We start from the raw sequence: 115343 nt of genomic DNA, 5'->3' as shown, positions 1-115343 counted from the left end.
ACCCTATGATGCAGCGCCAGTTGTTGACAATAAGTTGTTGGAAGAAACACCTGAAGTTGGCGACGCATTGGATAAATTAGCCGGTACGATCGATACAGAAAAAATGCAAGAATTGAACTACCAAGTCGACAATGATTTATTGGAACCGACAGTGGTTGCAGAACGTTTCTTAGAAGAAAACAATTATTTTGAAGGAGAGTGATCCCATGGCTGATATGAATTTACTACAACAATTTCTGTTTTATTTCCAAGAAAATGGCGGCTATGTCTTCACGCAATTTCTTCGTCATTTCTTGATTTCTATCTACGGTGTTCTGTTTGCCTCGATTGCAGGTATTCCAATTGGCATTTTGATTTCTAAAAAAATGCGTTTGGCAGATTGGGTGATTCGCATTGCGAACATCATCCAAACGATTCCTTCTTTAGCGATGATCTCTATTTTGATGATTGGTATGGGCTTAGGTGTCAACGTAGTGATTTTAACGATTTTCCTTTATTCTTTATTGCCTATCATCAAAAATACGTATACAGGTATGCGTCAAGTTGACCGTAATACATTAGATGTCGGTAAAGGAATGGGTATGACAAGTTGGCAACGGCTTTATATGATTGAATTACCATTGTCCGTGTCAGTCATCATGGCTGGTATTCGTAATGCACTGGTTGTAGCGATCGGTATTACAGCTATCGGTGCCTTTGTCGGCGCAGGTGGTCTTGGCGATATTATCATTCGGGGAACCAATGCCACAGATGGCGCATCTATTATTTTGGCTGGCGCATTGCCTACCGCTTTGATGGCGATCATTACTGATTTAGGCTTGAGTTTCATCGAACGCCGCTTAGATCCAGCAAGTCGGACATCAAGATAAAAATAGCATCTTCTATTAGATAGTAAAAAACACTTCTCTGTTGAATCGCGTACATGCCTTGCAAAGCTACAGGACACTGCTCATTCTCTTGAGAAGTGTTTTTTTATGTGCATCTTGTTTGATGTGTGCTGGCGATTGATTGAACTTTTAGATGTCTATTTTTTGAGCCAACGCTTCGGTCATGGTTCTTGAAAAATGAATGCCTTCATTCGTTGCTCGAACATTTAACCAATGCGGAATTTTGATTGTCTTTTTATCAAGTTTCACATCTTTTAATAGTCGTTCAGTTCCACAGAATCAACGTCGCAAACTCTTCCTCAGAATCAATAGAAAGATCCTTGATGTCAAATTGTCTTTCGTAAACTTCCTATGCGAACCCTTTCCACCTTTTACTTCTACAAAGCCAGCTTCTTTGAGCAACTTTTCTGCTTCTCTGATTGTCATGGGCATTGCGAACTACCTCCTGACAAACACAGCACAACACGTACAGGGCGTACAAAAGTGTTTTCTTTTTTATTTCTCCAATTCCTCCATAAATCAAGGGATTCTTAAAACACTTTGTGGCTGGTTGAAAAATTTATTAGTGAATGATGCAAGAAAAAAGACAAGAAATCTCTCGATTTCTTGTCTTTTTTCTGCGTATTCGCTATTTCTCCATCCCAAACACTTGCACTTCATAGATCCGTGCTGCTGAATCTGCGCCTTGTGTCGGCTTATCGATGCTGAGTTTGACATAGCGCACTTCTTTTGCAGCAAAAGTATTGTTTGTATCTGCTGCTTCGTTGGTCAATGTCCGAGACACTGCTTCGAAGTCTTTGCCATCTTCACTGACCAAAATCGTGTAGGCGCGACTATTCATATCCGGACTTTCTCCGCCAGCTTCTGCGTGGGCGATATGCACTTCACTGACTATCTGCAAAGCACCTAGATCGATGGTCAGTTCATGCGGCCCATTGCCTGTTGCACACCATTTCGTGCTGGTATCTCCATCCACCGCAAATTCAGGGGCTTCTGCATCATTGACAAAAGAACTTGCACTCACGTCGACACCTTCAGATAAAAGTGTCAGCTCTTTTGGTGCGTCCTCACGAATCGTGATCAAATCAGTCATTTCGATTGGTGTTTCTCCAGAGTCATTTTTGGCGATCAATGTGACAGTATATGTGCCCGCTTGATCAAACGTGACTTGCGGATTCTCATCACTACTTGTTTCAATATTCCCGCCTTCAAAGGTCCAGCTGACTTCATCTGTATTGCTGCATGACGTATTTGCAAATGAAATCGTTTCCCCCGGTGCAGCCAATGTTTTGGATGCTGTGAAGGATGCTTTTGGTACTTGATTGTCTGGCCACGTAATCTCCACCGTCTCGCTCAATGCACCTCTGTTGCCATATTGATCCACAGGTAATACGGCAAAAGACGTCGTATCTGTATTTTGTCGGTCCAACGCATTCAAGTAGAAATTCTCTGAAGGTGTCGCACCCAAGAATGAACGGCTGTCGTCCTCATTGATTTGATATAACTCGTAAAAGCTGACATCCTCTGTCGTTGCTTCCCACGTAAAGCGAACACCGGCATAGTTGCCTTCTTCTTCATCAAATAAAACATCCTCAACTTGCAGATCATCGACACCCATTTGACTGGATTCATGATCGCCGATGGTCAATTGTCCTACACTCATTTCATACACATCATTCGTTGCCTTGCTGCTTATCGCTAAACCGATATCCGTCAATGTTTGTTCTGCAAATTCTTTCACATCGTAAGTAACTGTGGTCCAATCCGTACCTACTTCTTGGTCACCGGCAACGATTTCTTGACTACCATCTTCAAATGTCAATACCACTGATAAATTCGTTTGATCGGTTGCTTTGGCTGTAGTGGTGATTTTGGTCGCTGCTTCCAGCTGGACTTGCATATGATACAGAGCCATTTGACTTGTCGCCCCTTCAGTCATTTGGCCTCTAAGTTTCAATGCATTCCCACCATTGTAAGCATCCGCATAATTCACAGATACAGCCAATTGGTTGTTCTCTTCATGGTCGAAAACCCATCGATAGGTTGGCAAGATGTCTTGCAAGCTGCGGTTATTCCAATTGCGGCTCGATACTTTCTCACCGTCGATAAAGTAATTATATCCATTCCCAAGATTGAAATTGGTCACAAAAGGCAATGAAGTGATGGCCGTTTGTTCTAAGGCATAAGTTGAAATTCCTGGCCATTCTGTGCCTTCGGGTAATTGACTTTCCCGCGGATCCCCTGCTGTATTGACCCAAAACGCATGTTCTTTTGCTTGGAAATCATCCGGTGTACTTGATGAAGTATAGGTCCAACTTGGCACGTACAAGCCCAATGATGTATAAGGAATTCCTTGATCATCTGTAAACAGATCCCAACGTACAGGGGTAGAATAGCCATTTTCCTGAACATCGATCCCAGCCAATAAATTGTATGGATCATAGCCGATTTCTTTTGCCTTTTCATTTGATGCCTTCAATAATTCTTGGTCTGCCAGACGGTCCGTCGTCCACCAGAAATTCAAGAACATACTATCTGATAAAGGCTCCATGTCCGCATTGACCAAATAATCTTTATTCTCATCTGTTAACGCATTCTGCCAATCCATCTTGCCATCAGTCGTCATGGAGTCATACCACATAATATCCAAACTGTCTTGGGCTTGTTCCTTGAACTGTGCAATCAATTCTTGCATCGCTTTGGCATGTGTTTCATTTAAGCCACCTTCAGCGGATGCCTCTTCTGTCGCACGACCATCAGCTGCTTCATCAAAACTCGTCACCACAGTATCAGTCTCTTGATTGAAAAACCAGCCATCGAATCCATAAGCCTCAGCGACTTCAATCAACTTATCCACGATAGGGAAATTTCCTTGATCATCTTTTTCTAAGAAGGTATCTAACCATTCCAACTTACCACCATGGGCTGTTTGTGGGAAAAAGACGGTACCCAATACCGGCACGCCATTCTTGTGGGCCGCATCTGTTACATCTGGACTTGGCGGTACGATAATCCCTTCTCCGGAAGAACCACCCCAATAAACCAATTGATCAATATATTGCCAATAGGAAAAGACATTGGCATCAAAGGTATTGATCCCCCGCGGAGAGTTGCCGCTGGTACTGCTGTTCATAATCGATAATGCCACGACTTTGGTTTCTGCATGCTGTGTATCATTCATTTGCGGCAAGCTGTCTTTAGCCACACGTTCAGCTAAAGACACCACACTGGTATTGAATGACGCATCTGGATCATCTGCGAATGACCAGGCCAATAAATCTTCAGGAAACCAGTAGGACGATTCTGGTTGATTGTCCATCGCCTTTTCTATGGTACTTTTTGCGGTTTCCTTGTAATCGACCTCTGTTGTTTCTGCTGCTCCTTGATTGCAGCCCGCTAATTGCACAGAAGCTGCCAAGAATAGCAACGCTACCCCTACTTTTTTTACGCTACTTGTCACACTTTTTCCTCCTTATATTCTATTCAATCGCTTGTTATTCAAAACAGCGAAGTGATACCAATCTACAACGTTCCGGGGGAGTTCTCACATCTAAGATAACGCTTCCAAACGAGAATATATAGGAACAAATTAAAGAAATCATGCAACAAATCCAAGACATTTTCTGGCATATTATTTTAAACCATGTTTTTTATAATAAAAAAACAAGAAGCAGGCTGATGCCGCTTCTTGTTTCCACATACTAATTTTTTGATTGCTTTATCACTTCACTAACGCTAGGGGCAACCAAACCCTCATTTCCCCTTCTCCACGGTTCCCCCATAGATGATAGGGAATCAATTGCCAATTTTTGGGCACATAAGGTTCGTTCATTGGGAGATATAATGCTTCTTGTGTCCATTTTTGACTCTCGAAACCGTCAAAGTTGATTACCAACGTCGGTGACCACAATTTTTGACTTTCTGATAGTCGAAACGCGACTGTATCGATAGGCAATCGACATTGTGATATACCTTTTCCGTTATCTGCTTCTTCTAAACAATACACAAACGGTCCTCGTTGAACCGCCACTTGATTGATATCTTGATTGATCAATGGATTGGCTCGCAACATCTGAATAGGCTGTTGGAATATAATTTTAGCATGAATCAATGTATTGGCTGCAAAAACAAGGGTTTCATCTGTTTCTTGCCACGCTTGCTCACATTCAATTTGAAAAGACTGTAACCATTTGGGTTTATAGATGACGATTTTCTGTGCAACCCCAGTATAACGAATCGTCATCTGATTCTCGAAAGGAAAGTTGCCGATTTGTTCAATGACAAATTGATCTGCTTGCACCAATCGACTCGCAGCAAAGAGATTGATATACAGGGTGTCATTTTCTTGTGTGTAAACAAATCGCTGCAATGCACTGATCAAGCGTGCAAAATTTGGTGGACAGCAAGCACAACCCAACCAATCAGGGCGTTGCGTCTTCACATGACCTTTACCCGGATTATGATGACAACTATCTGGCATCACTTCCAGAGGATTCACATAAAAAAACTGTTTGCCGTCAATCGACGCCCCCGATAATACACTATTATACAATGCGCGGGTCAATGTATCCAAATATTGATGCTGCTGTGTTAATTTAAACATTTCAAATGAAAATTGCACCAATGCGATTGACGCACATGTTTCGCAATACATTGTATCATTCGGCAAATCAAATGCACCAATAAACGCCTCGCCATGAACAGTTCCTCCAACACCACCTGTTACATACATTTTTTTGTAAGCAATATCTTGCCAAATTGCTACGCAAGCTTCAATTAATGCAGGATCCTTTGTATGCTGGGCAACTTTTGCCATGCCACTAGCCATATAGAGCATGCGGACTGCATGACCTTTGGCTTCACGTTGATTTTTAGGCTGATCGTATGCTTGCAAATAGGTTAAATCAATGCTTGGTTCCTCAGTAGATAAACCAAGCGCACGGTTCTCAGCAATTTCTTGTGTATAAAAATCTGGATTCTCTCCTCTAACGGCTAAGAAAAAATCTGCTAATGCTACATACTTCTCATTGTTTGTATGTTCAAATAATCGCACAAGCGCCAGCTCAATTTCTTGATGCCCATCTGCTCCTTGGATTTGATTGGCTTCTCGTCCAAAATAGTGCATGATGTTTTGGACATTTTTTTCAGCAATATCCAGAAGCTCTTTCTTGCCTGTAGCCAAGTCATAGGCTATTGCAGCTTCAACCAAATGTCCGGCACAATACAATTCATGGCTAAAATATAGTTGCCGATATTTCAGCTCCGGTCTAGTCAATTGAAAGAATGTATTCAAATAGCCATCCTCTTCTTGAGCCGCTCCCAATAAAGCAACCACTTCATCTACAATCACGACCAAAGACGGGTCTTTTTGATTGATCAAACTATAGGCAGCTGATTCGATCCATTTATAGACATCGCTATCTTGGAAAAACCAACCAAAATGATTCCCTTCCTTTTGCTTTGCTGCAATCCGAAAATTTTCTAAAGCATGGCTCTTACCAGCCGGCAAAGACGCATCTTCTCTTTCAGCTTGCACATCCACATCAAGTGCATCATTCAGTACTTGATATTGATATGGAATCGTTTCTTCTCTCACAATTTTTTGATAATGTTGCCAAAATGGATCCTTTAAAGATACTGCATGTAAGTCGAATTCTTTCATGATTCACCTTCTTCAATCTCCTGTTTTTTATAAACATTTATGCTCGAATTCTAGACGGTAGCAAGCTTTTCATGAATGCCTTGAATCTTTTTCCCAATAAATGAATATCCTTGTGCATCGATACCTGATAAACAAAGCTGTTTCATACCATCGTTTTCCTCAAAATAGGCGACAAATGCTTGTTCCTTCCACAAGTAGCCTTCATCACTTTTTTTCACATGCTCAATTGTTTGCTGCTGCGAACATGTAATGTCTGATGTTGCAGTAAACTGAACAATCTCCCATTCACCCAATATCTCTTCTTCTGTCGGCTCATCAATCGTCTCTTGTTGATAAGTCATTGCGGAAACCACTGGCCAGCCATTTTCCAACCAATAGAGCTTACGCACATTCAAATAAAAGTCCTCGCTGAATGGTTTCCTGCGGGCGTGATGGATAAGGAAACTATGTTGATCAGAAGATCGAAAAATCGAATTATGTCCTGGGGCATAAACGGCAGGTGTATGAGAAAACTGATAACTCCCCAAAAGCTTCGTGCCTATTTCTGCAGGATCGACTTCTTGATTCATCATCTCCTGACCACGCCAATCCAGGTACGGGCCAGTGATCTCTTTGGCGCGAGCGACACGCATATGATAAGAATCATGCAAAGAATCAAATGAAACAAATAGATAGTACATATCTGTTTGCGGATGATAATGGATAAATGCCCCTTCTATTGCCGTATCCACAGAAGCTGGACGATACGCTATCCGCTGACCGTAACCATCCTTCGTTAATTTCCCTGTTTGCTTATCGATAGGCGCGAGATAAATTCCACCAAAAAATGAGCCATACACCAACCATTGCCCTTGATCACGATCCGTTACGATATTCGCATCGATAGCATTATGACCAGCTAGCGTTGGAGAGGTCTTCACGATTTCCCCTTGATCGACCCAAGGACCTAAAGGATGTGGCGCAGTGGCTAACCCAATAAAAGAAGTGGTGCTGCCAAAAGTCGATGCCGAATAATACATACGAAAGGTCTGCTGATAGTTGATGACTTCAGGTGCCCATAATCCTTGCGCTTGACTCCAATCAACTGCTTGTGTCGGCATTTCAGACAAAGCCGTTTTTTCAAATTGCCAATGAACCAAATCTGTTGAACTGCGAATAGGAATCCCTGCTGTCGCTGGTTGCTGCGTATCTGTTGAGAACAGATAATAGATTCCTTCATGTTCGATGATCGTTGGGTCATGGACACCATTTATTCCATCCATTCGTTTTTCTCCTTCTATTAAGAACCGTTCAACTCAAAAGGAAAAGCGGACTGCGACCCGAATCAAGATCAAAGAATCCTCTTATGGATGCTTGGTGCTTGTTTCTTATTATACGCAGTCCGCTTCTTTATTTACCAATTGCCCACCGGACAATTCTTATGGGCTAGATTTGCTCTGAATTTGTAAAAGCAGCCACACTTGCTACAGGTATGATTGATACGCAAGGGACAGTCTTCGCAAATACTGATACGGCTAGTCGCTACCTCAGGCAGGGCTAAATCGATTTCCATTTCTAATTGTTCGGCAATCAATTGCTCAATGTTGTCACTGGCTGCCGCCGCCTCGTCCTTAATGTCACATCCTTTACAAGTCATCTCATACGGACAATGAGATCGTTAACACACTCATTGGTGGTACTGTTACTGATAATTGCTCTTCAGCGACTTGAAAATCTTCAAACGTTTGAATTGTGACAGTATCGGGATGATCAAAGTCGTTATGGGCATTCATCACATCTCCCACGATATAGCGGGCTTCTTTGACTTCTTTGATCGCTGATTCTAATGAGAACGACAATGACTCTGTTGCTGTGACATCAAAATTGCAGATGGATAGATGGACAGTATCCTCTTTTTTGGAAATCGTATAGGTGATGTGTTCGCTTTGTTCTCCATAACTATCAATTGTTTCGGCATCTTGATGGACTTTGTAAAGATCGAAGACATGATAACTTGGTGTCTTTACCATTTGTTCACCATCTGTCAGGATCATTGCTTGCAATACGTTGACCGTTTGCGCGATATTTGCCATATGGACCCGGTCTGCATGTTTATGAAAAATATTCAGTGTGATTGCTGCAACCATCGCATCACGAATCGTATTTTGCTGATATAAGAAACCAGGATTGGTGCCAGGTTCTGCACTAAACCAAGTACCCCATTCATCCACGATGATTCCGACACGTTTTTCAGGGTCATATTGATCCATGATCGCACTATGCCGGGTAATCAATTCATCCATGAATGCGGCTTTCTCACAGGTGACAAACCATTCAGCTTCATCAAAGGCTAACGAACTGCCTTTTGTTTCCCACCCTTGCGGATGAACATAATAGTGCAAACTCAGACCATCCATTAGCCAATGGGCATTTTTCATTAAGGTTTCAGTCCAATGATAGTCATCTACATTCGCACCACCAGCAACTTTGTAGATTTTTTGATCACCATATTGCCGGACATAGGTTTGATAACGACGGTACAAATCTGCATAATATTCTGGCCGCATGTTTCCGCCACAACCCCAGTTTTCATTCCCAACACCAAAGAATTTCATTGGCCAAGAAGAATCGTGCCCATTTTCTCTTCTAAGATCAGCCATAGGTGAGATTCCATCCATCGTGATGTATTCGACCCATTCTGACATTTCTTGCACAGTGCCACTGCCGACATTGCCGTTGACATACGCATCACAATCAAGTTGTTTGACCAACTCAAAAAACTCATGGGTACCAAAATGATTGTTTTCTGTCACACCGCCCCAATGGGTATTGACCATGGTCTTGCGTGCTTCTTTAGGTCCAAGGCCGTCTTTCCAGTGATACTCATCTGCAAAACAGCCCCCTGGCCAGCGCAGAACGGGGATTTGGATGTTTCTTAAGGCTTCAACAACATCGATCCGCATACCATTTTTGTTCGGTATCGGAGAATCTTCACCTACATACAAACCTTCATAGATACATCTGCCCAGATGCTCGGCAAAGTGTCCATAAATATATTTACTGATCGTTGTTCCTGATTTTGTGTTTGCGATTTTGATTGTCATTTAATCACCTTTTCCTCAGATTTAGTATTTGCTACAGGTTCTCCAAAAACGGGGAAACCTGCTTCATCCCAAGTAAAAACTTGGGCAATCGCATGTCTATTCGGATTCGCCAAAGGATCACCGGACTGGTTTTTCTCTGGTCGAGAATGATAAATCAAGATATCTTCCCCTTGTTTGTTTGTTGTGAAAGAATTATGGCCTGGTCCATATTGTGCATTCTTTTCAGATGTTTTAAAAACGGGCTCTACACTTTTATGCCAAGAAAAACCATTTAATAAATCAGCATCTGCATCCGCCCAAAGCAGGCCCATTGCATAATTTTCATCTGTTGCACTACCCGAATAGGTAATAAAAACTTTATTATTTCGAATAATCACTGCGGGACCTTCGTTGACCATAAAGCCAATTTGTTCCCATGGGTATTCCGGAATAGATAACAATGTCTGCTTCCCTTTCAATGTCCAAGGGTTTGCCATTTCCGAAATGTACAAGTTTGAATTTCCAGGTATTCGCGGATCTTGTTGCGCCCAAACATAATATAATGTTTTTCTAAGTTCAAAAACGGTTGCATCTAAACTAAAACTTTCAAACTGAGTGATAACTTGACCCTTTTCAACCCATGTACCCTCAAATGGGTCAACATGATTATTCTCAATCACGAACATCCGATGATGATAAAATTGATTTCTATCCTCAGCATGATCACTAGCAGCAAAATAGATATACCAGCTATCATGGATGAAATGTATTTCAGGAGCCCAAATCAATTGGCTTAACGGTCCTTCATCATGGGCAATCCATACAATTTTCTTTTCCCCATTCTCTAATTCATTTAGAGATTTTGCTCTACGTATTTCTATTGCCTGATAACCGGGTACAGAGCCTGTAAAGTAATAAAATCCATCTGTATGTAGATAAACCCACGGATCTGCTCGTGTAAATACGATTGGATTTTGTAATTGTTCTGTTTCTATACTTGTTTTCGACATGTATCATCCCTCATTCTTCGCAATAAATAATGGAATACCTGACTCTGAGGTTCCCGTAAAAGTCATGACTTGTTTTTGTTGATTCTCATCCCAACAAGAGATAAATTTCCCTGTATAAACGACACCCGACAGCTCCACTTCAGCATCATATTTGCTGTTTTCGTTGGCAATTGACCATGTCCCAGTAAGATTGCCAGTGATTTGACCATTTTTCAATACATTGATAGTCTGCGGTACGCTCGTTTCATCAGAAATCAATTTATTAAAGACCACAGCATCATATTCCCCAACGACTTGAGCAGACGTATAATCATCAATCAGTTCTCCCGCGTAGCGTAACGGAGCAACGACTGGCCAGCCGGCTTCAGTGAAAAACATTTGATGGACACGGACAGAGTGATACTCCCCACTTTCTGGAAATCTTGTATGGAATATCAAATAGTATTGATTCGTTTCTTCATCAAAGTATGTCGAATTATGTCCCGGAGAAATATATCCTGCTCCTTCTTCTGCTGTACCTGTGTATACAAAGTTTCCAATGATTTTTTGACCAAAATTTTGAATACTGCCATCATCGAAGAATGAACCATATTTCCCTTTGACATTACTCATGATATTGCCTTCACTATCTTCGTACGGACCATCTGGGTTCAAGGAACGTGCGACCCGAATATTGTATCCGCCGTCGGCATCTAATCCACCAAATGATGTAAATAAGTAATAATAACCAGTTTGTTCATTGTATTGGATGTAAGGTGCCTCAATCCTGCTATGGTTTCCTCCTAATAAATGCGTCCCATAGGTATCTCTATTTTTGGGTAATCCAGTTTCATCATCCATCTCCATGATATAAATCCCCCCTGAATAAGATCCATATACCATCCAGAGCTTGTCATCATTGTCATAAAATACATGGGGATCAATTGCATTAGGATGAACTGCAGCGTTATATTCTTCTCCGAACTGAGGCGAAGATCCTGAATAAAGAAACGATTCGACTTTTTCATATGGACCATCTATATTATCTGATACAGCTACTCCTAAAACAGATAATGGTGAGGACCCTTCACATAAACAATAATATAAATAAAATTTGCCGTTTTTTAATTGTTGGATATCACTTGCCCAAAGCGTATCGGTTTGAGCATAAGAAAATTCCTCTGTTAACTCTTTACGGATATCCTCGAAAAGCTGATCGTCAGACACTGAATTTGAGATTTGTTGCCAGTTCATCAGGTCTTTTGATTGTGCAAATTGCATATGTGACCCGATAATGTAAAACATATCATCACTCTTGATGATTGATGGATCATGTACACTTACATTTTCAAAGTTCGGTGACTCTAAATTTTGTTCGACTGATGTAGACTTGCAACTAACCAATAACACCATTAGCGGCAAGGAAGAAAGGAGTAATTTTTTGATCATATTTTCAATAATCCTTTCTTTTGGTAACCATTATCTATACATCTGAATGCGCAATACAAAAACAAGGATATTGCTACGAAGAAAAACCAATGGTATGCCAAACTAATAATCATGAAAGACAGGATAAGCAAAACACAAATGAAAGATTCACTAAGCAAAACGATGGGACTGGTTAGTGCAAAGACTGTTTTCTTCCTCCAATCCGCTTGGCTTCGTCCTTCGATAAGAATAATATTCAATAAAACGATAAAAACATATGCAAGTAAGAGGAGCAGTGGCCATTGAAAGACTGCCCTTATTATTTGATTTTGCTGGATCATTATTAGCTCCAAATAAATAGCAGCAATCGTAATTGGAAATAGTAAGACGCGCCATTTGAACCTCTTCATCGTTTGAACATAATACTGGAAAAACAACTTGAGAACGCTGCTATATGCGTAATATCCTGTAAATAAATCAGCCTTTTCGTATAGTTTGATCACAGCTGCTGTACTGGGTACAAAACCGATAACAAACAAGCCAATCATCAAACCAACTAACCATAGTATGTTTAGTTCTATCAACAGAACCAATACATTCACCCATTTCATTGCCTTTTCAAACATATACTCACCCTTTCATTCCTGAAAGTGCTACAGACTCAATGATTTGTTTTTGGAAGATAATAAAAACAATCAAAACTGGAAGTAAAGAAATCACGGAAGCTGCCATAATCAAAGGATAATCCGTTTGAATCGCATATGCTGCATTTAAGTTTGCAATAACTACTTGTAACGTTTGCTTCTCAGGGCTGTTCAAATAAATCAGTGGCGCTAAATAATCATTCCATGCACCCATAAACCAAAGTATGAACTGAGCAGCTACCGCTGGACGAATGAGTGGAAAGATTAATTGAAAGAAGGTCTGAAGATAACCAGCACCATCTATCTTGGCAGCTTCGACGATTGAGTCTGGAATATTTGACAAATACTGTCTCAAAAAGAAAATCATGGTAATATTTCCAAACATACCCGGGACAATCAAAGGAAGTAAGGTATCAACCCAACCAATCTTAGAAAACAACATGAATTGTGGAATCATTACTGCTGGATAAGGAATCATCAAAGCAGCTAAAAGAATCAGGAACAGCAAGTTCTTATGTGGCATTCTCAATTTTGCAAATGAAAATGCAGCTAAACTAGATGTGAATGTGCCTACGATCGTCACTGAGAGTGACACAATCACCGTATTTTTTATACCTGAAAATAAAGTATCTAATTCTACTAATCTTTTATACGCATCGAATTGAATTGGATCTGGAATCCATTGAGGGGGTAATTGAAACACACCCGCCTTGTCTTTAAATGACGTTGAGATCATCCACAACAACGGACCAACCATGATAATTGCTCCTAGGGATAGAATCAAAATGATCAGTACATGACTTACTTTTATTTTTTTCATCTTTTCCCCTCCTAATCCAATGTGTAACTTGAACGATTGTTCATATAAAACTGAAACGCTGTAATGGCAAAGACTAAAATCGCCAAAATCAATGCCATACTGCTGGCATAACCCATTTGCCAATTTTTAAAAGCTTTTTGCCATATATACCAAACTACAGTGGCACTACTATACTGCGGCCCACCGGTTGGTGTCATAATATTGATTTCAGTAAAGATTTGAGAACCACCAATGATATTGGTAACGACTAAAAAGAATGTAACCGGCTTGACCATAGGCCATGTGATATTTCTAAACTTTTGAAATGAAGAAGCACCATCTAGTTCTGCCGCTTCATAAAATGTTTTAGGGACACTTTGAATAGCAGCTAAATAGAGAAGCATCGAATAGCCTAATCCTTTCCAAACAGTCATGATAATAATAGCTGGCTTTACTGTAGCAGGGTTTTGAAGCCAGTTTGGGCCATCGATACCAAATATATCTAATACTTGGTTAACCAGACCAAAGTCTCCATTATAAGCCCATTGCCATAAAATAGAGATCGCTGCCAAAGAAGAAATAACTGGAATATAATATATCGTCCGAAAAATAGTTGTGCCTTTGATTCCGCGGCTTAATGCTGACGCCAACATGAATGATAAAAGCAGACCTATTGGAATGCCTAACATTAAAAAGACTGTATTAAACATAGTTTTGTAGAAATACTCATCTTTAAATAACTTCTGAAAATTGTCAAAACCCACAAAATTCATTTGTCCCAATCCATTCCAATCAGTAAAGGCTGCATACCCTGAATAGATCAACGGAATCAAAGAAAATAAAATAAATCCAATTACTGGAAATAATACGAATAAGAATGCCACTTGATGTTCTTTGGCATAAAGACTGCTTTTCTTTTTACTTTGTTTTATTCCTACTTTTTGTTCCATTGGACGTCCCTCCATAAAAATCTTTGGGGCCACAATATTTGTGACCCCTATAAACTATTTTGCTGTTTCTTGTTGCTGTATTGCTGCATCTAACTTATCTTGCATCTTCGGTTGAACTTCTTTTACATAATCAGCAGCTGTTTGGTCACCATCTAGAACAGGTTGGATATTAATAAAGAATTCATCATACCATTCAGCGTTATAAGTTGTTGCAGCAGGCATCGCCCGTCCATAATCTTGTACAATATCAAGAAATTCTTGTTTGTTGTTTGGAACACTTTCTGTATCTGATGCCCATTCTTCAGCCATATCAATCAAGTTAGGAATTTGAATTTGAGCATCTACTAATTGTTGCTGACCTTCTTCAGAAGCACTTAAGTATTCCACAAGTTTCACAGCTTCATCTGGATATTCCGTCTTACTTGCTACACCAATACCTAGCGAACCGACATAAGTTGCAGTTTCTCCTGTAGAACCTGCGGGCCAAGGCATTAAGTCATACTCGAAGTCTAAACCAGCATACGTACTCATATCCCAAGGTCCAACTGGGAAGAAGGCAATCTCTCCATTCATCCATCGCTGATAGGTGTCTAGTGTTTGCGCATCTGAAATGGAAGGTGTCAATTCATGAACGTTTTGTAAGTCAGCAAACCATTGTAGCGCTTCAGCAAATTCAGGTGTGTCAACAGTAACAGTATCTTTATCTTCATTGATCCAATCAGCCCCGTTGCTCCATGCAAAAGCTTGTAAACTCCAGTTTACATTAAATCCTGTCGCCCATTGATCAACTTTCCCATCTCCATCTGAGTCTTTCGTCAATTGTTTGGATACTTCAACAAATTCATCCCAAGTGTATGGCGTATCTGTATCAGGTAAATCAATACCAGCTTCTTCAAACAATGCTTTGTTGTATCCTAAGGCAAAAGGACCCACATCTTTTGGTAAGCCATATAAAGCACCAGTACCCACTTTTTCGCCGTCATAGCGATAACTATTGACACCGTATGCCCAGATATTAGAAAGGTCGAAATCTGAGTTCTCGATTTCATCGGTGATGTCGAGCAGAACACCATTATCTACGTAAGCCATTAAATTTCCTTGTTCAATATAAAAGACATCAGGCATATTTCCACCAGAAATAGCTGCTTGAAGCTTTGTTGCATATTGGTCGGCATCTGTCGCGATAATTTTAACGCTTACATCATTTTCTTCTTCAAATTGTTTGATTGCAGTTTCATATGCTTTTTTTTCATCTTCTCCGCCACGAAACATAAACGTAATTTCTTTACTATCGCTTCCACTACTGCCGCTTTCGTTATTGCTACTGCCGCAAGCACCCAGTACCAAACCACATAAACCTAATAATGCACCTGAAACAATCGTTTTTTTGATATTCATCTTTTACATCCTCTCAGATTCTTAATTAGTAAAGTTTTATAACCCTGATTTCTACTCTCCAAAATCTAGAAAAAAATAAATTTAATGATAACTGACAACATAAAACCTTCCTTTTACCATTTACCAAAACAAATTCATCAAAAATGTGTTTGCAAACACTTTCAATTTACAACTAAAGAATATCGCATTATGTAATCGCTGTCAACAATATTTTAATTAATATATACGAAATAATATCTATATTAATTAATAATAATATTAACTACAGACAAATAAAACAATGCTATTTACACATATTAGCAAATATGTTAACATTCAAGTGAATATAACTGACTATTGGAGGTGCTAGAATGCAATTAGAAATCAATCAAGAAGCATTGCCGGTTTATGAAGCCCTTGCCAGCAATGTTCGGATCAAAATTATTCAATTATTAGCAAAGAACAAAATGAATGTGAAAGAAATCGCTCAAGCGTTAGGATTAAGCAGTGCGATTATTACAATGCATATCAAAAAACTAGAAGAAGCCAAAATTATTAAAACGGAACGCATTGGACAAAGAAAAATTTCCAGTTTGAGAGTTGATCACATCGATATCAACTTTCCAGAGAAAATATTCAATGCCTTTGATACAAAAGAAACGGTGATTCCAATTGGTCATTATACAAATTATGCGGTCGAACCCACATGCGGTTTAGCCACCTTGGCTGGTTTTGTTGGACCGGTCGATGAGCCGAAATACTTTATGGATCCCAACAGAATGGACGCGCGGATTTTGTGGTTTACAAAAGGCTTCGTTGAGTACCAATCCCCTAATTTCTTGGCACAAGAAGAAAAACTAGAAATGATGGAGATTTCCATGGAGATTTCATCTGAATTTCCTTTTTCCAACAATAATTGGCCGTCAGATATCACCTTTAGTCTGAACGGGGTGGAATTAGGTACATGGACAAGCCCTGGCGATTTTGCGGATATTCGTGGCAAATATACACCTGATTGGTATCCAGATAATTTGAATCAATATGGTCTGCTAAAAACGATTCGGATCATGGATCACGGCACTTATATGGAAGGAGAACCACTTTCCGAAGTGACCATCAAAGATATCCCGGCATATGAGGACACATGGCATTTAAAATTAGAAGTCAAAGAAACAGCTGAGCACATTGGTGGTTGTACCCTCTTTGGCAAAGGATTCGGAAATTATGATCAGGATATCAAATTAAAGATGTTTTATAGTTGAGGCAAAAAGAAGCCAGGAGTGATCAGCGCATGTCGCTGCCCACTCCTGGCTTCTTCTATTGTACTTTTTCTAACCCTATTTCTTCAAATGATAACTATACGTGCTCACAATAATATTTTCTCTCCATGACAATCTGAAGCGCAGCCGCAGACTGGTTTGGTTATGCAAAATATTTTGCCAACGATGTTTTGGCACAAATTGCGGGATAATGACCGTTGTTGTGTAGTTATGCTTCGCCGCGTTACGGCTTACCAAGTCTACATAACGGATGATTGGATTTTCAATCGAACGATAAGAGGAATGGACGATTGAAAAACGCACATCAGGAAAGTTCTGCTTGAACTCTTGTTGGATTTCTTTTTCTTTCTTCATGTCTTCATCCAAGGAAACATGCATCGCAACAACATAATCCCCAATCGATTGGGCATAGTTCAAAGCCCCCACGTTGACACGTGTCACATTGCCTACCAATACGATTACAGTATTTCCTTCATAAGCATGTAATTTACCTTCTTTTTCCAGACGCAATTGTTCTGCCACATTCTTATAATGGTCATGGATTTTGTAAAAGACATACAACAAGATTGGCATGATAATAAAGAATGGCCAAATATCATTCAAACGATAGACGAACAAGATCCCGATGATTGCATAAGAAATCAAGGCGCCGATAATATTCGCCAATGATTTGAAAAACCAACCTTTGCCTTCTTTCTTCCACTTCACGACCATACCGGTTTGTGATAAAGCAAAAGGAATGAACACACCGATTGAATATAACGGAATCAAGCGCTCTGTTGACCCTTGGAAAATAAACAACAACACGATTGATCCGGCTGCCAAGGTAATGATCCCATTGGAATAGCCTAAGCGATCACCGCGGTCTTGGTACATATGCGGCATATATTTATCTTTCGCCAAGTTAAAGGCAAGCACCGGAAAAGCAGAAAAACCAGTATTCGCCGCAACAGCTAGAATCAACGCCGTGGCAAACTGCAAAACATAATACATGATGCCATGCCCAAAGACAGCTGCCCCGATTTGAGACAAGACGGTGACTTCCGTTTGCGGAACGATACCATACCAGTAGTTGATAAACGTGATCCCAACAAAGAAGAAACCTAAAATTGCAGCCATGATCGTTAACGTAGCTGCGGCATTTTTAGCCCGTGGTTTCTTGAAGAACGGTACAGCATTACTAATTGCTTCAACCCCCGTCAGCGATGAGGAACCGGAAGAAAAGGCCCGCAAAATCAACGCAACGGACACGCCAGGAACGACTGCTCCAGGCAATGCAGTGGCATTCAAAGGTTGTACCCCCGTGATGATATTGAATAGTCCTACAACAATCAAAATCGTGATGACCGCTATAAAGGTGTAGACCGGAATCATCAAGAATGACGCTGACTCTCTCAGCCCCCGTAGATTCATCATCATGATCAAGAGAACGATCACGATCGAGATTCCTACTTGATGACCATAGAGTGCCGGTACTGCAGATGTGATGGCTTCCGCACCCGCTGATACTGACACCGCAACTGTCAACATATAGTCGATCAATAACGATCCACCAGCAATCAGCCCAGCATTTTTGCCCAAGTTTTCACTACTGACGACATAGGCACCACCCCCATGGGGATAAGCATGAATGATTTGGCGATAAGATAAGGTCAATGAAATCAATAAAATAATCACAAATGCTGCGATAGGCAATGAATACCAAATTGCTGCTGCCGATAACGCGATCAATACCACCACGATCTGCTCAGTACCGTACGCAATGGAAGACAGCGCGTCGGAAGATAACAACGCAAGGGCAGCTGTTCTCGTCAATTTCTGATCATCATTTTCAGCAGATTTCAAAGGACGTCCGACCAACAAACGTTTTAAATAGTCCACTTCTTTTTACACTCCTTTTTCATGAAAAATATAAGTTTATAATGCCATAAAAACTGTAACAAATATTGAATTATCAAGATTGTATGCTACGCCTGAATACAGAAAAAGTCAATGAAAATCACATGAAAAATGCACGCAGAAATGCTTTTCTTTTTGTTAGAATCTCGCTGTTGATTGTAAAAAAAGCAGATAGAACAAAAGGCTCTATCTGCTTTACATGTTAATGGAAAAAATGACTTTCTTTTGAGACATCACTCAATTTCTTGGACTTCTCACTAATATATGGATAGGCGATTGTGCCTACAATCCCAAAGAATAGGAAAATACAAACCAAGATGATCACAGGTGCTGTCACGTTTGGCCAATAAATCCCGCCTGCTGACTCACGCAACAAGTTCACCGCATGGGTAAAAGGCAATAAAGGATTGATCATTTGGAAGAACTTCCCTGACACTTGGATTGGATAATTCCCACCACCGCCGGAAATCGATAGGACCAAAATGATAATAGCGATCCCTTTACCTAAGTTGCCAAAGAGTCCGGCTAAGACATACACAATCATCATAAAGGCCAATCCTACCAGTAATGCAAAGAATACGCTATAGACCGGGTTACGTACATCTACCCCTAATAGGAACATATTTCCTAAGGTAACAATCAAACTTTGGGCAATTGCCATCGTTAAGAAGGTCAACATTCTAGCCACAAAGGTTTCACGTTTGGTAAAACGCTGTTTGTCTTTCTTGTCTAAATGATACTCTGTTGTAGCGACACTTGACAACAATAATGCCCCTACCCACAGACACAATGCAGTATAAAATGGCGTACTAGCTGACCCATTATTGGCGATTGGATAGATTTCATTGGTTTCCAGATCAACGGGTTGTTTAAAGAATTCCGCTTCTTCTGTCGCATCAAGTTTCAATAATTTGATGATTTCCCCCAAATCGACTTCACTTTCGCCTTTGCGGATGGCATCGGCTGCTTTATGGATGCCAGACTTGATATTTGGCCAATCATTGTTGATCAAATCGACCGCTGCATCCAACGCTTTTTCGACTTCAGGTAATTTCTCGTCCACCATATCCATTGTAGATGTGATTTCTGCTTTGACGGTTGGCCAATCGTTTTGCAAAAAGTCGACGGCGATGCCTAACTTGTCTTCCACGATTGGAAGTTCGTTGTTATACAGATCTGCCCCTTTATTGATGGCTGCCACGATTTCATCCATATGGCCATTGAGCATCGTATCGGCATCGTGTAATTCTTGCTTGATTGCTGGCAGTTCTTTTTGATACTTCTCTAAAATCGATACCGCATTGCTGACAACATCTTTGGTTGAGGACAATAAAGTATCGAAATCGATGTCTTGCGCTTTTTGCAGCACATCTTCTGCCGTTGTGATGGTGGTAATCAGTTTGGTCAAGACATCATCGATCGTGTTTGTAATTGAAGCGACATCGATACCATTCAATAAATTGCTGATATCCTGTGCAGCTGCATTGATTTGACTGAGGTAAGCGGTGATATCGTCGATAGAGCCTGTTTGAACCAATTGATCCAGACTGCTCAAGCGATTGTTTAATACCCCTAACAAGTTTTTGGCATTACCCAATTGATCAATAATCGTTTGCAAGTCAGTGTTGTTTCCTGCTTCTTGGATTTTATTCATGAATGTAATCAATGAATCCAATGCTGTTTGCTGTTGCTGAATATTTTGTTGAAAATCTGAAATAACGGCGCTGATCGCTGTCCGTTCGTCATCTGTTAATTCATTATCTGCTAACGCTTGATTGATCGTATTGGTCAAACTTGCTGTCGTGGTTGCGACTTGGCTAATGGCATCGATCGTCACTTCAACACTGCTGGAGATACTTGGTAAAGCATCTTGCAATTGTTCGGCACCATCTTTGGTGGCTGAGGCAAAGTCTGCTGCTTGATTGCCCAGATCTTCAATCTCAGGTAACGCCGCTTGTACTTGCTCAATGATTTGCAGTCCTTGTTTGGCTGTATCGATTCCGTCTGTCATCGTGCTGGCAATATCATCAAAATCATCATCGATCATGCTTAATTGCTTGCCGGCATTTTGGATTTCGGGAATTTTTTCTTGCAAGGTCAAAATAATACTGGCTTCTTTTTTCAATGTTGGCATTTTGTCATTTAAAGCAATGAGTTTCTCGCCCATCGCATCGACTTCAGGAATATAGTCAGTAAATTCTTCTGCTTTGGCGATTTTGTCTTTGATTTCAGGAAACTTATCATGCAAGGAGACGATCTCTTTGGTATAGCTATCAATGGTATCTAAATTTTCATCGGTATCTAAGATCATGCTTTTGACTTTATTGATACTCAATAAATTGGCATCAATATCATACCCAATCTCATTAAAGACCTTTAATAAGGTCGAACTGGCTGTTTCAATAAAGTCTTGGGAGATTTCTTCTTGCAGACTGCTGGCGCCCTTAGAGGTGATTTTGGGGGCAATCGCATTGATTTTCTCGTTGCTGTAATAGTCGATCGTCGGTTTTTCGATCGTTCCACTGGTGAAACTGATCAAATCTTCTGAGAAGTCTTCTGGCAAATAGATGCCCGCATAGTACTCGCCAGATTTGACGCCTTCTACCAATTCGTCTTTCGAATCCACAAAGCGCCAACCTAATTGCGTATTGTCATGCAGCGTATCTATGACTTGATCGCCTATTTCGATTTGTGTGCCTTCAAATTCAGCACCGCTATCTGCACTATAGACTGCGATCGGCAGCTCACTGGTGTTGCCGTATGGATCCCAAAGTGCTTTGATATTGAACCACGCGTACAGCGAGGGTAAAATCATCAATGCGATGATCAAAAACGCTGCGATTGGATTGGTAAAGATACGTTTCCAATCTAACTTATATAAATAAAATACATTCTTTAATTTATTCATTTTTTCCTTCCCTCACTATTCTTCATCGAAGGATAATTTACCACGTTTTTGCCTTCACGCCAATGACTACGTTCCCCTAGCAGAATGCAATGTGACAAAAGACGCTTTTTGTCAGAATGAAACCCTTTACTTTTTGATTTCAATCTGATAACCATTACCTTTTCTTTAACTTTATCATGAAGAACAACGTCTAGCCAAACTATGTGAGTTGATCCGTTTGCAGCAACTCATAGACAAATCGCAATGAATCTGTCTCGGCAAACAAGTTCAGCTGTGCTTTATCGGCTTTTGTATAGGTTTGCGGGAAACTTTGATCGGGAATCAAGACGACCTGGATGCCGGCTCTTGTTGCAGCCAAGGCCCCTAACAAAGAATCTTCCATAACTAATGCTTGGTCCGCGATTTTGCCGGCTTTGTCCAATGTCAATAGATAAGGAGCTGGATCGGGTTTATGGGCGGCGACATCATCACCAAAGGTCATATAATCAAATACATCTAGCAAATCAAAGTGAGGCAACAATTTTGCGGCCCGTTCTTTCATCGTTGAAGTCGCTAGTGCCAGTTTAAACCCTTTTTCTCGTGCCAAGTCTATTGTCTCTTTGGCGTAGGGTTTCATTTGCAAAGTACCATTTGTCATTTGGGTTTCAATGAAGCCTTCTCTTTCAGCACGTAAGGTTTGAACATGATCATGTCCGCCAACGACTTGCGCAAGTTGATCTGCCGTCTGTTTCCAGCTCTGTCCTCGCCAGCCACTAATATCTTCAGCTGTTAAAGGAATCTGGTGTTCTTCAAATAATGCCAACCAACCGTCGAAATAAATTTTTTCTGTATCTAGTAGTAATCCATCTAAATCAAAAATCAACAATTCTTTCATAGACTCTCCTTTGGTTAATCAACCTTTACGACATCTCACGATTTTTTGCTGCTGCGGCATGGACGGCTTTCATCACTGCTGCACGAAAGCCATTTTCTTCTAGGGTTTGGACGGCTTGGATCGTTGTGCCTCCCGGAGAGGTCACTTGGTCTTTCAAGACACCAGGATGTTCATTGGTATCTAGGACCATTTTTGCTGCGCCTAATACGGCTTGCGCTGCAAACTCATAGGCCATCGCTCTTGGCATCCCTTCTGCCACAGCACCATCCGCCAGTGCTTCAATAAATATATACGTATACGCAGGTGAGGAGCCACTGACGCCGATGACAGCATCGATCATCGTTTCTGGTACAACAGCGGCTTTGCCCATACTTTCAAAGAGTTGCTGCACACGCGCGGTATCTTCTTTTGTCGCAAGATCATTCGGACTGATAGATGACATTCCTGCACCAACAAAAGCTGGCGTATTCGGCATTACCCGTACGATTTTTTGCGCACCTAGCGCTTCGGTCATTTGTTCGATGGTTACACCTGCTGCAATGGATACGATCAACTGATTTGCTGATAGTAATGGCTTGATTTGCGGCAATATACTTGCAAATACATAAGGTTTCACAGCCAAAACCAAGATCTCCCCGTGCTTCACGGCATCTGCTAGCGTGGTGGTGCCTTCCACACCTGTGTCTTCAACCAACCGCTGTAACGTCGGTTCGTAGCGATGATTATACACAAGAATCTCATTTGCTGGATATAACTCAGATTTGATCAGGCCTTTGATAATGGCTTTTGCCATATTTCCGGCCCCGATAAAGGCGATTTTTTTCATTTCTTCACACTCCAATTCATTTTTTATTGTACCTATTTTTACCAAAAAAGCCTAATCAGAGACTAGGCTTCAAATTCAATCATGTACGGATGCAAGGCCGTATTATAAATGCCTTCAGTATATTCTACCACTTCGCCTTGCATATCGTATGAGCAACGAATGCGCTTGAGGGCAGATACTTCTGGGGTAATCATAAACTTCTGCTGTTCCGTCGATAAAGTAATACCTACGAATGTATCTTCAAACCGATCAATGACCATCCGATGCTCATCCAATAAGCGATAAAGGGATTTTTCTTCCAGTTCATCAATCGATGAGCCTTTTAGTTGGATTGGCAAATGGTATTCATAATAAATAAAAGGTTGATGATCAAAATAATACAAACGCTTCAGGCGCATCACTTCTTTGCCCATCAATCGATAGGCAGGATGCTCAGGTGCCAAAGCCACCCGTGTAAATTCCAGGTTTTTTTTGGTATATTCTTTGCCGGTCCGTTCCAATAACTGACTGAAGGTCGTCCCTTTGGACAAACGATTATACGGACGATTGCTTAGTACCGTTGTTCCCCGCCCGCTGCGCTTTTCGACATACTCATCCGCGGCCAATAGCTCGATTGCTTTTCGGACAGTGATTTTACTGACATTGAAGGTCGCTTCCAGCTCAGTTTCTGTCGGTAAAAATGAACCGATGGGATACTTGCCTGACAATATATCTTCTTTGATTTTATCCGCGACGTCACGATATAAAATGTGTTTGCGTTTCATGGCTGCTCGTGCCTTTCTTTGTGCAATTTAGTTGGAGCTATTCTTCAAACGGCGGAATTTCTTCCGCTTGTGGCTCAATCAAAACTTTCCGTGGTTTGCTGCCTTCAGAAGGACCCACCACTCCTTGGGCCTCTAACTCATCCACCAAACGAGCTGCTCGGTTATAGCCGACACGGAAACGCCGTTGCAATAGCGAAACACTTGCTGTTTGCATATCGATCACTAATGCTTTGGCTTCTTCAAACAATTCATCTTGCGGCTGACCACTACTGCTGCTGGTGGTTTCTTCTTCGGTGACCATCATTTTTTCTTCGTAGTTGGCTTCTTGCTGATCTGTTACGAAGGAAACGATCCGTTCCACTTCATGATCGGAAATAAAGGCACCTTGCACGCGAATCGGTTTGTTCTCACCCATCGGCAAGTAAAGCATATCCCCACGACCCAACAGTTTTTCAGCACCATTGCTATCAATGATCGTACGAGAATCGACACCACTGGAAACGGCAAAGGCCATTCTTGACGGCACGTTGGCTTTGATGATTCCCGTGATGACATCAACACTTGGTCGTTGGGTGGCCAAAATCATGTGGATCCCCGCTGCTCGAGCCATTTGCGCCAAACGAATGATTGCATCTTCAACTTCATTGCTCGCCACCATCATCAAATCTGCTAATTCATCGACAATCACAACGATGAAGGGTAAAATCGGGCGGTTTTCACCGTCTTCTAAATTTTTATTGATGACCAATTCATTATAACCAGTAATATTCCTTACACCGGTTGCAGCGAATTTTTCGTAGCGCTCTTCCATTTCTTTGACCACTTTTTGTAAAGCTTGCGCCGCTTTCCGAGGATTGGTCACGACTGGTGTCAATAAATGCGGAATGCCATTATAGACATTCAATTCCACCATCTTCGGATCAATCATCATCAATTTGACTTCGTGGGGTTTGGCCCGCATCAGGATGCTTGTAATAATGCCGTTGATAGCAACAGATTTCCCACTACCCGTAGAACCGGCAATCAGCAAATGGGGCATTTTGGTTAAATCAGCTGTTTGGACCCTTCCAGAAATATCTCGTCCTAATGGTACTTCTAGTAATTGATCTGGATGATCTGGTTGCGCATCGATCACTTCTCGGAAAGAAACCATACTAATGGCACTATTTGGCACTTCGATCCCAATCAATGACTTGCCCGGGATTGGCGCTTCCATCCGTACATCTTTGGCTGCTAAGGCTAAGGCGATATCATCCGTCAGTCCGACGATTTTGCTGACTTTGACACCGACTGCTGGCTGCACTTCAAACTTGGTCACGGCTGGTCCAAGGCTTGCTTTGACCACCTTGGCATCCACACCAAAACTTTGGAAGGTCGTTTCTAGAACGCCAATATTTTTTTCGATTTTTTTGTACTCACTGCTTTGATCCGTTGCTGGAATTGAATCAAGCAATTCTGCAGACGGCAATTCATAATCCCGATTCTCTGCTTCTTCTGAAATCTCAAATTCAAGCACTTCGCCATCATCATCTAAGATTTCCCCATCTTCATTGACCCGCTTGCTTGGTTTTGCTGCAGATGCTGCGGGATGCGGTGCTTCGGCAGTGGTTACGGCAGAAGCAGGAATCTCTTGAAAATGATCGATTGGCACAAAACTTAATTGTTCTGGTTCGAAGGTTTCTGCGGTTTGGGCTTGTTCTTGTTTTGCCAACCTTTCCCCTTCAGTCATTGGCCGAACTTGATTTTTTTCTTTGATTTCGGCTAAGACTGCTGCCCGTTCTGCCTCTTTTTTGGCTTGTTTTTCCGCGGCTTTCTCTGCTTTGCGGGCTTCTTTTTCGGCTTGTTTTTCAGGAGAACCTTCTAAGAAGCGTTGCAATCGATCGCCAATTGCTTGCAAGTGGTCCAGTAATTCATGACTGTGCATATTGCTAAACAAAAATCCGCCGACAAGTATCAACAAAACCGCAACAATATAACTGCCGATTTGCGACACCAAGAAGTAGCTGCCATTATACAAAAGCGCGCCTGTCATCCCTCCACCGACATTTTGACTAACTTGACTGCGGCGTATGTCACTAAGCAATGTCGTCCACGTCGTTTGCAATACATTGGTTTGTTCACTGATGACATTGCCAAAAAGATGGGCATGCAAAATGATCAATAGACCAAAATAAATCAAAAGGCAGCCAATGATCCGACGTACCTGCTGAAAACGGGCTTCTGTTGTTTTGATGGCTAACCAAACACCATAGGCCGCCAAAGCTATACAAAGAACACGGTAGGTATTACCACCTACGATACGAAAGCCATTGGCAATCAATGTCCCCAAAAATCCTAAATGGAAAAAGCCGAATATCGAAAATAAGATAAACACTAAACCGATACCGACGAGTAATAGTTTTTCTTGTTGTTTTTGCTGTTTCTTTGTTTTGCGTTTCTTCGCGCGTTTCTTTTGCGCCATGTTTATCCCTCTTTTCATCTTTTCCTATTATAACGAAAAAAGAAGGCGAACAAAAGTTTTCCTATCAGAATTTTTAAAAACACACACAAATTTGTTAAAAAAAAAGCATATCCAGTCGTACACCAACCGTGTACATTCTGAATATGCAGCAGTATTTCGATTAAGATTTTGGTGTAAATATTTGCGGCATTGACCGATATAAAAATACGAGAACAACAGCTGTTACAATTGCTGTTGCCGCACCACTCGCACTATTCATCACCAATGAAAACACCCATGGCTTCAAATTCCAAAGGGCATAGGCACCCCAAAATATCCAGCCAGCCACAAAATGCCAGAAATAGCGTGCAGCTGCTCCTACAAACGCTGCCGTTATGAGAGATCGGATCGCCTTCTTTTCAGCATTTGCATGGATAGCTGAATAAATCTTTTGAGAATAAAGCCCTGCAAATCCCGCAAAAGTAAAAGCAAACGGATATTCAATCATTACTTGAAGCACACTCAAATACCATACTTGACCCAATGGAAAATGGAGTAACCCCCACACCAATCCAGCCATCAAGCCTGGACGCCAGCCTCTGCGAATCGCAAAAACGGTCAATGGAATTTGTCCCAACGAAACAGAGAAACTGCTCCCAATATTGGTTGGTATGAAAGAAAGTATCATCGCCAATGCTGCAATAATCGTTCCCTCAACCCAGATGTTTGTCTTGCTGCTCATAAAAAAACTCCTCCTTTAGAACCATCACAATTCACAAAGGAGAAGTATTGCATACTTCAACTCGTCACAATTCCTACGCTCGAATGATCGAAACAGGTACGAAGGGTTTAGAGTAAACTCATTCTCAGCCTTTTGGGCTCCCCTTTGTGATCAGATTCTATTTTTTGTACTTTTTGTACCTATTTAGAATACCATATTTATACAAAATGGGAAGCTTTTGAATACTATCTAAAAAAATTAGCAGAAAGTTGGTTTAACGTTAACTAAAGAGGAAGCTTAATTAAACGCATGTCTAGACAAAGACCATTTCGAACTTTGTCATGCAGGGCAACTGCCGCAGCGATAATAGAGGCCCCTGCGAGAACTACATACTAGCAATAAAAAAACCAGTCCAAATTCCTTAGAATCAAGGATTAGGACTGGTACATATGATAGAATAGAACATGACAGTAAAGTTTAATGACGGTGGCTATCCATTGAAAGTGAGGTGGTGCGTATGCGCGTACTTCCGAAAACTTATGAAAGGAAACGCCTTTTGTCTGCATACGAGACAATTCAGACGATCATAGGCTTTGGTATGTTTACCATTGCGTTGATCAGTCTGGTTGCCAAGTTGCTGAAAAACGACAAAAAGAAATAGCCGTCACTTTAGCCGGAGACTAGCTATTTCTTTTTGAAATATTTAGATTAATGGTCACCGTTCTTTAAACGGTGCTGTTGGGGAGTTGTTCGCGCAACTCCTCTTACATATGCATTATACCATGGCATCGTTGAAAAAACTACATAAAACGCCGAAACTGGAAAGCGGGTCTTTCCTTTTTTAATGCCTGTTTAGCAGTTGCTGCCCACATTTAACCTAGTTGTTCATTATGACTTATTTTGGTGTGACATCTTCGCCAAACCATTTTTCTGAAATCTCAGCAAATGTGCCATTTTCTTGTAAAGTTTTCAAGCCTTCATTTATTTTGTCTGCCAATCCTTGGTCGTCTTTACGCACGCCGACAGCAAAGTCTTCTGCTTCAAATGGGCTTTCGATTTCATTGTAATCATCTTTTTTGTCCGTTTGTGTTAAATAGTATTCTGCATAGACACGATCGATCAGCAAGCCATCAATACGGCCATTTTCCAAATCTATAAAGGCTTCATTGAAACTCGCATATAAGGTTGCATCGTTGTCTGCCACGATATCTTTTAGGACCTCGGGTTGATTGTTGAAGGTATCATAGCCAGAAGATCCTTCTTGTGCACCTAAAACTTTGTCTTTCATCTGATCAAATGATGTAATATCACTTGATTTTGCTGTAACTAAGACTTGTTTGTTCTCCATGTACGTATCAGAGAATAACACTTTTTTGACCCGGGCATCGGTTTTTGTATAGCCATTCCAGATCATATCAATCGTCCCATTGTCTAGTTCGGTTTCTTTCATTGACCAGTCGATTGCTTGGAAGGTCACTTTGGTTCCAGTTAAATCAAAAACAGCTTTTGCCAAATCGACGTCAAAGCCCACAATCTCTCCTTGATCATCTTGGAAACCCATTGGAACAAATGTATCATCCAAGCCCACGATGACTTCGTCTTTATCGGCGGCACTTTCTGTTGCGTCATTGCTGTTCCCACACGCTGCAAAAAGCAATACGCTGGCAGCTGCTGTTAAAGATAGTACTAGTTTTTTCATTTTTTTCTCCCCCTTATTTTCCTGTTACTTCTAATAATTGGTCGCCAATGTTCTTGGCAAAAACCAAATCATGGGTCACCACGATCTGGGACACGCCTTCTTCTTTTAGATCAAGGATCAAACGCTCAACTTGTTGCCGCAAACCTGGATCTAAGGCACTAGTTGGCTCATCATAAGCCAATACTTTAGGGTTCATCGCCATCGCTCGAGCGATCGCTACCCGTTGTCTTTGTCCGCCAGACAATTGGAAAGGATATTGATTCAGCAATTCCCCTAACCCCAGTTGTTGTGCCAATGCTTCTGCTTTAGCTGTATAGGTTGCCTTGTCTTGTTTCAGCACCATTTTTGGCGCCAAGGTGATATTATCAAAGACGGATAAGTGGGGAAATAATTGGAAATCTTGAAATACAACGCCCACCACTTGTTCTTGTTCTTTGGTATCCGTTGGATCAAAGGCTTGTCCGTCTAACAAAAATGTGCCTTCATCCACAGTCTCTAAACCTGCCAGTGTCCGTAACAATGTTGTCTTTCCACCGCCAGAAGGTCCGACGACAGCCAAAATACTGCCATCTTCAATCGTTAAATCTAAACCATCGATTACTTTTTTGCTGCCAAATGATTTTGATATTTTTTTTAGTTGTAGCATGTGTTTCCTCCTAACGATAATAATCAAGCTTGGTTTCAAGTTGTTTTAATAATAAGGTGAAAATCCCTGTCAATAAGAGATAGATCAACGCCACGCCTAGCAGCGGCAGTAACGTACTGTCTCGCTCCATTGCGATCTTTCCTATGCGCATCACGTCCGATAGACCTAGAATGTAGACAAGAGAGGTATCTTTCACTAGATTGATGACTTCATTGCCGACAGAAGGCAACGTGATTTTGACTACTTGCGGGATAATGATTGTTCGAATCGTTTGGATAGGATTCAAACGCAGTACTTTCGCGGCTTCATATTGGCCTTCTGGAATCGACTGAATCCCGCCGCGGAAGATTTCCGCAAAGTACGCAGCGTAATTGATGACAAAGGCAATCAAAGCTGCATCGAAGCGATCGAACACAATATTTAGAATCGGCAATCCATAAAAAACAAAGATCAATTGCAATAATAGCGGTGTTCCTCGCATCAGCCATACATAGACTTGCACGATAAATTTCAAGACTTTCAAGCGACTAGCCAATACAAATGCCAGCAAGATCCCCAATGGAATCGATCCTAGCAAAGTCAGTGCGAATAACTTGATCGTGATCCCTGCACCAGATAACAATTGCGGCATCACATTGATTAAATAATCAAACATACATATTTCCTCCTCGGTTAAATGAATAAACATAAAAAGCGCGTACTCCAGCTCATGCCAGAGGACGCGCTACACGTGGTTCCACCTCAATTTGCCTTTCCTTCTCAGAAAAAGCCTCAAGCAGTCTGATGATTTTCTTCCAATTGCATTGGTCCCGATTTTGGCTATAAAAAAACGTCCTCTAGCCATTACAGCTAAAGGACGTTATCAACGCGGTTCCACCTTTGTTTATCAGTGCTTCACAGCAAACTGATCTTAGAAAGTCATCTATCAATGACTGCAGCGCTAACGGGCATACCCGGCCTTTCCTACGCATTCTTCGGAAAAACGACTCCAAGATGTGTTTCACAACCCTGCGCTATCTCTTTGCACCAACCAGAGACTCTCTTTGAACAACAAGTTTTGCTACTCTTCTTTTCGATGTCTATATCATTAAGTTGAGTCTTACTTTACGCGCTCTTTGGAAAATTGTCAAACATTTTTTCTGAAAAATATTAAAATAATTGATTTATTATTCAATGAACGCGGTAGTTTTCTTACCCAAAGTACGCCTCTGCTAATTTTTGTCCTTGTTCGATTTTAGCCCATTGCTGTTCAACAGACAATTCATTGCCGCAATCACATGAAGCAAATCCGCACTGGTGAGACAAGTACAAACGATTTTTTGGCAAAATTTCACTGGCTTTGTCTAATAATGCCAATACCCGAGCTTCGTCATCTAAAGTTGACGTTTTGCTAGATAACAAACCTAATACAACTTCAACATTTGGGCGATCTTTTAAGGCTTCTAGTGCGCTAATGTCCCCTGCGCGATCATCATCCCATTCTAAGAAGAAACGATCATAATGTTGGTCTTTCAAAAATTTCTCAGCAATTGCTTTGTAGGTACCGCTGGCCGCTGAACGACTTTGGTAATTCCCACGACAGTTATGCGTCCAAACTTTCAACCCTAATTCATGGGCAAAGTCCGCTACTTCATTATTGATGGCCACAAATTCATCAGCCAAGGATTCCAAGCCATCGTTGCCTTCAGCAAAGAAACTCTTATCGTTGTCATCAGCAAATAATTCCCATAAACAATCATCAAACTGTACGATCTCGCCGCCAGCTTCTTTGTACTCTTGCAAGAATTCTTTATAGGCATTGATCAAGCCCGCCCGTAGGTCTTCTTTTGTTGCATAGACTTGTCCTTCTCCGACTAAGTCGTTGAAGAAAGTCAACTCGGTAAAGGCGTGGGCAGCACCCCAAACAGTGATTTTGACCGGCTCATCACCAGCTAGAGTTTTGGTTTCTTTGAACAGGTTCAAATAATGATGATTTTTGCCTGACAAAGGTTTCGTGATGCGAATGCCGATATCTTTGCGGGTTTCAAAATCACCGCCATCTAAATCTTCAAAGGCATAGCCGCGATCAGCGATATAACGTTCTACCCCGTCTAATCCCCAAAGGAAATCCAAATGCCACATAGAACGGCCATGTTCGCCATCTGTAATCACGGTCAATCCATGTTCTTTTTGGGCAGCGATGATCTGTTCAATCGCTTTGCGTTCTGTTTCTTGGTAGCCAGGAAATGCATCATAGAACGGATATTGAATGTCATCCCGGTGTTCGATTTTGTTTTTATAGTCTAATAAATCTTGTGGACGTAATAAAGAGCCTACAAGTTGAAATTTGTCAGTTGCCATAATTTAGTGCCTCCCATTCGAAATTGTTAGATTTATTCTAGCAAACATCTTATACTATAGATAATACTTATAAACTTATATTTTCTATAGGTAGCACCTATAACAAAGGAGTCTATTATGCGTATCCAACAATTAGAGTATTTAGAAAAAATCGTCGAAACAGGCTCTTTCAATGAAGCGGCCAAACAATTGTTTATCAGCCAGCCCTCGTTGTCACAAGCCATGAAAGAACTAGAAAAAGAATATGATTTGCAGCTTTTTTATCGCAGCAAACTAGGGGTGACATTGACCGATGAGGGACGGGCTTTCATCAATTATGCCCGCAATATATTGGATCAAGTCAATTTATTAGACGAGCGCTTCCGCAAAGATACCGCTAGAAAGCATGTATTTAGTGTCTCAGCCCAACACTATGCCTTTGTGGTCCACGCCTTTGTGGAACTGGTCAAACGCATTGGGGAAGACGAATTTCAATTTACCTTGCGGGAAACGCAAACCCAGAATGTCCTAGATGATATTCAAACCTTCAAAAGTGAATTAGGGGTCATCTATCTGAACGACTTCAATAAAACAGTCCTGCAACGGCTGATCAGCGAAAAAGATCTCCAATTCGTTCCTTTGTTTGAAGCAAAGCCCCATGTGTTCATTGGCCGCAACAATCCATTGACCCAAAAATCCACCATTACCTTAGAGGATTTGGCGGATTATACGTATCTCTCTTATGAACAAGGAGAAACCAACTCTTTTTACTTTTCGGAAGAGATCCTGAGTACCTTACAACGAAAAAAACATATTCGTATCAGTGATCGTGCCACGATTTTTAATCTGATGGTCGGCTTGAATGGGTATACCATCAGTTCAGGAATCATCAGCAGCGAACTCAACGACGAAAAAATCGTCGCGATTCCATTGGCTGTCGAGGATTCGATGACATTAGGCTACTTGAAACATAAAAAAATGGAACTGAGCGAGATGGCACAAGAATATTTGACCTTACTCAAGCAGCATATCCGCAATTATGGCTTTACGATTTTTGATTGAATAGCACAAAATCAACCAAACAAGCATGGCATTCCTTCTACAGAATGACCATGCTTGTTTGATTGAAACATGCAGTTCATTATTTCATTTCTGACAATGGCTTCCAAGTCCATTCTTCAACTTCTGCAATATCATACCCATTTTCACGAATAAAATCATGGTGATATTGCACGGTGTCGGCCATTTTTTGTGCGAAGTCGGCCGCGTCTGCACCATAGACCCATTCCGCAGCGTCTTTTGCTAAATGGAAGCGATCCAATTCAGACAAGATACGCATATCAAATGGTGTTGTGATATCGCCATTTTCACGGTACCCATGGATATGGATCTTTTGATTGTCCCGTCCAAAGAAAATATCTCTGATCAAACCTTCATATCCGTGAAAGGCAAATAGAATGGGTTTGTCCTTCGTAAAGTACGCTTCGAATGCAGCATCACTCAAGCCGCGTTGATCTACTTCAGGGCGACGTAATTTTAGCAGATCCACAACATTGACAAAGCGAATCTTCATCTCAGGGAATGCCTCAACTAAGAGGGATACGGCGGCCAACGCTTCTAAGTTAGGTTCTGTGCCAGCCGCAGCAATCACGATATCCGGTTCTTCTTCCTGATTGGTAGAAGCCCAATCAATGATTTTCAATCCGTCTTTGGCCAACACTTCCGCTTCTTCTGCAGAATAAAATTGCGGACGCGGATGCTTAGACGAAACCACCAAATTGATTTGATTTTGCGTTTGCAATGTATTATCCATGACCGCCATCAAGCTGTTGGCATCTGCTGGCAAGTATACCCGCACAAATGCGGCTTTCTTTTCTGCAATATGGGTCATGATACCAGGATCTTGGTGGGTGTACCCATTATGGTCTTGCTGGAACACTGTAGAAGATGCAATCAGATTTAAAGACGGATAGGGATTGCGCCACTCTAGATCATTGGCCTTGCGCAGCCATTTAAAATGTTGTGTGATCATGGAATCAACTACCCGCAAGAAAGACTCATAGCTGGCAAAAAAGCCATGTCTGCCAGTCAGTACGTATCCTTCAAGGAAACCTTCTGCTTGGTGTTCCGACAACTGAGAATCGATGACTCGTCCGACTGAGGACAACCACTCATCATAATCTGGTTGTTTGGCTTCTAACCATTGACGATTCGTAACTTCGAACACATGATTCAAGCGATTCGACTTCGCTTCATCTGGCCCAAATATCCGGAAATTATCGGGATTGTTTGTAATGATATCTCGTGCGAATGCCCCAAAGACCATCATATCTTGGGCCGTGATTGCGCCTGGCGTTTCCACAGCGATCGCATGGGTTTGCCATTTTGGCATCTGCAATGGTTTCGGATCAATGCCGCCATTGGTGATTGGGTGAAGCGCCATGCGCTGCGTGCCTTGAGGAGCCAATGCTTGAATCTCAGCTTTGATCCTGCCTTGCTCGTCAAATAAGTCATCTGGCCCATAAGATTGCAGCCAATCGGTTAACGCAGCCACATGATCCATGTGATGGGCGTCGACTGGAATTGGTACTTGATGGGCTCTAAAACCGCCTTCGATTGGCTCACCATCCCAAACTTTTGGTCCAGTCCATCCTTTAGGCGTCCGTACGATCAATACAGGCCATTTCGGCATTTCTGCTTGATTCGCAGGATGTTTTCGCGCTGCTTGTTGAATGGCTTTGATGGATTCAATCGCCTTGTCCATTTGCTGCGCCATTTGCGGATGGATCACCTCAGGATCATCTCCTTCAACAAAGTGCGGTGTCCAGCCCATCCCTTCAAAGTATTTCTTTAAGTCTTGGTCACTCTTACGAGCCAAAATCGTTGGATTAGAAATTTTGGCTCCATTCAGATGTAAAATCGGCAGCACTGCCCCATCATTGACAGGATTGATAAAAGTATTGGAAAACCAACTACCCGCTAACGGTCCGGTTTCTGCTTCTCCATCCCCCACCACGACAGCGGCAATCACATCCGGATTGTCTAGTATCGCACCAACTCCATGAGAAATTGAGTAACCTAGTTCGCCACCTTCATGAATCGACCCTGGTGTTTCTGGTGCTGCATGGGAGGCAATTCCTCCGGGAAAAGAAAAGGTTTTGAACAAATGTTTCATGCCAGCTTCATCTTGCGTTGCTTGCGGATAAATGTCTGTATAGCTGCCATCTAGATAGGCATTCGACACCATTACTTGCCCACCATGACCTGGTCCTTCAATGTAAAACATACTCAAATCATATTTATTGATGACACGGTTCAAATGGGTATAAATAAAATTTTGTCCCGCAATCGTCCCCCAATGTCCAATCGGATGCACTTTCACATCATGTTCTTCAATCGGTCGACGCAGTAAAGGATTGTCTTTCAGATAAATTTGTCCAACCGACAGATAGTTGGCTGCACGCCACCACGCATTCATTTTAGAAAAATAATCTTTTGTCTCAAATTGATTCGTCATGTTGCTCCTCCTTTGTAGACCTTCTACTGTATAAGTAAAAGTCTATGCGCGACGAAAATAAAAGTCAATTTTGCTGATTGCTGTCTAGCCTATTAGAAATGAAAAACTGGCAAGAAATCTTGCCAGTCCGTAGATTATTTAATGGTCACATATTCCAATCCTACAAGCTTCGCCCATGTTTCGATTTGGTCGGACGTCAACACGAGTGATACAACGGTATGATGACCGCCACCTGTTTCGATCCATTGTTTGATTCCTTCATGGAAGTTTGGTCGTGGTGTCCACATGACACGGGCTACAGGTAATTTTGGTGCTTCTTCTTTAGGCTCAAAGGCATCCACTTCATTGATTAGCAACTTATAGTGGGTCCCAAAGTCTGCCATCGATACAACCACACCGGCACCACCTTGCCCGTCAAAGACCAGACGCGCTGGATCTTCGCGATCTCCCATTGACAATGGAGAAACGACGATTTTTGGTTTATTGACGGCCAAAACAGGATCGACTTCCATCATATGCGATTGCAAGATTGCTTCCTTGCCTTCTGTTAGTTCGTAGGTATAATCTTCCATAAATCCTGTGGCTTGATTGTGGGCCATGATTTTCAACAAGCGATCGATCGCAGCTGTTTTCCAGTCACCTTCTCCCGCAAAACCATATCCTTCTGCCATCAAACGTTGCACAGCTAAACCTGGCAATTGCTGCATGCCATAGAGATCTTCGAAGTTGGTTGTGAATGCGGTATACCCCCCAGCTTCTAAGAAACGACGCAAGCCAATCTCTTGTTTGGCTTGGACTTTGACATGGTCTTCCCATTTCTGATGGTCATACGCAACATAGTCGAAGTCGTATAGATCACGATATTCCGTGAATAGAGCAGTGACTTCTTCCTCCGTTACTGCATCAATATAGTGGACCAAATCTCCTATGCCAAAGTAATCGACAGTCCAGCCAAATTGGATTTGTGCTTCGACCTTATCCCCTTCAGTGACACCAACATTGCGCATGTTGTCACCAAAACGCGCAACTTTGATTTGAAAGCTTTCATTATAGGCAACGGCTGTATCCATCCAAGCAGCGATTTCCTTTTGGATGTGTTCATTTTTCCAATAACCAACAACGATCTTGTTTTGTTTTTTCAAACGGGCATTGATGAAGCCATACTCCCGATCACCATGAGCCGCTTGATTCAGATTCATAAAGTCCATGTCAATGGTTTCCCATGGAATACGTTCGTTGTATTGCGTCGCCAGATGAAGCAATGGTTTTTGCAATAATTTGGTGCCGCGAATCCACATCTTCGCAGGTGAAAATGTATGCATCCATGTGATCACACCAGCTACTTCATCTCGGTAATTGACTTCTTTCATGATTTTGGTGATAGTCTCCGGTGTCACGGCTAATTCTTGCAAGACGACTGGGTAAGGCAATGTATTGCTGTCATTCAAATGTTTGACCATTTCATCTGCGTGGGCTTTGACCTCACTTAACGCTTCTTCTCCATATAAATGTTGCGAGCCTACGACAAACCAAAATTCTTTTTTCCCGATTTCTAACATTGTTATGTGCTCCTTCTTACTTATTTTGCCCGTAATAGGCATTTTTTCCATGTTTTCTTAAATAGTGTTTATCCAAAATCCGCTGTGGCAACTCTGTAGCGTAACTATTCAGCTGTCTAGTAATGACGTTCATTTTGGCAACTTCTTCCAAGACAACCGCATTCATCACCGCGGATTTGGCATCTTTCCCCCATGTAAAGGGTCCATGGCCATGTAACAAGACCCCGGGAATCTCCAATGGTTTGATTCCACGTTCCTTGAATGTGCCTACAATGACATGACCAGTTTCCGCTTCGTACCCGTCATCAATTTCCTTTTGCGTCAAAAAGCGTGCACATGGTACTGCACCATAAAAGGTATCTGCATGGGTCGTACCCATCGCCGGCAAATCGATCCCCGATTGCGCCCAACTCGTGGCCCAAGTGGAATGGGTATGAACGATTCCGCCGATTTCTGGAAATGATTTGTATAAGACTGCATGCGTCGGTGTATCAGACGATGGGTTCATGTTCCCCTCAATAATATTGCCATCAAAGTCGCACACGACCATGTCACTGGCTTGCATGGTTTCATAGTCCACACCACTGGGTTTGATCACAAACAGACCACGTGCTCGATCCACTGCAGATACATTGCCCCATGTGTATTTGATCAACCCTTGTTTAGGCAAATCTAAGTTGGCTTGAAACACTTCTTCTTTTAACTGTTCTAGCACAGAAACCCCTTCTTTCTTTTAAATAAGATGATCGATTGCTGCTTGTTCGATTGGCAAGCCAGCTTGATAACGATCAACAAAAGTGCCAAATCCTTCAATATCTGCTGGCAATGGTGCCAATGTGGTACCAGCGTCATCTCGGAAAACGATTTCATCCAAGAACACATCAAGTGGCTGATCTGCATGACATCTGAGGTATTCAGCCAGAAGCGCAATACCCCACGCGCCACCCTCGCCAGCGGTCTCCATCACTGTAACAGGTGCTTCCATCACTGCAGCCAATAGGCGTTGTGCGACTTCAGGTGTTTTGAAAATCCCGCCGTGGCCTACGATTCGCTCAATCGCTACATCTTCAGCTTCGAGAATCTTCATACCGATTTTCATGGCCCCAAAGGCACTGTATAGATGCAGACGCATAAAGTTCGGTAATGTGAAGGCGCTCTCAGGAGACCGAACAAAAAGAGGCCGCCCTTCCGCGATTTTGGTAATGTTTTCCCCTGAATAATAGCCGTAAGAAAGCAATCCGCCGCAGGATGGATCCCCTTTCAATGCCTCGTTGAACAAAAGAGAAAATATGTCTTCAACAGAATAATCTATCCCGGCAGCAGCCGTAAATTCCTTGAACAAATTGACCCAAGCATTGATTTCAGAGGTACAGTTGTTCGTATGAACCATTGCGACCAAATCACCGGCTGGTGTTGTCACCGTATCGATTTCCGGATGCACCTGTTTTAACGGCTCTTCTAAAACGATCATCGCGAATGCCGAGGTACCAGCTGAAACATTGCCTGTCTTGGGTGCCACACTATTCGTCGCTACCATCCCAGTCCCTGCATCTCCTTCTGGCGGACATAGCGGAATACCTGCAGCCAAATCACCTGAAGGATCGAGTAATAAAGCACCCGCATCAGTTAAATGGCCCGCTATACTTCCAGCAACCAGTACTTGGGGCAAAATCTCTCTTACGTGCCAAGGCTGATCAAATGCCGCAATCTGAGTATCAAATTGTGCCAGTTTTGATTCATCAAAATCTTTTGTCCGGCTATCGATAGGAAACATCCCCGATGCATCTCCGATGCCAATCACTTTTTCACCGGTCAACTGCCAATGTACATACCCTGCCAAGGTGGTAAAGAAGGCAACGTCAGCTACATGGCTTTCTCGGTTCAAAACGGCTTGATACAGGTGTGCAATACTCCAACGCTGTGGAATCGTGTATTGAAACAATGCGGTCAATTGTTGCTCTGCTTCTTCTGTGATCGCATTGCGCCACGTCCGAAAAGGCACCAACAAGTGATCCTCTGCATCAAATGCCAAATACCCGTGCATCATTGCGGAAAAGCCAATCGTACCGATAGTGACCAAAGGAACCCCATAGGTTGATTGAACCGTCTCTTTTAATGCAAGATAGCTCGCTTGGATCCCTTGCCATACTGCCTCTATGCTGTACGTCCAAATCCCATCTGCCAGTTGGTTTTCCCACTCGAAACTACCAGAAGCGATCGTTTGAAATTGATCATCGATCAGAACTGCTTTGATGCGTGTCGATCCTAACTCGATCCCTAGTGACGTTCGTCCTTCTTTGATGGCTTGTTGCATGCGCTCTGTCATCAGAATTACACTCCTTTATATTTGGTTGCTGAATCACGGACAATCAAGTCCGGTTCAAAATAAAACGCGTCAGTATCCGCGGATTTCCCTGTAATGACCCATTGGGCCGCCAGTTCTCCCATCGCTTCTTTCGGGTGGGTCAATGTTGTGATTGCCGGTACAGATAGTGTACTTAATGGAGAATCATCATTGCCTATAATTGAGACATCTTCAGGTACTCGTTTCCCGGCAGCTGTCAATTCTTGAATCAAGCGTTGGGCAATCTCATCATTGTAGCAAACAACACCTGTCACTTGATTGTCAGCTTCCATCAATTGTGCTGTGGCTTGCTTGATCACATCTTCCTTTGTTTGTGTCGTATACGTCAGTACATCTTCGGCCGCAAAGGTACATTTGGCGTTGGTCAAGGCTTTGACGAATCCTTTTAGCCGATATTTCCCTTGCAGATCATCGATTTTGGTGATCATCATCAAGTGGGAGTGACCTTGCTGCAATAGCTGATCTGTCGCTAGGAAACCCGATTTTGTATCATTGACACAAATATGAGGCAGTTCCAGTTCTTCATAGTATGCATTGATCATCACGACTGGAATACCACTTTCCTTCAATGCTGCATAATACGCCAAGTTCGGATTATATTGATTGCTTTTTGTCGGCTCCACGATCAAACCATCTACACCTTGATCCATCATTTGCTGTAGACAGGCCCGCTCTTGCTCATGGTCATTATTGGTGGAACCCAGCAGTAACGAATAGCCTTGTTCTCTCAACGTTTGTTCAACACCCCGCATAATCGAGGGAAAAATGTAATCCGATAGATACGTCATCATGATGCCAATCGTTTTGCGACTCGGTTGATTGAGTGACGCAGGTTTGGATACGTAGGTCCCAGAGCCACGTTCCTTACGCAAGTATCCTTCATTGACCAACACAGCGATTGCTTGCCGTACTGTATGCCGACTAAATTGAAATTCTTCTTGTAATGTTGCCTCAGAAGGAATGGCATCTCCTTCTTGGTAGGTTCCCAACCGAATATGTTCCCGTAATATATCCGCAAGTTGTTCGTACTTATTCGCCATAATAATCACATCTTTCAAAAGTTGTCCGTACATCTACGATAACAAGAATGCGCTTTCTTGTCAATCATTATTTGCACAGAAAGGACACATTAAGATCAAAATAGGTGTCGTGATCGTTTGAGAACGTGCTATACTAAAATAAATCGTGTTCATCAAAGGAGGTCATTTGCCATTCATTCGTTTCAAGAAGTCAAACATCATTTTCCTGAAGCCACACTGCATGCCACTGTTGCCAACGATCAAACAATACTATCGATTCCTTTTGGACAACAATTCATCTGGCTGCCTAAGGAAACTTTAAGTAAAAAAGAATCATTATTGCTGCAATTACGCGATGGCGATTCCCAAAAAACGGTCGATCATCGTGCGCATCCTTGGTATGCGATTCTATTCGAACACCAGCCCATTCCAGATGTTGGCGCCTATCGTTTTTTGCACGTTCACTTCACAAAATCAATTGATGGTCTGCAATCAGAATGGTTGGCAGAGATCCGTCAGATGCTGCCATCTGTCGTTGACTTATTCTTTATATATGACAATCAAGCAGTCATCATTGAAGCCCATAACGGAGAAAATCTCCGCGTGGAAGATTTAGACGGATTATTTGTTGCATTAGATATGGATTTCGACTGTTATTCGCAGCTATTTGTTGGTCCTTTCCATCAATCGACACATGACTTCACCCTCTTATGGGAGGAAGAATCTCATTTTTACCAAGAAGTCTTACACACCCGCGGTCAGCAAAAAAGTATTGATCTACCCAAAGCACTGACCACCCTATTTATTTCCGGTGCCGCACCTTATCTTTCATTGCTCAGAACTCTCTATTTGGATTGGTTCGAAGAAGAGACTGAAACCATTATACGTTCTTTGTGGCATCATCAAGGAAATGCCAGTTCGACAGCCAAAGCTTTGTTCATGCATCGCAACTCGCTGCTATACAAAATCGATAAATTCCAAACTCTCACCAACTTGAATCTGAAAGGGATGGATGATCTGTTGCTTTGCTATTTTTTGTGTCAAACATTTTCTGCACATACAGACTAGACAATATGCACAAGAAAACGCTTTTTTTCTTGTGCATATTTACGTTGTCCAATAGAAGCGTTTTCATTTATGATAAGCATGTAAACTAAATCGAAAGAGGTAATCCGAATGGTAGAAATGGCCTTAAAAAGTATTCACAAAAAATATGACAACAATGATAATTATTCTGTAACAGATTTTAACTTAGATATCGCAGACCGCGAGTTTATTGTTTTTGTTGGTCCGTCCGGTTGTGGGAAATCAACTACATTGCGTATGATCGCCGGATTGGAAGATATTTCTGAAGGTGAATTGAGCATTGGCGGCAAAGTCATGAACGATGTTGCCCCTAAAGACCGTGATATCGCCATGGTATTCCAGAACTACGCTTTGTATCCACATATGACTGTATTCAATAATATGGCATTTGGATTGAAACTACGTAAATATGACAAGGAAGAAATCAAAAAGCGTGTTGAAAATGCTGCTGAGATCTTAGGTTTGACTGAATACTTAGAACGTAAACCAGCTGCTCTTTCAGGTGGACAACGGCAACGGGTAGCCTTAGGACGTGCGATCGTGCGTGATGCGAAAGTCTTCTTGATGGATGAGCCTTTATCCAACTTGGATGCGAAATTGCGTGTTGCGATGCGTGCAGAAATTGCGAAATTGCACCAACGCTTGGAAACAACAACCATCTACGTAACCCATGACCAAACAGAAGCGATGACCATGGCTGACCGAATCGTTATCATGAAAGACGGTTTCATTCAACAAATCGGTTCTCCAAAAGAAGTGTACAACACGCCGAAAAACATGTTTGTAGCCGGATTTATCGGATCACCAGCAATGAACTTCTTCAATGTTACGTTGAACAATGGTATGATCTCAGATGGCCAAAGTTTGAACTTACGTATCCCAGAAGGAAAAAACAAAGTGCTAGTTGAAAAAGGATATGAAGGCAAAGAGTTGGTCTTCGGTATCCGTCCAGAAGATATTCACAGCGAGCAAATCGCATTAGAAACATCTCCAGAAGCAACGGTTCGTGCTGAAGTGGTTGTATCAGAATTACTTGGTGCTGAAACAATGCTTTATACAAAAGTTGGTGCCACTGAATTTATTTCCAAAGTAGATGCCCGCGATTTCCATCGCCCAGGCGAAACAGTTGATTTGGCATTCAATATCAACAAAGCCCACTTCTTTGACAAAGATTCAGAAAATGTCATCACATTACCTTAATTTGTAGTTACCGTGCGCTGTTCTCGGATTTGCCCCCTAGGCAGTCGCATTTAACTAATATCCACTTTTATTCCTTATTTGTATCCCCCAAAAAGAGACAGTCAGATGGCTGTCTCTTTTTGGGTCTATCGTTTCAAATCTATCACGTTTATAAACCAAGTAATTACACCTCTTCAGCCAATAACCATTCAATTAGATTGACATGAGCGATTCCATCTAGATCGCTAGTGAAAGAATCCAGTGTTAAGACGAGCTTCTCGTAGTTGTCTGCAATCTCCTTTAAAGGTCGAAATTCTCGCGCACGTGTTTCGGGTGATGCGAGCAAGTAGCTTACCTGAATATATTTGCAATCGATCCTAGTTTCTAATTGACGTTTTGCAATAAAGTCGACCTCAAAGTGATTGGTTTTCCCGACAGACACGTCATATCCACGTGCCATCAACTCCAGTAAAACAATATTTTCCAATATAAGCTCGATATCTTCTTCATTTCTGCCAATGATTGCTTGTCTCAACCCGTGATCCACAACATAATACTTTTCTTGAGAAGCCAAGAATCGTTTTCCCTGTATATCATATCTTCTCAAGGGAATAATGGCATAAGCATCTGTTGCAAATCCTAAATAATTGAGAATTGTTGTCGGTGATACCTTCAACCCTTCATTCTTGAAATATTTGGTGACTGAGTGCGCTGAAAAGGTGCGCCCAATATTTCCTAAAACATAATTCAACAATCTTCTTAATATTTCAGGTTCTCTGATTGTTTCCCTTTCGATAATATCTTTTAACATAATCGAATTATAGACATCACTCAAATAATTCAGTCGATCACGATAATGAAAGTTTTGAAAAACTGGAAATGGCATGCCACCTTCAACTAAATAGGCCTGAAACAGCGCTTGATCATTCCTTGTATCTCCAATACTGCGTCGGCCTTCAACATACTCTGAAAATTTAAAAGGATATATATCAAATTGGACATAGCGCCCACTGATCAGTGTCGCTAATTCTCCAGACAATAATTTGGCATTTGAACCAGTAATATAGATATCCACTTGTTCTTTATGCGTTGCACGAAGGGAATTTATGACTTTTTCAAATTGATCGACTTCTTGGATTTCATCGAGAAATATATAAGCTTTGCCGTGCATGTTGGCTATTTTCTCTTCGATATAATCATTTAACGCATGATAGTCAAGATACTGTTCAAAAAATAATTCCTCAAAATTTATACGAATAAATTGTTCTTCCTTTATCCCCTTAACGCGCAAATAATCTTGAATCACCTCTAACATAATAGACTTACCAGATCGTCTGACACCTGTCATTACTTTGATCAGTTCTGTATCAATAAATGGAATAATCGCTGCTAAATAATTTTTTCTGGTTATCATATGACCACCTCTTATTTCCATTATACTGGAAACAGACCAATTTTTAAACAATTTCATCCAGTATAATGGAAACAATTAATATTTAACCTCATTCCTTCTATTGTACTGAAAAGTATTTCTACATCTGGACCAAAAAAAACCTCAAAATCACTGTTTTGAGGTTCTTTGACTTGCTTATTCCTTCTCCATCGCTGCTTTCAATGCTGCAGCCAACGGACTTTCTTGTGGTTCTTCTTGGTTGATTTTATTCATCAATCGACGCTCTTCATGTTTGGTCAATTTTTTGCTACGCTCTTTTTTGTCTGCCATTTTTTCTGTCGTGCCGTCAAATTTGCAGCGGAAGTAAGAGCCTTTTTGGCCATCAATGATTTCCATCTTCCGATGACATTGCGGACAGCGATGATTTGATACTTTCGGATCTTTCCGACGTCGGTATTTACAAGTACTGCTTGAACAAACATAGATTTTGCCATCTCGGGTACTCTTTTCCCGCAAAGGTTCACCACATTCTGGACATTTTTTCTGTGTTAATGAGAAGTCTTGATACTTGCTTTCGCTTTGCTTGATTTCTTTGACCAATTGTGTGGTATCTGCTTCGATTTGGGCAAGAAATGTTTGCGCCGAATAATTGCCTTTAGCAATAGATTCAAGTTCTTTCTCCCATTTTTCTGTCAGTTCTGGCGTTACCAATGAAGGATTGACCAAGACCAGCAATTGCTTGCCTTTCGGCGATACTTGCAAACCACTTGGCGTACGTTCCATCAATTCAGATTTGATCAGTTTTTCAATGATCTCGGCTCTTGTTGCTGGTGTACCTAGACTATGTTTTTCCATCTTGCCTAGCAGTGTACCTTCATTTAATGGTTTCGGTGGTGTTGTCAGTTCTTTTTGAATAGTAAACACGGGTTTGACGGTATGATCCTTTTGCCAAGCCATTGCTTGCGTTTCCTCATCACTGGTCGTTTTCCAGCCAGCTTCCAGAATCGTATTGTGGGTAAAGACAAACGTTTCTTGACCAAATGACACAGTCACTTTCTGTTGTTGTTTTTTATGGGGTTTGGCAAACAACATCAAGAAACGTGCTACGATCATCTGATAGATGCGCTGTTCGTCGTTGGATAGTTTTTCATAGCGGGCCCGTTGTTCGGTTGGCAACAATGCATGGTGGTCACTGACTTTTTTGTCATTGAAGACTGCTTGTTGTTGGACGATCGCCCCATTTTTAATATAGCTTTTGACTTCAGGCGCAAAATCAGCCACAGCTTGCAGACGTTCTTTCATGGTTGATTTCATATCATTGGTCAAATATTTAGAATCCGTCCGCGGATAGGTCACGATTTTGTGGACTTCATACAAACTTTGTACCAAGGACAAGGTCTTTTTCGCGGAAAAATCAAACCGCTGATTGGCTTCACGTTGAATTTCAGTTAAATCATAAGGCAATGGCGCTGATTCCGTTTTGATTTTTTCATCAATGGCAGTGACACGGCCATTGTGCTGGCTCATTGATTTGACTAACGCTTCGGCGTCGCTTCGTTCTTTCAATTGATATGGATTTTTCAATTGGAGTTTTGCTTTGGCCTCTCCAACCGTTAAATTGATCACATGGTAACTTTGCGGACGGAACCCTTCAATTTTTGTTTCTTGATCCCGCACCAAAGCTAAGGTCGGTGTTTGAACACGACCCGCACTTAAATTGTCTTGATATTTGACTGTCATTGCTCGTGTCACATTCAGACCCACCAACCAATCGGCTTTTGCTCGGGCAAGTGCTGAATGGTAGAGATTATCGTAGTTCTTAGCTGGTTGCAATTTGGCAAATCCGTCTTTGATGGCCTTCGGTGTTTGCGAAGAAATCCATAAACGTTTGACTGGCTTGTCAAAACGGACCCACTCAAGAATCCAGCGTGCCACCAACTCGCCTTCCCGTCCGGCATCTGTCGCAATCACAACTTCTGACACATCTTTACGTTGTGCCAGTTGTTTGATTGCTTTTAGTTGGTGTCCAGTTTTAGGCAATGGCTTGATACCGATATTTTTTGGAATCATTGGCAGCGTGTCCATTTGCCAAGTGGCCCAGTCCTTATTTAGATCTTCAGGCATTTTCAAGCCCAATAAATGACCAAGGGCCCAAGTGACAATTACCTTGGGTCCTTCGTAATAGTTTTTATGTTTTTGCTCACAGCCCAAAACTTTGCTGAGGTCTTTGGCAACGCTTGGCTTTTCCGCTAGAATTAGTTGTTTCATAAAAATCTTTCTCGCTTTCGTCGACGACTTGTTGATATTCTTTGAGTAGTGCTAACCCAATATATTGTTGAAGGTAATCGTCGCATTCTTCGCACCAGCGTTCATCTTCTTCATTCCAAAAAGCCGTCATAAAGTTTGATTTTGCATTTTTGTGAGAATAATCATTTCTGATTTCATGCCATTTACTTTCGTAAAATGACTTTGCTTCGCTAAAGGTCGCAAATGTGAACGATTCTTGAATATCTGACTGCCATCCCTCAAAAAACCACCACGGCTCATTGTCCCCATACATGACTACAACTTGATACATTCCATTGCTCCTCTCACGATTCCTTTCCCATAATAGTCACTTTTACCTAAACTTGCAAGGAATAAGTTTCAACAATTAAACACCTTTTAAAGAATTCATAAAATCATCGTTTTTTTGAATATGGTTTTATCCACTTAAGATTACAGCTATTTATTTCTATCTTTAGTCTAGCACAGAAGAAAACGAATGTGAATATAACAGAGATAGAATTAAAAAATACTGAAATTGATTTATTTTAAAAAGGAAAACTTTTTTTATATTTTCACGTATCCAACACAAAAAAAATGACCAGCAATGAATTTTTTGCTGGTCATTTCTATTATACGTATTGTAATTCTTTGGCTTCTTTGTAAGCTGCATCGATCAAGCCACCGCCCAAACATTCCATGTCATCATAAAAGACAACTGCTTGACCAGGAGTGATTGCCCGTACTGGTTCGTCAAACACCACTTCAGCACGGTCACCCTCTAACAGGTGAACCGTCACTGGTACGTCTTGTTGGCGATAGCGGAACTTCGCAGTACATTTGAATGTCGTCCCTCGATCAATACTGGTTGTAAAGTGGATTTGACTGGCTTCCAACCGATCCGCGTACAAAGCTGGATGATGAAATCCTTGACCAACATACAGTGTATTGGTCGCTAAATCTTTCCCAACCACAAACCAAGGTTCTTGGGTAGCACCGCCGCCACCAATACCAAGGCCTTGTCGTTGACCGATCGTATAATACATCAAGCCATCGTGTTGTCCTTTGATTTCACCGTCTAATGTCACCATATTGCCTTTTTTGGCTGGTAAATAGTTGCTTAGAAATTGCTTGAAATTCTTTTCGCCAATAAAACAGACACCCGTTGAATCTTTTTTCTTGGCAGTAGCCAATCCCGCACGTTCAGCGATAGCCCGTACGTCAGATTTTTCCATACCACCTAAAGGAAACAACGTTTTGCTCAGTTGTGCTTGTGACAATTGGCTTAAAAAATACGTTTGGTCTTTATTGTTATCCACGCCTCGCAGCATATGCGTCATGCCATTTTCATCTACAGTCACTTGGGCATAATGTCCGGTAGCCACATAGTCTGCACCAAGATCCATCGCGTAATCCAAAAAGGCTTTGAATTTGATTTCTTTGTTGCACATCACATCTGGGTTTGGGGTCCGTCCGGCACGATATTCTGCTAAGAAATATTCAAAGACACGATCCCAATATTCTTTTTCAAAATTGACAGAGTAATAAGGAATCCCAATTTGGGCCGCGACTTTCGCGACATCCTTATAATCTTCCGTTGCGGTACAAACACCATTTTCATCGGTATCATCCCAGTTTTTCATAAAGATCCCGACAACATCATACCCTTGTTCTTTCAGCAAAAGTGCTGTTACCGACGAGTCCACCCCGCCGCTCATTCCAACCACCACTCGGGTGTTTTCGTTAGACATGATTGAATCACCATCATTTCAATTATAGATTCTGAAATCATCTACGATTTGAAGGTCGCAACTTTTCAGTATCTTGCATTATACATCAAAATCTCAAAAAATTCACGAGAAGTTCGTTCATCTTGCTTATTCTTTAATGATTCTCTTACTGTATGGAAAAAAGCGTTTTCAAAAGTTATACTTATGCTAATACTTTTACATCAAATCGATAGGGAGGAAAGAAATGACCGAACAAAACAAGCATGGCTTCAGCGCTGGCAAATTAAAGGATTCAGGCGTACAAGCTTCTGGTATGAGAGATAAAATAAAATCAGAAGCACTTTCGCTAAATGATTGCCACAATACCAGTATTGCACATGATCGACGGCTCATCGAAGACAGTTTTGCAGATTTCACCAAACAAGCAATCGTAACCGAGAAAGAAATGAAGCAATCTTTTCAAAAAGTTGGCTGGGAATAATGTTCTGCCTATAGGATAGTTTCCACAACAAAAAACGACCAGTCCTGCGACTGGTCGTTTGGTTTGGTTCTATTATTGAACGCGTGGTTCGTTGTTTTCTTGAATCTTAGTCGTTGTTCTGTTGAAGGCACCTTTGGCTTTGCGTCCTTGTTTAGAAGCAAAGTCGCCAGTTGTTTCAGCAGCGCTGCTGACTTTATCTTGGACTGTTTCTGAATCTTTGATGAATTGTTCACGGGTTTTGACATCCGCTACATTCACATTGACTTCAATCACATCTAAGTTTGTCATTTTGTTGACTTGTGTAGATACAACATCTTTGATTTTGTCATAGATCGTTGTCATGTCGCTGCCATATTCAGCAATGATGTCTAAATCGACCGCAACTTGTTTTTTGCCGACTTCTACATTGATTCCTGAAGTGACATCGTCGGTATTCACTAATTTGCCAGCGATATTGGAGAAGAAGCCGCCGTCAACTGTTAATAGACCGTCTACAGATTCTAATGCAATGCCTACGATTTTTTGAATCACTTTATCTTCGTAAGTTAATTCTCCTTTAACACCTGTTGTTGTTGGTTTTGTTTGGTTTTCCATCGTACATTCCTCCTAATATCTTGTTTAAATTAATATAATATTACCAAATTTTAGCGTTGCGGTCTTTGAAATTGCTCAAAGAAACCGACTTCTTTTAGATAAAACCCCAAGTATGTGCCTAACGCAGTGAATATCAAAAGCAATAAGGTCTTCAAAAAGCCGATCGTGATCAATAGAATCGCTAGAATCAAACCCATCACTGCAAAAATAGTTGGAATTTTATAATGACTGAACCATTCATTCATTTCATTTTCCTCCTATACCACCCGTGGCTGTTGATGCGGTGTGGGTTTTATTTCGGCATCTTTCAATATGACCTCTGTTTGGACATTGCTTTCGATGCCGAAGAGTTGTTGTAAACTTGTGCTGATTTCTGTCACTAACCGTTCCTGTTTTTGTGGTATATCGGTGGTTTGTTTCATTTCACCATCCAATTTGACAGACACTTTGTTTTTCACGATGTTGATTTTTGCTGAAGGGTGATGAATAAAATCTGTTTCTTCAGCTTTTTGTACAATGAAGTGTTCCAAGGCTTTCTTTTGAATTTCCAATTGCCCATTTTTGTGCTTGATGATCAAGCGGTCTGAACGTTTTGGGAAAAAGAGGACCACGATGATCGCCAAGATCGTAAAACATGCAAATCCAGCTGACAACCAAAAGATGAACATATTCATGGAAGAGCCGATCCAAGGATATTCCGCGAGCGGTATCAGATAAAATGGCAATTGAACTGCTTGTTGCGTCGCAACCATGCCGAAGAAAAAGAGCAGTAACAATAATAACAATCCGATAATAAACATCACTTTAGAAATCTTACGCATTGGCTACCTCCTTTGCTACTTGATATTTAAAGCATACACATTTCTCAAAATATCATCAAATAATAACTCTTGAAATTGATTATTTTTTGAGAATCAGCTTTTTTCTGTAATAAAGCAAATCTTTTTCAACAGGCTTGCTGTCAAAGAGTTTGCTCTTTTTACAAATACGTCCAATAAGTACCAAAATTGCACAGTAGTTGTTATTCTCAGTGAGAAAGTTTCGCCAATGCTTCTTTTTTATGCTGATACAATCTCGTCAGTTCATTTTCTGAGATTGGTTGGCCAAACGGACGCGGTTGTGGCAGGAAGGCCAACTCAGGTGCATCGACCCCGACATTCAGATTCTCAGGGATCGGCACACTGTGATGATGAATATGGCCATGGAGGTTCCGACTGTTTTTGGTAATGCCTAGTAACATGGGATAATGGGTCATCAAAAATTGCTGATGATCGAACTTGATCAATGCCCCCACATCTTCAAAGGCAAATTTAGGGTTGCCTGCAGGTCTCGGATCGTTGTTCTTTAAATAACGAAAGAAGGAACGGGTATCATGATTGCCTTTGATGAATACAATCTTTCCTTGCAGCTGATTGAGCAATGCCAAGATTTCAGGAAAGCCTTTCTCATAAGACGGATGCATCGCAACATCTCCCAAATGATAGACTGTATCCTGTTCACCGACCACTTTATTCCAACTTGCTATCATCACTTGATGCATCTGCGCGACGCTGCTAAATGGCCGCGGCGCAAAATCATTGTCCCCTAGCAATGCTTCGTGAAAAAAATGCGTATCTGCTATAAAAAAGTTCATGCTTTTTCCTTTCCTATATGACGTCTAGCGGCTGTTTTTTCGTGGGCGGGGTAAACTGTGTGTCGATTTTCGCAAGCTCCTCTGGCGAAAACTGAATCTCTTTCGCTTCGATATTCTCGCTCATATGCTGTGCATCACTGGTTTGAGGAATCGCTATAATTTGCCCACTGCGGATCGTCCAAGCCAATAATAGTTGAAAAACAGATACTTCTTTTGCTTCTGCCAATTCTTTCAACAATGGATCATTGCGAAAATGATTGCCGCGACTATCTCCTTGCGCGATGGGAGAATAGGCAATCAGAGGGATTTTGGCTTCTTTGTGCCAAGGAATCAAGTCATATTCGATGCCGCGAGCACCTAGATTATATAACACTTGATTGGCGGCGCACTGTTCGCCATTTGGTACTTCCATCAACGCTTGCATATCGGCCACATCAAAATTTGACACGCCCCAATTGCGGATTTTCCCAGTAGATTTGGCTGTCTCCATTGCTGCAACAGTTTCTGCCAAAGGAACATCTCCCGGCCAATGCAACAAGTACAGATCCACATAATCGGTCCCTAATCGTGCCAATGTACGATCCAAGGCTTGCGGCAGCGCCGTTTTTGATGCATGCCATGGATAGACTTTTGAAATTAAGTACAAATTTTTACGGTCATAACCTGCAATGGCTTTGCCGACTAATGTCTCAGATGCGCCTTCACCGTACATTTCTGCAGTGTCTATGACAACTAACCCGCCGTCGATTCCCGCTCGCAACGCTTCAATCTCTGCTTGCTCCTTGACGGCTTCATCTCCCATATGCCATGTGCCCATGCCGATCGTTTCTTGTGTGATGCTTATTCTACCGTTGTTCATGACGTCATCCCTCTTTCTGATCAATTCTTGATGAAAAAGATGCTGAAAGTCCATTGCACCTTATTTGGTAGGGCTAGTATAAAAAGAAAAGTCAAAAAATACAAAAAAAGCGCATCGCGCCCATTCCGCAGAATGAAGAGAACGATGCACTTTCGCTGTATGTTTTACACTTTTTCAAATAACCCACGGCTAATAAAACCGTCCATCAAAAAGTAAAATTTATCTTGCAGCATTTTTTGTTTTGGATCTTTAAAAATATTGACAGCTTTCAAGCCATTGGCTGTGGTGATTGACATTTTGAATGTTTGAATGTCTTTGGCTACCGTGATTTTCAGTTTAAAACCTTCTTTGCTTTGGGGTGTTGCTTCTAATCCGCGGATCAATTGGAAATTTCCACCGTTTGTTTCAGTGAAGCCATTATCTCGTAACGTATAGCGTTTTGCTTCGGGTGCTAATCGATAAACCGTTTCAGCACCTAAGACGGTTCCCGTTGTTTCAAATGCCATTTTTCCACCTCATTTAACTCATTTCTTTTATTATAAATAGTTTTCAAAAAGAAAGCCAGTCGAACTCTTACTTTTTCGAGGCCAATACTGTTTTTGCCAATAGATCGGCAAATTGTCGGACTTCTACCATTGTGTTGCCTAACCCAAAACTAATCCGAACAGACTCCCGAATAGCCGGATGCGCTTTGCCAAGCATGGCTTCCAATACATGAGAAGGTTCAACATTGCCTGCCGTACAGGCACTCCCCGTTGAAATCGCGACACCTTTTAGGTCTAGCTTCATCAAAAGCAGGTCGCTGCTGACCCCAGGAAAGCGTAAATTGAGAATATGAGGCAGCTTACTATCAGGATCGCCATTTAATTGATATGTCACGCCATTTGCTTGCAGCGTGTCGAGCAATGCAATGGCAAAATGTTGATAGTGGGCAGTATTTTCTTGTTGTACCTGATCTGTCAACAAAGAAGCGGCTTTGGCCATCCCCATGATTCCTACCAGATTTTCTGTGCCAGCACGGCGTTTTTCTTCTTGTTCACCACCATGCATATACGATGGCAATGAAATGCCGTCACGCTTGTAAAGGAATCCCACACCTTTAGGTCCATTGATTTTGTGGGCAGAAATACTCAACAAATCAATGCCGTTTTCAACAATATTTAAGGGGATTTTCCCATACGCTTGTACCGCATCTGTATGAAATACAGCTGGATGTGCACGTAAGGCTTCTCCTATAGCTGCGATTGGCAAGATATTGCCGGTCTCATTGTTCGCGGTCATGATCGAAACGAGGATCGTATCAGGGCAAAGGGCTGCTTCTAGATCTGACACTGCCAATTGCCCTTTCTGGTCGACGGGCAAATAGGTCACTTCAAAGCCCAACGTTTCCAAATACTGCATGCTTTGGATAACAGCCGGGTGTTCGATCTGTGTTGTGATGATATGTTTGCCTTGGTCTTGCTTGCTGAGCGCCGTTCCAATGATTGCTGTATTGTCGCTTTCTGTTCCGCCACTATTAAAAATAATCTCATGTTCTTTGACACCTAACTGCTCTGCGATGATTTGTCGGGCAGTTTCTAATTTTGTGTGGGCATCCCGACCGTAATGATGGATACTGGATGGATTACCAAAAATCGTTGCCATCGTTTCACTCATCACTTGGATTACTTCAGGATGGATTGGCGTTGTTGCCGCGTGGTCTAAATACACCATTTTATTCACCTTTCCTTCATATGTGCCATTATAACAGAACTGACGCTTGCGTCTATTGGAAACCACTGCGCAAAAAATAGCTGCCCTTTGCGCACACAGTCAGGGCAGCTATCCGATATACTATGTTGGGCTACTCTTTGCCCGGTTCAGAAGCAATCACTGTGAGCTCTCCTACCAGTTCCCATTTCTTGATTGGGTTTGGCAAAATACAGCTGGTGCCCATTTTCAGCTCATAGGAATGGCCATCGATCACCAAATGACCATATCCCTGAATCACGGTCATCAATGTGTAATCAGATTGTTGCTGCAAACTTAACTTGCCACGCACTTCCCATTCATAGACATTAAAAAATGGTGTTTCCAGATACGTTACAACAGCCGAATTGCCTTGTTTGACTTCCTTGATGGATAGTTCAGGCGTTCGCGCTGGAACTGTTGTTACGTCAATAGATTGTTGGATGTGCAGCTCACGGGTCTGTCCTTGTGCATCTGTCCGATCATAATCATAAACACGATAAGTCGTATCGGAACTTTGTTGGGTCTCAAGAATCATGATTCCTTTGCCGATCGCATGGATCGTACCACTTGGTACATAGAAGAAATCGCCTTTTTTGACAGGCACTTTGGTTAAGAGGTCATCCCAACGACCATCCTTGATCATTTCAGCTAATTCTTCTTTGTTTTTGGCATGGTGGCCATAAATGATCTCGGCACCGGGTTCGGCATCGATAATATACCAGCATTCCGTTTTTCCTAATTCACCCTCGTGGGCTAATCCGTAAGTATCATCCGGATGCACTTGAACGGACAAATCATCCTCTGCATCCAATATTTTGATTAATAATGGAAACACGGCTTCATCTGAGTGGCCAAACAATTCTTGATGGTCACGCCATAAATCCACCAGTGTTTTCCCTTTGAACGGTCCGTTTTCAATGACACTGACACCGTGGGGATGCGCACTGATTGCCCAATCTTCGCCGATTTTGTCATTTGGCAAATCAAATCCGAAAACTGAATGCAGACGGCTGCCGCCCCAAATTTTTTCTTGAAAAACAGGTTTCATAAATAATGGTTCCATAATTGATCCCCTCTCTAATTGTTCGTGGATATTATAACATGAAACGGGTTACGTTTGAGATTCTTTTAGATAAGTTGTGACAATTTCATCGCGGTGTTTGATATACACTTCTCGATAATCCGCTGGATGCACGCGATTGGACAAAAAGATGAAGGCTTGCTGCTTTTTAAGGTCAACCAACAGAAATGTACCCGTGTAACCTGTATGAAATAGTTGCTGAGTTGGCCCCTTCAGATCCCATCCGTATGTGCGCAACCGCTCACCTTTTGTTTGCGGCTGTTTCAACGCATCCATGACACGCGTTGATAAAAAAGATTGTTGCTGTTCACTTGCAAATAATGCCTGCACAAAAATCGTCAAGTCATCAACCGTCGAGAACAATCCTGCATTGCCTGCATGAGGACCCAAGATCCGCGCCTTGGGATCGTGGGTGACACCCCTGAGTATCTGGCCATCTGCTTGTTTTTCCGTTGGAACGATTTTATGCATAGCAGCTTGCGAAAACGGCGGAAAGCCGCTGTGGGACATGCCCAACGGATCTAGCACTTGTTCGCAAAAAATCTCGGTCAATGGTTTTTGGTAGCGTTCTTCTAAGAGAAAGCCTAATAGGATAAAGCCTGTATCCGTATATTGAACCCGCCGACCAGCGGACCCATCACTGACAAGTGCCAGATAAGCAGCTGTCAATTCCTCCGCAGACAATTGATCCCGTTGAGGAATCCACGTATCGATAGCGGCCGTATGGGTCAATAGATGCTTGATTTTTACGCGAGGATCCTTGAAAGCTGGCAGCCACTTCTGCAATGGATCCTCCAAATCGATGTCTCCTTGGTCCCAACACTTCAAGATAACAGTGGTTGTACAAATAACTTTCGTTAATGATGCTATATCAAATACATGTGCTGCGGTCATAGTTTCTTTTGTTGGATAAATAGACGCATGACCAAGGGCGTAGGTCTCTTGAGACGCCTTTTTTATAAAACGAACCACCGCCCCGGGATAAACGTGGGGCATCTTTTCTTCTATTCGTGCCAATGTTTTTGCATACATACCTATTCCTTGCTTTCCTCTAAATTTTCCTTCTCTCATTCTAACCGGCTTTTTTCTATGCCACAACTAGACGAAAAAAAAGATACTGCCCGTGTTGGAGAGTATCTTTCGAATAATTATTTGCTATTACATGCAACAACTTCCTTTTGCACAATAAACCACCATTCAATCCCAATGGTATCGTAGGTCGTCAACAATTTGCGTTTCTTATCAATAAAGAATTCTTGGTTTTCGGCTGTTAAATGTGTTTCTAATGTATCAAGATCATCTTGACTGATCGAGATTTTCAGGAAGTCAAGGCCTAATACCTCGTGGGTCGGTAAATCGATCGTACCGCCCTCGGCTTGCGTCAATCCAACTTGAAAATCGCCATCATTCAAAAGAAAAGCTTGTTTTTCAGCTTCTTGTGTTTTCAATCCTAACACATTTTCTAAGAATGCTTGTGCTTTAGCCAAATCACTGACGTGCAAATACAATTTGCCAAAACGTACTGCTGCTGAAAGCGCTGCTGGCTTTTTGGGCGCTGCATTGATCAGATCCGCTTCATTGCTTGGAATCGTTTCGCTGTCTTGTGCGGTATAACGCACTTCGATCAGATTGCCTTCTGGATCAGCCAATGTGAAGCCTAATTGATTGTCTTCGAAGCGCATATCTTCAAATTTCAGTGCCCGTTGTTGGACATTTTCGGCAATTGTCGCAGCTTCTGCTAACGTCGCTACTTCCAAAACAATACGTTGCATTTTCTTGATTTCACCGGTATGGTCAGTTGCTCTTGGACTCTCTTCTAACCACAAGATCTCCTTGGCATCACCTTTGTATCCAAAGATTGCCAACTCATTTTCTTCTCTTTTTAATTCAAACCCTAATACATCTCGATAAAACACGATTGCTTGGTCGCGATCTTTGACACGTATCGCCACTGTCAATAGCCTGGTACTGCTCCCCAATAAGAAATCTGTCATTGTTTCTCCCCCTACTTGCATTTGTTCTCATTGTACTGATAAAAATCCATTCTAGCAAATGAAATCCATGTCAAAAATACATTTCTTTTTGCATGAAAAGAAAGAAAACTCCATAAATAACAAACAGAAAAGCGAATACCCATAATTTGACAGAAATATCACGCTTTATATAACATGATTTATTCATTTTCAAGCCATGACAGCCAATTGGTCAACACCGAAGATCTCTGTACCGTCATGGCTGATCTGGTCGGTGATGCAGACTGTAGAAACCCCTGCCAATAAAGCTTTTTGGGCACTTAGCACCTTTGGTAGCATCCCGCCGGTCACCACCCGATCTTCAATCAATGCAGCCATTTCAGAAAACGCGACTTTTCCTAACCATTCGTTGTCCTTCTTGATTCCCGGCACATCTGTTAAAAGAAATAACTTCTCCGCTTGTAAACTGGCCGCGACTTGACACGCAACTTCATCTGCGTTGATATTCAACCACTGACCAGCTTCTGTGATACCTAACGGCGCAATGATTGGAATATGCTGTTTTTGTGTCAGTAGTTGTAAGAATACGGTATTGATATGCGCGACTTGGCCGACAAAGCCCAACTGGTCTTCGTCGATGACCGCACCTGTAATCAATTGATCACACCCGGCATTTAAGCCGACTGCCTGCAAACCAGCTTTTTGAAAGCGCGTGGTGATCATTGGTTGAACTTGACCCAAAAGAACCATACGGGTCACCTCCAGCGTTTGCGGATCAGTGACCCGTAATCCGTCTTTGATGGTAACTGGCAACGCCATTTTCTCCATCATTTCTGAAATATAGTGACCACCGCCATGGACGATCACAACTTTCTTGCCAGCCGCTTGCCATTCATGAACAACTTGAAAAAATTCTGGTGTTAAGTTATCTGAAGCCACGCCGCCAATTTTGATTACGATCGTTTCCATAGACGATCCTCCTTTTCAATCTTCAAGTCAAGTATGGTAGAGGGCGTTGATTTTGACATAATCATAGGTCAAATCACAGCCCCAAGCCATGCCTTGCCCTGTTCCTTGTGCCATCGCAACTAGAATCTCGATTGCTGATCCTTCCAACTTCTCTTGCATACATTCTTCGTCAAAGAAGACGGGCTTTCCTGCTTCAAAAACAAGGATCCCGGCCAATGAGATCGATAGCGCATTTGGATCGATAGGTTGTCCGCTATAGCCTACCGCACACAATATTCGTCCCCAGTTAGGGTCTTTGCCAAACAAAGCAGTTTTGACCAAAGGTGAGCCAACGATGGTTTTGCTGATCATACGTGCCGCTTCATCAGATACAGCACCAGTGGTTTTGGCTTCAATCAATTTGGTGGCCCCTTCGCCATCTTGGGCGATTTCTTTGGCTAATGCTGTCAACACGGCTTGGAACATTTCTTTGAAAGCGTGATAGTCAGCGGTATCTTTTTGGATTTCTGGCTGTCCAGCTAAGCCATTGGCCAAAACCAGGACCATGTCATTGGTGGATGTGTCGCCGTCAACAGTGATTTGATTGAAGGTGACCTCTGTCAGTTCCCGCAAAAGCTGTTGCAGCAGGTCTGTTGCGATTGCCGCATCGGTGGTGACAAATGCCAACATCGTCGCCATATTCGGATGAATCATCCCTGAACCTTTGGCACAACCAGCCATCGTCACCGTTTTACCGCCTATTTGCGTTTGGATGACGATTTGTTTTTCAGTTAGATCTGTCGTCAGGATCGCTTTTTGGAACGCTTGAGGGTCACCTGTTTTTTGCAGCTGTGCAATCCCAGCCGTCACTTTCTCCATCGGCAATGGTCGACCAATGATTCCCGTAGAGGCAACAGCCATTTGGTCAGCGGCCACGCCAAGATGATCTGCTGCGGCAATCGCCATCTGCTGCGCGTCTGTGTACCCTTGCGCACCCGTACAGGCATTGGCGTTGCCGGCATTGACGATGACTCCTTGTAGTTGCCCTGAGGCCATTTTTTCTTTGGTGACTTGGATGGGTGCTGCTTGTACTTGGTTCGTGGTAAATACAGCCGCCGCATTGGCAGGCACTTCAGAGACGATCCACCCCAAATCAACTTTCGTTTTCTTCAATCCGCAATGGATCCCGTCTGCATAAAATCCTTTTGGCGACGCAATAGTTCCGGCTATGACTTCCATACTCTTTTCCTCCTGCTTATCCAACGATGATTCTTTGTTTTGCATTTGTTTTGTTTACGGGTAGATCGGTACTTGCAGCAACCCCGCTGTTTCTGGCAGACCAGCCCATACATTAAAATTTTGAATGGCTTGTCCTGCAGCCCCTTTGCCCAAATTGTCGATGACTGCTGCAACTGTCAAAATCTGTGTTTCTTGATTCATGGATAACCCAATGTCACAAAAATTGGTTGTAGTGACTTGCCGCAATGCTGGCATCTTCCCCAGCGGCTGCACGCGCACAAATGCGGCTTTTTCATAAGTCTCCAAAAATTGCTGATACAACATGGCTTCCGTAACGGTTTCTTTGATCGGTGCATATAAGGTCATGAAAATCCCTCGCTTCACCGGAATCAAACTGGTCGAGAAGTGAATATGCTGCAGGTCAGGATCCCATTGCTGCAATTGTTGCAGGATCTCTGGGATATGCTGATGCTGATTCACTTTGTACATCGTCATATTTTCTGATGCACTCACATAATGGCTGCTGTCCGTCAAAGACTTCCCTGCACCGGAAAGTCCAGATTTGCCATCAAAAATCATCGTACCAGCTAACCAACCTTGTTGGACAATCGGTGCTGATGCCAAAATAGCTGCCGTTGCATAACAGCCAGGATTGGCGATCAAATTCCCTTGGGCAGTATTGAATTCTGGCACCACGTATTCAGCTTGGGCCAACAACGCTGCTTCAGCTGGTTCTTTTTGATAATATCTCTGATAATCTGAAGGCTTTTTCAAACGCAGATCGCCAGATAAATCGATGATAGGAAACTTCTTTTCAACAAAGTCTGCGGCCAGCGTTTTACTAATGCCAGCAGGTGTCGCAAAGAAGACCAAGTCATTTTCTTGTTGAATCAATTGCGGATCATACGGCAAAATCTCTTGATCCAGAAAGCCATTTAAATGAGGATACACTTTTTCTGCATGTTCATGCATTGTATGACTATGGATCGTACCAATTGTCAACTTAGGATGCTGTTGGATCAAACGAATCAATTCAACCCCTGTATATCCAGTTACACCAACGATTGCTGCCTTCAAACCTTTCTGCCTCCTTGTAATAAATTACTTATGATTATAGGCAACGTCCAAAGAGATGTCAACGATTATTTATAAAAATATTCATAAAATTCAAACGAATATTCGTTTTTATCTTCGATTTTTGTTTTTTTATACATTTACAGACACGGATCAGCACTGCGCCAAAACGCGTCTCAAGATGGCGATACCAGCTGCGGTCTCTTCTTCTGTGATGGTCAAAGGAGGGAGTAGTCGTAACACACGACTGCCCGCTTTCAATGCCAATAACTGTTCCTCTCTTAGGTGACTCATCACTTGTTGTAAGGTGTCAGCATCCGCTAAAACGATCCCGATCATTAGGCCTCTTCCGCGAAGCGTTTCTACAGCTGGCAAATCTTTTAGTCCGTCCATCAGTTGCGCACTGCGTGCTTGGACGTTGTGTTGCAAAGGAGCCTCGGAGATTTGCTGACAAACTGCGGCGGCAGCTGCCATCGCCAGTTTATTGCCCCCAAATGTCGAACCATGACTTCCAGCACCAAATGCTGTTTGCAAAGCAGCTTTCCCTATCATCGCACCTACAGGGATGCCATTGCCTAATCCTTTGGCCAGGGTGAAAATATCCGGCTCGATCCCATAGTGCGCAAAAGCATAAAAGGTACCGGTGCGGCCCATCCCAGTTTGAATCTCATCGATGATCAGTAAGGTGCCAGTGTCTTTGCAATGGGCAGCTACGGCTTGGACCCATCCCTTCTCAGCTGGAATCACGCCGCCTTCCCCTTGGACCAACTCCAATATGACAGCAGCCGTATCTGCTGTAATGGCAGCCAATGCTGCTGCATCATTGAATGGCAGATAAGTGAATCCAGGGACCAGTGGACCAAACCCAGCATGGATCGATTCTTGTCCTGTCGCGGACATCGCACCAAATGTCCGCCCGTGGAAAGATTGCTGGAAACTGATGATTTGTGTCCGTCCCGTCGCTTTACGGGCCAATTTCAACGCCGCTTCATTTGCTTCTGCGCCACTATTGCAAAAATAAACCGCGTACTCTTCTGATGCAGGGATCTGCTGCACCAATTGGGTCGCCACGGTTTCTTGCAATTGACTGTTGTATAGATTGGGCATATGCCACAGGGTCTCTGCTTGTTTCAGCAAAGCCTCTTGGACAACTGGATGCCCATACCCAAGGTTGACTACACCAATCCCACTTGTAAAGTCGAGATATTGCTGTCCATGTTCATCTTTCACGTAACTCCCTTGTCCTTCAACAATCTCAAAGGGCAGTTTATTATAATTAGGAAATAAATGACTCATCATATCACGCTCTTTCATATTTTATGTATTAATATACATAAAAACACCCTAATTAGCAATATTTATTTAAATTATTGTCATTTTTATTCAAAAAAAAGACAGACAGTCGAAACTGTCTCTCTCCTATGTTTTTCAAAAAAGATTGTGCCCACCAAACATAAATCTTTCCCATAATTGGCACAATCTGTTTATTTCATATATATACTGCGTCGATGCCCTACTTCCATCGCTAAAACAATTAGCGCATGATCATCTATCATAACGATCACTCGATAATGACCGATTCGATAACGCCATTTCCCAGCATAATTGCCGACAAGTGCTTTGCCTATTTGTCTGGGATCATTCATACCTTCAACATTCTTTGCCAGCCACTTTAGAATCATCACTGCTTCAAACCGATCCAACTTTTTTAGCTGTTTATCAAATCTTGCAGTTGTTTCTATCGCATATCTAACCATTAATCAGATAGTCCATATTCATTTAATAACGCAGAAAGTGGCGTAGATTTCTTATCCTTTAAATAGGATTCATAGGCAATATCGCCAACTGATGCATCATAGGCATCTTCTAAAGATTCTAACGTCTTTGATTTCAATAAATCGGACAAGCTTTTGCCTTCGAAAGTTGCCATCTGGTCTAGAAATTTTTTTTCGTCCTCTGTAACACGCACTGTAATTGTCGCCATCTTTATCCACTCCCTCCGATACTTATATACATTATACCACGAACACAAAAGTGTTCATAGATATTTGTGTTCCCTCATACAAAGGTACCTCTCATTTGAATCCTTCACCTGTTCTTCTCAACAAAAAACCAGTTAGACGAAAATCTAACTGGTTTTTGCACGAATGCTTTATTTTATTGTTTCTATAGACGCTTATGCAGCATCTTCTGAAAACTGACTATTGTACAAGTCGGCATAGAATCCGTTTTGCGCCATCAATGATTCGTGGTTCCCTGTTTCGACGATTGATCCGTGGTTCATCACGATGATATTGTCGGCATCGCGAATCGTTGACAGACGGTGTGCTACTACAAAGCTGGTCCGGTTTTCTAATAAGCGACCCATTGCTTTTTGGATCAAAATTTCTGTCCGGGTATCCACACTTGATGTTGCTTCATCTAAGATCAAGACATCTGGATCGGCCAAGAACGCCCGTGCGATGGTGATCAATTGACGTTGTCCTTGAGAAATATTGCTGGCTTCTTCATTCAAGACTGTATCATAGCCTTCAGGTAATTTACGAACAAAATCATCGACGTGGGCCGCTTTCGCAGCAGCAATCACTTGTTCTTTGGTTGCTTGTTCATTGCCATAATGAATATTGTCATAGATCGATCCTGTAAATAACCAGGTATCTTGCAAGACCATCGAGATATTGCTGCGCAATTCATCCCGTGTCAAATCGCGGGTATCTTTGCCGTCATAGCGAATGCTCCCGCCACTGACATCATAGAACCGTTCTAGCAAATTGATCAGTGTGGTTTTACCCGCACCAGTTGGGCCAACGATGGCGACCATTTCTCCTGCTTTGACATCTAAATTAAAGTCAGTCATCAACAATTTGTCTGGGCTGTAACCGAATTGTACGTGATCGAAACGGACTTTATATTCCGTATCTTCGACAGGCAATCCAGAAGCTTCATCAGTCATTTCTTCTTCATCTAACACTTCAAAAACCCGTTCTGCTGAGGCAACTGTTGATTGGATCGTATTCAACAAACTGGCAATTTGCGTGATTGGTTGCGAGAATTGATTGGTATATTGCAAGAATGCTTGCACATCACCTAAAGTCATGTTCCCGTTGGCGACCTTGATCCCACCTAAGACTGCGACAAAAACATAGCCTAAGTTTTTGATAAAGTTCATCAATGGCATAATGATCGCTGAGATAAATTGGGCTTTCCAACCTGCAGTATACAAACGATCGTTTTCTTCTTCAAAGACGACTTGGTCAGCGGCTTCATGATTGAAGGTTTTGACTACTGTATGACCACCATACGTTTCTTCTACTTGGTCATTCAGTAAACCCAAGCTCTTTTGTTGGGCAGCAAAGAATTTTTGTGATTTTGGTGCCACGATCATCACGACCACTAAGCTTAATGGGACCGTTGCTAGTGCCACCAAAGTCAATTGCCAACTGATCGTTAACATCATCCACAAGACACCAATGAAGGTGACGACACTTGTAATAAATTGAGTCAGATTTTGTTGCAATGTGCTGGCAATGTTATCCATATCGTTGATTGCCCGAGACATGATATCCCCATTGGAATGGGTATCGTAATAAGAGATTGGCAACCGATTCATCTTTTCATCTAAATCACGGCGCAATTCATAGACGGTGCGTTGGGAAACGCGGGTCATAATGAACTGTTGCATAAAGTTGAAGACTGCGGAGATCACGTACATACCGATAGCAATCAAAATGATTTGCCCGACTTTGTCAAAATCGATTGGAAATTCAGTGACTGTTTGACCGGCTTGCATTTGTTGCGCACCGATCGTCACGCCTTTAAAGATCTCAGTAGTGGCTTCCCCTAAGATTTTTGGCGTTTGGATTTGGAAAATGACTGCTGCGATGGCTAAGACAAAGACAGCGATGATGGCCATCGACCGTTTCGACATGTAGCCAAAGAGCCGTTTGACTGTGCCCCAAAAGTTTTTGGCTTTTGGTCCTTTGGCGCCTATATTTCGGCCAGGTCCGCCACCCATTGGTCCACCACGATGGCTTTGGTTTGTGTTGGTTTTCTTTTCACTCATGCAAGATCCTCCTCTCTCAATTGTGAAGAAACGATTTCTTGGTAGGTTTCGTTTTCTGCTAATAATGTGTCGTGGTTGCCTTTACCCACCAATTGTCCTTCATCAAGAACAAGGATCGTATCGGCATCCATTACTGTGCTGACGCGTTGTGCGACAACGACCATGATACTATCTTGCATGTCCCGTTTTAAAGCGGCCCGCAGATTGGCATCGGTTTTGAAGTCTAGCGCTGAGAAAGAATCATCAAAGACATAAACATCGGCTTGTTTGACCAATGCACGTGCGATGGCTAACCGTTGGCGTTGACCACCGGAGAAATTGCCCCCGCCTTGTTCCACACGGCTTTCAAGCCCGTCTTCAAGTTCTGATACAAAGTCTTTGGCTTGCGCGATTTCCAAAGCTTTCCAAATATCTTCCTCTGTTGCATCGGGCTTTCCGTACAACATGTTTTCCCGAATCGTACCAGAGAAAAGTACTGCTTTTTGCGGCACGAAGCCTACGACTTCTCTTAAATTGTGTTGGGTCACCGCAGCAATATTTGTGTCATTGATACGGATTGATCCGGTTTCGACATCAAACAATCGCGGCAATAGATTGACCAATGTGGTTTTCCCAGAGCCTGTCCCACCGATGATTGCGACGAAGTCTCCAGATTCCGCCTCAAAATCAATTGCTTCAAGGGCTGACTTTTCGGCACCTGGATAGCGGTAGCTGACTTGATCAAAGCGCAAAGTTGCTTGGTTGCCTTTCAATGTCAATCTTTCTGGTGATTGAGGATCCAAGACTTCATCTTCTTCATTTAATACTTCATTGATCCGATCAGCAGAAGCTTGTGCTCTTGGTACCATAACAAAAATCATGGATAACATCATGAAACTGATCAGAATTTGGGCTGCATACGTCATGAAGGCAATCAAATTCCCTACTTCTAAGGTCATTTCAGCGATATAGTGACCGCCAAACCATGTAATGGCAATATTGGTTCCACTCATGATCAATGTCATCAATGGCATCATCAGTGCCACGATCGTATTCACTTTGATCGCTGTTTGGGTGTAGTCTTTGTTGGCATCGTCAAAGCGCTTGGCTTCATATTTCGTTTTGTCAAAAGCCCGGATGACACGTACACCGGTTAATCCTTCACGGAAAACCAAGTTCAAACGGTCGGTTTTCTTTTGCATGCTTTTGAATAGCGGTACGGCAAAATACATAATGCCGCCGACAAGAACCAGCATGATCGGAATAACGACTAAGAAGATCCGTGTCAGTTGTGCATCTTTTTGATACGCCAAGAAGCTGGCACCGATCAATGTGATAGGCGCATTGATCATCATCCGCAAGAACATTTGTGTCACCATTTGAATTTGGTTCACGTCATTGGTGGTCCGCGTGATCAAAGATGCGGTACCGAATTTATCAAATGCACGAGCTGAGAAATTTTCTACTTTTTGGTAAATATCAGAACGTAATTTTTGTCCTAATTTTTGAGACTCGCGGGTAGCAAAATAGGTATTTGCTAATGCTGCCAAGATACTGATCATTGAAAAACCAATCATATAAAATCCCGTTTTCCATATATAATCAATATCACCGGTTGCGACCCCATTGTTGATAATGTTTGATGTCAGTGTTGGCAAATACAGATCTGCCACTACCTGGATCACCATAAACACGACAGCCATCACGATAGATATGGTTGATACGCGTTTGATCAATTTAGTCATGTGTTTCCCCTCTTTCTTTCCTTGCGCCTTCTCGTAACCAGCGAATTTTGCTATTGAAATCTGACATCGCCAATGATGGGTCATAGCTAGGATCAGCTTGCACCTGCCGATATGCTTCGGTAATCGTCGAAAATACCGTATGCATCAATAATTGGATCAGCAGTTTCAATTCATGATCATCAGCGACCTTCAACAAATCTTTGTCGATCTCCGCGAAAAATTCTGCTTCCTCTTTTTCCCGGGTCGCTTTTCGTTCTTCATGATGCGCTTGGTGCATTTTTTTATGTATTTCCGGCATAACTTTATGGAAGGACCGATAATCCATGCTCAAAAACAAGTTGCGATAAAAATTGGCATTTTTGCCTTTTAATACTTCCTCGATCATCCGAGAAAAATACCATTCAAACCCCGCAAACAAATCACCATTTTCATGCTGGATCGATCGAATCAGATCTCTTTGACTATCACTTTTCAACGTGTGAAAGTAATAATAGTACAAGTCTTCTTTATTTTCGAAATACTGGTAAAAACTGCCTCGAGGGATTTCTGCATCCTTGATGATCGTTGCAATCGACGCATCCTTAAGTGGCAAACGAGAAAATTCTTTCTTGGCTGCGTTCATAATACGTTTTTGCTTTTCAGCTGGTAAATGAAAAAATGTTTCTGTTGGCAATCAAATGATCTCCTTTCAATTTAGTTGAATAAATCACATCGTTCAAATATGACACATCGTCATATGACACTGTGTCATTATACACCCTCTGATTAAGAATGCAAGTATTTAAATTTGAATTTTTTATGAAGTTCATTTAGATAGATTCTTTATTAACGTGGGATAATTGAAATGAAAAAGCGGTTTATTTTCAAACAACCAAAAAAGACTGCCCAAGTATCCCTACTTTGGCAGCCAAAAAATGTAGATTTATTCTATTAATAAATAACAATTATTTCTTTTTTCTTCGCCAAAAAATAAGGAGAACCAAGAGAATCAAAACCACACCAGCAATTAGTAATAGTGGGCTTTTGGTTTCGTTGGTTTTTGGCAGACTGCTGTTATCTTGTGCTGTTGCTTCAGCAGTTGATGCAGTCGTTCCCTCGCTGCTTACAACGGTTTCCGCTGTTTCAGCGGCTTGTTGGCTGTCACTCGTCGTTTCTGTCGCCACTGTTGGCAAGTACAACGATTCGTTGATCGCATGGATGATCCAAGCGATTCTGCCCGGGAACAACGTCTCATCACTTGATTGCGCTTCAACTGCATCCAAGTTTGTCAAAATCGATGTCAGCCATTCCTCAGAAACGGTTTGATTGACTGTCAGAAAAATACCGGTAGCTGGGTACAAGGTATTCAAATAATCTTGTAATTGATCCATGTCTGGGATCATCGCAGAAAAGGTGGCATAACTGCTAGGATCAAAGGCCAGTTGCGCTTCGATCGCTGACCATGACAGTGTTTGGTCAATCCACAACGCCCGCACGATTTTCCCAAAAAAACCTAAATCGAAGCCCATCGCATCACTTGAATAGCGCAATGCAAGCTGATTGGCTTGTGCCAACTGCTCATCTGATAACTGATCCAACTCGGCTTGTGTCAATGCGGTGATACGACCATCGGCAATCCCCGTCTGCAGCGATTGGCGCATGTCGCTTGGTTGTTCTTGTGTAGAAAATGTTTGGCTATTGGTTTCCTCACCTGTATCTGATTGAATCGTTGCAATCACTGCAGCGGCATCAATCGTTTCTGTCGCTTCTGTCGCTTCTGTCGTTTCCCCTGTGCTGTTAGTTGTTGCCTCGTCACTGGATGTATTGGTTTGATTCGTTGGTTCTGAAACGGATTCACTGGTCATTTGTACACTTGAATCACTACTCTGTGCTATAGCGGCACTAGTAGACTCTTCTGCCAAAGTCGTCAACGGTGATAAGAAAAGGATACAGCAACTCAGCCAAAATACTTTTTTCATTCTTCTTCTCCTCCAACAAGATCCCATATTTGTAACAAAACTGTAACATAACTCAAAATATTCAGCAATCGATTTACTTAAAACTTAAAAAATACCCCGCCTTTTTTAAAAGACGGGGATTGCTTATTTTGCATGAAGAACGGCTTCACCAGCTGATGTTTCACCAATTTTCACTACTTCTACAGTTGATACTGCATCCATATTGGTGATCATCACCAACATTTCAGTTGCTTTTTGTTGTTGGACCAGCTGTGCAAGATCAACTTGTGCGACTTGTGTTGCTGCCGTCACTTCTTGGCCTGCTTCCACCAAGATCTCGAAAGGTGCCCCTTTCAATTCGACTGTATCGACACCCATGTGCAACAAGACATCTAATCCAGCAGCTGTCTGGAATCCGATTGCATGTTTCGTCGGAAAGACCGTGGTAACTGTTCCGGATACCGGTGCATAGATAGCACCATCTTCTGGCAAAACAAAGTAGCCGTCACCCATCATTTTTTGACGGAAGACTGGATCGCTTGATTCCGTCAGTGCTTTGGTTTCACCCTTGGCAACAGCATAAAAAGTCGTTGTTGTCGCTTGCGCAGGTGTAGCTGTTGTTTTTTCTGGAGTTGCTTGCGGTGCTGTTGTTGTAGACGTTGTATCCAAACTTTGTACAGCCGCTAAGCGGTCTTTAGGAATACCAAAGAAATACGTAGCGACAAAGCCGCCTGCATAACCTGCCAGCAAGCCAAAGATGTAGCCTAACCAACGACCGTTGGCAATCAATGGAATCAATGCCATCCCTGAAGGACCGATCGCTGTCGCACCAATCGTCGATAGTGCACCAATCACGGCACCACCAATCCCGCCGCCAATACAAGCTGTGATAAAGGGGCGGCCCAGCGGTAACGTCACACCATAGATCAACGGCTCGCCGATCCCTAAGATACCGACTGGCAAAGCACCTTTGATCATTTCCGTTAATTCTTTGTCTTTGCGTAGACGCACCCACAAAGCCAATGCCGCACCGACTTGACCTGCACCCGCCATTGCAAGGATCGGCAATAATTGGGTGCTGCCAGTTGCTTCAATCATTTGAATATGGATGGGCGTTAAGATTTGATGCAGACCAAACATCACCATTGGTAAGAAGGCTGCCCCTAGTACAAAACCTGAAAAGGCACCGCCTACATTTAGGACCCAATTGATTGATCCTACCAAACTATCAGAAATGACACCGGCCAATGGCATAATCAAGAATATCTCTGCTAAACCGATAATCAACAAACACAACGTTGGGGTCACAATAATATCGATTGCTTCTGGAATCACTTTGTGCAATACAGCCTCTAATTTTGCCAATAACCATACGGCGAAAATCACGCCTAAGATACCACCTTGGTTGACGAGGAGTGCTTCACCTGTGAACAAGTTTTGGATCGGTGCCTCTGGATTCATACCAGAGAGTAAGATGACAGAACCGATCACCCCACCCAATGTTGGATTGGCTTTGAAGACTTGTGCCGCATTGACCCCTGTAAAAATCGCAAGGTATGTAAACATTCCATTCTTCAAAACATTGAGGATCATGACATAATAATTCCACGTATCACCGTCTAATCTGCCGGCAGTGATCATGTTGGTCATCACAGAAGCGATGCCCGCTACCAATCCCGCACCGACAAAAGCTGGAATCATCGGTACAAAAATATTAGAAATATCTTTCAACAAAGATTTGATTGGTGATTGCTTTTGCTTTGCTTTTTGAGCAGCTTTCATTTCGGCTGTTTTTGCACTGAGGGCATCTTTGCCAGATTGATTTGTTTGTGGAATCTCTTGTCCTAAGTCGACGCCTGCTTGTGCCACCATGGCATTGGCGACTTTGTTTACTTTCCCTGGTCCAATGATGACTTGCAGCTGTTCGTCATTGACGACACCCATGACACCTGGAATGTCTTTCAGTCCTTGTTGGTCCACTTGGTCGTGATCACGGACCGTCATGCGGACGCGGGTCATACAATGATTGACCGTTTCCACGTTCTCCATTCCACCAGAGGCTGCAAAAATCTTCGCTGCCAGTTCCTCCACTGTTACTGTATCTTTTGCCATTACCCTTCTCCTCCAATCGCTGTTTTCACAAAATCATTGCCCACTGTCAATTTGGTTTGGGCGTCTTCCTTGCTGCTATTGGTCAACAACATAACAATCGCTAGTTTGACGTTTTGCTCCGCAGCGTCAAAATAAGCAGCCGCTGTGTCATAGTCCGCTTCCGTGGCTTGCATAATGATACGTTTGGCACGTTCAACCAATTTATCATTGGTGGCTTTGACATCGACCATTAAGTTATTATACACCTTGCCAATGCCAACCATTGAGATTGTTGAGATCATATTCAAAATCAACTTTTGCGCTGTCCCTGACTTCAATCGAGTCGAGCCTGTCAGAAATTCCGGTCCGCAATCGACTTCGATTGGCAGACTGGCATGATCCGAAATTTCTGCCTGTTTATTGCAAGCAATCGTGGCTGTGGTCGCCCCTACTTGATTGGCATAATCTAATGCCCCAATCACATAAGGTGTCCGTCCGCTGGCGGCGATACCAACCACCATATCTTTATCTGATAAAGCTAAATCGACCAAATCTTGTTTGCCGAGGGTCATTGAATCTTCGGCACCTTCTACTGCAACGGTCATGGCTTTTTCGCCCCCTGCAATCAAGCCGACCACTAGTTCAGGTGCTACACCAAAGGTCGGCACACATTCTGCCGCATCTAAAACACCCAAGCGCCCGCTGGTACCTGCGCCCAAATAAATCAAACGGCCGCCTTTCTTTAATGAAGCAATCGTCGCTTCAATGACTTTCTCGATACTTGGCAATTCTTGTTCCACCGCTTCAGCAACTTTTTGATCTTCACGGTTCATCTTTTGACAAGCTTCTGCGATCGTCATCTCATCTAAATTGGTGGTTTCTGTGTTTCTTCTTTCTGTGGTCAAGTTATCTAAATTGATTTTACTCATTGGAATCATCTCTTTCTATTTTGAATCGCATTCCTGCGTGTATGTGTTGAATCAAGGGCAAATCTGCCGCAATCACTTGTGCTGCTACATTGACGCGGGGATCGGCTGGCAGAGCGTTTTTGCAGACTTGAATTTCCCCCATATACCGTTCATAGGCTTGATTGTCGATGGTCACCGCTCCAATCGGTCGTGGCATACGTGCTTCTGGTTTCACAAAAGAAACATCGCCAAATCGGGCATCTGCACTGCGCAAGACATCTCTGGCTTCATCTTGTCGATTTTGATGAAGGCCAATCACTGTATCTAAATAGGCGGAACCGACAGCTTTGACTCGCAACGTGATGAGGTTTTGTTGCATATAATCATTGAACTGCTGGATACTTTGACGGGTCAATCCGCCATCGCCTATATAAATGGCATCCACTGTGCCAGTTTCTTGCAAGGCCAATGCCGCAGCAAAGGGTGTCATGCCACGATGATCCTCTAATGTGGGCAATCCCGCATACATTGGGCCACGCAGGCGATCATCTCCTGGCACAAAGGCTTGAACGTAGAAGCCTTGCTCTTTCAACCAACGATTTTTGGCTTGGAGCCATTCCTCCGCCAATCCCGTCTCTGGACGGGGATAATAATTGTGCCACGCCTCTAATTGCGTAAAGTCAGCACCATATGTCTGAAGTTCTTGGACATCTTTTTCTGTCAATGTGCTAGCGTTCAATGCAATACGCATTTGTTTGGAAAACTGGGCGATCTGTTGATTGTCGATGGCGTAATCCATCCGTAAACCTGTGACCCCAAGATCGATCAATTCCTCCAATCGGTCGATTGAAAACCCTGCTTCTGTCAACGCATTGCCAGAAATATCAACCATTAAAGACAGTTGATGTCTTTTGGCAAACGCACCAATCACCCCTAAACGCTCCCGATAACGTGTACTGTCATCCTCAGGAATATGCATTGAGGTAAACATGCCGTCGAATGAAACAGCCAATTCTTCCATCTGTGCTAAATCAGATGGTGTTACGTCTTGATTCATAAATACCGAAAAGCCAAACATCTCTTCTCCTCCTTGACCAACACCCGCAAGTGATACCGTTTTCTACAAATGCATTATAACTGACTGCGCTTTCTAATGCAACTATATTTCATAATTTAATTTTAAGCAAAGAAATATCATTTCATATAATAAGAAATCTTTACACAACGAAACATTCTTATGCCGATAGTTTAACAGATGTGGTACACTTTATAAGGAATGAATAGTTGATATTCGAATTTTTTACATAGTAGGAGGAGTCACATCATCAATGATTACAATGGATGATATTATTCGCGAAGGCAATCCAACTTTACGCGAAGTAGCCAAAGAAGTACCTTTTCCATTAAGTGACGAAGATATCGCATTAGGAAAAGACATGATGACATTTTTAGAAAACAGCCAAGATCCCATCAAAGCAGAAGAGCTTGAACTACGCGGTGGCGTTGGATTGGCTGCCCCGCAATTAGATATTTCAAAACGTATCACAGCCGTTTTGGTCCCTAGCAGTGATCCTGAGAACCCTGAACCGGAGTTCAAAGATGTGCTGTACAACCCCAAGATCTTGAGTCATTCCGTCCAAGAAGCTTGTTTAGGCGAAGGGGAAGGCTGTTTATCCGTTGACCGAGAAGTACCTGGTTATGTCGTTCGCCATGCGCGAATCACGATCAGCTACTATGATATCAACGGCAAGAAACAAAAAGTCCGTTTGAAGAATTATCCAGCGATCGTTATCCAGCACGAAATCGATCACTTAAATGGCGTGATGTTCTACGACCATATCAATGAAAAAAATCCTTTCTCATTAAAAGAAGGTATCTTAGTCATCGATTGATTTTCGCACACAAAAAAGCCGCACCCTGAATGGTGGCGGCTTTTTTGTGTATGCAGTCATTCCAGATCCATTAGCATTGATTCATGTATACACTCAGTAAGGTGGCTGTCAGTCCATAGCTTTCAATTTGTTGTTTTGTTGTTTCTCCTAAAGCAATCAACTCGAGGGAAACATCCAGAAAATCTTTATAGACCGCATAAAACCGATCCACGATTGAAGGACTGGTTAAATACACGCCATGCAGGGCATTCAACTGTAACAACTTTCGTAATTCCTTTGCATTGGCTTCATTTGGCTGATTGTGATATGTGACGCAGCTGATGACGTGATGCGTGGTCAGCTGCTTTTCTAGTAGATCATCCGCTAGCTGGCTTTTTGCATAAAAAATCCGCTGAGGACGCCGCTGAAGTTTGTGCCATTCCTCAATCATTGCTGCTTTTGTGGGCGCTTGACTGACAAAGGAGACCGACTTCCCCCATGCAGCGACCTCTGCAGCTGTCTTGGCGCCGATTACAGCTATTTTGGCTTTCGGAGGACTATAGGGCAGAATCTGGCTGACCGGAATTTGACTGGTAAAGAACAGCCAGTCCGCTGATCGAATGGCTGTTTGTGCTTGCTGAGTCAAAGGCAAACGTACAATCTCAGCTAACGGCAAGTGCCATGTTTCCAAATCCACTGTCGAGAACAATACTTGTTCCTCTTTATATGCCATTGGGCGAGTCGATAAAATGATTTTCTTTAACATAATATGTGATACGCTTGGTCTGCTAATGCTTGCGGGTCTTTGCCTATCAAGCAGACACTTTCCCCTTTACTAGTACGGTCCGCAGCAAGATAAGCAAAAAAAGCCCACCCTTCCTTTCTTGGTTGCGCAAATGCCCCCAAAGGAATATCGCAGTTGCCATTTAATTGGCGTAAAAACCTGCGTTCTGCTTCAGCTGCCTGTGCCGTTGTAGGATCAGTAATCCGTGCCAATCGTTGGATCAGTTCAGTATCAGCTTGACGACATTCAACAGCCAATATGCCTTGTCCAACAGCTGGTACGCACTCTGCGGGTTGTAATATCTTGTAGGCTGGCAATTGATCAAAATAAGCCATTCTTTCAAGGCCGGCACAGGCCAAAACAGTGCCACTCATTTGCTGGTCATGCATTTTTTGGATCCGCGTCTCAATCTTTCCTCGTATCGGTACAAAGTTTAGATGCGGGTATGCTTCCGCTAATTGTTTTTCTCTGCGGACACTGCTTGTACCGATCACTTGGCTGGTTGCCAACGTGCCATTGGCTTCTTGGAAGATAACACAATCATAAGGATTGGCTCTAGGTGGTGTGGCAGCCAATATCAGTCCTTCCGGCAAATTGGCCGGCATATCTTTTAAACTATGGACAGCAAAATCGATCATTCCTTGCAGCAATTGATTCTCCACTTCTTTGACAAAGACGCCTTTTCCGCCAATGGCAGCCAACGAGGCATTTTGCATGCGATCACCTTTGGTCGATATACCTACGATTTCTATCGTGATGTCAGGATCCTGCTGCGTTAACGCATCAATCACGATCTGTGTTTGTTTCATTGCCAATGGACTTGTCCGAGTCCCAACTCTAAATGTTTTCATGACTATCCCTCAATACAGCTTTTTTTCTACTATTATAGAGGATGGATCAGCTTTCTCCAACTTTTCTACTGTGGGCGCTGTTTCTTTCATGCCTACTTTGAATGCCAAATAATACATGCCTGCCAATAGCAACCCCCCGCCGACAAAGTTGCCGATCCAAACAAAAAACAAATTTTCAAGATATTGGGTCCATGTGACCCCGCCGGCTAAGATACCCGCCATCACCAGAAACATATTCGCCACCACGTGTTGATAGCCTGCGATCACAAACGCCGCGACCGGCAGCAAGGTGCCAACGATTTTTCCGATGAAATCTTTCGCAGCCATATTCATATACACACCGGTGCAAACCAAGACATTGCAGGCGATTCCCGATAAGAAAGCTTCCATAGGGGTATCAATGACTCTCCCTTGTGCCACCGCAATCGTTCTCGCAGCAAAATCCCCTTGCAAGGCATGTGAAAAGTATCCAAAAAAGACAGCAACACCGACAGCACCGACAAAATTGGCGATCGTAACGACAAGCATATTTCGACACCACTGCAGTTTGCTGATTTCTTTGGCATATAAAGCCATGGTGACAGACAGCATATTGCCTGTAACGAGTTCTCCTCCAACCAGCAACAAACAAATCAACCCAATTGGGAAAACCAGGGCACCGATAAAGTTGACAAAGGTCCCCCATTCTTTAGGCATCGTACCCATCGTTCGAATCATCGCTACGCCAGCTAATCCAATAAATATACCGGCCATATTACCTAATACCGACATCGTCAGCAAGCTGTATCCAGCTTTGACTTTGCCTCGGTTAATGGCTTCATCAACTAACTCTTTTGGGGATAATGACATTGTTTAAACTCCTCATATAATTTTTTTGTGTCTTCTTCTAGATAAACAGCTTGCCACGCGTCAATATCTGATAACACCCGTTGATCGATTGCTGCAAATCGCAGATCTTTCTCAGGTCCTAGCTGCAACCACCACACGTCGGCACCTGTATCGATCCACTTCGTGATAATCGACGTGTCTGCTTGCTGCGTAGAAACCAAGACGATTTTGCACCCACGATTGGGCAGCTGATCAAACCAGCTGTCTTCGCTGTCTTTTGCTGCCGCCCCTACGATAACTAAAGCCGGGTTTGCCAGTTGTTCATCAGTGATTGCTTTAGGCAGTGCTTGCAGCGTGGTCGTACACCTTCGCTGTTTGCCCCATGTCCCCCACTCAATTACCGCCACAGGCGTTTCTTGCGCGAGCCCTTGTGCCAGCAACTTATGACTGAGTCGGCTGATTTGTTCCATGCCCATGTATAAGCAGAGCGTTTGTTGTTGTGCCTTGACCTGAAACGGCAGGATCGTCCCTTCATTTGTTTGACCAGAGAGGAAAGTTACACTTCTAGCGACGCCCCGTTCCGTCAAACTAAAATCACTATACGCTGCAGCACCGCTGGCAGAGGTGATGCCAGGAATGATTTCATAAGCAAAGCCATGTTCCTTCACGGCAGCCAGTTCCTCCGTCAGACGACCAAAAATCAGCGGATCACCACCCTTTAGTCGAACGACTTTTTTGTGGGATTGCCCAGATGCCACAATACACTGGTTGATTTTCGTTTGCGAGATTGTTTTCTGATACGGTGTTTTGCCTACATAGATCAGTTGACATGTTGGTGAACAATGGAACAGCAATAACGGCTGGACCAACCGATCATAAATAACGACATCTGCCTGTATTAGCCTCTGATAGGCTTTCATGGTCAATAGACCTGGATCCCCAGGACCTGCTCCGACAAAAGAAATCATCCTTCGACCTCAATATAGACATCATCATCAATAATGGTCACAGGATATATCCGCATATGACCTTCATCAGGCGGTTGAATATCCCCTGTCAGTAATGAAATTTTGTACTCTCGCATGGGCTCATACAGAAAATGATCAGAAACGATTCCTTCCAAAACAGGTCCGCCAGTCAATGGACAATGATCTTCGATGGCTGCAATACTGCCATCACTCAATAGAAATAAAGCGATTTTGTCCTCCCCTAGGATGATAGAACGTCCCACCTGAGGCAACAACTTGCTCTTTTGCGATGCTTTAATCTGCATCTTTAGACACCTGCCTTTACAAATTCTGGACGATCGATCGTATACATTTTTTCTCGCAGATCTACATTTTCTGTCGTCTTGCGCCACGTATCTTGTCGCCCTTTTGCAGCAGCCGCTGCACGTAATGCCTCATTCAATGCCTGTCTCTTTTCAGGATCAAGCAGCACTTTTTTGACATGTTCAAATCCCAAACGTTCCACCCATGGTGCGGTACGTTCTCCATAAATCCCAGTTTCGCGATAATATTGGAGCAGAGCACCACAAATATCGATGACTTCTGCTTCCGTCTGTACCGTTGTCAAAAGTTGGGCAGCGACTAGTTCTGTCCCTCCGTTGCCACCAATCAACACTTGAAAGCCATTTTCTACACCAATGATCCCGAAATCTTTCACCGCTGATTCCACACAACTGCGGGGACAGCCAGATACACCGACTTTAAATTTATGCGGCGTATCGATGTACTCAAAGGTTTCTTCTAATTTCACGCCCAAGGCCATCGTATCTTGTGTACCAAAGCGGCAAAAACGCTTGCCTACACAAGTTTTAACTGATCGAAAGGCTTTGGCATAGGCCTGGGCCGCTTCCATATCCAGCTCTTCCCAAATCAGCGGCAGGTCTTGTTTTTTCACGCCATATAGACCGATACGCTGTGAGCCTGTGACCTTAACGAGGGGTACTTGATATTTCTCAGCCACTTGGGCAAGTTTGATTAATTGTTGAGGCGTTGTCTGTCCCCCGCGCATCCGTGGTATGACTGAAAAAGTGCCATCTTTTTGAATATTGGCATGCATCCGTTCATTGACGACTCGGGAAGCTTTTTCATCCGCATGCTCTGCTGGCCAAGCAACGTTCAAGTAAAAATTGACTGCTGGACGACACTTGCCGCAGCCTTCACTGTTTTGCCAACCTAATGTTTGGAATACTTCTTTGGTCGAGAGTAATTTTTTGGCATATATTTGGGTCATAATCTGATCGCGGGACAGTTCTGTACAACCACAAATGCCTGAAGCGGTGGTTACACCTTCTCCTAACTCTGCAGTCAAGAGTGTCTGGACTTGCGGCTTGCATTTCCCGCAAGAAGTCCCCGCTTTGGTGACTTTGCCGACTTCGGCAACACTCGTCAAGCCTTGCTCTCTAATGGCTCTTAATACATCACCTTTCGCAACACCATTACAACCGCAAACCGTTTCTTCATCATCCCATGATAGGACATCGTCACCCATTCCAGCTTGTTCACCTATGGCTTGCAAGACAGCAATTGATTGCAGATCGGTGATCGGCTGTCCTTTTTTCATCATATTATAATAGCGACTGCCATCTTCCGTATCGCCATAGAGTACGATACCGGTGATTTTCCCTTCCTTCAAGAAAATCTTCTTGTACTTCTTGGCTGCACTATCATAGGCTTCGATACTTTCAAGTCCTTCTGTATGCAAAACATCTCCAGCTGAATAGAGATCGGCACCTGAGACTTTCAGGGATGTAAAGGTACTCGAACCCGTATATGGCTTGATGTCTGCTTGTTCTGTCAATACATTTGCCAACACTTTCCCTTGCTCAAAAAGCGGTGCCACTAATCCATAACAAGTGCCATTGTGCTCCACACATTCCCCTACCGCATAGATATCAGGTAAGGACGTATGCATGAAATCGTCCACAACAATACCGCGGGCAACTGTCAAGCCGATTTCTCTTGCCAATTCGACAGCTGGTCGAATACCGATGGACATCACCACCAAATCGGTGGCAATTTCGGTGCCATCGGCAAAGCGAAGCCCTTCAACACGTGTGTCACCGATGACTTCTGATGTACTATGTTCCATCAAGAATCGCAGGCCTTGTTCTTCTAGTTCTGCCTGTAAAAGTTTGCCCGCTTTCTCATCCAGTTGCGTTTCCATCAGCCATTTCGCCAAATGGACCACAGTCACTTCCATGCCTTGTTCTTGCAGCCCTTTCGCTGCTTCTAATCCTAATAAGCCTCCGCCGATGACCACTGCGCGGCGATATTTCGCAGCCGCTGCCATCATCGCTGCTGTATCATCAATCGTACGAAACGCCACGACACCTGCTTTATCTGCACCAGGAATTGGTAAAATAAATGGATGCGATCCCGTCGCCAAAATCAATCGATCATAGTCGATCTGCCGCCCATGTTCTGTCGTTACTCGTTTCTGTTGGGGATCAATACCCACCGCTGGATCATGATTGATCAAGTCAATCTTCTGTTCTTGATACCACTCGTATGGGTTCGTGACCATTTCATCAACTGTCATTTTATTTTGCAGGACATTTGATAGCATAATGCGATTGTAATTTGGATAATTTTCTTTGCCGATCACTGTGATCGAATAGCGTTCTGAATCTCTGGCGATGATTTCTTCCACCGTACGAATCCCAGCCATACCATTGCCGATAACGACTAAACGTTCTTTCATATTGACGCCTCTTTTCGTTTGTTATACATTTCACAATATCCCTTTTGCTTTCTTTCTACTATTAGGGGATTCCCTACTTTAACAATAAAGGGGATAAAAAAGGACAAACTATGCTGCGCAAAAATTTGCGGCACCAAAAAAGCCCAACCTATTGGAAATCGTTCGGACTTTTCAGTGGCGCTATCGATTTGTATGAGCAAACATTATTTGACTGCTGTCTTTTTTCGTCTATTTATTGAGAAAACCAGTCACGACTGACTCAATCTAGCATACATGATATTCCATCAACCGAGCGACGATAGCTGCTTTCAAGGCAGCAGAATTTTCTAGCGTAGGTAAAAAGTGCAGCTCTGGATGATCTGGCAACAACGTCTCTTTGATTTTATTCACCAAAAACCCATCGGAAAGAAACAATGGTTGGATCGTCACTGGTCCAGCGATTGTTGCCATCGCCGATATATAATTTGGTTCGCCGTGCAAAGCGCCCCACGCTACATTGGCTCCCGTGTGTTGCTGCAGCTCGCGAACCATCGCCTCCATTTGTTCAGCGGGTTCCGGATAACGGGTCGTACCGTGTACAACAATCAACATCGAGCGCTTGTCCTGCTTTTCTTGGCGGATTGCATCGGTCAAAAAAGCAACTACTGCTGGGGTGGTACCTAGTGTTTCCGCTACTTCAACGGTGACAGCATCGGGATCCGCCAATTCTTTTTGCCACTCTTGGATTCTATTTGGCAAATCTTCCCTAAAGTGCATGGCTGGAAACAGTAAGACAGGTACAAAAAGCAACCTCCGCATGCCTTTTTGATAGAGTGTTGTCATGGCCTCTTCGACGGTCTCTATTTCTCCTTCAAGCATGCCGATGGCGGAAGGTTGCCGTAACTCATGTTGGATCTCATTGATCAAAGAAATATTGCGCGTTGAAAAATGGGTCTTTCGCCCATGTAAAACAAAAATAACTCCTTTTTCCATTATCATTCCTCCATTCTTTCGTTTTAATTGCAATCAAAAATCGATCAAATGATGCTTTAATGCGTAGCGCAGCAAACCTGCATAGCTTTCTAATTGAAGCTTTTTACGAATATTGGCTTTATGCACTTCCACTGTCTTTACAGAAATAAACAAGCGTTCCGCGATTTCTTTGTTGTTATACCCTAACGCGATCAGCGGTAGGATTTCCTTTTCCCGTTTTGAGAGGGTTTCATACAATGTATCTTCTTTCGACAGCGTGATCTGTGCTAAGTCTGTTTCCGTATATCCATAAAAGTAGCGCTGGCCTTGATACACGTGATGGATCGCATGCAGCAAAATCTCTTCATGGGCACTCTTTAACAAAAAACCATCTGCTTTGGCAATCAACGCTTCACGAACAAAGGATTCTCCATCATGCATCGTCAAGATGATAACTTTCACATGGGGATACGCTTCTTTGATACGTTTCGTGGTCAAAAACCCATTTTCTCCTGGAGGCATACTGACATCCATCAAAACCACATCTACCGGACATCTTTCTACTGCCATATACACTTCATGTCCATCAGCCGCATCACCGATGACTTGCATATCTTCTTGTGTATTGATAAAGAAAGCCAATGCATTGCGGATCAAAACATGATCATCTGCAATCAAAATATTCACCTTGACGCCTCCTTGCAAGGAATAACAATACGGATTTGAGTCCCTTTGTTTGGCTGACTGCGAATCGTCAAGGTCCCAGAAAACCCTAATACACGTTCTTTCATATGCAGCAAGCCGAAACCATCTTTTTCTTGATCGGTTAAGAAACCAACACCACGATCCATGATCAAGCATTGAATATACGCTGGACTGAAGTCGAGTTGGATGGTCACTTCATTTTCTCCTGAATATTTCATTGCATTGTTGATACCTTCTTGAATGATCCGAAAAAGACCGATGCGAATCGTTTCTGGCAGCACCCCTTCTTTGCCGATCACTTGGAGATGGACATCAAATCCAGTCATTTCCTGCATGCGGGTGCTGAGCTGTTTTACAGCTGAGACGATACCAAATTGATCCAGTGCAGGCGGCCGCATATCACTTGCTAAGGTTTTGATTTCTTGCAGGACTTCTGCAAAATGACCATCGATCGCCGCCAAACGCAACGGCACTTCATCTTTGGGCAGCCACTTGATCATGCGTGCTTCTAACATCAAACTATAGACACTTTGGGCAATGCCGTCATGGAGTTCTTGGGCAATTTTTTTACGTTCATTCTCTCTGGCATTCGTTAAATAATCCAGCATACTATGGCTGTTTTTTGGCTTATGGTCTTTTGTGTGCACTTGGATCATATAGTGTTGCTGTTCGAGATGGACTTGTCCCCAAAATTCTTTCTCCTTACCATCTTCAGTCAAAAGAATAAAAGGAAACCCATTAGGATCAACACATTCTTCAACAGGACAGTTGCAGCATGCGGACTTGGTAGCATGCAAGATGCATCCATCACCTAAAGCAATCGCCAAAAGTTTTGACAAAGACAATTGGTACCTTCGCTGAAAGATTTTAGCGGATGTTGTTTCAAAAACAACCCGCTGTTGCTGATCAATAATCCAGATGTGTTGTCCACTTTCTCCGCAGGTGGCGGTTACATTTTTCATGGCATCTCCTATTCTAGCAATTTGCTCAAATCAATGGCGGCTTGTGTCAGGCGGGTGCGATCGTCAAAAGCAAAAACTGAATCATCTCGATACCCGCAAGCAAGCACGGCGATCACTTCATGCTCTTGGAGGACAGGCACAGCCAAAACAGTCGTTAGTCTTTCTAAACGGGCAATCGGATAGTCAGCGAATATCTGCGGGTGTTCCAAAATTGCTTTCGCTTCTTGCATTCTCGCCGTTTTCCACACCAGACCAGCAATGCCATGTCCCACGTGTAACCGGATTTTTCGGTAGGCATCACTTTTGTTACCAGCTACATAGAGCCAGCGTATTTCTTTTGCATCGTAAGCGGCAGAGGTGTTCAACGCAATGCCTAAGAAATCATAGGGCCATCCTTGTTGCTTTTCTTCGATCCATCCTTGTATCTCATTCATCTCGACTACTCCAATTCCCTAATTTTCATTCTTTGTCTTGTAATTTGTTCATAATCTCACTAATATAATACCAGAAGATCAAAGGAGGTCTACCCTAACGATGACATCTATCAAAAAAACTTTATCTCTACCTATGTTGGTCCTGATCATCACGACAACGATTTATTCATTTTCAAGTATGTTGACTGCCTTTTTTATGATGGGCACCAAATCATTGCCTTGGTTTTTGATTAGTGCACTTTTCTATTTCATTCCCTATGCATTGATCGTCGCGCAATATTCTAAGAAATATGCCAATCAGTCCGGCACGATCTACGATTGGTTGAAGGATTCTTTGAGTCCTAGAGCTGCTTTCATTACAGCGTTCCTTTGGTATTGCAGCTATTTTACTTGGATGGTTAGTTTGTTCATGAAATTATTGATTCCTTTATCGATTCTGTTATTTGGCCAAGATTTGACTGCCTCAATCACTTGGTTTGGTTTATCAGAAGGGTTTTGGTTAGCCATTTTCTCCATTATAGGTGTTCTTTTGCTGACTTGGATCATTACCAGTGGATTCCAAACGATTCTCTCCTTTTTGAAAATCAGCAGTGTCACTATGATTGGTTTAATCATCTTATCAATTTGTGGCAATGTATTATTGATTTTGAAACAGCCTGCTCTTTTTTTATTTCATTTACGCCAAAGTGCAGGAGCACCAAGTTTTTTTGAAGGTACGACCGATCAATTTTGGACCCAACTGCCCTTTTTTATCTTTTCAATCACCGCATTTGGCGGGTTAGATACAGTAGCTAGTTTGGTGGATCGCACCAAAAACAGCCGCAAACAATTCCCCAAAGGGATTTTACTCAGTGGTGGATTGATTGTCGGACTTTACTTTCTTGGAATCGTGCTATGGAGTGGCGCCAACGATTTGCAATTCTTGCGAACCACAGACCAAATGCATTTGGGTAATTTGATGTATGGATTGATGGGTGCATTGGCGCAGCAACTCGGTACCGCATTTGACCTATCCCCTGCCTATCAGGAACTATTGGTGCAGATATTCTTACGCTACACTGCGTTTACCTTGTTAACTGCCTATATAGGTCTACTCTCAAGTATTACCTACGGTCCGCTAAAAAGTTTAATCAAAGGGACACCGCAAGGATTATGGTCGACTAAAATCCTCCAGTTGAATAAGCATCACATGCCAGTCTTCGCCATCTGGCTACAATCTACTGCAATCATGTGTTGTATTTTATTTCTTAGTTTCAATACACCTTTTGTCGGTGATCTTTTCAACCAATTGACTTATATGACCAACGTATCAAGAGCGATTCCCTATTTTATCGTGGCGATAAGTTTCCCGTTTTTCTTACAGAAACAAATCGTTGCCAAAGAAGATCTATTTCTGCGAAATAATCATGTAAACCGCCTACTGGCTTTTAGTGTTTGTCTATCGATTTTCATCGCGATTGGTTTCCAAATTTATGAACCATTCAAATTAGGCAACTATCTCAATACGTTGACCCTCGTTCTCGGACCTATTTTGTTTGGGCTCTTCGCAAAGTTTGTCTATCAACGCTTTGAACGTAAACAATCCATTTAAAAAAACTTCTCGATAATCAACGATATCGTTGATCTATCGAGAAGTTTTTTCGTTAATTCCCTTTTGCCAAACTTTCTTGATGGTCCGCTTTGATTTTGGCTAACAATTCTGGCTGTTGGAACAAATCCAACGCAGTCAATGCCAACAATTCGGCAGCAATGGCAATTGATTGCAAGCCTTTGTCACTTTTGGCTGCTGCTTTGAATTCTTCAGAATGGCCGGCGATATAGTCATCTGAAATAGATACTGTCGGTTGAATGGTCGGGATGACTTGGCTGACATTTCCTACATCCGAGGAACCTAAACTGGTTTTGGCTTCCGTGTCGATTTCAGCTTCTGGCACCCCTGCTTCTGCTGCATGGGCAAAGAAAATTTCATCGAAGCTTGGTGTCACGATCACATCATCAACCGAATTTTGGAACAAACCAAAATCATAGGTTGTACCTGTTGCTAACGCCGCACCTTTGACAATGTTTTCCACTTTTTCGTAGACTTCATTTAACGTGGCACGGTTGCTAGCCCGCAAGTAAAAGCGACCTGCTGCATATTCAGGCACTACATTAGCTGCCACACCGCCATCAGTGATCACACCATGGATATTGACATCTTTGGGCAGGTGCAGACGCAAGCCGTTGATACCATTAAAGACTTGGATCAGTGCCTCTAATGCATTGATGCCTTTTTCTGGTGCAGCGGCAGCATGGGAAGCCTTCCCGTAAAATTTGATATCGACAGGATCATTGGCCAATGAAGCCGTTGTTTTGCCGTAGCGGTGAGCCGGATGCACACAGAGGGCTGCATCGACATCTTCAAAGAAACCTTCTCTCACGAAGCTGCCTTTCGCAGATCCATTCTCCCCACCTTCTTCGCCTGGCGTACCATAGACACGAATCTCGCCGCCAATCTCATCGACAAAGGTCTGTAACGCACTAGCCGCCAGTACCGAATAGGTGCCAAACAAGTTATGTCCACAGGCATGGCCAATGCCAGGCAAGGCATCAAACTCTGCTAAAAAGGCAATGACAGGACCAGGTTTGCCGCTTTGATAACGGGCATCAAAACCAGTACGATGTCCTGCAACATCTTTTTTGACGGTAAAGCCTTCTTTTTCTAATTGTCCAATCAACACATTAGATGAATAAAACTCATAATTGCTGACTTCTGGATGCGCATGGATATCCAATGCCAAGGCTTGATATTCTGGCAATCGTTCTTGGATAAATCCTTTAATGGTTGATTGTTTGGTGGTTGTAGCAACTGTCATAATCAAATCTCTCCTTTATATGTTCGTCTTCCTTATCTATCATCTTAACGTCATTGGTTTTATTTTGCACCAAAGGTTTCCCAAGCTGGAACACTTGAGCCTTTCGATGTTTCTTCGATCACTTTTTTGGTTTCATCTGTTTGATAAGCTGCAACGACTTTTTGGTAAACTTCATTGTCTTCATCTTCTTTACGGGCTGCAATGATGTTTACATAAGGACGGGCAGTTTCATCCACAGGTTCTAAGAAAATTGCATCTTCTGTTGGGACAAAACCTGCATCAACAGCCATGCCGCTATTGATGACAGAAATATCGACATCTGATAATGCCCGGGCGGTTTGTGCTGCATCTAATTCAGAAATATCTAGATTCAAGCTGTTTTCAGTAATATCTGCGACGGTCGGTGTTTGGCCAGCTGCTTCGTCCACTTTGATCAAACCAGCAGTTTGCAGCAGCAATAACGCACGGCCGCCATTTGTGACATCATTCGGAATCGCTACTTTTGCCCCTTCAGCCAAATCTTTCACATCGGTGATTGTATCGGAATAGATCCCTAACGGTGCATTGACGGTATTTCCGATCGACACCAAATCAGTCCCAAATTCTTCATTGTAGTTGTCTAAGAAAAATTGATGTTGGAATGCGTTGATGTCGATCGACCCATCCGCTAACGCTTGGTTCGGTTGATTGTAATCTGAAAACTGAACGTATTCTAGATTGATGCCTTCCTCTTTTAAGCGCTCTTTGACGCTATCCCAGACATCGGTATCGGCACCAATCAAGCCTAATTTCACGGTAACTTCTTCTTGTGAACTATCTGTTGACGCGCTGCTGCTGTTGCCACACCCGCTGAATAATAATAATGCTGCCCCTAATACCACTGATTGAATCAATTTTTTCATTTTTTCTTCCTCCATTGTTCCATTTGTTTTTTTAGTGTGAAACGCGTTTAACAAGTATGTTGCTGATAAATTGACTGACAAAAACCAGGACCAAAATGATCAATGTCGCCATAATCGTGACATCACTTTGGAATCGATTGTAGCCACGGGTGATGGCTAGATTCCCTAGACCGCCGGCACCGACAGCGCCAGCCATTGCAGTCAAACCGATGACATTGATGATCGTTAATGCAGAAACGCGGATGATCCCCGCCAATCCCTCCGGCAAGTAGACCCTGAAAATAATGCCGACCGGGCTTGTTCCCATCGCTTCAGCAGCTTCAACAACACCTGGATCTACTTCTAATAAAGCAATCTCGATTTGTCGTGCAAAGAAAGGGATGATTCCGGCTATCAATGGAACCAACGCGGCTGTCTCCCCAATCGTGGTACCGACGATCAGCCGAGTGAATGTCCCTAACAAAGCAAGCAAAATGATAAAAGGGATAGAACGAACAATATTGATGACCTTATCCAACAGTTCGAACAAACCCCGGCTCTCCAAGATCCCCCCTGGTCTGGTGACCACTAAGACGATACCTAATAAAATTCCTAAAATACCAGCTATCAGTGCCGTCCAAAAGGTCATGTACAACGTTTGGATCGTCGCTGTGACAAATTCATCTGATATCGCAACAACGTTAGGAAAATAACGTTCAAATAATGCCCCCATTTAAAACCCTCCTTCAATCACATTGTTCAATGGCTCTGCATGATTTTCTTTGATAATGTTTGTGTAGACGCCTTGTTCTTTCAAATAGGCAAGGGCCCGTTTTCGCTGCTGGTACTCGCCAGACAAACTAACGATCAAACTGCCGATGGGCACTTCTTGCAAAATCTCAACATTGCCATACAAAATATTGGTGGTGACTTTATAACGGCTGTATAACTGAGCAATGATTGGTTCGTTGGTTTGATCCCCCACATAGGAAAGTTCCACGAGCCATTCATTCGGTGCCAATGCAGAGAATTTGGTACTGCCTAAGATGGTTTCCAATGCTTGATCAATATGGGTCGCCGTCCGAATGAAATCTTTGGTCAATGGTTTTTCTGGTTTACTGAAAATCTGTACACTCGATCCTTGCTCGATCACTTCACCATCTTCCATGACTGCCACTTTGTTGCAGATTTCTTTGACCACTTGCATTTCGTGGGTAATGATCACGATCGTCAGGCCTAGTTGACGATTTAGTTTTTTGAGTAAGGCCAAAATCTGCAATGTAGTTTTTGGATCTAATGCACTGGTGGCTTCATCACAGAGCAGAATTTGCGGATCGTTGGCTAAGGCTCTCGCAATGGCGACCCGCTGTTTTTGCCCCCCAGACAATTGACTGGGAAACGCTTGGGCTTTTTCTTCCAATCCAACAAGTGCCAATAACTCAGTCACTTTTTGACGACGTTCCTGTTTGGATCTACCTGCATATTTCAGCGAGAAATCCACGTTGTCAAACACATTGCGACTGTCCATCAAGTTGAAGTGCTGAAAGATCATCCCGATCGTTTTCCTTTTTTCACGTAAAGCTTTGGCTGACAATGTCGTCAGGTCTGTACCGTCGACAATCACCTGTCCTTGCGTCGGCCGTTGTAAGAGGTTGATCACGCGAACCAATGTACTTTTCCCAGCCCCTGAATAACCGACGATGCCATAGACATCTCCTTTATCTACTTCTAGCGACACGTCTTTGACTGCTTGGATCGCAGGTTTTTTGGCTTGATTGAATGTGACTGATATATCCTTTAACGTAATCATCTGTTTCCTCCTTCTATTTTCCCGGTTATGCAAAAAGCATCCTCAAGCAAACCATTGATTGATTTGCTTGAGGACGCTTTTTGCGTGTTACCACCTCTGTTCAAACCTTGCTCACGCAAGATTCCTCTTCAAGTACATTCATACTCTAGCGAGGTAACGGTCGCTGCCGTCGCCGCCTTGCAGGTATCTGCTCGGGACGAATCACTCCTTGGCCATTTTCTATCCGTGTTTTTTTGCTTCTTTTCAGCTGCCGAAGCTCTCTGTCAAAAAAAACTGACGCATATACTTACCAATTCACTGTGCTTTTTGTTATTGATTTACTGATACTTTTTTGTACAAAAAAAGTCCTTTTACTAGCCGAAGCTAATAAAAGGACGAAGATTCGCGGTACCACCTTTTGTTTGGAAAGTTGCCTTTCCCTTGACCCAACATCTGTATTTACAGAGATTGGCGCTCACGCTATCGGTCGAGCTGTCCGTGATTGCCTACTTATCGACAATCAATCCTCCAAGGCCATTGTTCAACGCTTCTGACTTAACTCTTTCCACCAATCAGAGTCTCTCTTTGAAGTATCCACGGTTACTTTCCTTATCAACGGATCTGTTTATTCTTGTTGTCATGTACTTTACTGGAAAAATCATCACTTGTCAACAACAAAAATCATTTATTTTGTTTGAGATAACACCCGAGCATATCGATTTTGCCAGATGCCTTCATACCACTCAATGATTGCCGAAGCCGTTAACCCGTTGCTAGGATACGTGCTGGTGGCTTGTGTGTAGACTGTATTTTCAAAGCCCAATCCATGGGCAAACTTGATGGTACCGTCCATACAATATTCCGTTTGTGCACCAGCAAACTCTATGCGTTTGACCCCTAGATCATGCAATATCTCTGCGAAATCAGTCTGAAAAAAACTATTGGCATGAGTCTTACGTGTATAGATATCCGTTGGTTCATGGTGCAGCTGAGGATGCAGTTGCCATGCCGTGGTGCCGTAAACAAGCTCTTCATCTTCATGTTGCACAAAAATAATTGGTCGCGCAGCTGCACGATAACGGTCGATCCTTTGATTGACAAAGTCCAGTAATCTATCTAAATGATCAATGGTTGTTCCATTTTCATTGCAGACACCATTTTGCAGATCAATCACTACGAAGACGTCTTCCATTTATAGTCTCACCCCTAATTTTGATAAAGCATGCCTTGTTCTGCCAATAATGCTTTGGCTTTGGTCAAATCAGCCGGATCTTGGTAACGCAAGGTATGCAGATGGATCCCATTGGTCAAATCTGACAACAAGCGCGCCTCTGCATGCTGGCTCCTCGCCATAAAATCAGCCACATCTTGCGCCGTTTGAATCCGCAAACTGCCCGTCAATTCTCCATATATATCGTGTGCCACGATTACATCCAAGACTTCTAAATGACAGGCAACAAAAATGTTTAGCTCTGCTTCTGTTTGTTCAGGTGTATGCTGAACGGCAATTTTGGTGACGTTGCCTTCTGCTTCCATCAATGCTTGCAAACGATAGCCTCTTGCAGTTGCAACGATCTCTTCTCCGGCTGCCCGCATCAACGCAATATCACCGACAATGATTTGTCGACTGACACCTAGTTCTTTCGCCAATTTACTGGCACTGATTGCTTTGTCTGCCGCCTGCAAGGCAGCCAAAATTTGGGTGCGTCTAGTCGTACCATCCATTGATCATTCCTCCAGTCGTTGGTTTTGATACGTTTTTGAATGGTCCATGATCGACTGAAACGAAGCGACAATGGTCTCTTCAAAAGCTTTATTGGATACTGCTTGACGAATATTTTCGACTACTTTGGCTTCACGGTCTTCATCTAAGACTGGTGACTTAGTCGTTTTTTTGACTTGTGCGATCTCATTGACCGTCGTCATACGTTTTTCTAATAAATGAGTGATTTGCCAATCGATTTGATCGATTTCATCCCGTAAGCTTTGCAACGGATCCGCTGCTTCTGATTCATTCAAATCGATGGTCTTAATGACGCGAGCGGGGTTTCCGGCGATCACGACATTATCCGGAAATGACTTGGTCACAACGCTGCCAGCACCAACAACGACATTGTTGCCCAAACGGACACCTGGGACGATCGTTGCTGCCCCGCCAATCCAGACATTGTCGCCGATTACGATAGGTGCACCCAACTCTAATCCGCTATTGCGTTTGACGGGATGCAGTGGGTGGGTGGCGGTAAACAATCGAACATTCGGTGCAAACATACAATTGTCGCCGATGGTGATTGGACAAACATCTAACAAGATACAATCATAATTGGCATAAAAATTTTTTCCCACAGAAATATTATAGCCATAGTCAAAGCGCACATTTGGTTCAATATGAACACGACCGCTGACTGAACCAAATGTTTCTTTCAACAGCTGCTCTTTGATGGTTTCGTCGGTTTCTTGGTTGATCAAACGCATTTGTTCACGGGCGTATTTGCGGTCTGCAGTTAATTCTGGATCTGGTGCGAAATACAAGTCACCCGCAATCATTTTTTCTTTTTCAGTCCGTTCTGTCATTGAATTTTCCTCCGGTGTATGCCGCTTGTTTCGGTTTGTCTACGGCTGATTTTTTTTGTTAAATAAGGGCAAATACGTCTTCTCCTCGTGCCAATACCTGATCAGTTGCGATGCCAGCGATCGGGGTTTGATTGATCACCAGCACAGATGGTGTCTGCTGGTATTGGATCAGCCCGGCAAATGGATAGACTTGCAATGAAGTTCCCACGACTACCAATAATTCTGCCTGAGCCACAGCAGCAATAGCCGCTTCGATCTGGGCATCGGCAAACCCTTCTTCATAAAGTACGATATCTGGACGAATCTGTCCGCCACAGCCTGCATGAAGCCAATCGGTCAAATAAGTTTCCCAAGGGATATTTTCTCCGCATTTTCGGCAGTAACAGCGGTACAAGCTGCCATGAAAATCAATACAATGCTGACTGCCTGCTTTTTTGTGAAGGCCATCAATATTTTGCGAAACCGTCCAGACCGGCCGTGTTTCTTCCAGCGCTGCAATCTTTTGATGAATCACATTAGGCTGGGCATCCGGATGGTATAAGTGTTGAACAAAGCGATAAAATGTTTCTGGCTCATCGACCATACATGTATGGCTCAATAGGTATTCTGGTTGTTGAATTCCTTGGTAGACCCCTTGTAGTGAGCGATAATCAGGGATGCCTGAAGGTGTTGACACCCCTGCACCAGTCAAAAACGTACAACTCTTTGCTTCACGAATTCGTTTAGCCGCAGTGTGATTATCCATGGGTTCCCTTCTTTCTCCTAGTCGTTGAAATTGGTTCTATCTGTGTCCTAGTATACCATTTTGCATCGTATAATCACTAGCTTTCTCCAATTATCTGCAGATCATAAGCAGATGATTGTCGACGATACAATGCAAAAAAACACTTCAACAGTGGTATGGATCACCACTATTGAAGCGCAAATGAAGCGCATAAATTTTTAACAACGATCAGACTGTATCTACCGACCCTTCGCAGCTTCTTCCACGAGGGCAACTGTCAGTGCCACTAATTTTTGCAATTCGCCTATAGGCATTTTTTCTTTTGTTGTATGAATATCCTCATAGCCGCAGGCAAGCACCCCCATCTCAACGCCTAAACCGTTGAAGATATTGGCATCGCTGCCGCCGCCAGCTGCAAATGATTGATAGGTGCGGCCGATTTTGGCTGCAGCCGATGCGGCCATACGAACGACCTTGCTATCATCAGAAAGTTGAATACTCGAAAAGTTCACCTTCGCTTCAGCTTGCACCTTTCCACCCATACTTGATGCAGTTTCTTCCAGAATCGTCAACATCCTATCGACTTGCTGCGCCAGTTTTTCTTGATTGAAAGAACGGACTTCACCGATGATTTCTACACGGTCTGCTACGACATTTGTCGGACCGACAGCACTGAAAGTCCCGATATTGGCTGTGGTCTCAAAATCGATCCGCCCCAATTCCATTTGCGCTACTGCTTTAGCGGCAATCTCGATTGCAGATACACCTTTCTCTGGTGCGACACCCGCGTGGGCAGTGATGCCGTTGACTGTTGCTTTGATTTCGGCCGCACCTGGTGCAGCAGTCTTCATTCCGCCGACAGCACCACCCGTATCCAGTGCATAACCGACTTGTGCTTTGAGATGAGCCGGATCAATGGCTTTAGCACCCAGCAAACCGATTTCTTCTCCTACTGTAAAGATGATCTGCACATCGCCATGAGGCATCCCTTGTTCTTTGATGATCCGCAGCATTTCAAGAATCGCAGCAACCCCGGCTTTGTCATCTGCCCCTAAAATAGTTTCTCCTTTGGAAGAAATCACACCGTCGATACATTGCGGCTGAATATTTGTTCCTGGCCGCACCGTATCGATATGCGCATTCAGCAGCAAAGGTTCGGCGTCTGGAATGCTCCCTGACACAAAGGCAATCAAATTACCTGAACCTAATCCTGTGATGGATTGGCTGTCATCTTCAAACACATCAATGTTCATTTCTTTCAATGTGTCTAACAGATAATCAGCAACCTTTCTTTCTTGTCCTGATTCCGAATCGATTTGTACCAGCGTGCAAAATGTCGTGAGCAATCTTTCTTGATCCATATCAGTTCCTCCCTTGGTGTAGTCTGTCATTATTCAAACAAATAAGCGCATGGTCAACATCGCCAACGCTGCATTGATCAATGAAATCAAAAACATGTGGAGATTGTACTTTGTCGGTATATCCGCAGTCCCTAAGATGCGGCCTAGATATTGGACTTGGGAACCAATCAAATATATCGCCGGCAGCAAAATCGTTGCATGGATACCGGTCAGTTCTCCGGCGGCAATTAATCCGGCCGCAATGCCAACACCGCCCCCCATTGAGAGCCAAGCCCCCATCAAAACAGTCGCCGCCACGCCAGGCAACCCGAATATAACCATCACCGGACGGAAAAGATTACCAATCAAGACCAATGCCCCTGTCAACTCCAACACTTGAATCAACGCGAAAGCAAAAATAATATTGGGGATCGTCGAATGAACAGCGATTTGATAGCCATTACGCGCCCCTTCTACAAATGCATCAACAACTGAACCTTTTTTCACGGTCAAACCTCTCCTTCTGCTGGTGTTTTGCTGATTGGAAACTTTCTTAAGTAAAGGCGCATCAAGTTGGCGCCGACAAATTTATAGAAGAAAATCACCAATAATGGCACCAAGATCGGCACACCGCCTAAATATGGAAACAATGCAGCGCCGCTTCCTAGAAAATTGGTCAATGCTGCCCCTGCTGAAAATTGAAACGCACAAAAGATGACCTTTTCTTGCTCATTCAGCCGATCCGCATCGGCCATTTGTTTCATCATCGATGCGCCCGCATCGGCAGATTGCAAACTCGCCACCAATGTGATACCCGAAGAACCCGGAATGCCCAGCAAAGGACGTAAGAGGGGACTCAATAAGTGTTCTGCCGCATTCAACCCATCAAAATACTCAACGATTTTGATGATTTCCAGCGAGAACATGACTGCCGGAACTAAAGTCAATGCAAAGAGAAAGCCATCTCTCGCACCCGTCCCATTGATTCCTCTGAATGAACTTGCCAGTGTCCCTTCGCCCTCGCCAAGATCTCCCAGCACACCAAATTCACCGACAATGTTGTTAAAATCCAATGCTTGCAGCGGCCCTTCACTTGATGTGAAAATGCCTGAAAAGAAAAGAAATACAAAAATAAGTGCTACATATCCTGTCCATCGTACTTTTGTTTCCACTTGCGCCTCCTATAAAATAACCTATTTTTATTCATTTTACTTAAATTATATTACCATAAAAGACGATTATTTTGCATTTTATTTTTCAAAAATTTTATTTTTGTCGATTGGGGCGTCCATCTAGGAGTGCTCCCTTTTTCTTTTTGACGAATCCTTATGTGAATTGCGATGCAAGCGGAAACTTTCATGACTTTTTAGGCAAAACATGGTAAACTATTCACGAATTAAAGTGAGGTGAAATACATTGGTAGCATTTCTTATTTATTGGGCAATGATCATCATTAGTTTTGGTTGGTTAGCAGTCAGCTTATACTTCTCTATTTTCTATTTGGCACGCAAAGAAAATGGAAACTTATGGGCCTTTGGTTTATTAAATGTCATTACAGCTATTATTCAAGCCATCGTCCTTGTGGTCTATCGTACATGGGGCCAAGATTGGGGCGTCACACAATACTCAAGTTTGATTTACTTAGCACTTGGTTTATTGTTGGGACTCACTGTCATCCAAGCTGTTTTAGGCCGCGAACCAAAAGCCAAAGTCGCATAAGACACGATTTTGTTAGAAAAAGACGACCTTGCCTTTCGCTTTTCAGAAAGATAATGGTCGTTTTTTTGCTAAAAAGAATTGACATTCCTATGAATTTCTTCTAAACTCTGATAAGAATCAAATTAAATACGAGTATCCTTTAACATTTAGGTAGAGGTCGCGAGGTTCATTAATCCTGCTGAGTGAAGCAACACGGTAACAGCAGAGCTAGGGAACATCGCCGAAACAAAGTAGATTTTGCTTGAATCACTCTGTTGGGCCGCAAATGAACAATTTGCGGACTGTCTTAGCTTCGCTAAGTTGCGCTATGTTTTGTGAAAGGTTTGTCGACAAAGACCTGTCCACAGCCGTTTTCCAATCATGGAGTACGGCTGTTTTTTGTGCTTTTTCACCCGTGCCTGCCTGTTTTGCTCGTGAAAGGAAAGAGAAAAATGAAAAAACAATATTGGATTTGGGCATTATTTGCCCTCTGCTTGTCATTTGGTCAATGGGTCGCGCCTGTTGCAGCAGATGAACAAACGCCTCCTGACCAATTTCGGGTTGGGATGGAAGCTGGCTATGCGCCTTTCAACTGGACGCAAACAACAGATGCCAACGGTGCCGTACCGATTTCTGGAGAAGAAGGCTCAGCCTTCGCTGGTGGTTATGACGTACAAATCGCCAAGAAAATCGCTGAAGGTCTTGGCAAAGAATTGGTAATCGTAAAAACCCAATGGGATGGATTGGCCCCAGCCTTACAATCAGGCACGATCGATGCCGTGATTGCTGGGATGTCCCCTACCGCAGAACGACGGGAACAAATCGATTTTACCGATCCTTACTACGAATCAGACTTAGTGGTCGTGGTCCGTAAAGATGGTGACTATGCAAGTGCCAAACGTTTGGCTGACTTATCTGGTGCCAAAATCACAGCCCAATTGAATACCTTCCACTACACTGTGATCGATCAGATTCCTGACGTGAACAAAGAACAAGCCATGCGCGATTTTTCTTCGATGCGGGTGGCACTGGCCTCTGGTATCATCGACGGCTATGTCAGCGAACGACCTGAAGGTGTCACTGCAGTCGGGACCAATCCAGATCTAACGATGATTGAATTTGCAGAGGGTGAAGGTTTCGAAACCAACCCAGAAGACGTCCAAGTGGCAGTTGGGATGCGCAAAGGTGACAGTGATGTCGCTGCAATCAATCAAATTTTGGCAGGTATTTCTCAAGAAGAACGCACTGATTTAATGGATCAAGCCATTGTTCAACAACCCGCTGATGCCAGTGGTGAAACTGCCGAACAAGGATTGATCGCCGATTTCAAAAAAATCATTGATGACTATGGCCTGTTATTCTTGCGTGGTGCTGGTTTGACCCTATTCATTGCGATCGTCTCCACAGTAATCGGGTTGATGATTGGTTTATTGGTCGGTGTTTTCCGGACGTTGCCATTATCAGAAAATCCGATCAGCCGCTTCTTGCAGCGTATCGTCAATGGACTATTGACGATTTATATCGAAGTTTTCCGCGGCACACCGATGATGGTCCAAGCGATGGTTATCTTCTATGGAACAGCTTTGGCGTTCGGGGTGTCCATGAATCGTACGTTGGCAGCCTTGCTGATCGTATCGATCAATACCGGTGCCTATATGTCTGAAATCGTACGTGGCGGGATCTTCGCTGTTGATGATGGCCAATTTGAAGCAGCACAGGCCATTGGGATGACCCATTGGCAAACAATGATCAAAGTGGTCTTACCGCAAGTGATGCGCAATATCTTACCAGCGACCGGCAATGAGATCATTATCAATATCAAAGATACAGCCGTCTTGAGCGTCATTAGCGTGGCTGATTTGTTCTTCCAAGGAACATCCGCTGCAGGAACCAATTTCCAATACTTCCAAACATTTGCGATCATCGGTGTCATCTATCTCGTCTTAACAGTCACTGCTACCCAGATCTTGCGCTTTGTAGAACGTAAAATGGATGGCCCAAGCGCTTATGTGAAACTGGAAGATATCAACCCAAATGAATAAGGAGGAAGAACATGTCAGCAATCATTGAAATCAACCGTTTGAAAAAAAGTTTTGGCGACAACGAAGTCCTAAAAGATATTAGTTTGTCTGTCAATAAAGGTGAAGTCGTGACGATCATTGGTTCCTCCGGTTCCGGAAAATCAACGTTGCTTCGCTGTATCAATCTATTAGAAAAACCAACCAGTGGAGAAATCGTTTATCTTGGAGAAAATGTCTTAGAAAAAGGCTATAACCTGCCAAAATACCGCACCCATTTGGGGATGGTTTTCCAATCCTTCAACCTATTCAACAACATGAACGTACTGGAAAATTGCATCACCGGTCAAATCACTGTGCTCAAACGTGACCGCAAAGAAGCGGAAGCCATCGCCAAAGAAAACTTGGAGAAAGTGGGTATGGCACAATACAGCAATGCCAAACCTGCCCAATTGTCTGGCGGACAAAAACAGCGGGTAGCCATCGCCAGAGCATTATCAATGAATCCAGACGTCATGTTATTTGACGAACCAACGTCGGCGCTCGATCCGGAAATGGTCGGCGAAGTCTTAAAGACCATGAATACATTGGCGCATACAGGTTTGACTATGGTCATCGTGACCCACGAAATGGGCTTTGCCAAAGAAGTATCTGACCGTGTGATCTTCATGGACAAAGGGGTCATCGCAGAACAAGGTACACCTGAAGATATTTTCGTTCACCCACAAGAACAACGTACCAAAGAGTTCCTGTCACGGGTACTCAATTAAGAGCTTTGCTTACAACACGCACACCGCTTGAAGTGACTTGTGAATCAATTGAACAAGCGCAACAAGCGGTCGGTGCGTTTTTTTATTCGCAATATTTTCTAAAAGCATTGCTTTTTACGACATTGTTTGTTACTTTTTTTTAAAACTATGGAAGTATAGGAGTCTTTTATTTATGGAAAAGAAGTTACGTTTTAAAGATTATCTTTATGTTGGCTCAATGTTATTTGGGCTGTTTTTCGGTGCCGGAAATCTGATATTCCCTGTTCATATGGGGCAAGAAGCTGGCGCAAGTGTCGGCTTGGCCAATCTTGGTTTTTTGGCTACAGGGATCGGTTTACCCTTCTTAGGCGTTATCGCCATTGGTCTGTCACAAAGCAGCGGTGTCTTCGAATTGGCCTCACGGATCAATCGTCGCTATGCACTGATTTTTACTGTTTTGCTTTACTTAGTGATCGGCCCATTTTTCGCATTGCCACGCTTGGCAACGACCTCTTATGAAATTGGCTTGGCACCCCATGTGCCTACTAGCCTCAATACATTATTGCTGGCCTTGTTTTCTTGCCTATTCTTTGGTGCTGCATGGTGGTTTTCCCGTAAACCGAGCAAAATATTGGATTATGTCGGGAAATTTTTGAATCCATTGTTTTTGATCTTGCTAGGGGTATTGCTGCTCTTTGCTTTCTTAAATCCTATGGGGGCAACAGCTGAGATCGCAGTCCAAGCAAATTATCAAAGCGATGCTTTCTTTACTGGTTTTACCAATGGATACAACACCCTTGATGCCCTCGCTTCATTGGCCTTTGGTATCATTATCGTCTCAACGATTCGCAATATGGGGGTCGAAAAGCCGACGACTGTTGCAAAGGATACGATTTTATCCGGATCGATCAGTATCGTTTTAATGGGTATCATCTACACCTTGCTTTCATATATGGGGGCCATGAGCGTTGGACAATTCCCCATCAGTGAAAATGGCGGTGTCGCATTGGCGCAAATAGCCAATCATTATCTTGGTACTTTCGGCAGCCTATTATTGGCACTGATCGTCATCTTGGCTTGTTTAAAAACAGCGATTGGTTTGATCACCGCCTTCTCAGAAACATTTGCCGGTCTATTTCCACAGATGAGTTATGCGTTCTTTATTGGATTGACCAGTATCTTGCCAGCCGTTTTTGCCAATGTCGGGTTGACCAAGATCATTGAATTCTCGACACCTGTATTGATGTTTATTTATCCTTTGGCGATCACACTGATTCTTTTGGCGATCATCAGCCCTTTATTTGGTCATCGTGCCAGCGTGTATCGCATGACAACCTATTTCACATTGATCGCAGCCATCATCGATGGATTGAATGCCAGCCCGGCAATGCTTAAAGACACTACTTTCGTTCAAGCAATCTTGCAATGGGCAGCAAATTATTTGCCCTTTTTCCAAATTGGTATGGGTTGGGTCACACCCGCGATCATCGGATTTATCCTCGGTTTAGGGTGGACATGGTTTAGAAAAGACCCTGTCAAGTAAAAAAATAGCCGGAATATGCAAAAATATCCTACTTTTTCTTAAAAGGTAGGATACTTTTTTGCATAAAAGACTGACAGACAATAAAAAAAAAGATACAATAGAGCCACAAAGGAGGATACTTATGTTTTACGAAGAACTTATGATGGATCCGCAAACATTAATCAAATTTAAAATATTCCGGCGTATGCTGACTTTACAAAATCCTAGCCACCCGATTGCGCAATTGGCGAAGGAAATGGAGTTGAGCTACCAACAAGCTTTTATCGAGTTGACTGAGATCGACCAAGATCTGAACGAGTTAACTCCAGATCACATGTCGATACTCGGCCGCGGTGGCAAACTGCAGCCCCAGAATATCGCGGTAACGATCGACGAGTATCGCTTTTATCTATTAAATCAAAGCGTACCGTTCTTATACGTTCTTTATATGCTGAATGAAGAAGATCCTACGATCACTGATTTCTGCGAAAAATATGATGTCAGCCGTTCAACTGTTTCCCGAAAATTTGAAAAACTAAAAAATCATTTAAAACAATTCCAATTACGTTTTACATATACCGAATCAAACTTGGTCGGTGATGAACGCTTGGTACGTTTATCCTTGTTCAATATCATTTGGTTAGGTGTCAGAGGCATCGAATGGCCATTTGCATTGCCTGAAGAAGAAGCGGAAGCGTTGGTGGATGAATTTAGTGAATACTTCCCAATGACCCATTCATACATGGGTCGTTTAGAGTTGAAATATTTTGCTGCCTTGGTTTTATTACGGATCAAAAAAGAAAATTATGCGAAATATGATAAACGCTATAATTTCTTGATGAAAAATAACCGCTATTTAGATTTTGACCGTTTGAAAACCTTTATTGGTGATCGCTTTGCGTTGACAGATAAACAATTCAAAGGTGAATCTGGTTTTATTTATTTAATGGCGCAAATGTTTCCTTTTTATTTATCGACAGACGAGCCCGCTTTGCAACAAACACTGCAGTTCTTTGCCGATAAGAAAAACCCGATCTATCCTTTGGTCCTAGACTTATTAGCTGAGATGAAAGAAACAGTCTTTGCCTCACAACCAAGTCTTTTGGATGAACCATTGGTCATTGGTAATTTGATCAATGTGACGTTTGCCAACTATGTCTTCCGTCAACCGTTCCCAAATATCTATCGTTTATTGAACCCAACCATCAATCGTGGTGCCGCTGAAGCCCAACTGCAAACAAAAATTAGCAGCTTTTTGACAAGTTATCGCGAGGAAGCTGCCGTTGATTACTTAAATGATGAGAATCAAGAACAAATGGCCATCATGTATACTCATACCTTGCTGCCATTTTATGATCAAATTCGTTATGCCAATCGATTGCATGTAGGGGTGGCGTTAGAAGATAACTTTTTGCTGGTACAAGGCTTGTCGCAATTCTTGCATGACTTGACCTTTGTCGCCGCAGAACCTTATGACCAAAATCAACAAGCCAAATATGATGTCGTGATCAGCTCAAGTCAATTGTTGAAAAAACTGAACCCTGATACCGCAAGCTATTTGTGGGATTACGCTTCAGATGATCGTCAATATATTGATTTGTATCGTTCATTGAAGAATCACTTCGATGAGAAAAATCTGGCGTTGTAACAAAAACGTCACGGGTTCTTAAGAACTTCCGAAAGGTTTTGTCACAAAATATTCATATTTAAGCCGTATACTCTATGTATACCAACAAACAACCCTAACTAACACTTTTTCATTTTTAACTCCTTCCCACCGGCCACCCACCGGTGGGTGTTTTTTTGTCTTAATAGCGAATCAGCGGCCTTTGCAACAGCTATGCACCACTTTGCAACAAAACTGTGCTTGTAGGAAACAAGGATTTCCTTTACCATTTAAGAAACAACAACGGAGGTGTAACATGTTTTCTGACCGCTTGAAAGAATTACGTAAAAAGCAAGGGATTTCTCAAGCAGTACTTGCTGACTATCTGTCGATTTCCAGACAAGCCATCTCTCGCTACGAAAACGGCTCTGCCGAACCTGACTTAAAAAATGCGGTACGTATAGCAACCTACTTCCAAGTGTCCGTTGATGAGTTGCTAGGAACCGCGCAAGACATTGCTCCTGATCAAACGACGTTACATCGTATCTTTGTGATCAGTAAAATTACGGGGTCACTCTCTTCTTACTATAAATTTATATTATCGCCAGTTTTTTCCGCAAAAGCAGATGAACCTGCTGTTATGCTTATGGGTATAGATGCCCATAGCTTCTGGGGAGATCACCAAGTCCCTTTGGCGTTTTATCGCACCAAAGCGGCTGCCGAAAAAGAGATCAATGCCCTATATCAGGCCCTTGCCGATGCCCAACGGACGTATGACCTGCACTTTTATGTCTCTACTACGAAGAAAGGACGCTTTGGCATTCAAATGATCAAAGAATTGCCGTAAAAAATATATTCTTAAACACTTCCCAATCTTTTCTCCACAAAATATTCACATTTTCTAGGTATAGTATATGCATACCAACAAACAACCCTAACTAACACTTTTCATTTTTACTCCTAGCCTGTCAGCCACCCACTGACAGGCTCCTTTTTTGTCGTATACTTAAAAGAAAAAAGAGGTATTTCCATGACAACATCATCCCTGACCGTTGACCAGTACATCGACAACGCTCCCGCAGATCGACAAGAGATCCTAAAGACTGTCCGACAAACGATTCTTACCGCATTGCCCCAAGCCACAGAAAAAATCAGCTACCAAATGCCAACATACCATTACCATGAAAATATCGTTCATTTTGCCTATGCCAAACATCATTTGGGTTTCTATCCAGCACCTGAAGCCATTCAGCATTTTGCAAAAGAGTTAGCAGGATACAAAACCAGCAAAGGTGCGGTCCAGTTTCCCTTTGATCAGCCTATCCCTTATCAGTTGATTCAAGACATCACGGCGTGGCGTCTATCCAAGATTCTTTCTAAACATGCGAAGATATACCCAAAGAAGAACCTGTCATTCATCGACAGGTTCTTCTTTGGGTTGTGGCATACTTCTCTTGGCAGCAGGTTTGGTGTTCAATGTACTGACTTTCAAAATCTGACTTAATGGAATGATCCGCAGCTGTTGTCGATTGTTTTGTAATTTCAACACAACTTGTTCCTTCGCCACCGTTTTGCCTACGATCCAGCCGGTAACGGTTTCAAATTCCCCTAATTTATCCGCCTTGACTTGCAGCACCACCAGATACTTGGCCGTTGCAGCTTCTTGCAGCAAGCGCCGTACCTCTCGCATTTTCTCTGTTTGATTCTTTTTATCTGCATCATCACTGAAAAACGTATCCAGTAACGTGGTGGATGTCATCACAATGAGTTTACCTAATTTTCTGATAGGCGATGGTTTCTTTTCCATTGGACTGTCCTTTCTGCACGATACCGAGGCAAAACCCACACATACGTTCGCATTTTCTATCTTTATTTTACCAAATTTATGCAAAAAAACAAGAGTGAACATTGGTTACTTGTCTTCCTTGATTGCTGCGATCCAATAAGGCATACCGGTTTTGAGCAACCGATACGTTTCTTCAAAATCACCCGTATAATAGGGATCAGGAATCTCTGCATCTTCCTGGTCAGGAACAACACTTAGATACGTATGGATTTTGTCTTGATGGTCCTTGGGTGCCCGCTTTCGCAAATCGGCGACATTCTGATCATCCATGCCAATGATCCAATCGAAATCCTCAAAGTCTTTTGTTTGCACTTGCCGAGAGATAAGCCCTTTGCTGCTGATACCTTTTTGAGCCAGCAATTGTCGTGTACCGGCATGCGCTGGATTTCCAGCTTCCCACCCGCTTGTTGCCGCCGAGTCCACCTGCCATGCTAAACCTCGCGCGTTGATTTCCGCCCGAAATAGCGCTTCTGCCATCGGCGAACGACAAATATTCCCTAAACAAACGAAAAGTATTTTGGTCATATATCACTGCTCCTCTTGTTCATAAATTTGATAAGAAAAAAATTCAACATCTTTGGCTAAACGAAACAATTGGGTCGCGATTTCTAACGGCGACTCGGGAAAGTCGTTTCGCAGCCATGATTCTAAGATCCCACCGCAGCCATAAGAAAAAAACCGGCTGTAAAACTGAATGTCTTTGGTCGTCAGCTGTTGATCAATGTCTACACCTTGGAATAAACGCTGAAACAGCGGTTCTGTGATTGCAAAAAAACTATTCATCAAGATTTCCCGATCATAGATCACCGACTTCCGATAAAAATCAGCAGAATCTTTCATGGCCTTCAACATCCGTAATGCGGCTTCTTCCCAATTATCCAAAGAAATATCTTCTGCCGTCAAAAAAACCAACGCATCATGATGATAAATCCACTGGATCAGCGATTTTTTATCTGGAAAATGGTAATAAAAGGTTTGCCGGTTGATCGTGGCAGCTGCCGTAATTTCTTGTACGCTGATTTTGCTGATTTCTTTGGTTTGGCAAAGTTGCACCAATGATTGGCCAATACTGGCTTTGGTTTGATTACTTTCGCCCATCGTGCACCTCTTCTTGTGTCTGACTGTTTCTTCTATCATACCAAATTCTAGCCAGAAATAGAATGGAAGTAAATAACTACTTTCTATGCAAAAAGACAGACCCGAAAGTCTGCCTTTTGTCTATCCTTTGCGTATCAGGTAAATGATTCGCCGTCAACATAGGTCGTGTAGATATGTTCATCTTCCACCGGATCACCTTGGATGGCATGAATGATTTTCTCGGCAGCGACCATGCCCCAACGGTGTTTCGAGTAAGCAATCGTTGCCAAACGTGGTTGCACAAAGGCACCCAGTTCCGTATTATCAAATCCAATGATTCGGATGTCTTTGCCTATTTGATACTCTGTTTCTCGGACATATTTGTACACACCGATCGCCATTTCATCATTAAACGCAAAGATATCGATTGGCCCTTGTTGTGGCTGAGCCAATAAATCTTTGGCGGCTTGGTACCCTGAAGGTTCCGTAAAGTCACCCGGAATGACTTCGTAAGGGACGCCGAAACGCGTCAGTTCTTTGGTGCTGGCTTCTAGACGCTCATGACTGTCATACCCTGTTTCAGGACCAGCCAGCAAATAAACTTTTTCGCTTTGTCCAGCAATCAATCGATCGATTGCCAATGCTGCACCGCCTTTGTTGTCCAATAATACTTGATAGATATTCTCATGAGACAAGACCCGGTCCAAGACAACGATTTGATGGCCACGCTGTGCGTATTGCAAAATTTCGTCTTCTGGGAAAGTCCAATCCAATATAATCGCGCCATCAATCATCCGTTCTGGAATAAACAAATGTGATTTTTTGCCGCTGCACACAATCATTTCATAGCCGAACAGTTCCAAGCCTTTCTTGATACCATCTAGCAGTTCGCCATAGAAACTCCCGGCATAATCTGCCAAATAGACCCCAATAATATTGGTTTGTCGGCGTTTGAGTGAGCGAGCCGCCATGTTCGGAACATAATTCAATTCCTTCGCAATCGCTTGGATACGCGCACGGGTTTCCTCAGTTACTTTCGGGCTGCCATTTAATGCATATGATACAGTGGAAATGGAAACCCCCGCTTGCTGGGCAATATCTTTGATTCCTACCATGGCTTCTCCTTTCTAGCGATAAATATCGATTGTATTGTCGCTGTTATTCAATAATTGGCAGAAGGACTCTTTTTCAAAAGAAATCGCTCCTTGCCGATAACGATTGTCCGTAAAATCCAATGGCTGCGCTTGTCCGTTGATGACAACTTTCGCCTCGGGGGCTTCATGAAAAATCAAATGAACTGGGTAATCATATATCTGATAGGTCAATGACAATCCGTCAAGTTCTGACGGTAGCACTGGATCCAACTCGAGATGATCGACATACACACGAATCCCCAAGACTTGACTGATCAATTGGTTGAGATAGATACCAGGTCCGCTAGAGTAAATACGCCAGCCGCCTTTGACACCAACCGTTCCTTCTTTCAGTTTACCAAAATTCTCTTGTGCTTGGTACCTTGTTTTGAAGTCGCCGTCAGAACTGCTGAAGTAAGCATTGGCTTGACGCAGCTCAGCATTTTGCACCCGTTCTTTGATTTGGATTGGATTAATGACACCCAACGCATGCCAAGTTTCTTGTTTATTGCCTAGTTTAGCCATCGCTTCCGTAAAACGGATGTGGGCATGTACATATTGCAAGCCAATCTCACGGCCAAAGTTCGCGGCTTGTTCTGCCCGTTTGAAGTTTGTGCTGACACCGCCTTGATATTGCGCTGGGCGATTCATCAGACGGACACCATCTGGAAACTGCAGATGTTCTTTGATGATTGCCAAGTGGTGATCCGCTTCTTCTGGTGAGAGTAATTCCCCAATCATACTTTGCTGCATGGGCAGTAATCGGTATTGGATGCCGGTTTTTTTGTCCGTCGGATGAACCATCAATTCGACATGGTCTTCGTCTTCCATATAGACAAACCCTGGCAATGTCCCATCTGCCAACATATAGGTTTCAAAATCTTTTTGCACACCTGCTGCAAGTGTAGTCAAATGCGCGGCATATTCGGCATCATAAGCAGCCAACTGCTTTCCTAATTTTTTCAACACTTCATACGTCAACGCAACGGTCCAACTGCTGGCCATGTGTTTTTTCAACTTGCTGTTGTTCGGCTGCAAGGTATCATCCCAATCCCCATCGCCATAACAAGACAAATAGGTACCCGGTAAGAAGTTGGCTTCAATATAAGCAACTTCTTTTTTCAAATGATCGAACAAAGGCGCGGAGGCTGTTTTCTCAAAACTGTCTCGGTCGGTATAGGCAATTTGTTTTTCCAAAATAGTGTAATCTTTGGTTTTTTCCAAATAGTCACTAACGACCTTCATTGGCCAAACGATGACATCGCCATGACTCTCATCAGCTTTTTGCTTTTCATATCGGTCAAACATAAACCATTGCGGCCAGTTGCCATCATCTTCAAATTGATTTTCAAATAGATGCTCAATGATCGATGCAACCATTTCTGGACGATTAAAAGCCAAGAAGTATTCCGTCGGTCCCTGTGACACATCGCGGGTGCCCCACGCAGCGCCGCCATATTGCTCCAATCCATGGGGCGATAAATAATGAACCAGCATATTGTGGGTATACCACCGGGCCAATATATTGAATGATGCGACATCGGCGCTGTCATGGTGTAACTCAAATTGGTGCAGCAATGAATGGATAAAGTCCGTATACGCTTGATCTTCGGCTGCATACTCACTTACCTGCGTGTGATATGGCGTGTTGTCTAATGTGCCTTGAATAACAAATGATACTTCCTGTTGATCATCAAAACGCAACACGGTCAGCGCAGCTTCCTCACTGATGGGGGTGACATTGAATAAGGTTTCATTTTCGACAGTAAAGGGTTGTTCAGCCGCTAGATAATAGGTTAACTCTGGGTATGCGTCATGGATTGGTGATGCTGCTGATCCTTTGATCGTCACGCATTGATCTGCAACCTCAAGGGCGACAGTCGGCGCACTATCATCGACACCCATCACAAATTGATTGCTGATCGCCCAAGTATACGATTGCTGCTGCTCGCTATGGATCGTTGTGGTGATCTGACGCCCTTCTAATTGCGTATAGGTGGTGACTTTGATCACGTCATCGGCTAATTTATAATACCAAGTTGCTGAATTTAAGCCCATCTCAAATGCTGAAGGCATGGTCAAGAGCCGCCATTGGTCGGCTTCTTTCAAGTAGATCCGCTGTCCTGACTGTTTGATCAGATTCAAGGCATTGCGGCTGTTGCTCAACAATTTGTTCATAGACGTATTGCCTAGTACGATCTGAGAATTAAAGATGCCGCTCATATAAACCGTCGTACTCATGATTGGCTGATCCACTGTCAGCGACTGCCCACTCAAAAGGATGTGCCCGTGACTGCGTTCCATATGGGCTTCTTTGTCCTTGAGGACCACATGATGATACGCATCAGTAAAGAAAGAATAGGTTTGCCCATCAACAGTTTCAATCGCTTGTCGCTGAGGAAAACGGGCTACGATCTCAGCTTCAGTCCATGTTTCTCCTACAACGACAGGTCCTAATTTTTTCGCTGGCATATTTTGTCCGCCAAGGTCTTCAAACACCAATTGATCATATTGTGTCTGTAATGCCGCCACCGAAAATTGGGGTCCAGTGACTGCTTCTGCTTGATTCTCTTTGACTGCGGCATAAAACACGATGTCCGTTGGTGTATCGCTTAGTTCTAGCCATTGGCTTTGCAGCGCAATATACGCGCACTCATATTGATAGACTTCATTTGGTAATCGCTCATGCTGCAATGCTTCGGGACTGTTGCTTGTTTTATAGCTTCGGCCAAAAAATTGATAGCCGTCCGTGGCATAGCCCTTTAGGGATTGGAAACTGCCTTGTTCCACCAATGGGAATTGCCCATTTTGTGGTTGGTTTTGACGGGAAGAAACTGTGATCCGCCCTTGACTTTCCGTTACATGATGATCGATATATTGCGAGACATAGGCTTCATTCGATTGAACGGCACCTTTAGCTGCATTGCCCAAATCTTGTCCGTAAACAACATCGGCTTTTCCACTTCCGCTTAATTGGACACGCCAAAACCAAACATTTTCTGCCAGTTGAAAATCAACTTGATAAGCCACCGATCGATACTGTCCAGACCATTGTACTTGATGTTCATTATACGCAAAGGTACTGCGGGCATTCGAACCGATCAATGGTGTAAACGATATTTCTCCCGCCTCTTCGATGCGCAGATACAGCTGATTCAAGCTGCCGTCTAATGGATTTCCATTAAGTTGGTTAATCATTAAATCATGGTTTTGGATCTCATATAAATCCCCCGTCGGTAAAAAGACGGCTGTCGTATCGGCATTGGCCACTTGTATTTTTTTCGTCATAAAAACCATCCTATCTTAAACTAATTGCAGTGTTGTCTCCTGCAGATCACGACTATTTGGTCCAACCATGATCTTGAATTGTCCAGTGTCACTCGCCAACTGTTGATTGCTGTGGACATAACGCAATTGGCTTTCATTGATGGCAAAGGTCACTTCTTTGGTTTCACCCGCAGCCACTGTTACTTGCTGGAAGTCCTTCAATTCTTTCACTGGCCGAACCACTTCCCCTACTACATCCCGTACATATAGTTGCACAGTTTCGGTGACTGAGTGATGACCGTCATTTTGGATCGTGACTGACACGTGCGCCGTTTGTTGTGCATCGATTTGTGTGGTATCGATCGTAAGGTTCGTGTAAGTGATGGGACTATAACTAAGACCAAACCCGAAAGGATATTTGGCATAATTAGATACATCCAAATATTTCGACACATATTTTTCGTCTGGCGCTTTTTCATAAGGTCGTCCCGTATTGTCAACATTGTAGTAAATCGGTACTTGTCCCACTGTTTCTGGGAAAGACATGCTCAAACGGCCGCTCGGGCTATCTTCTCCCCACAACAGCTCTGCCAATGCGCTGCCGCCTTCTGTACCAGGGAACCACGCTTCAAGGATTGCTTGGGCTTGATCGACTGCTTGCAAGTCCAATGGTCGTCCGTTGAACAAGGTTACGACAATATTTGGATTGTGCTCTTTCAACGTATCAAATAGCGTCCGTTGGGCTTCGGGGAGGCGAATATCACTGCGACTCGCCGCTTCTCCACTCATCCATTCTTGTTCTCCTAAGGCCAAGACAACTTTGTCCGCTTTTTGAACAAGCGCTACTGCTTCTGCAATCGCAGCTTCACTTGGCGCAAAATAATCAAATGCTTCAGTGCCATAGATGACTTCAGCACCAATTCCTTTGGCCCCTTCCACAAGATTGATGACTTCTTCTTGCTTGCCTTGCCATGACCAAGCACCCAGCAAATCTCTTGATTGCGCACCAGGACCGACGATGGCGACTGTTTCTTGTTTCTTGAATGGTAAAATGCCCTCATTCTTGAGGAGGACCATTGATTTCTTGGCAATATCTTTTGCGATCATGCGGTGATCCTCAGAAAGCACGACTGCTGCTTCAGCTGCTTCATCGGCACCACGGTATGGATTCTCAAAGAGCCCTAGATCATTTTTCAAGTTCAAAATACGCAGAACTGCTTCATCTAACAAGGCTTCATCAACAGTGCCTTCTTCAATCAGTTCTTGTAGATGATCGGTGTAGCAAGTGGTCATCATTTCGATATCGACGCCGGCTTTGATCGCCAATTCAGCAGCATGCTTTTCGTCTTGTGCTGCACCGTGGGCAATGATTTCGATAATTGCACCCCAGTCAGAGATCACCACGCCTTCAAAGCCAAATTCTTTGCGCAGCACATCTCTAAACAACCAACGATTGGCAGTGGCTGGAATGCCGTCCACTGTGTTGAAGGAAGTCATCACCAATTTCGCACCCGCATCCAACGCTGCTTTATAACCGGGTAAATAACTTTCCCGCAATTGACGTTCTGACATATTGACCGTATTGTAATCACGACCGCCGATGGCAGCGCCATAGGCAGCAAAGTGTTTGACACAAGCAGCGACCCGGTTGACATCATTGGTCAAGTCATCCCCCTGATACCCTTTAACGAAGGCTTCCGCAAATTTTCCATTCAAATAGGCATCTTCTCCGGTTGATTCCATGACACGGCCCCAACGCGGATCCCGCACCAAATCGACCATTGGTGAAAAGGTAACATGCAATCCTGATACTGCCGCTTCTTTGGCTGAAACTTCGGCCATTTGTTCCGCTGCTTTTAAATCCCATGAGCTGCCGAGGGCAAGAGGAATCGGGAAAATCGTCCGAAAGCCGTGGATGATATCTGCCATTAAAATCGTTGGAATCTGCAACCGATTGTTTTTGATGTAGTCCTTTTGCACCCGGATCGCTTCTTTGGCGCCAGAAACCCCTAAAGTAGTCCCTGCATTGTTGATATTTTCTTGGGTCAAGCCTAAGTCACTCATTGGGCCAGTTTTTTCTTCTGCTTTATCGGAATAAAAAGCAGCTGCCAATTGTAAAAGCTGATCAATTTTTTCTTCGATGGTCATTTCTGATAATAACGCGGTTAGTTGTTGTTTTTCCATTTTTCTCATTCACCCTTTTCTTCAAATCGTATGTCTGCTTCTAGCGGAAAGTGATCCGACGGAAAGCGCCGGTCACAGGCATCGGTGAGACATGCTGTTTTTATGACTGTAAATCCCTTAGTGTAGATATAATCAATTTCTTCTAATGCTGACCAAGGCATGTTGTATGCAAAATTTTGATAAGATCCTTTTGGTCCATAGTGAGGTTGCAGACCATTTTCTTTGGCATTGCTGAACATCGTTGCCAAGTAATCATGCACGCCTTCTGTTCTTTCGGCATTCAAATCTCCCATCAGCAAAACGGGATAGCTGGTGATTTTTTCTGCCAATTGGGTCACGATCACTTTCATTCCCTCAAAACGAGCGGTTTCTGAAATATTGTCCAAATGTGTCGAAATCACCAGAAAGGCGGGGCCTTCCTTCGGCTGCAAGATGGCCCAAACACAAAGTCTGCGATAGGCTGCCTCTGGATGAATACTCGGCTGATCTGGTGTCAATGACAACCAAAACGAACCTGAATCAATCAAAGCATAGACACTGGGTTTGTAATACAAGCCAATTCCCTCTCCTTGACCATCGCCATCTCGCTCAGCTGTGATGCTGTGGTATTGGGTCAACTTTTTTAGATCTTCGATTTGTGTGGGGCGGATTTCTTGGACTGCCATTAACGACCAGTCGTGATAATTGATCAAGTCTAATACTTTATCCGCTCGGTAACTCCACTGCCAGTCTTGGTCGTAGTCTGTATCGACACGGAGATTATACGTAGCTACTTTCATTGCACATTCATTCCTTTTGCTTATCTTTTGCCAATAATTTTGTGATTTTCTGCATTTCTCGACGGATCTGTTTGGCTTCACCGCCGCCATGGCCTTTGTTCAAATAAATCGTCAATTGCTTGGGCGAAAGAATTTTTTTATAGGAAACGAAGAAGTCCGTCATCGGGCAAACCGGGTCTTTGCTGCCCACCGATGTGAAGACGGGGCCAGTGATGTCCTGCGCCACATACTGCAAGTCATAATACGACATCACTTCTTGGATCTGCGGGGCCAATGCTGGATGCTGGATGCAATAATCTTGGATCACACCATAACTGCCGGTTTTCTGAGCCATACGGTGCAAAATATTGGAGTGGCTAGGTACATCTGCAAAGGTGGCAAAAATCGGGCATGCGGCCAATGCATTGACCCATAATGCGACCCCTCCGCCTTGCGATCCTCCCCGCAAGATGATCCGGTCTTGATCTATCTCGGATAATGCCTGCGCGACTTCTAACGTTCGTAAACTATCTGCGATCAATCGCTTCATATAAAAATCTTCTTGTTTCAAAATCCCTCTGCCAAAAGGCATCTCATGCTGCGTTGTTTCGTAAGGAACATTATCTTGTGTCTTGCCGCCTTGACCGCGATTGTCAATCACCAAACAGCCGCAACCAATCAATGGCCAATGGGCAAACTGAAATGGTTCTTGCAAGTGATTCATATATCCTAAAAATTCGATCACCAACGGACAGGGGTTCGTCACTTGAGGCAGTAATAAGAAACCATAGATTGTTTCATTTCCCAAACTTTGAAATGAGATCTGATAGCTATCAATATCCTTTAACAAGGGTACCAGCCGTTCTTTCTTCAATTGCAGCGGAATCGATTGACTCTCGGTACGCACTTGTTGCCAAAATTGCGTTCTTTTAGCGGTTGCCTTCGTCATAGCTTGGCTCCTTTGCTAGTACTTTATTGAAAAACATGATTTGCACATATGCCGATCCAGAAATACCTAAACAGATAAATAAAAATAGATTGATTTTGCTGCACAACACAAACAATGCGATCGGGATCACCAATAAGATAATGGCATTGGCCGTACTACTTAAGACCGCATAGGCTGTCTCTCTCAGCGTTTCTTTCACTGAATACTTGAACAAGCTATATAAGATGATAAATACAATCAAAAACAAGCCTGCCAAACTGACCAGTATCACTGATAAGACACCAAAGTAAGGCGTGATCATCATCAAACTATAAATGATCGCCATGACACTGAGCACATAACCGAACGCAATCCCTGTCAGTTGAAAACCGCGTCTAAGATTGCTGACAAACGCTTGTCGGTATCTTCGCCAGACCGGCAAATCTTTCTCTTCTATCAACTGCCCGATCGTTTGATAGAGGGCGATCAATGCAGGACCTGCAAACACGATTGTCATCGCAGGAAGCAGAAAAAGAAAACTCAGGATAATCATATCTGCCAGAAAAGCAAATACGCGATAGTACCAGCCTTCATAAGAAAATAGTTGTTTCATGATGTGCCTCCAATCGTAAGGATCGTTGCTGTTGTATCAACAAAAAACGGGAAGAGGAAAGGTCGGTTGTTGGCTTCGCTTTCCTCTTCCTTTCTATCGTTTTATTCTAGTTTTTCTCGGTTCTCAGCCATTTTTTCAGTTTTGATTTCTTTGATTGCATCCCAATTGTTGCTATCTAGGAAACTTTCAAAATCAGTCAAGGTTGTGTCAAAGGCCGCTTCGTCTTTTGAACGAATCAATGAAATAATGGTGCTGTTGGTTTTGGTCTTGATTGCGGTATTTGAACGCGCTTCCGCTGTTCCAGCATCAGGATCTGTATTTTCAATGACAAAGTGCGGATACAATTTGCCTTCGCCCCATTCTTGCATTTGTGTCAAAGCATTTTCTGTTTTGACTTTCAATGCATTGGCACGGTCATTGTTGAAGTAGTTGAAACGACTGATGCCATATTTTTTGTTGTAGGCTTCGTTGTCGCTTTGTTCCATTTCTTTCACTTCTGGCAAATAATCGATTTTGCCTTCGTCATTGTAGGCATACGTCACATCTTCCACACCAAATTTGGTCAAGATTTGTCCTGGTTCGTCAATCAAATAGGTAAATAGTTGTGTCACTTTTGCAGGATCGACAGCATCTTTGGTGATATAGTTGATCAACCAGCCTGAAATCCCTGTTTGGTTCAAAGTTGCTTCTTTGCCTGATGTGCTGGCAGGCGCATCAATGGCGATATAGCGTGTATCCGAATTGTTCATGAATTCAGTGAAGTTGCCGCCTTGGCCACTTGTACCTGCGACTAATATCGTTGCGTAGTCGCCTTTTTTGACTTTTTCGTCATAGGTTGGGCCATCGTCTGTGAAACTATCGTCACTGATATTGCCATCACGATACACTTCATTGAAAGCTTTTAACCAAGTGATATATTCATCATCTAAATTACGGTCATAGAAGTTGCCATCTTCATCTTCCAAAGGAACACCTAAGAAGTCTTGTAGTTTATCAGAGAACGGTCCTGCTGTTTCGCCAATCGTTGTAAAGCCCATTGGTGTCAAATCAGGATATTTGTCAGCAATCTCTTGCATCACTTTGACAAAGTTTTCTGGTGTTGAGACATCTGGTTTACCCAGTGCTTCATAAACATCTTCTCTGATCACAAAGTTATCATTGACTGGAATATTGCCGCTTTCATAGTCTGCTTCAGTATTGGAATAGTTCGGATAGCCATATGTTTTGCCGTTGTCTAATGAGAACCAATTAAAGGTATCTTCTGTTACAACATCCATTAAATAAGGATCATATTGTTCAGCTAAATCATTCAATGAATAGGCCCAGCTGTCCGCTTTGACTGCTGCTTGACTGGTTTTGTCCATCAAGGTTACGATGTCTGGCATATCACCACTTGAGATCAGCGCGTTCAGTTTGGAATCATCCCCAGAAATAAATTCAATATCAATATTTAAATCTTCTTTGATTTGTGCCGTCGTGACATCTTCACCAAAAGGCAAGGCTGTCCAATCTGAGTTGATGTACCATGTGATCTTGGTGGTTTCTTCTTTGGTATCCAATTTCCAAGCAGGAGTACTTTCATCTAACTCATACCGATCTTTGATTGAGAAATCTGAGCCACTTGCATCATCTGAGCTGCCGCCGCATGCTGCCAAGCTGAGTAATGCTGTTGTCGCCAATAAACCGCCTAATACTTTCTTCATGTTCTATCCCTCTTTCTATTCTTTTACTGCACCGGCCATCATTCCGCCGATAAAGTGTTTTTGAAGCAATGGATAAATAATTAAAATCGGCACTGTCGTGATCACGATCGTTGCCAATTGCACCCCACGGGTCGTTGCTTGGACGATAAAGTCCGTACTGCCGCTTTCTGTCATCGAACTTAGATTCGAACGTACGATGATTTCATAGATTTTCATCTGCAATGGATAGAGATATTCTTTGGTGATATATAACTTAGTAGTCATGAAGTCATTCCATTGCCCTACACCATTAAACAAGATAATCGTGGCCAAAGCCGGTTTCGTTAATGGCAAAAAGATTTTGTAAAAAATTTGAAATTCACTGGCACCATCGATCTTAGCCGACTCTTCTAGTGACGGCGGAATTTCTCGGAAAAAGTTCATCAAAATCACGACGTCATAATAACTGAATAATGCTGGGATGATGTAGACCCAGAAAGAATCCAATAAACCCAATGAGCGAATCAGCAAGTAGGTGGGAATCATCCCGCCACTGAAATACATCGTGATTACGCCTAATGTGGTATAAATATTTCGACCAATCAAACGAGACTTACTCAAGCCATAGGCCACCACCGCACAAAAGAGTGTGTGGGTCGATGCGCCAATCACAGTTTTTAAAACTGAGATCAAAAAAGCTCTCGGAATACTCGCATCTGACAAGACTTTATGATAGTTTTCCCACGTGAAGCCTTTGGGCCATAAAACCAAGCCATTTCCTGCTAATCCTGAACCAGAGGAAACCGACGAAACCAAGATATTCCATACTGGCACGATGATCAGCAATGAAAAGATGATCAAAATCATTGTATTGAAGAAATAGAACCAGCTGTTTTCTGTTTTTTTTCGTTTAATCATGTGCTTTCCTCCTATAAGATCACTGAGTTGCCGTTATTCAATTTCCGCGTCACCCGATCGGTGATTACCAGAAGGATCACTGAAATAATCGCTACCCCTAATCCGACTGCCGTTGCATAAGAGAAATCACCTTGGGTCAGACCCATTTTATAAACGAAAGAGTTGATGACTTCTGACTTGTTTTGGTTTTGTGAATTCATCAAAACCAATGTCTGATCTAAATTCGAGCCCAAGATACCACTAACATTCAAAATCAAATTCAATGAGATGATCGGTGTTAACAGCGGCAATGTGATCGAACGAATTTGACGCAACTTGCTGGCACCATCGATTCTAGCCGCCTCATAGAATGTAGGATCGATCCGCGACATACCCGCTAAGTAGAGAATAGTTCCCCAGCCCACTTCTTTCCATAAATCAGAGAGCACAGCGATCCACCAATATTTATCAGGATCCAATAAATGATTGACACCCTTGTCCATCAACCCAACCGCCATCAATACTTGATTGATAAACCCGTTTGTTGATAACCAAGAAATCATCATGCCCCCCAAAACGATCCAAGAAAAGAAATGGGGAATGTATGAAACCGTTTGAATAATTTTCTTCAAGCGACCATCCTGCATTTCAAAAATCATAATCGCCAAAATAATCGGAATCGCAAAACCCAATCCCAGTTTCAACATACTGATTGCCAATGTATTGCCCACGGCTTCCCAGAAAAAACTATCACTCATGATAATGCGGAAATTTTCTAAACCCACCCATGGTGCTGATGAAATCGTGTCAATCACTGTATAATTTTTGAACGCGATGATAATGCCATAAATTGGAATATAATTAAACACGATCATAAAGGCAACACCTGGAAAGACCATCCAGTGCAGCTGCCGCTGGCTATAAATCTTTTGCAATTTACTCATATCCGTAATCCCTTCCTTTTTTGCCCTTAGAAAAACTTTTTATGTTTGGTGAAACGTTTCTACAAACAGAGTATAAGTGGTGGCGAACGAAAATGCAAGCCTTTTCAATTAACTTTTTTCTACTTTTTCCGCTGATTACTTTTCAAGTGTTTTTTTTAGTTAAGTGATAAATTTCACAATTTAAAGACTGGTATATCAGCAATTATCGATCTTTACCTGTTCCTTCTTTCGTAAAAAATCTCGGAACACTTTATTTAGCACTGTTTTACTGGATACATGGAATTATCGAAACGAGAAGAAACGTTTCACTAAGAAAAAATAAAACAGCAACTTAACAAGCTTGCTGTCAAAATATCCTGTAATTTAAAATTTCTTTTTATCATTATTGATACCTTTGTTACCGATAGGATTCCAACTATTCCTATGCTTAATAGAGTTCGATTGGACAACCTATAAAAACTATTAAAAAAATCAAAAAAAATACATTTTTTTATATTTAATTACAAATAAAGGCCAAAATATTGTATAATCAACATAATAG

104 protein-coding genes, 1 pseudogene, 2 riboswitches and 3 other annotated features (1 of these 110 cut by a window edge) are annotated in these 115343 nt (G+C 42.8%); of the genes and pseudogenes, 17 read left to right on the top strand and 88 right to left on the bottom strand.

Features of this window, described 5'->3' with window-relative positions; translation table 11 throughout:
* Both A5886_RS02395 and A5886_RS02390 read left to right on the top strand, forming a co-directional pair.
* Window positions 1-202: the 3' portion of an osmoprotectant ABC transporter substrate-binding protein gene (locus tag A5886_RS02395; protein WP_086273469.1), read on the top strand. It extends 719 nt beyond the left edge of the window; only the last 202 of its 921 coding nucleotides appear in the window; the start codon falls outside the window, past its left edge; its stop codon occupies window positions 200-202.
* A 4-nt stretch (window positions 203-206) separates the two neighbouring features.
* Window positions 207-869, top strand: coding sequence for an ABC transporter permease (locus A5886_RS02390; protein WP_086273468.1), 663 nt, complete (start codon window positions 207-209; stop codon window positions 867-869).
* A gap of 297 nt (window positions 870-1166) precedes the next feature.
* On the opposite strand, the gene A5886_RS02385 is transcribed toward A5886_RS02390, so the two are convergent.
* The 12 genes from A5886_RS02385 to A5886_RS02330 all read right to left on the bottom strand — a co-directional run bounded on the left by A5886_RS02385 (window position 1167) and on the right by A5886_RS02330 (window position 15819).
* Window positions 1167-1313, bottom strand: a complete 147-nt coding sequence (locus A5886_RS02385) for a type II toxin-antitoxin system HicA family toxin (RefSeq protein WP_143353804.1) — start codon at window positions 1311-1313, stop codon at window positions 1167-1169.
* A gap of 202 nt (window positions 1314-1515) precedes the next feature.
* Window positions 1516-4347, bottom strand: coding sequence for an endo-beta-N-acetylglucosaminidase (locus A5886_RS02380; protein WP_086273466.1), 2832 nt, complete (start codon window positions 4345-4347; stop codon window positions 1516-1518).
* A 261-nt stretch (window positions 4348-4608) separates the two neighbouring features.
* Window positions 4609-6549 carry a glycoside hydrolase family 127 protein gene (locus tag A5886_RS02375; RefSeq protein ID WP_086273465.1) on the bottom strand — a complete coding sequence of 647 codons (1941 nt, stop codon included), beginning with the start codon at window positions 6547-6549 and terminating at the stop codon, window positions 4609-4611.
* Window positions 6550-6599: 50 nt separating this feature from the next.
* Window positions 6600-7811 carry an arabinan endo-1,5-alpha-L-arabinosidase gene (locus tag A5886_RS02370; protein WP_086273464.1) on the bottom strand — a complete coding sequence of 404 codons (1212 nt, stop codon included), beginning with the start codon at window positions 7809-7811 and terminating at the stop codon, window positions 6600-6602.
* Window positions 7812-7942: 131 nt separating this feature from the next.
* Window positions 7943-8185: a DUF6171 family protein gene (locus tag A5886_RS15995; RefSeq protein WP_086273463.1), complete on the bottom strand. Its 243-nt coding sequence runs from the start codon at window positions 8183-8185 to the stop codon at window positions 7943-7945.
* Window position 8186: 1 nt separating this feature from the next.
* Entirely contained in the window at window positions 8187-9632 is a 1446-nt protein-coding gene (locus tag A5886_RS02360; RefSeq protein WP_086273462.1) for an alpha-N-arabinofuranosidase, read from the bottom strand.
* Entirely contained in the window at window positions 9629-10621 is a 993-nt protein-coding gene (locus A5886_RS02355; RefSeq protein WP_086273461.1) for a glycoside hydrolase family 43 protein, read from the bottom strand. Before A5886_RS02355 ends, A5886_RS02360 begins: the two co-directional genes overlap by 4 nt.
* 3 nt (window positions 10622-10624) lie before the next feature.
* Complete coding sequence (locus tag A5886_RS02350; protein WP_086273460.1) at window positions 10625-12049, bottom strand: glycoside hydrolase family 43 protein; 1425 nt, start codon at window positions 12047-12049, stop codon at window positions 10625-10627.
* Window positions 12046-12654, bottom strand: coding sequence for a DUF624 domain-containing protein (locus A5886_RS02345; RefSeq protein ID WP_086273459.1), 609 nt, complete (start codon window positions 12652-12654; stop codon window positions 12046-12048). Before A5886_RS02345 ends, A5886_RS02350 begins: the two co-directional genes overlap by 4 nt.
* Window positions 12655-12658: 4 nt before the next feature.
* Window positions 12659-13492, bottom strand: a complete 834-nt coding sequence (locus A5886_RS02340; RefSeq protein WP_086273458.1) for a carbohydrate ABC transporter permease — start codon at window positions 13490-13492, stop codon at window positions 12659-12661.
* 11 nt (window positions 13493-13503) lie between these two features.
* The gene (locus tag A5886_RS02335) at window positions 13504-14421 is read right to left on the bottom strand and encodes a carbohydrate ABC transporter permease (protein WP_256926119.1); all 918 of its coding nucleotides are present in this window, start codon (window positions 14419-14421) and stop codon (window positions 13504-13506) included.
* Window positions 14422-14475: 54 nt separating this feature from the next.
* Window positions 14476-15819: an ABC transporter substrate-binding protein gene (locus A5886_RS02330; protein WP_086273457.1), complete on the bottom strand. Its 1344-nt coding sequence runs from the start codon at window positions 15817-15819 to the stop codon at window positions 14476-14478.
* Window positions 15820-16169: 350 nt separating this feature from the next.
* Here A5886_RS02330 and A5886_RS02325 point away from each other — a divergent pair, with 350 nt between their 5' ends.
* Entirely contained in the window at window positions 16170-17060 is an 891-nt protein-coding gene (locus A5886_RS02325; RefSeq protein ID WP_086273456.1) for an ArsR/SmtB family transcription factor, read from the top strand.
* Between the two features lie 75 nt (window positions 17061-17135).
* Here the strand turns inward: A5886_RS02325 and kimA are convergent, their stop codons facing one another.
* From kimA to thiT, 7 genes are all read right to left on the bottom strand, one after another.
* Window positions 17136-18959: a potassium transporter KimA gene (kimA, locus tag A5886_RS02320; RefSeq protein WP_086273455.1), complete on the bottom strand. Its 1824-nt coding sequence runs from the start codon at window positions 18957-18959 to the stop codon at window positions 17136-17138.
* 220 nt (window positions 18960-19179) lie between these two features.
* Window positions 19180-21885 carry a YhgE/Pip domain-containing protein gene (locus A5886_RS02315; protein WP_086273454.1) on the bottom strand — a complete coding sequence of 902 codons (2706 nt, stop codon included), beginning with the start codon at window positions 21883-21885 and terminating at the stop codon, window positions 19180-19182.
* A gap of 199 nt (window positions 21886-22084) precedes the next feature.
* Entirely contained in the window at window positions 22085-22759 is a 675-nt protein-coding gene (locus A5886_RS02310; RefSeq protein ID WP_086273453.1) for an HAD family hydrolase, read from the bottom strand.
* Window positions 22760-22784: 25 nt separating this feature from the next.
* Window positions 22785-23585: a pyrroline-5-carboxylate reductase gene (gene proC, locus A5886_RS02305; protein WP_086273452.1), complete on the bottom strand. Its 801-nt coding sequence runs from the start codon at window positions 23583-23585 to the stop codon at window positions 22785-22787.
* A gap of 62 nt (window positions 23586-23647) precedes the next feature.
* Complete coding sequence (locus A5886_RS02300; RefSeq protein ID WP_086273451.1) at window positions 23648-24349, bottom strand: GntR family transcriptional regulator; 702 nt, start codon at window positions 24347-24349, stop codon at window positions 23648-23650.
* A 37-nt stretch (window positions 24350-24386) separates the two neighbouring features.
* Complete coding sequence (locus A5886_RS02295; protein WP_086273450.1) at window positions 24387-26810, bottom strand: DNA translocase FtsK; 2424 nt, start codon at window positions 26808-26810, stop codon at window positions 24387-24389.
* A gap of 160 nt (window positions 26811-26970) precedes the next feature.
* On the bottom strand, window positions 26971-27531 hold the full coding sequence (gene thiT / locus A5886_RS02290; RefSeq protein ID WP_086273449.1) for an energy-coupled thiamine transporter ThiT: 561 nt from the start codon (window positions 27529-27531) through the stop codon (window positions 26971-26973).
* 53 nt (window positions 27532-27584) lie between these two features.
* A riboswitch (TPP riboswitch) is annotated at window positions 27585-27685 on the bottom strand.
* A 342-nt stretch (window positions 27686-28027) separates the two neighbouring features.
* On the opposite strand from thiT, the gene pepG1 reads away from it, so the two are divergent.
* Window positions 28028-28171: a type I toxin-antitoxin system toxin PepG1 gene (gene pepG1 / locus A5886_RS02285; RefSeq protein WP_086273448.1), complete on the top strand. Its 144-nt coding sequence runs from the start codon at window positions 28028-28030 to the stop codon at window positions 28169-28171.
* A gap of 234 nt (window positions 28172-28405) precedes the next feature.
* Here pepG1 and A5886_RS02280 read toward each other — a convergent pair whose 3' ends face one another.
* The 4 genes from A5886_RS02280 to A5886_RS02265 form a co-directional block, all read right to left on the bottom strand.
* Complete coding sequence (locus tag A5886_RS02280; RefSeq protein WP_086273447.1) at window positions 28406-29209, bottom strand: amino acid ABC transporter substrate-binding protein; 804 nt, start codon at window positions 29207-29209, stop codon at window positions 28406-28408.
* 13 nt (window positions 29210-29222) lie between these two features.
* The gene (locus tag A5886_RS02275; RefSeq protein WP_086273446.1) at window positions 29223-29855 is read right to left on the bottom strand and encodes an amino acid ABC transporter ATP-binding protein; all 633 of its coding nucleotides are present in this window, start codon (window positions 29853-29855) and stop codon (window positions 29223-29225) included.
* 10 nt (window positions 29856-29865) lie between these two features.
* A complete protein-coding gene (locus A5886_RS02270) occupies window positions 29866-30510 on the bottom strand; it encodes an amino acid ABC transporter permease (protein ID WP_086273445.1) in 645 nt (214 codons plus the stop codon).
* Between the two features lie 194 nt (window positions 30511-30704).
* Window positions 30705-30940 (bottom strand) — a binding site (T-box leader).
* A gap of 106 nt (window positions 30941-31046) precedes the next feature.
* Window positions 31047-32195 carry a cobalamin-independent methionine synthase II family protein gene (locus A5886_RS02265; protein ID WP_086273444.1) on the bottom strand — a complete coding sequence of 383 codons (1149 nt, stop codon included), beginning with the start codon at window positions 32193-32195 and terminating at the stop codon, window positions 31047-31049.
* A 117-nt stretch (window positions 32196-32312) separates the two neighbouring features.
* On the opposite strand from A5886_RS02265, the gene A5886_RS02260 reads away from it, so the two are divergent.
* A complete protein-coding gene (locus A5886_RS02260; RefSeq protein ID WP_086273443.1) occupies window positions 32313-33236 on the top strand; it encodes a LysR family transcriptional regulator in 924 nt (307 codons plus the stop codon).
* Window positions 33237-33315: 79 nt separating this feature from the next.
* Here the strand turns inward: A5886_RS02260 and A5886_RS02255 are convergent, their stop codons facing one another.
* The 5 genes from A5886_RS02255 to A5886_RS02235 form a co-directional block, all read right to left on the bottom strand.
* Window positions 33316-35691 carry a phosphoketolase family protein gene (locus A5886_RS02255; RefSeq protein WP_086273442.1) on the bottom strand — a complete coding sequence of 792 codons (2376 nt, stop codon included), beginning with the start codon at window positions 35689-35691 and terminating at the stop codon, window positions 33316-33318.
* A 134-nt stretch (window positions 35692-35825) separates the two neighbouring features.
* Window positions 35826-37250 (bottom strand): L-arabinose isomerase, encoded by a 1425-nt coding sequence (gene araA / locus A5886_RS02250; RefSeq protein ID WP_086273441.1) that lies wholly within the window; start codon window positions 37248-37250, stop codon window positions 35826-35828.
* Between the two features lie 16 nt (window positions 37251-37266).
* Entirely contained in the window at window positions 37267-37965 is a 699-nt protein-coding gene (locus tag A5886_RS02245) for an L-ribulose-5-phosphate 4-epimerase (protein WP_086273440.1), read from the bottom strand.
* Between the two features lie 18 nt (window positions 37966-37983).
* Complete coding sequence (locus tag A5886_RS02240) at window positions 37984-39576, bottom strand: xylulokinase (RefSeq protein WP_086273439.1); 1593 nt, start codon at window positions 39574-39576, stop codon at window positions 37984-37986.
* A gap of 5 nt (window positions 39577-39581) precedes the next feature.
* Window positions 39582-40688, bottom strand: coding sequence for a GntR family transcriptional regulator (locus A5886_RS02235; RefSeq protein ID WP_086273438.1), 1107 nt, complete (start codon window positions 40686-40688; stop codon window positions 39582-39584).
* Window positions 40689-40772: 84 nt separating this feature from the next.
* On the opposite strand from A5886_RS02235, the gene A5886_RS02230 reads away from it, so the two are divergent.
* Together A5886_RS02230 and A5886_RS02225 are read left to right on the top strand one after the other, a co-directional pair.
* Window positions 40773-41702 (top strand): helix-turn-helix domain-containing protein, encoded by a 930-nt coding sequence (locus A5886_RS02230; RefSeq protein WP_256926118.1) that lies wholly within the window; start codon window positions 40773-40775, stop codon window positions 41700-41702.
* Between the two features lie 108 nt (window positions 41703-41810).
* Entirely contained in the window at window positions 41811-42920 is a 1110-nt protein-coding gene (locus tag A5886_RS02225) for an ABC transporter ATP-binding protein (protein WP_086273437.1), read from the top strand.
* A gap of 163 nt (window positions 42921-43083) precedes the next feature.
* Here A5886_RS02225 and A5886_RS02220 read toward each other — a convergent pair whose 3' ends face one another.
* The 4 genes from A5886_RS02220 to mnmA form a co-directional block, all read right to left on the bottom strand.
* The gene (locus A5886_RS02220; RefSeq protein ID WP_086273436.1) at window positions 43084-44313 is read right to left on the bottom strand and encodes an ATP-binding protein; all 1230 of its coding nucleotides are present in this window, start codon (window positions 44311-44313) and stop codon (window positions 43084-43086) included.
* 174 nt (window positions 44314-44487) lie between these two features.
* Complete coding sequence (locus tag A5886_RS02215; RefSeq protein WP_086273435.1) at window positions 44488-46560, bottom strand: DNA topoisomerase III; 2073 nt, start codon at window positions 46558-46560, stop codon at window positions 44488-44490.
* Complete coding sequence (locus A5886_RS02210; RefSeq protein ID WP_086273434.1) at window positions 46493-46870, bottom strand: DUF1033 family protein; 378 nt, start codon at window positions 46868-46870, stop codon at window positions 46493-46495. Before A5886_RS02210 ends, A5886_RS02215 begins: the two co-directional genes overlap by 68 nt.
* A gap of 319 nt (window positions 46871-47189) precedes the next feature.
* Window positions 47190-48308 carry a tRNA 2-thiouridine(34) synthase MnmA gene (gene mnmA, locus A5886_RS02205; protein ID WP_086273433.1) on the bottom strand — a complete coding sequence of 373 codons (1119 nt, stop codon included), beginning with the start codon at window positions 48306-48308 and terminating at the stop codon, window positions 47190-47192.
* A gap of 223 nt (window positions 48309-48531) precedes the next feature.
* Between mnmA and A5886_RS02200 the strand changes: the two genes are divergently transcribed.
* Window positions 48532-48768, top strand: a complete 237-nt coding sequence (locus tag A5886_RS02200; RefSeq protein WP_086273432.1) for a hypothetical protein — start codon at window positions 48532-48534, stop codon at window positions 48766-48768.
* Between the two features lie 72 nt (window positions 48769-48840).
* On the opposite strand, the gene A5886_RS02195 is transcribed toward A5886_RS02200, so the two are convergent.
* The 23 genes from A5886_RS02195 to A5886_RS02085 form a co-directional block, all read right to left on the bottom strand.
* On the bottom strand, window positions 48841-49362 hold the full coding sequence (locus A5886_RS02195; RefSeq protein WP_086273431.1) for an Asp23/Gls24 family envelope stress response protein: 522 nt from the start codon (window positions 49360-49362) through the stop codon (window positions 48841-48843).
* 50 nt (window positions 49363-49412) lie between these two features.
* Window positions 49413-49607, bottom strand: coding sequence for a DUF2273 domain-containing protein (locus A5886_RS02190; protein ID WP_086273430.1), 195 nt, complete (start codon window positions 49605-49607; stop codon window positions 49413-49415).
* Between the two features lie 12 nt (window positions 49608-49619).
* Window positions 49620-50183, bottom strand: coding sequence for an alkaline shock response membrane anchor protein AmaP (gene amaP / locus A5886_RS02185; protein ID WP_086273429.1), 564 nt, complete (start codon window positions 50181-50183; stop codon window positions 49620-49622).
* Window positions 50184-50389: 206 nt separating this feature from the next.
* The gene (locus tag A5886_RS02180; protein ID WP_086273428.1) at window positions 50390-50995 is read right to left on the bottom strand and encodes a metallophosphoesterase; all 606 of its coding nucleotides are present in this window, start codon (window positions 50993-50995) and stop codon (window positions 50390-50392) included.
* Between the two features lie 13 nt (window positions 50996-51008).
* Window positions 51009-51854: an aldo/keto reductase gene (locus A5886_RS02175; RefSeq protein ID WP_086273427.1), complete on the bottom strand. Its 846-nt coding sequence runs from the start codon at window positions 51852-51854 to the stop codon at window positions 51009-51011.
* A gap of 164 nt (window positions 51855-52018) precedes the next feature.
* Complete coding sequence (locus tag A5886_RS02170) at window positions 52019-52360, bottom strand: DUF1831 domain-containing protein (protein WP_086273426.1); 342 nt, start codon at window positions 52358-52360, stop codon at window positions 52019-52021.
* A gap of 67 nt (window positions 52361-52427) precedes the next feature.
* The gene (locus tag A5886_RS02165) at window positions 52428-53567 is read right to left on the bottom strand and encodes a cysteine desulfurase family protein (protein WP_086273425.1); all 1140 of its coding nucleotides are present in this window, start codon (window positions 53565-53567) and stop codon (window positions 52428-52430) included.
* 130 nt (window positions 53568-53697) lie between these two features.
* The gene (gene manA, locus A5886_RS02160; protein ID WP_179190068.1) at window positions 53698-54651 is read right to left on the bottom strand and encodes a mannose-6-phosphate isomerase, class I; all 954 of its coding nucleotides are present in this window, start codon (window positions 54649-54651) and stop codon (window positions 53698-53700) included.
* Between the two features lie 45 nt (window positions 54652-54696).
* Window positions 54697-55698 (bottom strand): serine hydrolase domain-containing protein, encoded by a 1002-nt coding sequence (locus A5886_RS02155; RefSeq protein WP_086273423.1) that lies wholly within the window; start codon window positions 55696-55698, stop codon window positions 54697-54699.
* A 116-nt stretch (window positions 55699-55814) separates the two neighbouring features.
* Window positions 55815-56660, bottom strand: coding sequence for a VOC family protein (locus tag A5886_RS02150; RefSeq protein WP_086273422.1), 846 nt, complete (start codon window positions 56658-56660; stop codon window positions 55815-55817).
* A 189-nt stretch (window positions 56661-56849) separates the two neighbouring features.
* Window positions 56850-57608, bottom strand: a complete 759-nt coding sequence (gene argB, locus A5886_RS02145) for an acetylglutamate kinase (RefSeq protein WP_086273421.1) — start codon at window positions 57606-57608, stop codon at window positions 56850-56852.
* Between the two features lie 27 nt (window positions 57609-57635).
* Entirely contained in the window at window positions 57636-58826 is a 1191-nt protein-coding gene (gene argJ / locus A5886_RS02140; RefSeq protein ID WP_086273420.1) for a bifunctional glutamate N-acetyltransferase/amino-acid acetyltransferase ArgJ, read from the bottom strand.
* Between the two features lie 54 nt (window positions 58827-58880).
* A complete protein-coding gene (gene argC, locus A5886_RS02135) occupies window positions 58881-59903 on the bottom strand; it encodes an N-acetyl-gamma-glutamyl-phosphate reductase (protein WP_086273419.1) in 1023 nt (340 codons plus the stop codon).
* Window positions 59904-60053: 150 nt separating this feature from the next.
* Window positions 60054-61196, bottom strand: coding sequence for an acetylornithine transaminase (argD, locus tag A5886_RS02130; RefSeq protein WP_086273418.1), 1143 nt, complete (start codon window positions 61194-61196; stop codon window positions 60054-60056).
* Window positions 61197-61384: 188 nt separating this feature from the next.
* Complete coding sequence (locus A5886_RS02125) at window positions 61385-61657, bottom strand: type II toxin-antitoxin system RelE family toxin (RefSeq protein ID WP_086273417.1); 273 nt, start codon at window positions 61655-61657, stop codon at window positions 61385-61387.
* Window positions 61657-61884: a type II toxin-antitoxin system RelB family antitoxin gene (gene relB, locus A5886_RS02120; RefSeq protein WP_086273416.1), complete on the bottom strand. Its 228-nt coding sequence runs from the start codon at window positions 61882-61884 to the stop codon at window positions 61657-61659. Before relB ends, A5886_RS02125 begins: the two co-directional genes overlap by 1 nt.
* A 192-nt stretch (window positions 61885-62076) precedes the next feature.
* Window positions 62077-63963: an ABC transporter ATP-binding protein gene (locus A5886_RS02115; RefSeq protein WP_086273415.1), complete on the bottom strand. Its 1887-nt coding sequence runs from the start codon at window positions 63961-63963 to the stop codon at window positions 62077-62079.
* The gene (locus A5886_RS02110) at window positions 63960-65687 is read right to left on the bottom strand and encodes an ABC transporter ATP-binding protein (protein ID WP_086273414.1); all 1728 of its coding nucleotides are present in this window, start codon (window positions 65685-65687) and stop codon (window positions 63960-63962) included. The genes A5886_RS02115 and A5886_RS02110 overlap by 4 nt, the downstream gene beginning before the upstream one ends.
* Window positions 65680-66360, bottom strand: a complete 681-nt coding sequence (locus tag A5886_RS02105) for a TetR/AcrR family transcriptional regulator (RefSeq protein ID WP_086273413.1) — start codon at window positions 66358-66360, stop codon at window positions 65680-65682. The genes A5886_RS02110 and A5886_RS02105 overlap by 8 nt, the downstream gene beginning before the upstream one ends.
* 271 nt (window positions 66361-66631) lie before the next feature.
* Window positions 66632-67645: an LPXTG cell wall anchor domain-containing protein gene (locus A5886_RS02100; RefSeq protein WP_179189953.1), complete on the bottom strand. Its 1014-nt coding sequence runs from the start codon at window positions 67643-67645 to the stop codon at window positions 66632-66634.
* Window positions 67646-67768: 123 nt separating this feature from the next.
* On the bottom strand, window positions 67769-69736 hold the full coding sequence (locus A5886_RS02095; RefSeq protein ID WP_086273411.1) for a glucose PTS transporter subunit IIA: 1968 nt from the start codon (window positions 69734-69736) through the stop codon (window positions 67769-67771).
* Window positions 69736-70644, bottom strand: a complete 909-nt coding sequence (gene murQ / locus A5886_RS02090) for an N-acetylmuramic acid 6-phosphate etherase (RefSeq protein ID WP_086273410.1) — start codon at window positions 70642-70644, stop codon at window positions 69736-69738. The genes A5886_RS02095 and murQ overlap by 1 nt, the downstream gene beginning before the upstream one ends.
* The gene (locus A5886_RS02085) at window positions 70637-71701 is read right to left on the bottom strand and encodes a DUF871 domain-containing protein (protein WP_086273409.1); all 1065 of its coding nucleotides are present in this window, start codon (window positions 71699-71701) and stop codon (window positions 70637-70639) included. The genes murQ and A5886_RS02085 overlap by 8 nt, the downstream gene beginning before the upstream one ends.
* Before the next feature lie 250 nt (window positions 71702-71951).
* On the opposite strand from A5886_RS02085, the gene def reads away from it, so the two are divergent.
* A complete protein-coding gene (gene def / locus A5886_RS02080) occupies window positions 71952-72515 on the top strand; it encodes a peptide deformylase (RefSeq protein ID WP_086273408.1) in 564 nt (187 codons plus the stop codon).
* A gap of 70 nt (window positions 72516-72585) precedes the next feature.
* Here the strand turns inward: def and A5886_RS02075 are convergent, their stop codons facing one another.
* The 10 genes from A5886_RS02075 to A5886_RS02025 all read right to left on the bottom strand — a co-directional run bounded on the left by A5886_RS02075 (window position 72586) and on the right by A5886_RS02025 (window position 81717).
* Window positions 72586-73260 (bottom strand): uroporphyrinogen-III synthase, encoded by a 675-nt coding sequence (locus A5886_RS02075; RefSeq protein WP_086273407.1) that lies wholly within the window; start codon window positions 73258-73260, stop codon window positions 72586-72588.
* On the bottom strand, window positions 73254-74129 hold the full coding sequence (gene hemC, locus A5886_RS02070; RefSeq protein ID WP_086273406.1) for a hydroxymethylbilane synthase: 876 nt from the start codon (window positions 74127-74129) through the stop codon (window positions 73254-73256). Before hemC ends, A5886_RS02075 begins: the two co-directional genes overlap by 7 nt.
* A gap of 9 nt (window positions 74130-74138) precedes the next feature.
* Entirely contained in the window at window positions 74139-74978 is an 840-nt protein-coding gene (locus A5886_RS02065; RefSeq protein ID WP_086273405.1) for a formate/nitrite transporter family protein, read from the bottom strand.
* Window positions 74954-75925 (bottom strand): uroporphyrinogen-III C-methyltransferase, encoded by a 972-nt coding sequence (gene cobA / locus A5886_RS02060; protein WP_086273404.1) that lies wholly within the window; start codon window positions 75923-75925, stop codon window positions 74954-74956. The genes A5886_RS02065 and cobA overlap by 25 nt, the downstream gene beginning before the upstream one ends.
* Window positions 75922-76230 (bottom strand): nitrite reductase (NAD(P)H) small subunit, encoded by a 309-nt coding sequence (locus A5886_RS02055; RefSeq protein WP_086273403.1) that lies wholly within the window; start codon window positions 76228-76230, stop codon window positions 75922-75924. Before A5886_RS02055 ends, cobA begins: the two co-directional genes overlap by 4 nt.
* A gap of 2 nt (window positions 76231-76232) precedes the next feature.
* Window positions 76233-78665 (bottom strand): nitrite reductase large subunit NirB, encoded by a 2433-nt coding sequence (nirB, locus tag A5886_RS02050; RefSeq protein WP_086273402.1) that lies wholly within the window; start codon window positions 78663-78665, stop codon window positions 76233-76235.
* Between the two features lie 264 nt (window positions 78666-78929).
* Window positions 78930-79637 (bottom strand): sirohydrochlorin chelatase, encoded by a 708-nt coding sequence (locus A5886_RS02040; protein ID WP_179189951.1) that lies wholly within the window; start codon window positions 79635-79637, stop codon window positions 78930-78932.
* Window positions 79638-79670: 33 nt separating this feature from the next.
* On the bottom strand, window positions 79671-80303 hold the full coding sequence (locus A5886_RS02035; RefSeq protein WP_086273399.1) for a response regulator: 633 nt from the start codon (window positions 80301-80303) through the stop codon (window positions 79671-79673).
* Window positions 80300-81283, bottom strand: a complete 984-nt coding sequence (locus A5886_RS02030) for a sensor histidine kinase (protein ID WP_086273398.1) — start codon at window positions 81281-81283, stop codon at window positions 80300-80302. Before A5886_RS02030 ends, A5886_RS02035 begins: the two co-directional genes overlap by 4 nt.
* 8 nt (window positions 81284-81291) lie before the next feature.
* Window positions 81292-81717: a GAF domain-containing protein gene (locus A5886_RS02025; protein WP_086273397.1), complete on the bottom strand. Its 426-nt coding sequence runs from the start codon at window positions 81715-81717 to the stop codon at window positions 81292-81294.
* 100 nt (window positions 81718-81817) lie between these two features.
* Between A5886_RS02025 and A5886_RS02020 the strand changes: the two genes are divergently transcribed.
* Complete coding sequence (locus A5886_RS02020; RefSeq protein WP_086273396.1) at window positions 81818-83308, top strand: amino acid permease; 1491 nt, start codon at window positions 81818-81820, stop codon at window positions 83306-83308.
* 52 nt (window positions 83309-83360) lie between these two features.
* On the opposite strand, the gene A5886_RS02015 is transcribed toward A5886_RS02020, so the two are convergent.
* The 11 genes from A5886_RS02015 to A5886_RS01965 form a co-directional block, all read right to left on the bottom strand.
* Window positions 83361-84572, bottom strand: coding sequence for a M20 family metallopeptidase (locus A5886_RS02015; protein WP_086273395.1), 1212 nt, complete (start codon window positions 84570-84572; stop codon window positions 83361-83363).
* A 59-nt stretch (window positions 84573-84631) separates the two neighbouring features.
* Window positions 84632-85474 (bottom strand): MetQ/NlpA family ABC transporter substrate-binding protein, encoded by an 843-nt coding sequence (locus A5886_RS02010; RefSeq protein WP_086273394.1) that lies wholly within the window; start codon window positions 85472-85474, stop codon window positions 84632-84634.
* Between the two features lie 31 nt (window positions 85475-85505).
* Complete coding sequence (locus A5886_RS02005; RefSeq protein WP_086273393.1) at window positions 85506-86186, bottom strand: methionine ABC transporter permease; 681 nt, start codon at window positions 86184-86186, stop codon at window positions 85506-85508.
* Window positions 86187-87263, bottom strand: coding sequence for a methionine ABC transporter ATP-binding protein (locus tag A5886_RS02000; RefSeq protein WP_086273392.1), 1077 nt, complete (start codon window positions 87261-87263; stop codon window positions 86187-86189).
* Between the two features lie 66 nt (window positions 87264-87329).
* Window positions 87330-87570, bottom strand: a binding site (T-box leader).
* Between the two features lie 60 nt (window positions 87571-87630).
* Window positions 87631-87867, bottom strand: a binding site (T-box leader).
* Between the two features lie 60 nt (window positions 87868-87927).
* A complete protein-coding gene (locus A5886_RS01995; RefSeq protein WP_086273391.1) occupies window positions 87928-88434 on the bottom strand; it encodes a cysteine hydrolase family protein in 507 nt (168 codons plus the stop codon).
* Window positions 88435-88448: 14 nt separating this feature from the next.
* A complete protein-coding gene (locus A5886_RS01990; protein WP_086273390.1) occupies window positions 88449-88967 on the bottom strand; it encodes a transcription repressor NadR in 519 nt (172 codons plus the stop codon).
* Window positions 88968-88970: 3 nt separating this feature from the next.
* A complete protein-coding gene (locus A5886_RS01985; RefSeq protein ID WP_086273389.1) occupies window positions 88971-89816 on the bottom strand; it encodes a chorismate mutase in 846 nt (281 codons plus the stop codon).
* Window positions 89817-89874: 58 nt separating this feature from the next.
* Complete coding sequence (locus tag A5886_RS01980) at window positions 89875-90561, bottom strand: NAD-dependent protein deacylase (RefSeq protein WP_086273388.1); 687 nt, start codon at window positions 90559-90561, stop codon at window positions 89875-89877.
* A 218-nt stretch (window positions 90562-90779) separates the two neighbouring features.
* A complete protein-coding gene (locus tag A5886_RS01975) occupies window positions 90780-91901 on the bottom strand; it encodes a M20/M25/M40 family metallo-hydrolase (protein ID WP_086273387.1) in 1122 nt (373 codons plus the stop codon).
* Window positions 91902-91934: 33 nt separating this feature from the next.
* On the bottom strand, window positions 91935-92387 hold the full coding sequence (locus A5886_RS01970; RefSeq protein ID WP_218776622.1) for a YjiG family protein: 453 nt from the start codon (window positions 92385-92387) through the stop codon (window positions 91935-91937).
* Window positions 92388-92389: 2 nt separating this feature from the next.
* Window positions 92390-93052: a nucleoside recognition domain-containing protein gene (locus A5886_RS01965; protein ID WP_086273385.1), complete on the bottom strand. Its 663-nt coding sequence runs from the start codon at window positions 93050-93052 to the stop codon at window positions 92390-92392.
* Between the two features lie 244 nt (window positions 93053-93296).
* Here A5886_RS01965 and A5886_RS01960 point away from each other — a divergent pair, with 244 nt between their 5' ends.
* From A5886_RS01960 to A5886_RS01930, 7 genes and pseudogenes are all read left to right on the top strand, one after another.
* Window positions 93297-93599: a hypothetical protein gene (locus A5886_RS01960; protein WP_086273384.1), complete on the top strand. Its 303-nt coding sequence runs from the start codon at window positions 93297-93299 to the stop codon at window positions 93597-93599.
* A gap of 143 nt (window positions 93600-93742) precedes the next feature.
* Window positions 93743-93915: riboswitch (Lysine riboswitch) on the top strand.
* A 115-nt stretch (window positions 93916-94030) separates the two neighbouring features.
* Window positions 94031-95620, top strand: coding sequence for an ABC transporter permease subunit (locus tag A5886_RS01955; RefSeq protein ID WP_086275957.1), 1590 nt, complete (start codon window positions 94031-94033; stop codon window positions 95618-95620).
* Window positions 95621-95631: 11 nt separating this feature from the next.
* Entirely contained in the window at window positions 95632-96366 is a 735-nt protein-coding gene (locus A5886_RS01950; RefSeq protein ID WP_086273383.1) for an amino acid ABC transporter ATP-binding protein, read from the top strand.
* A gap of 172 nt (window positions 96367-96538) precedes the next feature.
* Window positions 96539-97888 (top strand): branched-chain amino acid transport system II carrier protein, encoded by a 1350-nt coding sequence (brnQ, locus tag A5886_RS01945; RefSeq protein WP_086273382.1) that lies wholly within the window; start codon window positions 96539-96541, stop codon window positions 97886-97888.
* 121 nt (window positions 97889-98009) lie between these two features.
* Window positions 98010-99515 (top strand): helix-turn-helix domain-containing protein, encoded by a 1506-nt coding sequence (locus A5886_RS01940; protein ID WP_086273381.1) that lies wholly within the window; start codon window positions 98010-98012, stop codon window positions 99513-99515.
* A gap of 274 nt (window positions 99516-99789) precedes the next feature.
* Window positions 99790-100320 (top strand): helix-turn-helix domain-containing protein, encoded by a 531-nt coding sequence (locus A5886_RS01935; RefSeq protein ID WP_086273380.1) that lies wholly within the window; start codon window positions 99790-99792, stop codon window positions 100318-100320.
* Between the two features lie 183 nt (window positions 100321-100503).
* A pseudogene (locus tag A5886_RS01930) lies at window positions 100504-100860 on the top strand (iron chaperone); the annotation flags it as partial.
* Window positions 100861-100884: 24 nt separating this feature from the next.
* Here A5886_RS01930 and A5886_RS01925 read toward each other — a convergent pair.
* The 12 genes from A5886_RS01925 to A5886_RS01870 all read right to left on the bottom strand — a co-directional run bounded on the left by A5886_RS01925 (window position 100885) and on the right by A5886_RS01870 (window position 114802).
* Window positions 100885-101280: a hypothetical protein gene (locus A5886_RS01925; protein ID WP_086273378.1), complete on the bottom strand. Its 396-nt coding sequence runs from the start codon at window positions 101278-101280 to the stop codon at window positions 100885-100887.
* A 105-nt stretch (window positions 101281-101385) separates the two neighbouring features.
* A complete protein-coding gene (locus A5886_RS01920) occupies window positions 101386-101844 on the bottom strand; it encodes a low molecular weight protein-tyrosine-phosphatase (RefSeq protein ID WP_086273377.1) in 459 nt (152 codons plus the stop codon).
* 3 nt (window positions 101845-101847) lie between these two features.
* The gene (locus A5886_RS01915) at window positions 101848-102417 is read right to left on the bottom strand and encodes a TetR/AcrR family transcriptional regulator (RefSeq protein WP_086273376.1); all 570 of its coding nucleotides are present in this window, start codon (window positions 102415-102417) and stop codon (window positions 101848-101850) included.
* 134 nt (window positions 102418-102551) lie between these two features.
* The gene (locus A5886_RS01910) at window positions 102552-103511 is read right to left on the bottom strand and encodes a LacI family DNA-binding transcriptional regulator (protein ID WP_086273375.1); all 960 of its coding nucleotides are present in this window, start codon (window positions 103509-103511) and stop codon (window positions 102552-102554) included.
* Window positions 103512-103523: 12 nt separating this feature from the next.
* Window positions 103524-106817 (bottom strand): GH36-type glycosyl hydrolase domain-containing protein, encoded by a 3294-nt coding sequence (locus A5886_RS01905; protein WP_086273374.1) that lies wholly within the window; start codon window positions 106815-106817, stop codon window positions 103524-103526.
* 15 nt (window positions 106818-106832) lie between these two features.
* Window positions 106833-108980: a glycoside hydrolase family 3 N-terminal domain-containing protein gene (locus A5886_RS01900; RefSeq protein WP_086275956.1), complete on the bottom strand. Its 2148-nt coding sequence runs from the start codon at window positions 108978-108980 to the stop codon at window positions 106833-106835.
* A gap of 5 nt (window positions 108981-108985) precedes the next feature.
* Window positions 108986-109759 (bottom strand): endonuclease/exonuclease/phosphatase family protein, encoded by a 774-nt coding sequence (locus A5886_RS01895; protein WP_086273373.1) that lies wholly within the window; start codon window positions 109757-109759, stop codon window positions 108986-108988.
* A gap of 7 nt (window positions 109760-109766) precedes the next feature.
* Window positions 109767-110687 (bottom strand): acetylxylan esterase, encoded by a 921-nt coding sequence (locus A5886_RS01890; protein ID WP_086273372.1) that lies wholly within the window; start codon window positions 110685-110687, stop codon window positions 109767-109769.
* A complete protein-coding gene (locus A5886_RS01885; protein ID WP_086273371.1) occupies window positions 110668-111279 on the bottom strand; it encodes a DUF624 domain-containing protein in 612 nt (203 codons plus the stop codon). Before A5886_RS01885 ends, A5886_RS01890 begins: the two co-directional genes overlap by 20 nt.
* Window positions 111280-111380: 101 nt before the next feature.
* Complete coding sequence (locus tag A5886_RS01880) at window positions 111381-112982, bottom strand: type 2 periplasmic-binding domain-containing protein (RefSeq protein WP_086273370.1); 1602 nt, start codon at window positions 112980-112982, stop codon at window positions 111381-111383.
* Between the two features lie 15 nt (window positions 112983-112997).
* A complete protein-coding gene (locus A5886_RS01875) occupies window positions 112998-113879 on the bottom strand; it encodes a carbohydrate ABC transporter permease (protein WP_086273369.1) in 882 nt (293 codons plus the stop codon).
* Window positions 113880-113890: 11 nt separating this feature from the next.
* Complete coding sequence (locus tag A5886_RS01870) at window positions 113891-114802, bottom strand: ABC transporter permease (protein ID WP_086273368.1); 912 nt, start codon at window positions 114800-114802, stop codon at window positions 113891-113893.
* Between the last annotated feature and the right edge of the window lie 541 nt (window positions 114803-115343).

The sequence above is a fragment of the Candidatus Enterococcus testudinis genome, assembly GCF_002140915.1.
GTDB lineage: Bacteria > Bacillota > Bacilli > Lactobacillales > Enterococcaceae > Enterococcus_D > Enterococcus_D testudinis.
Note: the sequence above shows the minus strand (reverse complement) of the source record. Positions and strands in the feature narration are given on the sequence as shown.

Bases quoted from the DNA above. Each gene is read 5' to 3' on its own strand.
- A5886_RS02275 (WP_086273446.1), bottom strand. From the start codon at position 29,855: ATGCTACAACTAAAAAAAATATCAAAATCATTTGGCAGCAAAAAAGTA.
- A5886_RS02030 (WP_086273398.1), bottom strand. From the start codon at position 81,283: ATGAAAAATGTAACCGCCACCTGCGGAGAAAGTGGACAACACATCTGG.
- A5886_RS01900 (WP_086275956.1), bottom strand. From the start codon at position 108,980: ATGGAAAAACAACAACTAACCGCGTTATTATCAGAAATGACCATCGAA.
- A5886_RS02010 (WP_086273394.1), bottom strand. From the start codon at position 85,474: ATGAAAAAATTGATTCAATCAGTGGTATTAGGGGCAGCATTATTATTA.
- A5886_RS02005 (WP_086273393.1), bottom strand. From the start codon at position 86,186: ATGGGGGCATTATTTGAACGTTATTTTCCTAACGTTGTTGCGATATCA.
- A5886_RS02040 (WP_179189951.1), bottom strand. From the start codon at position 79,637: ATGGAAAAAGGAGTTATTTTTGTTTTACATGGGCGAAAGACCCATTTT.
- A5886_RS02065 (WP_086273405.1), bottom strand. From the start codon at position 74,978: ATGTCATTATCCCCAAAAGAGTTAGTTGATGAAGCCATTAACCGAGGC.
- A5886_RS02315 (WP_086273454.1), bottom strand. From the start codon at position 21,885: ATGAATAAATTAAAGAATGTATTTTATTTATATAAGTTAGATTGGAAA.
- A5886_RS02240 (WP_086273439.1), bottom strand. From the start codon at position 39,576: ATGACAGAGCGCATGCAACAAGCCATCAAAGAAGGACGAACGTCACTA.
- A5886_RS02170 (WP_086273426.1), bottom strand. From the start codon at position 52,360: ATGGCATTTGAAACAACGGGAACCGTCTTAGGTGCTGAAACGGTTTAT.
- A5886_RS02215 (WP_086273435.1), bottom strand. From the start codon at position 46,560: ATGAAACAACTAATTCTAGCGGAAAAGCCAAGCGTTGCCAAAGACCTC.
- A5886_RS02150 (WP_086273422.1), bottom strand. From the start codon at position 56,660: ATGACAGATTTCTTATTGGGGAGCAGTACCAGGCTATTGACAGTGGCG.
- A5886_RS02055 (WP_086273403.1), bottom strand. From the start codon at position 76,230: ATGCAGATTAAAGCATCGCAAAAGAGCAAGTTGTTGCCTCAGGTGGGA.
- A5886_RS01920 (WP_086273377.1), bottom strand. From the start codon at position 101,844: ATGACCAAAATACTTTTCGTTTGTTTAGGGAATATTTGTCGTTCGCCG.
- def (WP_086273408.1), top strand. From the start codon at position 71,952: ATGATTACAATGGATGATATTATTCGCGAAGGCAATCCAACTTTACGC.
- A5886_RS02225 (WP_086273437.1), top strand. From the start codon at position 41,811: ATGGTAGAAATGGCCTTAAAAAGTATTCACAAAAAATATGACAACAAT.
- relB (WP_086273416.1), bottom strand. From the start codon at position 61,884: ATGGCGACAATTACAGTGCGTGTTACAGAGGACGAAAAAAAATTTCTA.
- thiT (WP_086273449.1), bottom strand. From the start codon at position 27,531: ATGAGCAGCAAGACAAACATCTGGGTTGAGGGAACGATTATTGCAGCA.
- A5886_RS01880 (WP_086273370.1), bottom strand. From the start codon at position 112,982: ATGAAGAAAGTATTAGGCGGTTTATTGGCGACAACAGCATTACTCAGC.
- A5886_RS02015 (WP_086273395.1), bottom strand. From the start codon at position 84,572: ATGACAGTTGCTACAACCACCAAACAATCAACCATTAAAGGATTTATC.
- A5886_RS01990 (WP_086273390.1), bottom strand. From the start codon at position 88,967: ATGGATGGTACGACTAGACGCACCCAAATTTTGGCTGCCTTGCAGGCG.
- A5886_RS02270 (WP_086273445.1), bottom strand. From the start codon at position 30,510: ATGTTTGATTATTTAATCAATGTGATGCCGCAATTGTTATCTGGTGCA.
- A5886_RS02340 (WP_086273458.1), bottom strand. From the start codon at position 13,492: ATGAAAAAAATAAAAGTAAGTCATGTACTGATCATTTTGATTCTATCC.
- A5886_RS02085 (WP_086273409.1), bottom strand. From the start codon at position 71,701: ATGTTTGGCTTTTCGGTATTTATGAATCAAGACGTAACACCATCTGAT.
- A5886_RS02350 (WP_086273460.1), bottom strand. From the start codon at position 12,049: ATGATCAAAAAATTACTCCTTTCTTCCTTGCCGCTAATGGTGTTATTG.
- argB (WP_086273421.1), bottom strand. From the start codon at position 57,608: ATGGAAACGATCGTAATCAAAATTGGCGGCGTGGCTTCAGATAACTTA.
- araA (WP_086273441.1), bottom strand. From the start codon at position 37,250: ATGTTAGAAATCGGGAAAAAAGAATTTTGGTTTGTCGTAGGCTCGCAA.
- A5886_RS01895 (WP_086273373.1), bottom strand. From the start codon at position 109,759: ATGAAAGTAGCTACGTATAATCTCCGTGTCGATACAGACTACGACCAA.
- A5886_RS02115 (WP_086273415.1), bottom strand. From the start codon at position 63,963: ATGAGTGAAAAGAAAACCAACACAAACCAAAGCCATCGTGGTGGACCA.
- A5886_RS02180 (WP_086273428.1), bottom strand. From the start codon at position 50,995: ATGAACTTTTTTATAGCAGATACGCATTTTTTTCACGAAGCATTGCTA.
- A5886_RS02075 (WP_086273407.1), bottom strand. From the start codon at position 73,260: ATGTTAAAGAAAATCATTTTATCGACTCGCCCAATGGCATATAAAGAG.
- A5886_RS02175 (WP_086273427.1), bottom strand. From the start codon at position 51,854: ATGAACAACGGTAGAATAAGCATCACACAAGAAACGATCGGCATGGGC.
- A5886_RS02110 (WP_086273414.1), bottom strand. From the start codon at position 65,687: ATGACTAAATTGATCAAACGCGTATCAACCATATCTATCGTGATGGCT.
- A5886_RS02000 (WP_086273392.1), bottom strand. From the start codon at position 87,263: ATGATTACGTTAAAGGATATATCAGTCACATTCAATCAAGCCAAAAAA.
- A5886_RS01940 (WP_086273381.1), top strand. From the start codon at position 98,010: ATGTTTTACGAAGAACTTATGATGGATCCGCAAACATTAATCAAATTT.
- A5886_RS15995 (WP_086273463.1), bottom strand. From the start codon at position 8,185: ATGACTTGTAAAGGATGTGACATTAAGGACGAGGCGGCGGCAGCCAGT.
- pepG1 (WP_086273448.1), top strand. From the start codon at position 28,028: ATGCGCGTACTTCCGAAAACTTATGAAAGGAAACGCCTTTTGTCTGCA.
- A5886_RS02385 (WP_143353804.1), bottom strand. From the start codon at position 1,313: ATGACAATCAGAGAAGCAGAAAAGTTGCTCAAAGAAGCTGGCTTTGTA.
- A5886_RS02100 (WP_179189953.1), bottom strand. From the start codon at position 67,645: ATGAAAAAAGTATTTTGGCTGAGTTGCTGTATCCTTTTCTTATCACCG.
- A5886_RS01885 (WP_086273371.1), bottom strand. From the start codon at position 111,279: ATGAAACAACTATTTTCTTATGAAGGCTGGTACTATCGCGTATTTGCT.
- A5886_RS01875 (WP_086273369.1), bottom strand. From the start codon at position 113,879: ATGATTAAACGAAAAAAAACAGAAAACAGCTGGTTCTATTTCTTCAAT.
- A5886_RS02195 (WP_086273431.1), bottom strand. From the start codon at position 49,362: ATGGAAAACCAAACAAAACCAACAACAACAGGTGTTAAAGGAGAATTA.
- A5886_RS01910 (WP_086273375.1), bottom strand. From the start codon at position 103,511: ATGGTAGGAATCAAAGATATTGCCCAGCAAGCGGGGGTTTCCATTTCC.
- A5886_RS01925 (WP_086273378.1), bottom strand. From the start codon at position 101,280: ATGGAAAAGAAACCATCGCCTATCAGAAAATTAGGTAAACTCATTGTG.
- A5886_RS02155 (WP_086273423.1), bottom strand. From the start codon at position 55,698: ATGTATGCAAAAACATTGGCACGAATAGAAGAAAAGATGCCCCACGTT.
- A5886_RS01905 (WP_086273374.1), bottom strand. From the start codon at position 106,817: ATGACGAAAAAAATACAAGTGGCCAATGCCGATACGACAGCCGTCTTT.
- A5886_RS01870 (WP_086273368.1), bottom strand. From the start codon at position 114,802: ATGAGTAAATTGCAAAAGATTTATAGCCAGCGGCAGCTGCACTGGATG.
- A5886_RS02210 (WP_086273434.1), bottom strand. From the start codon at position 46,870: ATGTATCAAGTTGTAGTCATGTATGGGGACAATGAGCCGTGGTGGTTT.
- A5886_RS02345 (WP_086273459.1), bottom strand. From the start codon at position 12,654: ATGTTTGAAAAGGCAATGAAATGGGTGAATGTATTGGTTCTGTTGATA.
- A5886_RS02200 (WP_086273432.1), top strand. From the start codon at position 48,532: ATGACCGAACAAAACAAGCATGGCTTCAGCGCTGGCAAATTAAAGGAT.
- A5886_RS02020 (WP_086273396.1), top strand. From the start codon at position 81,818: ATGACATCTATCAAAAAAACTTTATCTCTACCTATGTTGGTCCTGATC.
- A5886_RS02310 (WP_086273453.1), bottom strand. From the start codon at position 22,759: ATGAAAGAATTGTTGATTTTTGATTTAGATGGATTACTACTAGATACA.
- cobA (WP_086273404.1), bottom strand. From the start codon at position 75,925: ATGATTTCTTTTGTCGGAGCAGGTCCTGGGGATCCAGGTCTATTGACC.
- A5886_RS02355 (WP_086273461.1), bottom strand. From the start codon at position 10,621: ATGTCGAAAACAAGTATAGAAACAGAACAATTACAAAATCCAATCGTA.
- A5886_RS02235 (WP_086273438.1), bottom strand. From the start codon at position 40,688: ATGTACGGACAACTTTTGAAAGATGTGATTATTATGGCGAATAAGTAC.
- A5886_RS02295 (WP_086273450.1), bottom strand. From the start codon at position 26,810: ATGGCGCAAAAGAAACGCGCGAAGAAACGCAAAACAAAGAAACAGCAA.
- A5886_RS02360 (WP_086273462.1), bottom strand. From the start codon at position 9,632: ATGACAATCAAAATCGCAAACACAAAATCAGGAACAACGATCAGTAAA.
- A5886_RS02325 (WP_086273456.1), top strand. From the start codon at position 16,170: ATGCAATTAGAAATCAATCAAGAAGCATTGCCGGTTTATGAAGCCCTT.
- A5886_RS02220 (WP_086273436.1), bottom strand. From the start codon at position 44,313: ATGATAACCAGAAAAAATTATTTAGCAGCGATTATTCCATTTATTGAT.
- A5886_RS02095 (WP_086273411.1), bottom strand. From the start codon at position 69,736: ATGGCAAAAGATACAGTAACAGTGGAGGAACTGGCAGCGAAGATTTTT.
- A5886_RS01975 (WP_086273387.1), bottom strand. From the start codon at position 91,901: ATGGATCAAGAAAGATTGCTCACGACATTTTGCACGCTGGTACAAATC.
- argD (WP_086273418.1), bottom strand. From the start codon at position 61,196: ATGAGTCATTTATTTCCTAATTATAATAAACTGCCCTTTGAGATTGTT.
- A5886_RS02165 (WP_086273425.1), bottom strand. From the start codon at position 53,567: ATGGTGTATTTAGACCACGCGGCAACAACGCCAATCCATCCTGAAGTA.
- murQ (WP_086273410.1), bottom strand. From the start codon at position 70,644: ATGAGTAAAATCAATTTAGATAACTTGACCACAGAAAGAAGAAACACA.
- proC (WP_086273452.1), bottom strand. From the start codon at position 23,585: ATGAAAAAAATCGCCTTTATCGGGGCCGGAAATATGGCAAAAGCCATT.
- A5886_RS02375 (WP_086273465.1), bottom strand. From the start codon at position 6,549: ATGAAAGAATTCGACTTACATGCAGTATCTTTAAAGGATCCATTTTGG.
- A5886_RS02125 (WP_086273417.1), bottom strand. From the start codon at position 61,657: ATGGTTAGATATGCGATAGAAACAACTGCAAGATTTGATAAACAGCTA.
- A5886_RS02255 (WP_086273442.1), bottom strand. From the start codon at position 35,691: ATGACGAATCAATTTGAGACAAAAGATTATTTTTCTAAAATGAATGCG.
- A5886_RS01995 (WP_086273391.1), bottom strand. From the start codon at position 88,434: ATGGAAGACGTCTTCGTAGTGATTGATCTGCAAAATGGTGTCTGCAAT.
- A5886_RS01985 (WP_086273389.1), bottom strand. From the start codon at position 89,816: ATGACAGAACGGACTGAAAAAGAAAAAATGATTGCGGGTGACTTGTAT.
- A5886_RS01950 (WP_086273383.1), top strand. From the start codon at position 95,632: ATGTCAGCAATCATTGAAATCAACCGTTTGAAAAAAAGTTTTGGCGAC.
- argJ (WP_086273420.1), bottom strand. From the start codon at position 58,826: ATGGAAGTCATAGCCGGAACTATTGCGTCGCCAAAAGGATTTTATGCA.
- brnQ (WP_086273382.1), top strand. From the start codon at position 96,539: ATGGAAAAGAAGTTACGTTTTAAAGATTATCTTTATGTTGGCTCAATG.
- nirB (WP_086273402.1), bottom strand. From the start codon at position 78,665: ATGAAAGAACGTTTAGTCGTTATCGGCAATGGTATGGCTGGGATTCGT.
- A5886_RS02390 (WP_086273468.1), top strand. From the start codon at position 207: ATGGCTGATATGAATTTACTACAACAATTTCTGTTTTATTTCCAAGAA.
- A5886_RS02265 (WP_086273444.1), bottom strand. From the start codon at position 32,195: ATGGCAACTGACAAATTTCAACTTGTAGGCTCTTTATTACGTCCACAA.
- A5886_RS02025 (WP_086273397.1), bottom strand. From the start codon at position 81,717: ATGAATGAGATACAAGGATGGATCGAAGAAAAGCAACAAGGATGGCCC.
- A5886_RS02370 (WP_086273464.1), bottom strand. From the start codon at position 7,811: ATGGATGGAATAAATGGTGTCCATGACCCAACGATCATCGAACATGAA.
- hemC (WP_086273406.1), bottom strand. From the start codon at position 74,129: ATGAAAACATTTAGAGTTGGGACTCGGACAAGTCCATTGGCAATGAAA.
- amaP (WP_086273429.1), bottom strand. From the start codon at position 50,183: ATGCGTAAGATTTCTAAAGTGATGTTTATTATCGGATTGTTATTATTG.
- A5886_RS01980 (WP_086273388.1), bottom strand. From the start codon at position 90,561: ATGGATAATCACACTGCGGCTAAACGAATTCGTGAAGCAAAGAGTTGT.
- mnmA (WP_086273433.1), bottom strand. From the start codon at position 48,308: ATGTCTAACGAAAACACCCGAGTGGTGGTTGGAATGAGCGGCGGGGTG.
- A5886_RS01935 (WP_086273380.1), top strand. From the start codon at position 99,790: ATGTTTTCTGACCGCTTGAAAGAATTACGTAAAAAGCAAGGGATTTCT.
- A5886_RS02300 (WP_086273451.1), bottom strand. From the start codon at position 24,349: ATGAAACGCAAACACATTTTATATCGTGACGTCGCGGATAAAATCAAA.
- A5886_RS02260 (WP_086273443.1), top strand. From the start codon at position 32,313: ATGCGTATCCAACAATTAGAGTATTTAGAAAAAATCGTCGAAACAGGC.
- A5886_RS02280 (WP_086273447.1), bottom strand. From the start codon at position 29,209: ATGAAAAAACTAGTACTATCTTTAACAGCAGCTGCCAGCGTATTGCTT.
- A5886_RS01890 (WP_086273372.1), bottom strand. From the start codon at position 110,687: ATGACGAAGGCAACCGCTAAAAGAACGCAATTTTGGCAACAAGTGCGT.
- A5886_RS02330 (WP_086273457.1), bottom strand. From the start codon at position 15,819: ATGAATATCAAAAAAACGATTGTTTCAGGTGCATTATTAGGTTTATGT.
- A5886_RS02190 (WP_086273430.1), bottom strand. From the start codon at position 49,607: ATGAATGAATGGTTCAGTCATTATAAAATTCCAACTATTTTTGCAGTG.
- A5886_RS02335 (WP_256926119.1), bottom strand. From the start codon at position 14,421: ATGGAACAAAAAGTAGGAATAAAACAAAGTAAAAAGAAAAGCAGTCTT.
- A5886_RS01915 (WP_086273376.1), bottom strand. From the start codon at position 102,417: ATGGGCGAAAGTAATCAAACCAAAGCCAGTATTGGCCAATCATTGGTG.
- A5886_RS01955 (WP_086275957.1), top strand. From the start codon at position 94,031: ATGAAAAAACAATATTGGATTTGGGCATTATTTGCCCTCTGCTTGTCA.